We start from the raw sequence: 111,359 nt of genomic DNA, 5'->3' as shown, positions 1-111,359 counted from the left end.
TCGACGGCGTAACCGGCCAGCACCATCGCCGCGTAGAAGGTGCCGAGCAGCACCACGGCCTGCACGACCGCGGACAGCGCGAAACCCAGGATCAGGGCCCACAGGATCTCCCAGAACATCGAGCCCGTCATCGCCGGCGCGTCGCCGATCGCCACCCACATCGCCGGGTCCGTCAGCGGGAACCGGTGACCACGTGGACGACCGCGGCCATGTCCTCGTCGCCGTGGCCGGGTTCGGCGGCGGCGAACTGGTCGTGCATCGCGGCCATCAGCCGGTCGTCCACCCCGGCCTCGCGCATTGCGTCGAGGATGAGCGCACTGTCCTTGACCGCGCCGCCGAGGCCGAACGACGGTTCGAGCTCGTCCTGGATCATGGCCTTGCCCTTGAGCTGGGCGTACGCGCAGTCGAGCGGGCCGCCGGCGATCACGTCGAGGAAACCGCCGGGGTCGATGCCGAGCCGGTCGGCGAGGGCGACGCTCTGTGCGGTGGCGGCGGTGACCGACAGGACCCACGCGTTGGCGGCGAGCTTGAGCCGGTGCCCGTCGCCCGGGCGGTCGCCGACCCACACCGTGCGCGCGCCGATCGCGTCGAAGACCGGGGCCACGGTGTCCTCGAGGGCGGCGGGGCCGCCGGCGAGCACAATGAGCTTGCCCTCCTCGGCCGGTTGCCTGGTGCCCAGCACGGGGGCATCGACGAACGCGGTGCCGTGCTCGCGGGCCAGTTCGGCGAGGCGGGCGGTGCCGGCGAGGCCGACGGTGCCCGACTGCACCCAGACGGCGTCCGGCTTGAAGGCGGGCAGCGCCCGGCCCATGACGTCGGCGACCGCGTCGACGTCGAAGAGCATGGTGAGCACGACGTCGGCGTTCGCGACGGCCTCGGCCGGGTCCTCCGCGACGGTGATGCCCTCGTCGGCCAGCGGGCGCGCCTTCTCGGTCGTCCGGTTCCAGGCGGTGACGTCGATCCCGGCCTTGGCGAGGTTGCGTGCCATCCCGCTGCCCATGAGTCCCGTGCCGAGCACGGCAGCCGTCTTGGTCATGTTCCGGCGGTACCCGCGCAGGCCGAGGAGAAACCCTTTCGAGGTGCGGTCGCGGGTGTAGGGGTGAAGCCGCCGGGTATCCGGCGGGTCTGCCAATGAAGGGAGCGCTCGTGTCGAGTTCGGAGACGGGTCAGGCGACCGGTACACGGGACAAGGACTACAACCTCATCTGGTTCACCGAGGCGTGTTTGAGCAACGCCCTGCGGATGGAGAACTACGCGCAGGACGCGGAGCGGGACGGGGATGCCGAGCTGGCGGACTTCTTCCGCCGTGCTCAGGCGGAGAGCCAGAAGGGTGCCGACCAGGCGAAGCAGCTGCTGAAGCAGCGGCTGGGCAGCTGACCGCGATTCGCCGGGGCCGGGGATCGCCCGGCGTCGGCGGCGCCGAGTCAACCGGCATCCGGCCGGTCGCCGGTCACGGTTCGCCGCGGAAGTTCTCGTTGCCGGACGGGTGTCCTTTCCGGGAACGGGCTTGATCGTCTTCGAGTGGTCCCTGCGGAGCGTCGCGCCGCGGTGGCTCCCGCGGGCCGTCCGGCGAATCGTCCGGGGCACGGTTTTCGTCCGGGTTGTCGTCGCCCGGGTCCGGAAGCTGGTGCGTCACGACCCTCTCGTCTCCGCTCAGGTTGTCGAAGTCTCTTTCGCGTGACCCGCCCTCAGAGGCAGCCGGGGCTCCATCCGCCGTTCTGCGGCTCGGTTCACTTCCGCGCTCGTGCGGTCTCGCGACGGCTCGCCTTCTCCAAGGCAGCGACGAGTTCTTCCTTCGACATCCGGGAGCGGCCGGGGACGCCGAGCTGCTTGGCCCGCTCGTAGAGGTGCGCCTTGCCGGCGCGGGCGTCGACGCCGCCGCGGGTCGGCCGCTCGCGCTGCTCTGCGCCGCCGGCGGCCTGGTCGTCGGAGGGGCCGCGGCGTTGTTTCGGTTCCCAGTGGTCGCCGACCTTTTCGAAGGAGTGCTTGAGAGCGGCATAAGCGGTTTGCTGTGCTCGGCGCCCTCGTCCGTATGTCTCGAGGGCGGAGTCGTGCGCGGCGACCCAGGTGTCCTGGGCCTTGCGCGGCGAACGCAGCAGCGTCGAGGGCAGATCGTCTCGTCCGGGCATCAGTTTTCCTTTCGCTCGAGTGCGGAGGCCAGCAGTTCGGCGAGGTGGTGGCCGTCGTGGCCGCCGAATTCGCGGACCTGGGTGCGGCAGCTGAAGCCGTCGGCCAGCAGCGTCGTGCCCGGGTCGGCGTCGCGGACGCGAGGCAGCAGGACGCGTTCGGCACAGGCTTTGCTGACGTCGAGGTGACCCTTCTCGAAGCCGAAGTTGCCGGCGAGGCCGCAGCACCCGGAGTCGAGCCGTTCGACGTCGACGCCGGCGGCCTCCAGCAGTTCGAGGTCGTTGTTCCAGCCCATGACGGCGTGCTGGTGGCAGTGGACCTGCGCGATGGCCCGCCCGCCGGCCCGGGGCGGCCGGTAGCCGGGGGAGTGATCGGTGAGCAGCTCGGCCAGGGTGACGGTCTGCCGGCCGAGGCGGCGGACGTCGTGGTCGCCGGGGAAGAGTTCCAGGGCGTCCGCCCGGAACACGGCGGTGCAGCTGGGCTCCAGGCCGAGCACGAGCCCGCCGTCGCGCAGGTGGGGCGCCAGGTGCCGCACAGTGCGCGCCAAAACTCGTTTCGCGACGCGGAGCTGGCCGGTGGAGATCCAGGTGAGCCCGCAGCAGATCGGCTCGGTGGGCATGGTGACGCGCCACCCGGCGTCCTCGAGCACCCGGACGGCGGCTCGGCCGACGTGGGGGTGGAGGTGGTTGGTGAAGGTGTCCGGCCACAGCAGCACGGTGCCCCGGGCGCCCGAGCCGGTGGCTTCCCGGCGGGCGAACCACTGCTGGAGGGTCTGCGCGGCGAACCGCGGAATCTCGCGGTTTTCGATTCCGGCCGCGAGCGTGGCCAGCCGCGACAGGCCGCGGGTGTGGCTGAGCGCGTTGACCAGCCGTCCGGCGCGCAGCTTGCCGATGACCTGGGCGATGGCGGGCAGCCAGCCCATCGTGTAGTCCGAGCGTGGCCGCCGCCACGGGCGGCCCGCGTAGTGATGGCTGAGGAACTCCGCTTTGTACGTCGCCATGTCCACATTGGCCGGACAGTCGGTCTTGCAGCCCTTGCAGGCCAAGCACAGGTCGAGGGCCTCGCGGACTTCGGTGGAGCGCCAGCCGTCGGTGATCGGGCCGTCCCCGTGGCCGTCGAGCATCTCGAACAGCAACCGGGCGCGGCCACGGGTGGAGTGCTCCTCTTCGCCGGTGACCTGGTACGACGGGCACATCACCTGCCCGCCGCTGGTCTCGTGCTGACGGCAGCGGCCGACACCGACGCAGCGGTTGGCGGCTTCGGCGAACGACCCGCCGTCGTGCGGGAAGCGGAAGTGCAGGTGCTGCGGGTCGGCGGGAGACCAGGTGCTGCCCAGCCTCAGGTTCTCGTCGAGTCGATAGGGAGCGACGACCTTGCCGGGGTTCATCCGGTCCTCGGGGTCGAAGATCGCCTTGAGCTTGCCGAACGCGGTGACGATGTCGTCGCCGAACATCTTCGGCAGCAGTTCGCCGCGGCTCTGGCCGTCGCCGTGTTCGCCGGAGAACGAGCCGCCGAATTCGGCGACGAGGTCGGCGGCGCGTTCCATGAACCGGCGGTAGGTGGCGACGCCGTCGGCGGTGTAGAGGTCGAACGGGATGCGGGTGTGGACGCAGCCTTGGCCGAAGTGGCCGTAGAGACTGGGCCCGGTGTCGCCGGCGTAACCGAACTCCTGGTACAGCTCGTTCAAGCGCCGCAGGTAATCGCCGAGCTTCCCGGGCGGGACGGCGGAGTCCTCCCAGCCTTCGAAGGTGTCGGCCTTGCCCGGCACGTGGGCCGTCGCGCCGAGGCCGGCTTCGCGGACCTGCCAGAACTCCTTCTCGCGGGCGGGGTCGTCGAGGAAGGAGACGTCGGCCTCGTGCTCGGTCTCGTGCAGCGCGTCGAGCATGCGGTGGGCCTGGCGCTCGACGTCCTCGCTGGTTTCCCCGCCGAACTGGACCATCAGGAACGCGCGGCCTTCGGGCAGTTCGGTGAGGGCTTTCGGGTTGAGGTGCTTGACCTGCTGGTCGCGGATGAGCTTGTGGTCGACGCCTTCCAGGGCGATCGGGTCGTGCGGGAGGATGGCCGGAACGGCGTCCGCGGCGGTGGCGATGTCCGGGTAGCCGAGCACCACGAGGGTGCGTTCCGGCAGCACGGGCACGAGTTCGAGCTCCGCGCGCAGCACGGTGACCAAAGTGGACTCGCTGCCGACGAGCAGCCCGGCGACGTCGAAGTGGTGCTCGGGCAGCAACGAGTCGAGGTTGTAGCCGGACACGCGGCGGGGAATGTCGGGGTAGCGGCGGCGGATCTCCTCGGCGTAGTCGTCGCGCAGGTGCCGCAGCTGCCGGTAGATCGCAGCACGCGGATCGCCGCGGCGCTCGATCTCCGCGTAGTCCCCGTCGGTGGTTTCGCCGCACCAGAACCGGGTTCCGTCGTGAAGCAGGACTTCGAGGCGGGCGATGTTGTCGACGACCTTGCCGGTGCGCTGCGCGGTGGCGCCGCAGGAGTTGTTGCCGATCATGCCGCCGAGAGTGCAGTTCATGTGCGTGGCCGGTTCCGGCCCGAACCGCAGTCCGGTGTCGGCGAGCTGCCGGTTCAGCTCGTCGAGCACGATGCCGGGCTGCACGACGCAGGTGCGGGCCTCGGTGTCCACGGACTCGATGCGGGTGCAGTACTTGGACCAGTCCAGGACCACGGCGGCGTTGGTGCACTGGCCGGCCAGGCTGGTGCCGCCGCCGCGGGAGAGCACCGGCGCGCCGAACTCGCGCGCCACCGCGACGGCGTCGGCCGCGGCCTCGGGGGTGCGCGGCAGGACGACGCCGATCGGCACCTGCCGGAAGTTGGACGCGTCGGTCGAGTAGGCGGCCCGGCTGCCCCGGTCGAACCGCACTTCGCCGTCGACGCGCTCGCGCAACGCGGCCGCCAAACCGTCGACGTCCACCGGCGGACGCAGGTCCGGCCGGAACACCGGGGCGGGCAGGTCGGTCATGGCCACAGAGGTCTCCTTCACACTCGGTACTTCGCCGCGGCGTCCCGGCGGAACTCCAGGCCGAGGCCGGGGACGGACCGGTCGGGGGCGACGGTTCCGCCGGCGGGGTCGAGGCAGCCGTCGAAGAACTCGCGCTCGATGCGGTCGTGGTCGGCGAACCACTCGATGTGCCGGAAGTTCGCCGTGGCCACGCCGGCGTGCGCGGACAGGTTCGGGGCGCAGTGCGCGGAGACGTCCCGGTTCGCCGCGGCGGCGACCGCGGTGGCCCGCCGCCATTCGGTGAAGCCGCCGCAGCGGGTGACGTCGATCTGCAGGCAGTCCACCACGGGCACCATCCGGGCGAAGTAGGGCAGGTCGTAGCCGTACTCCCCGGCGGCGATGTCCGGCCCGCCGGGCACCCGCACCGCGGCGAGGCCGGCGAGGTCGTCACTGGAGACCGGTTCTTCGAACCAGGTGACCCCCTGTTCGCGCAGCGGCTCCACGAGCCGCCGGGCCTGGCCGACGGTGTAGCCGCCGTTGGCGTCGACGTACAGCGCGACGCCGTCGCCGACGGTGCGGCGGGCCAGCCGGACCCGTTCGAGGTCGCGCTCGACGTCGGTGCCGTGGCGCTCGCCGATCTTGATCTTCACCCGCGGAATGGCCTGTTCGTGCACCCAGCACCCGAGCTGTGCGGTGAGCTCGGGGGCGCTCATCGAGGTGAAGCCGCCGCTGCCGTAGACGTCGACCCGCTCGTGGACGCGGCCGAGCAGGCCGGCGACCGGCACGTCGAGCCAGCGGGCGGCGGCGTCCCACAGCGCGACGTCCACCGCCGACATCGCGCACGAGACGAGGCCCGGCCGCCCGAGGTTGCGGATTTCGCGTTGCATCGCCGTCCACGCCGCGGGTACGTCGAGCACGGGGCGTCCGGTCACGACCGGTGCGAGCTTGCCGGCGATGAGCGGCACGCAGGCGGCGTCGGCGTAGGTCCAGCCCAACCCGCGCACCGGTCCGGCGGTCACCTCGGCCACCACGATCGTGGTGGACTCCCAGCTCAGGGTGCCGTCGGCTTCCGGCGCCGGGGTGGGAACCCGGTAGGCGCCCGCCTCGACGCCGTCGACCGCCGGAGGGCCGTCCGTCATGACCGGCCGCGCGGGAGGAACTCCTGCAGCTTCGTCTTCACCCCTTGGACGACCAGGTGGAACGCCTCGGGATCGCCCTTGAGGATCGCCTCGGTCATCTCCTTCATCTGCTCGAAGGTGGCGTGCGGCGGGATCGGCGGCATCTCCGGGTCACAGCGGACGTCGAGCACCGCGGGCCGGTCCGCGCCGAGCACCCGGTCCCAGGCCGAGCCCAGCTCGGCCGGGTCGTCGACGGAAACCGCTTCCAAGCCGAGCGAGCGGGCGAAACCGGCGTAGTCGACGTCCGGCAGGGTCTGGGATTCCTCGAACTTGGGGGCGCCGCCCATCGCGCGCAGCTCCCAGGTGACCTGGTTGAGGTCGTTGTTGTGGAAGACGCAGATCACGAGGCGCGGGTCGCTCCACAGGGTGTGGTAGCGCGCGATGGTGATCAGCTCGGCGAGGCCGTTCATCTGCATGGCGCCGTCGCCGACGAGGGCGATCACCGGCCGGTCGGGGTGGGCGAACTTGGCGCCGATGGCGTACGGGACGGCCGGGCCCATGGTGGCCAGGGTGCCCGACAGCGACCCGCGGATGTCGCCGCGGATGCGGAGGTTGCGGGCGTACCAGTTGGTGGAGGAGCCGGAGTCCGCGGTGACGATGGCGTTCTCCGGGATCCGCTTCGACAGCTCGGAAACGATCGCCATCGGGTTGACCGGCTTCGCCTCAAGCGCGGCCTGGCGCTCCATCGTCTCCCACCAGCCGGCGACGTTCTTCTCGATCGTCTCTCGCCAGGAACGGTTCGCTTTGCGTTCCAGTTTCGGCAACAGCGCCCGCAGGGTGGCGGCGCTGTCGCCGACGAGGTTGACCTCGGTGGGGTAGCGCATCCCGATGAACTTGCCGTCGAGGTCGATCTGTACCGCGCGGGCCTGGCCGAAGTCGGGCAGGAACTGGGTGTAGGGGAAGTTCGAGCCGACGATCAGCAGGGTGTCGCAGTCGCGCATCAGCTCATAGCTGGGCCGGGTGCCGAGCAGCCCGATGGAGCCGGTGACATAGGGCAGTTCGTCGGAGAGAACGTCCTTGCCCAGCAACGCCTTCGCGACGCCCGCGCCGGTGATGTCCGCGAGCTCCCGCACCTCGGCGGCCGCGTCGCGGGCACCTTGGCCGACGAGGACGGCCACCTTTTCGCCCGAATTCAGGATTTCCGCCGCGGCGGCCATGTCGGCTTCCGGTGGAACGGGCCGAGGCCACGAGGTGTTTGGCGGGCTGGAGGGCACCTGCTTGAACGCGTGCTTCGGCGGGGTGTACTCCGCGTCCTGCAGATCGGACGGGATGATCAGTGCCGTCGGCGCGCGGGACGCCTCGGCGGTGCGCATCGCCCGATCTAGGGCGTTGGGCAGCTGCTCCGGGACGTTGACCTCGACGAGGTACTCGCTCGCGACGTCCTTGTAGAGCGCCTGGAGGTCGACTTCCTGCTGGTAGCTGCCGCCCATGGCACTGCGCCCGGTCTGCCCGACGATCGCCACCACCGGAACGTGATCCAGTTTGGCGTCGTAAAGCCCGTTGAGCAGGTGGATCGCACCGGGCCCGGAGGTCGCCATGCACACGCCTGGTTTACCGCTGAACTTGGCGTACCCGACGGCTTCGAAAGCGGCCATCTCCTCGTAGCGCGCCTGAACGAACCGCGGGACGTTGTCCGCCCTGCCGAACGAGGCGACGATACCGTTGATGCCGTCGCCGGGGTAGGCGAACACCTGCTCGACACCCCACTCGCGCAAGCGCTGCAGCAGGTAGTCGCCGACGGTCTGAGCCATGCCGTTCCTCCGTCCTCGGGCTGCCTTCACGGGCTACCCGGTGCTTCGCGATCTACACCCGGGTGACGGTCGGTGTCGTCGCCGGTCCGACGGCGATCGGTGTAGCGGCCTGAACGTCGGGGTAGCCAGTCGGCACGTGCGAAAGGAGCTGCTGAGTCGACTGCGCACAGAGGCCGCCGACACCGGTGAGGAGGAGCGCGATGCGAGGGATGGCTCGCGCCGTGGCCGGGAGGTTCCGGCGGGCGCGCTGGTCGGTGCTGCAGACCGCGGTCGCCGTCAGCGTGTCGTGGTTCGTCGCGCACGACCTGCTGGGCCACCCGCAACCGTTCTTCGCCCCGATCGCCGCTGCGGTGTCGTTGTCGGCCAGCGACGTCCTGCGCGGGCAGCGCGCCGTGCAGCTGATGAGCGGCGTGGCGCTGGGCATCCTGCTCGGCACGGCCGTCGAAGCGGTCGCCGGAACAGCCGCGCCGGCGTTCGCGGTCGCCGCGCTGCTGGCGATGTACGCGGCCCTCGCCTTCGGCGGTGGGCCGTTCGGCCAGGGGCTGATGTTCGTCAACCAGACCGCGGCGTCGGCGATCCTCATCCTGGCGCTGCACCGGCCGGGCTCGGGCACCGAACGCCTGGTGGACGCGCTCATCGGCGGCGGTGTCGTGGTGGTGATCGGCGTCCTGCTGGTGCCCGCCGACCCGCACCGGCTCCTCGACGACGCCGCTCGGGGCGTGTTCGCGGCGGTGCGGGACGCGCTGGCGGACCTGCGGGACGAGGTCGCCGAAGGCCGACGTGACCAGGACCCCGACCGGGAGCTCGCGCTCGGGCAGCGCATCCACAGCCGGCTGGCCGCGCTGACGCAGGCACGGGGCACCGCACGCCAGGTGGTGCTCGTGGCGCCGCGCCGGTGGCGGTCGCGGCAGTCGGTCCACCGCGCGATCGCCCGCAGCAAGTACCTGACCCTGTACGCGAACGCGGCGCTGAGCCTGGTCCGCGTCGCCGGGGCGGCCCTCGCGTCCGGGGAGGAGCTGCCGCGGACGCTGCGGGAGGCCGTGGCCGAATTGGCCGACGCCTGTGCGGTACTGGCCGACGGCGGCAGCGCGGCCGAAGCGCGGGCGGCCGCCGAGCGGGCGGTGCGGCTGCTCGACCCGGCCGAACACCCGGGCACCGGCTACCGCGGGCCGGCGGTTTACGCGGCCCGGGCCTGCGCCCGCGACCTGCTGGCCGCACTCGGGCCGGCCGAGGACGACCGCCGCGTGCGCCCGTCACCGGCGCGGTGAGGCCTGGCTGCGGTCACCGTGCTCTGGCCGGGCAAGCGGGGCGGCGGGCACCCTCGACCGGGCGGGCCCAGGCGGTCACCTCCAGCGCTCAGAGCTGTGGCCGGCTTTGCTCGTCCCGCACCGTGACCCACTGCCAGCGGGTGAACTCGTCGAGGTTGACGAAGGAGCCGAAGCGGCTGCTGCCGCCGGAGTCGCCTATCCCGCCGAAGGGCGCGATGGTTTCGTCGTTGACGGTCTGGTCGTTGACGTGCACCATCCCGGCGTGCAGCCGGTCGCCGACCGCCCGGGCCCGGGCGGCAGATCCACTGTGGACACCGGCGACGAGCCCGTAGGGCGTGGCGTTGGCCAGGCGGACCGCTTCGTCGTCGTCGGTGAAGGTGGTGACGACCGCGACTGGTCCGAAGATCTCTTCGGTGAACGCGGGCATGTCCGGGGTGACGCCGGCGAGGACCGTCGGGCGGACGAACAGGTCGTCCCGGCGACCGCCGGCCACGACCTTCGCGCCGGCCTTGGCGGACCGCTCGACGACGGACTCGATGTGCTCGGCCTGGCTGGAGTTGATGACCGGCCCGAGGTCGACGTCTTCGCGGGGATCGCCGACCCGCAGGCCGTCGGCGATGCGCGTCAGTTCTTCGACGTAGGCGTCGGCGATCTTCTCGGCGACCAGGTGCCGGCCCACCGCCATGCAGACCTGGCCCTGGTGGACGAAGCTGCCGAACGCGCCCGCGGCCGCGGCGGCCGGGACGTCGGCGTCGGCGAGCACGACGAAGGCGTTGTTGCCGCCGAGTTCGGAGACGAACTTCTTGAACCCGCCGGCCGCGGCCTTGGCCAGCTCACGCCCGACCGGGGTCGAGCCGGTGAAGGAGATCATGTCGATGTGCGGGTCCTCGGCCACGGCGTTGCCCAGCTCGCTGCCCTTGCCGGGCAGCATGTGCAGCACGCCCGGGGGCAGGCCGGCCTCCTCGAACAGCCTGGCGATGACCACACCGCAGCAGATCGCGGTGTCGCTGGCCGGCTTGAGCACGACGGCGTTCCCGGTCGCCAGGGCCGGGGCGACGGACCGCATGGCGAGGATCAGCGGGAAGTTCCACGGCGCGATCACCGCGACCACGCCGAAGGGAACGCGCCGGGCGATGCTCGTGCGGTCGGGCTGGGTGGTGGGGAGCAGCGTGCCCCACGGCGCGCTCGCCAGCGACGCGGCCTCGTGCAGCTCGTCGAGGGTGAGGTTCAGTTCGAGTTCGACGGCGGTGGTCGTCTTCCCGGCTTCGCGGGTGAGCCAGCCGGCGATCTCGTCGCGGTGCTGTTCGAACAGGGCCGCGGCGCGGCGGAGAACGGCGGCGCGTTCCCGGTAGCCGGCGTGGGCCCAGTCCTGCGCTTTCCCGGCCGCCGCGGCCGCGGAGCGAGCAAGATCGTCGGCGGTGGCCGTGCCGACCTGGCCGAGTTCGTCGCCGGTGGCGGGTTCGGTCGAGGCCGCCGCCCCGCCGGTGCGCGTCCACTCGCCGGTGAACACCTTGCCGGACCAGCGGTCCCGTTCGTCGAGCAGTCCCACGTCCTGTCCTCTCCTGGCGGGTATGTCGGGTCGGCTACCCGGGCGCCGGACCGGCAAACGCGGGCGCCCGGCTCACCGCAAGGTGACCGGCCCGGCGTCGATCGGGGTCCGGAACAGCACGTAGGGCGGCTGCCGTTCGTCCTTGCCGCCGCGGTACTTGTCCTGGCGGTGCAGCTGGTTGGCGGTGACGTAGAGGTGGCCGTCGGCGGCGACGGACATCGTGTCGGGCCACAGCAGCCGCGGGTCGTGGACAACGGTTTCCCAGTGACCGTCGGGGTGCCGGCGGTGGATCGCGTTGTGCTCGCCATCGGTGACGTAGAGGCGGCCCCGGTCGTCGGTTTCCATGCCGTCGCCGGCCGCGCCCTTGTCGCCTTCGTCGCGGACGGTGGCGCCGATGGCGTCGTCGTCGAGCCCGGCGTCCCAGAGGGCGTCGGTCGAGACGCTCCACCAGCGCCGGGACGCCAGGCAGCAGTAGTACAGCCGGTCGCCGTCGGCGGAGATGGCGATGCCGTCGGCGCCCATCTTCACCGGACTCGTCGAGCCGTCTTCGCCGCGTTCGAGGAACTCCTGGCCTTCGACGACCATGCGGAGGGCGGGTGGGGTGAGCGCCTTGGTGCTGGGGTGGTCGTGCAGGCGACGCCAGGACTCGCCGGTGGCCAGGTCGACCACGATGATCCCGTTCGGGCCCTGATCGGAGGAATCGGTGATGTACGCGGCACCGCCGTCCCCGCGGCGCAGGTCGAACCGGACGTCGTTGAGGTACGTCGAGGGCAGCGCGACGTCCTCGGGGAACAGGATCGTCTGGACGACCTCGTCGCGGTCGAGGTCGACGCAGACGAGCTTGGGTCCGCCGTGGGCGGTGGGGCGGAACAGTGGACTGCCGGTGTCGAGGATCCACAGCCGGTCGGCGGGGTCGACGACGATGCTCTGCACCGAAACCAGCGCGTCCGGGTCGGCGTCGCCGTCGTTGTCGTTGACCGCCTGGCTCGGGTAGGGCACCAGTTCGCCCTCGCGGATTTCCGCGACCGTGAAGCGGACGTCGTCACCCCACTTGGGGAAGTTGACGAAGATCCGGCCGCGGTGGGACACACTCACCCCGGTCGGCATGGCTCCGGTGAACCGGTGCACGACCTCCAGGGAGCCGGCAGGCAGGTCGGTGGCCAGGTCCGAGGTGCTTTCGGGAAGGGACATGCGGACCGCTTACCCGGGTGAGGCGCGGTCACACTTCCGGGCGGGGCGGTCCGGCTTGTCCGCTCGGCCGGGTCACGGTTCGCCGGACGGCCGTTCGGTCATGGCGTCCTCCGATGGCCGGATCGAACGAGTTCCGGGCTCCCCGAGGGTGGAGACCCGACCGGGTGGTGCCCGTCAGTCGGCGATGCCCTTGCCCTGGTCGATGTAGGTCTGCCGTTCCGGGGTCACGCGCAGGATGACCCGCTCGGACTTGATGTTGTCCGGTGGGTAGTCCTCGCCGGTGTACTTGCGGGAGAGCTGATCGACCTGGCGGCGGGCCCGTTCGCCGTTCTCGACGCCGGTCACCTTCCCGCGGACCTCGGCGTAGCGGTAGGGGTTTTCCTCGTCGCGGATCAGCACGGTGATCCGGGGGTCGCGTGCGACGTTGTGGGCCTTCGCACGGTGGGTTTCGGTGTTGAGCACGATCTCGCCGTCTTCGACGTGCACCCAGATCATCTGGGTCTGCAGCCGTCCGCTGGGCAGCACGGTCGTGACCGCCGCGAAGTTCTTTCCGGTGGCCAGTTCCTCGGTTTCGGCCATCAGTTCCGGGCCGTCCGCGGTACGTGCGGGCACAGCGACTCCTTCCAAGCGGGACGGCGCGCGCTACGCCGCTCTGAGCGGCTACCCGGACGACCGGGCCGCAAACCGCCGCCAACGGGTGGCGCTCGTTTCTCCGGGCCCGCACCGGGTACGTGGGGAAGATGTCTGTGCAAGCTGTGGTGATGGCGGAGTTCGGCGGCCCGGACGTCCTGACGCTGCGCGAGGTCGATCGGCCCGAACCGGGACCGGGCGAGATCCTCGTCCGGGTCCTCGCGTCGGGGACGAACCCGGTGGAGGCGAAGATCCGGCAGGGGGTGGCGATCCCGGACCTCGAGCTGCCCGCGGTCCTGGGCGGTGACGTCTCGGGCGTCGTGGAGGCGGTGGGCCCCGGCGTGAAGGAATTCGCCGAGGGCGACGAGGTGTTCTACACGCCGGAGATGGCGTCGCGCTCGGGCAGCTACGCCGAGCTGAACGTCGTCGCGGCGGCCATCGTGGCGCCCAAGCCCGGTGGGCTGAGCCACGTGGAGGCGGCGGCGATCCCGCTGGCCGGTGGCACGGCGTGGGAGGCGGTCGTTCGCCGGCTGGCGGTGCGTCCCGGCGAGACGGTGCTGGTGCACGCCGGCGCGGGCGGGGTCGGTACGTTCGCCGTGCAGTTCGCGATCGCCGCCGGGGCGCGGGTGCTGGCCACGGCCGGTCCGGACAACCAGGACCTGCTGCGCGAGCTCGGTGCGGTGCCGGTCGATTACCACGAGGCCGATCCGGTCGAGGTGGCGCTGGAGCACACCGGTGGCACCGAGGTGGACGCGGTGCTCGACCTCGTCGGTGGGGAGAACCTCGTGAAGAGCTGCGCGGCGACCCGCGCGTTCGGCCGGATCGCGACGGTGCTGCCGCCCAAGGGCGAGCTGGGCCCGCTGTACCAGCGGAACCAGCAGCTGCACGGAATCTTGCTCACCCGGGAACGTCGGCGGCTGGAGGAGCTGACGCCGGTGTTCGAGCGACGTCAGGCGCGTCCCGTCGTCGAAGAGGTGCTGCCGCTCGAGCAGGTGCGCAAAGCGCACGAACGGCTCGATTCCGGGCACGGCCGGGGAAAGACGATCCTCGACCTCACCTGAGTGGCGGGATTGTCGCGGGATGCGTTGAGGCCTGGTCCATTGTGGTCGCGCGCTTGGCCCCGCAAGCGCCGGGCGGGGGAAAGGCGGCGCGGCGGATGCCGGAGTGTTCGTTTCCAGATCGACGTAGGTGACGCGTTCAGTGCGGGGCCGGGTGCCGGGGAAACGGCGGCCGGGTAGCGGCTGCTCAGGGCGTGCCGGTGGCGTGGTTGACGAATTCGGCGGCCACGTCGCGGAGTTTGCGGTTCTCCCGCTGGGACTGTTCGACCAGCAGGGTGAAGGCCTCGTCGGCGCTGATCTGCCGGATCGCCATGAGGATGCCCTTGGCCTGGTCGATCACGGCGCGGGTCTGCAGGGCGGTACGCAAGTGCTCGGCGGTGCGCCGGGCCTGCAGATAGCGGGAGAAGACACGCAACGTGGCGGTGGCGGCGCTGGTGTAGAGGTCGAGCAGTTTCTCGTCGAGCTCGGCGAAGCCGTCGTGGTGACCGCTGTAGCAGTTCACCGCACCGGAGTGCCCGTCGACGACGACCAGCGGCGCGGAGAGAAAACTCCCGAACCCGGCGGCGCCCGCGTCGCGGGCGAAAACAGGCCAGGTGCCGGCGGCTTCCGCGACCGAGACGCGCACGAGCTTGCCCGTTTCCGCGGCCCGGATGCAGGGTCCGTCGCCGGTGGCGTACTGGTCGTGATCGAGCGCGGTGACGACGTCGCTGGTGCTGGCGACGGTCGAGGGGTGGTGGTCGGTCAGCAGGGTGACGGTGGCCTCGTCGACCCCGGGCACGGCCTTGACGACCTGCTCGCACATCCGGTGCAGGAGGACCGCGAAGTCGTCCTCGGTCGCCAGGGTGGTGGTCAGGGAATCGAGCGCGCCGGTGACCTCGTCGAGTACCGCGGGCCATCGCTGGTCATGGAGGGATTGCATGGTGTGCTTCGCCTTCCTCGGTGGGTTGGAGCTGAAGGTGCCCCATGACGGGCCCACTGCTGGACGAGGAGGGCGAGATCCTTCGGCGGTCGCGCGATGCCGTTGTGCTGCGGAGGTGACGTGCCACCGGATCGGCACGCGCGAGGAACCCCGGCGACCGGATCGTATCGCGGATCACGGAGTGCCGTCCCGATCGGCGTCCGAGTCACCTTGACCGCACCGCGCGACCTCCGCCACGTGCGTGAACGGCGGCCGGGAAGGTGGCCCTGTCTGCTCAAGGCCGCGCCGCGGACCGTCCTGGTCACGTGCGGCGGGCCGGGCACCGCAGCTGCCCGGCCGTTGCCCGGCGTCGGCGTGGACCCGAGCATGGCGCGCAGGACACCGCCGTTGCGGAGGCGGCGCCGGCGGTTTGGAGCACGCGGGCCGGGTGGTGACCCGGGACAGTCACCACCCGGCCGGGAACCGAAGCGTTGCCGCCCTGCTGCGGACCGGCTCCGGAAGCTCGAGAGACCGATACCCGGCTTCGGCCTGGCTACACGTCGGCGCGTCGCCACTCCGCCAAAAGAGGTACAGCTGCCTTTTCGTCCCCCGCGTCGGGTGATCGCGATATGTGTCGCATGGCCGAGCGTCGAGCGGCTGTCCGGGGTTACCGCTCCCCGGCGACGGGTAGCCGCGGGCCGAGACCTACTCGTGAGCGAGGAGCCGAGATGAAGGCAGTGGTGTACCAAGGACCGCGCAGCGTCGAGGTGCGTGAAGTCCCGGAACCGAAGATCGAGCAGCCGGCCGACGCGATCGTCAAGATCACCACGACGAACATCTGCGGGTCGGACCTGCACATGTACGAAGGCCGCACGAACGTCGAAGAAGGCAAGATCCTCGGCCACGAAAACATGGGCTTCGTCGCCGAAATCGGGTCCGGGGTCACCCGGATCAAGGTCGGTGACCGGGTGTCGGTGCCGTTCAACATCGCCTGCGGGACCTGTCGCAACTGCCTCGAGGGCTGGACGTCGTTCTGCCTGCGCGCCAACCCCACCGAGGGAGTCGACGGTGCCGCCTACGGCTACGCGAACATGGGCCCATATGACGGTGGTCAGGCGGAGTACCTGCGCGTGCCGTGGGCGGATTTCAACCTGCTGGAGCTGCCCGGGGGCACCGAGCACGAGAACGACTTCACCATGTTGTCGGACATCTTCCCGACCGGCTGGCACGGCACCGAGCTGGCCGGGATGCGTCCCGGTGACCGGGTCGTGGTGTTCGGCGCCGGGCCGGTCGGGCTGCTGGCCGCGCACAGCGCGGTGATCCGGGGTGCGGCCGAGGTCTACGTCGTGGACAAGGAACGTGACCGGCTGGCCATGGCCGAGAAGATCGGCACCATCCCGATCGACCTGTCCGAGGCCGACCCCGTCGAGCAGATCATGGCCGCGACCGGCGGCGCGGGCGCCGACTGCGGCGTCGAGGCGGTGGGCTACCAGGCGCACGACCACACCGGCGAAGAGCACCCGGAGCTGGTGCTGGACAACCTGGTCAAGACGGTGCGTTCGACCGGCGGCATCGGCGTGGTCGGGGTGTCCCTGCCGGACGACCCGGGCGCGGCGAACGAACTGGCCAAGCACGGCCGGATCGCCTTCGACTACGGCAGCCTCTTCATGAAGGGCCAGCACATGGGCACCGGCCAGGCCCCGGTCAAGCGCTACAACCGGCAGCTGCGCGACCTCATCATCACCGGGAAGGCGAACCCGTCGTTCCTGGTCTCGCACGAGCTGCCGCTGGATCAGGCCGCGGAGGGCTACGAGAAGTTCGACCACCGCGACGACGGCTGGACCAAGGTCCTGTTGCGACCGTGACTCGAAGCCCAACTGGAGAAAGGGAATCGCGATGACCGCGAAAGCCGGGGAGAAGGCACAGAAGACCGGGGAGTTCCACTGCGCGAAGTGCGGTGAGAAAGTCTCGGTCAAGCAGGGACACAAGATCCCCAAGTGTCCCCATGGACACACCGAATTCGGCAGCCGTACCGAAGAGCCCGGCAACAAGTCGTGAGCGCCGGCCTCGGTGGTCGCGACCTGGTTGGATGGCATGTTCGACACTTCTGGGGCGGCCTGCCGATGTTTGCGCGTGGTTCAGCCGGGTAGCCGCCGTTCGCGATCGGCTGCCGGTGGGGAAGTCACCGGTGCTCGTGCGGGCGAACGACAGCTCGCCGGCGAGCGTGTGCCGCGCGCTGGTGAACGGAGGTCAGTCATGGACGTCAAGCAGATCGAGTCCGTGCCGGAGGACGCACCGCGACCGGTGGGCACGACGGAGGCCGTGATCGAGGATGGCGCCGCGGAACTGGAACCCACCATCGTCCTGGGACGCGAATGAAGCAAACGCGGGCGCGCCCTCGGCGGCTCGCGGCCGGAAGGGTGCCTGAAGGTCATTCGACGACCCAGGAGCGGCTTTTCCTCGTCGTGCAGGATGCTTTCCGCACCGAGACCGCTGAGCTCGCCGACGTTGTGCTGCCGGCGGCGATCTGGGGCGAGAAGACCGGCACGTTCACCAACGCCGACCGCACGGTGCACCTGTCGGAGAAGGCTGTCGAGCCGCCCGGGCAGGCTCGGCCGGACCTGGACATTTTGCTCGATTACGCCCGCCGGATGGACTTCCGCGACAAGGACGGCGCGCCGCTGCCGCGGTGGCACGACGCCGAGTCCGCGTTCGAAGCATGGAAACGCGCGTCGGCCGGGCGGCCGTGCGGCTACTCCGGGCTCAGCTACGCGAAGCTGCGGACGACCAGCGGCGTGCAGTGGCCCTGCACCGACGAGCATCCCGACGGCACCGAACGGCTCTACACCGACGGGAAGTTCTTCGCCCAGCCCGGCTACTGCGAGAGCTACGGGCGTGACCTGGTCACCGGCGCGCCGATGGAGCCCGATGAATACCGGGCGATGAACCCGGACGGCAAGGCCATGATCAAGGCGGCCGAGTACCTGGAACCGCAAGAGGCTCCGAGCGACGAGCACCCGTTCGCGTTGATCACCGGGCGGACGATCCATCACTTCCACACCCGGACCAAGACCGCTCGCGCGCCGCAGCTGCAGGCGGCGGCTCCGGAGTCGTGGGTTGAGGTGTCCGATGTGGACGCGAAGCGGCTCGACCTGCACGAGGGCGACTGGGCGGAGATCACCACGCCGCGCGGACGGGCCCAGGCCCGCGTTCGGGTCGGCGGCATCCGCGAAGGAGTGCTGTTCCTCCCGTTCCACTACGGCTACTTCGACACCGACGACCCCACCGGCCGCGACGGTGACCGCGCCGCGAACGAACTCACGCGGACCGACTGGGACCCGGTGTCCAAACAGCCGTTGTTCAAGACGGCCGCGGCCGCGATCCGCCGCGCCGGCTCCAGCCTCGACACCGTGAAGGCGCCCGGCGGTCACACTCGTGTCGAGGAAGACCTCGAGCCAGGAGGGAACCGGTGAAACTCGGTCTGGCGATCCGCGAACTGCACCGGTCGGAGACGTCGCTGGCGAAAGACCTGCTCAAGGTCGCTGACCGGCACGTCGCCGAGCACGAGGTGCATCACGTCGCACACGATCTGGCCCGGTGGTCGCAGGCCCATGTCCGTGATCTGGCCGACGCTGCCCGCGCGTACGACGTCCACCTCTCGGGCGATGCCCCGACGCCGTCGAAGCCGGTGGAGGCGATCCGAGCGACGGTGGCCGAGCTGAGCGGACGCCGGCCGGAAACCGGCGTGCTCCTGCTCGCCGATCTGCGGCGGCTGCACCGCAAGGCAGCCGGTGTCTCCCTCGACTGGGAACTGCTCGCCCAAGGTGCGCAGGCCATCAAGGATCCGGACCTGCTGGCCCTCGCCGGCCGTTGTCACCCGCAGACGCTCAGGCAGCTGAAATGGACCAACGCGATGCTGAAGATCCTGTCTCCGCAGGTGCTGGCCAGCTGATGGTGAATACGACATCTTGATCGAGTGTCAGCCTTCGAATTCCGGGTATCCGCCATCATGATCAAGCTCGTCGCGACCCTCGGTGCGCTGGCGGCAGTGACCGGCTGTTCCGCCGCGGACAGCTCGTCGGCCGGCCAAGCAGCGCAGAAGTTCATCACCGCGGTGGCCGACGGCGGTACGTCAGCGTGTGCCCTGCTGGCACCGCGTGCGCGCGACGGCCTCGGTGCTGCCGGTTGCGGCCCGGGCTCACCGGTTGATCAGGTCCCACGCGGCGAGGTCACCGCCACGGTTGTCTGGGGCGACGAAGCCCAAGCTCGCTCGGCAGCCGACACGCTGTTCCTGCACGAGTTCCCGGACGGCTGGCGAGTCACCGGCGCCGGGTGCCGGCCTCGGAACGAGCAGGTTTACGACTGCCTGGTCGGTGGGCGATGAGGGCCCGCGCGATGTTCGCCGGGTATCTGGTGCTCGTGATCGCCGGTCTCGTGTACTTCGTCGTCATCGGGGTGCTCGGACGATGAGCGGCTTGCGCACCTTCGTCCGGCACAACGGCCTTTCCCTCGGCTTCGGCGGGCTGTTCCTGCTGAGCCTCGCCGGCCAGGCATTGTCCGGGATGGCCGATTTCAACGACCGGCAGCTCGCGCACGGCGTCGACCCGGTCGGACTCGGCAGCTACCTGACGTCCTCGTCGTTTGCCGTGGACGTTGCGGAGAACTGGCAGTCGGAGTACCTGCAGTTCTTCTTGTACGTCTTCGCGACCGTGTGGCTGGTGCAGCGCGGCTCGCCGGAATCGAAGCCGCTGAGCCGGATCGGCACCGAAAGCGACGAGGATCAGCTCCTCGGGCGGCACGTGCAGCCCGGTTCGCCGAAGTGGGCGAAGGCCGGCGGGTGGCGGACTGCGGTGTTCGCGCGCTCTTTGGCTTTGGTGATGGGGGGCATCTTTCTGCTGTCGTGGCTGGCGCAGTCGGTCGCCGGAGTCGCGGCGTACAACGCCGAGCAGCTGAGCGACTTCGGGGACCCGGTGTCGTGGCCGGAGTATCTGGTGTCGTCGGACTTCTGGAACCGGACGCTGCAGAACTGGCAATCGGAGTTTCTGGCCATCGGTTCGATGGCGGTGTTGAGCGTGTACCTCCGGCAACGGGGTTCGCCGGAATCGAAGCCGGTCGGTGCTCCGCATGGCGTCACCGACGAGTCCGGCTGAAGCCGACGTCGACTCACGGGACTCACCGAAAGCCGGAGTCAAGTCTCGTCGTCCCCGCCGGCCGGGCGGGGACGACGAAACCATCGATTCACGACACTGCCGGGCCGGATTCTGAACTACCGGACAGTTCCTTCAGGAATTCGTGGCACTGCTTGGCTCGCGCCGAGTCGTCCTCCATCACCTTGCGGAAGAAGTCGGCGATGTCCTGCCGGCCCGCGTTGTCGGCGTCGCGCACGTACTGGCCGTAGTCGTGGCCTGCCTTCAGTGAGTGGTACTGCACCGACACAAGGTCGAAGGTGACGTCGTCGAATCCGGTTTCTCCGGTAGCCACGAGTATCTCCCATCGCTGCGCTGCTGGCTGACTGCGGCCGGTTGTCACCGCTCGCGTGGAGTACCCGGCACACGTCGATCGATACATGGCTGTGTCGCGAAGTGGAAAACAGTGCAGATAGGCCGGCAAAGTTCGATGACCACGGGTTCCGTGCTTGCCGGCGCGCAGATGGCTGAACATCGAGACGTAGGTGTGAGCAGGCGGTGCCCGGGTACCAGGAAACGGTTCCCGTTTCAACGAGGCACTCGGCCCCCGGTGCAACTGCTGCTCACGTCCGGCGACGGCAGCTACGTGTCCGACGTGCGCGTCGCCGGCATGACCACCGGAGGGTGCGATGGCGCAGGACATCTACACGGCGGAGGCGACGTCGAGCCGCGGCAGTGTCCGCATCGACGGGCGAGGCGATCTCGCCTACCCAGTGGGTGAGCCCGGCGGTGACGGCACGGCGGACCCGCTGAACCCGGAACGGCTCTACGCCGCGGCGCTGGCCACTTGCCTGCACCAGTCGCTGACGATCGCCGCGACGTCGCTGGACGTGGAGCCGGGCGAAAGCGTGGTGACCGCGGAGGTCACCCTGACCGCCCGTGGTGACGGCGGTTACGAGTTGCGTGCGGTGGTCCGTGTCCACCTGCCGGGCGCGAGCACCGACTCGCTGTACGACGCCGTCACCCGTGAGGCACTGCGGTTGTGCCCGCTCGTCGGGAGCCGGATCGCCGTCATCCTCGACCGTGAGTTCCAGCACCACAGCGGTCCCGCCGACCCCGGGCAGAACTGATCGCCGGACTATCCGTCCTGTTCGGACAGCCGACGCGACCGCGGAGGTGGTCTTCGACGCCGAGCCGTCCGAAGAGGACGCGACCGATCAGCATTACGCCGAGGACACCGGATCTCCGCCGACGTCCCCGGTCCGGAACAAGTCGTGGGTTCGGTACGACATGTTCCGAGCGAGACCGGGGGACACACCGGCTTCGACGGACAACACCCGAACGGCCCAGCGTGTGCCGCGGTGCCCGACGACGAGGGTGCGGTTCCGTTCTGCCGTGCGGGTCCGGCCGGGTCCCGGCGATGCTGAGGGAGCCGCTCAGAACCATCCGGATGACGTTCTGTCGCCGAAGGGACGCAGCAGCAGAACACTGGCGTCGTCGGCCAGCCGGCCGTTCGCGTGGGCGAGCACCGCCTGGGTGATCCGCCGGGCGGCTTCGGGCAGCAGCCGGGCGGGCACGTCGTGTTCGAGCACCCGCGCCAGCCCGGAGAACCCGAAGGCGCGCCCTTCGTGGTCGCAGGCGCCGGTGACGCCGTCGGTGTAGAGCGCCACGACGTCCCCGCGTCGCAACTGCTCTTCGGCGGGGACCCGATCCGTCCGCGACCCGAACGGCGGGGCGGGATCGCCGGTCCGGAGTTCGGTCACCGTGCCGTCCCGCAGCAGCGCCGGGCCGGGGTGGCCGGCGGTCACGTGGGCGAGCCACCCGGTCGCGACGTCGAACCGGCCGATCACCCCGGAGACGCCGTGGCCGCCGGACGAGCTGATCGCTTCGTCCACGGCGTGGGCCTGCTCCGGCAGGCCCTGCCCGTCGCGGCGGGCGGCGCGGTAGGCCGCCAGCGCGACCGCCGCGGCCGGCGCGCCCGCGCGTTCGCGGGTGCCGGCGTCGAAGATCGCGAACGACACCGTCGTCTCCGACAGGGCGTAGTCGAACACGTCGCTGGTGGTGCCGTAGGCCGGTTCGGTCGCCGCGGCCACGGTCACCGTCTGCGTGGCGGCGGTCAGCGGGGGCAACGCCGTCCAGAGCAGCTCGGTGGCCGGACCGCGGTGTTCGCGTCGCCGGACGCGGTCGAGACCGTCGCCGTACTGCGTGGTGATGGTGACCAGGTGACCGAACAGGTAGGCCAGCCACCGGCACTGGTCGCGCAGGACGGGGTCGTGCGGATCCGTGCCGTCGGTGGGTTCGGCCTCGAGCACCCCGAGCCGTTCCACCCCGTCCAGCAACGGCGCCCACAGGCGGGGTTCGCCCGCCTCGGCGGTGACGACGACGTCGCCGCGCCGGAACGCTTCGCCGGCCGGGGTGGAGTCGATCTCGAGGGGCTCGCGGCCGCCGGGCACCGGTACGAGGGTGCGTTGGGCGTAGTCGGCGAGGTAGACCCCGACCCGCAGACCGACAGCTCGCCCGGCGGCGTCCATGAGGAACGGCAGCCGTTCCGGGGGCGCGCGGTGGGCGCCTTCGAGCAGCTCGACCAGCGCCGCCAACGGCCCGCTGACGGGCTGCGTCTGGCGGACGGGCCGGCTGTAGGGGACCCGGTCGCGGCCGAAGAGCTCGTCCAGGCGTTCGTTGACCGCGTGGGCCAGCATGTCGCGCTGCACTCCGGGCAGCGGCATGGCTCCGTTGAGGTAGGCGTCGAGCTCGAACAGGTCGACCGCGCCGCCCAGGGCGAAGTAGCGCATCCAGAGCTGTTCCATGGTGAGATCGGCGCGCGCGAAACACCGGACGAGCCGGTGCCGCTGTTCGTCTTCCGTACCTGTCATGTCCGTCAGCTGCCCGGGTAGCCCTCGACGACGGAGGCGGCCACCTGGGCGACGTCCTGTCGCCGCGCCCGAGCCATGCTCAGCAGCAAGCCGAACGCCACCTCTTCGCTGACGCCTTCCCGTTCCATCAACGCCCCCTTCGCCATGTTGAGCACGTCCCGGCTGCGTAAGGCCTCTCTGAAGGCTTCACTCGTCCGGCGGCCGTCCTCGGCACGTCGCACATACCCGAGCAGTACGCCCGCTTGGGCGGCGAACAAGGTGAGCAGCCGTTCGTCCCGCGCCGAGAAGGCGCCCGCTTCGCGGGCGTAGACCTTCACCGCGCCCACGCAGGTGTCTTGGACCAGCAGAGGTGCGCTGAGGGCCGCGAGCATCCCGAGCTCCGCAGCAGCCGGGCCCCATCGCGGCCAGCGCGGATCGGTCCGCACGTCGTCGACGCGGTGCGTCGCGCACGCGGAGAACGCCGACAAACAGGGCCCTTCGTCCAGCGCGTACTGCAGGTCGTCGGCCTTGCGCACCACCTCGTCCGAGGCCACCGCGGTGGTCCGCCGTCCGCCCTCGAGCAGGCTCACCCCGGCTCCCGCCGACGCCGGGATGGCTTCCCCGGCCGAGGTGGCGATGATCTCGATGGCCGGCTCGACGCTGTCCCACGTCAGGAGCAGCCCCGACATCCGCGCCACGACGACGGCCAGTTCGTCGGCCAGTGGCAGGTCGGCAGTCACCGTTGTCCCTCGTCTCAGCGGCTGGAGAAGGTTCGTTGCGGCGGCTTACCCGGGCGGCAGTGTTTTACGCCTGTTCGCCGCCTTCGTTCGGGATTGACCGCAGTCTGCGCGGGTAGTCGCGACTCATGATGGGCAACCCGGTCGAGGGCGGACCGGCGATCCGCGCACGGAGATGATCCGCGATGACGGACTACCTGGCGATCTACCTGCGCGACCAGCTTGCCCTGGGTGTCACCTGGCGGGCCCTCGCCCGCCGCGCCCGCGACAACAACCAAGGCACCGAACTCGGCGAGGCGCTGGCGCAGGTCGCGGACGGGATCGCGGAGGACGTGCGGACGTTCGAGGCCATCACGAGGGCCCTCGGCGTCCGGCCCAATCCGGCGAAGGTCGCCTTGGCGGCGGCCGGGGAGCGGTTCGGGCGGCTCAAGCGCAACGGCCGGTGGGTGTCGTACTCGCCGCTGAGCCGTTTCCTGGAGCTGGAGGGTCTCGCGATGGGCATCGAGGGCAAGAAGATTCTCTGGCACACGCTGGGTGAGCTGGCCGGGTTGCGTGAACGGTTGCCGGGTACGGACTTCGACGAGCTGCTCGACCGCGCTGCCCGCCAGCGGCAGACCCTGGAGCCCTTCCGGCGCGAGGCCGGGACGCAGGCGTTCGTCGCGAAGAAGTGATTCGCAGGGGAGTTTGGCCACCACCCTGCGTGGTACACCAACGGTGCTCGCTGCTTGGTCAAGCAGCATCTCTTCCCGGTCGAAACCGCGGCCGACACGTTCTCGAAGGTGCGAAGTTCCACCGCGCGTGTCGAAAGGCTCCTCATGCTCGTCCGTCCCGATCCCGGTTCACCTTGTGTGTGCAGCGAGGATCACCATGGCTGAAGGCGACGTCCACACCGTTCTGGAAGACGGTTTGTGGAAGAACCGGATCGAGGGTGGCGCGCGGGCGTCGAACACGTCGCCGCACCGCGTCGACGCGGTGATCGCCGGCCGGCAGACCGCGAAGAAGCGACGAGTGGCGCATGTGGTCCACACACCCGACGGAGGCGTCGAAAGCGAGCGCGACTACCGGCCGCGCAGCCGTTCCGCACGCTAGGCGCTCACCACCCGGGTCGAGCAAGCCGGGCTCTCACGGCCGTGGTCGCCGGCGCGTCCACCGCCTGCGGTCTGGGCGCTCGCCTGTTGCCGCGGCACACCGGTGGCACAGCGCCAGCCGTTCGTCCGCGGTCTCGGCGAGCCAGTGGGCGTCGAGCCACAGCACGTGCGGGAAGCGCCGCAATCCGGCCTTGTGCCGCGGGATGCCGCACAGCGTCTGATTGGTCCCGATCCGCCAGGCGTGCACGGACCCGTGGGGCTCGCGCACGCCTTCGTCGTCGAGCCACTGGTCCCACGGATCCAGGAGCTCCGCCTGGAGGGGTCGCGTGGTGTGCTGGCCGGCGCTACCGGATCATGGGCGTGCGTGACGGGGAAGAGGACGGCCAGGCGACAGCGAGCGGGAGGCCAGGGATGAACCGGCCGCAGGATCACCTTGCCGAACAGGACAACGTCCGGCGGGTCGACGACGTCACCAGCGCGCTGGAGGGTCTGGTCACCGTCCTGGGGCAGGAGGAGGACCTGTCGGTGGTGCTGCGGCGGGCGTGCCTGCAGGCGGTGCAGGCGGTTCCGGACGCGGACCTGGCCAGCATCACTCTGGTGCGTGACGGTGGGCACTACACGGCGACCTCGACCGGTGATGCGGCGAACCGGATCGATCAGGCGCAGTACGACGCCGGTCAGGGCCCGTGCCTGGAGGCCGCCCGTACCGGGACGGTGCAACGGGTCGAGGTGAGTGAGGTGGCTCGCCGGTGGCCGGAGTTCACCGCCGCGGCCGGTGCGGCCGCGGTGGTCAGTTACCTGTCCGCGCCGTTGTTCATCGACACCGAATACCAGGGTTCGCTCAACCTCTACGGCGCCGGTGGCGACGGGTTCGGTGCCCTGGACGCGGCTCTGCTGGAGCTGTACACCACCGCGGCCGAAGCAGCCTTGCGTGGCGCCCGCCGCTACGTGAGCGCCCGGGAAACCGTGGGCCGGCTGCGCACCGCGCTGACTTCGAGGGCCGTCATCGACCAGGCGAAGGGCATGCTGATGGCCATGCACCGCGTGTCCGCCGACCAGGCGTTCGATTTGCTGGTCAAGCGGTCGCAGGAGCAGAACGTGAAGCTGCGCGAGGTCGCCGAGTGGTTCGTCGCCGACGTGCTGAACGCCTGAAGGGCCTGCAGGGCCGCTCGGGGGTCAGGTCGCAGTGATGCCGGTGGCCTGGCTGACGAGCTGGACCGCCAGGTCACGAAGTTTCCGGTTCTCGCGCTGGGACTGCTCGACCAGCAGCGTGAAGGCTTCATCGGCGCTGATCTGGCGGACGGCCATGAGGATGCCCTTGGCCTGGTCGATGACGGCGCGCGAGGTCAGCGCGGTGCGCAGGTGCTCGACGGTGTCCCGGGCCTGCTGGTAGCGCGAGTAGACCCGTAAGGCCGGGGTGGCCGCGCTGGTGTACAGCTCCAGCAGCTTCTCGTCCAGTTCGGCGAAGCCGCCGTCCTGCCGGCTGTAGCAGTTCACCCCGCCGCCGTATTCCCCGGTGATGACCAGGGGCGCGGACAGGAAGCTGCCGAACCCGGCGGCGGCCGCGTCACGCGCGAAGTCCGGCCACTGCCCGGCCGCCTCGGCGACCGAGACCCGCACCAGCTTCCCGGAGCCCGCGGCCTCGACGCAGGGTCCGTGGCCGGCGGCGTACTGGTCGGTGTCGAGTCTGGTGACGACGTCGCTGGTGCTGGCGATGGTCGCGGGCTGGTGGTCGGTCAGCAGGGTGATGGTGGCTTCGTCGACGCCGGGCACGGCGTTGACGACTTGCGCGCACATCTGGTGCAGCAGGACGGCGAAGTCGTCTTCGGTGGCCAGCGTCGCGGTCAAGGACTCCAGGGCGCTGGTGACCTCGTCGAGCACCGTGGGCCAGGACCTGTCATGAGTGGGGGGCATGCTCGTCTTCTCCTGCCGCTGCGCCGACGCGGAAGCGACCACCGTGGAACGGGCGAGAGCAAGCGGCCAAAACTGCGTCACTCGAGGAGACTCGTGTGACGTGCTTCCGGGCCCGCTGCTGGACGAGGAGGAGGCGCTGCACTCCGTTCCACGGCGAGGTCCTTCGGCGTCCGCCCAAGTTCGGTGTGCCGCGAAGGCGACGCGCCACCGGACCGGCGCGCACGATGAACCCTCGGCGAGCCCACCGTACCGCCCCGGCGGCCGGCGCCGCGCGTTGTCACCCGGCCCAGGTGCCCGCTGCGGCGGTGTCTCGTAGGCTGGCGGTTCCGGGTATCAACTCGGCGGGCCCGCAGCGTGGAGAGGGCGCAACGGTGGATGGACAGCCTCGGGAGCGGTTGTGGCGGGCGATCGCCGCGGCCGCCGAGGTACCGGGGCGCCGCGACAGCTGGGCGCAAACGGTCTGCCTGGCCTGCGTGGAAACGCTGGACCAGGTCGACGCCGCGATCCTGGCGTTGCGGGGCGGTACCCGTTCCGAGGAGGTGCTCGGTGCCAGCGACCAGTGGGCGGCGAAACTGGCGGAGCTGCAGTACACCGTCGGCGAGGGACCGGGCGTGGAGGCGTTCGGCAGCGGCAGCCCCGTGCTGGTGCCCGACCTGAGCGTCGAACAGGTGCGCTGGCCGGGCTTCGCCGACGCGGCGCTCGCGGTGGGTGCGGCGGCGGTGTTCGCGTTCCCGCTCCGGTACGGCGCGATCCAGTTCGGCACCCTGGAGCTGATCCGCCACCGTCCCGGAGGGCTGCCCAGCGCGCAGCGGCGGGACGCCGCGCTGGCGGCCGACCTGGCCACGGCGGCACTGCTGCGGCACACCCGCGAGGCCGAGCGGGCGGGCCACGACTTCGCGCCCCGTCCCGTCGCTTCGTTCCAGGACGTCAACGTGGCCACCGGCATGCTTGCCGCGCAGCTGCAGATCACCCTCGACGACGCGTTCGCCCGGCTGCGCGCCCACGCTTTCGGCCGGGACCGGTCGGTTCTGGACGTCGCCCGGGACGTCCTGGAGCGGCGCATCTCTCTGGACGAGCTGGCCGAATGACCCCTCTGCAGGAGGCACCATGAACAACCGCCTTGACGGGGAGTCCGGCACGGCCCCACCCGAGCTGGCCAGTGCGCTGGTCACCATCACTTCGCGCCTGGTCGGCAGCCCGGACAACGCCACCGTGCTGCGCCTGATCACCGAGGTCGGCACCGGACTGCTGGGCGCGACCGCCACCGGCGTGATGCTGACCGGTGTCCGCGGTCTGGAGGTGGTGGCGGCCTCGGACGAGACGGCCCGGTTCGTCGAGTTGCTGCAGACCCACATCGACCAGGGGCCGTGCGTCGACTGCATCGCGGCGGCCGCCGTGATCACCGCATCGGATTTGGCGGCTGAGCGGGACCGGTGGCCGGAGTTCGTGCCGGCCGCCCTGGAGGCCGGGTATCACTCGGTGGTCGCGGTCCCGCTGCGGTTGGACGGAACCGCTGTCGGCGGGTTCAACCTGCTCTACGACACCGCGTTCACGGCGCCGCAGTGGCAGCTGGACCTGGCGCAGGTGGTGTCGGACCTGGCGGTGCTCGCCCTGGTCCAGGAACGTGGCGAGCGCCGCGCGGACCGGCTGGTCGAGGCCACGGTCACGGCTCTGAACGACCGGGTCCAGCTCGACCACGCCGTCGGCCTGGTCGCCGGCACCCTGGGCATCGTCCCCGCCGCGGCCCGCGCCCTGGTGACCGGCTACGCCGCCGAGCACGGCCTCGTGCTGAGGGAGGTGACCCGCGCGGTCACCGAGGGCACCCTCGCGCCGGCCGACCTGACCGGGTGACGAGGGTCAGGTCCAGCCGCCGTAGTCGGGGTCGGCCGTTCCGTCGGCTTGGGCATCGACAGCCGCTGCGACCCGCGCCGCTTCTGCGCCGAGCCCGACGTCACCGGCGTCCTCGGTGAGCTCGCCGCGGGCTTGCGCGGCGTCGCAGCCTTGCCAGCCCTGCAGGACGCCGACCGCTTCGTCGACCGCGACCCGTCTCGCGAGCGAATCCAGCAGGCGACGGCCCGCCGCGGCGAGCGAGCCGGTATCAGGATCCGGTCGGGTCATGTCTCCCACGGTCCTCTCCGTGGCGGTCGAACGCCACACCGGGTCTCCGGTTCGCGCCGGGCGGGGCGGCACCGGAAGCGCGGACGAGCCGCGGAGAATGCCCGCCAGACGGGCTCTGCGGTCTTGGTGGGGTACGGTGGGCGTAGTCCGTGGGCACCTCGCACGTGAGTGGTCAAACCCACGTCGTTCCCGGACGACCCAGTTCGGCCGGTGTCAGAGGTCGAGAACGGGAGCACCGACATGACGTCGGACCCGCACACGACCATCGTGACTTCCGCAGCCGCCAGGCCTCTTTAGCGCGATCCACGTCGCCCCCGGCAACCCGAAGGCACCCAGCCCGAGGCACGTCGCCGAAGCCTGACAGACCCGAACTCAGGCCGCGTGGATTCCTCCAGCTCACCGTCGAAGCGCCCGGCTGCAAGCTTCCGCACGCGGCACAGTTCCGCGTGCCCGGCACCTGCACCGCCGGACCTCGGGAGGCGCGCCGGGCTTTCTTGAAGGGACCTCCCGATCATTGCGCATTTGACGGTCAATTCGTCGTTCAGCCGTTCGTGTTCCCGCCGGAATGGACCGATTCGCGGTGGTCGGTGATGACCGAGCTCGAGGGACTGCACACGAGCGTGCTGGCCGCGTTGGGCCGGAATGCTGCCGACGGCGGGATCGACCTGCTCGGCCGCGTGTGCCGGGAGTGCGTGCGGCTGTTGTCGCTGGACGGCGCCGCGATCGCCGTCATGGCCCACGCGGGCCAGCGCGAGCTGGTGCATGCCACCGACGTGGTCAGCACAGCCCTGGCGGATCTGCAGTTCGCGCTGGGCGAAGGCCCCGGTTTCGAGGCGTACACCAGTGGCGACGCGGTGCTCGTGCCCGACCTCGGCGCCGATTTCGCGCCGGCCTGGCCGATCTTCGCCGTCGAAGCCGCAACGCACCCGGTGGCGGCTTTGTTCAGCTTTCCCGTCCACCTTGGAGGGATCGCGGTCGCGACCCTGGACGCCTACCGAGGTACGCCCGGCTCGCTGAGCAACGGCGATCTGGTCACGGCCGGGCGGCTGGCCGACCTCGCGGCGCTCGCGTTGTCCGGCCTGTCGGCGAACGCCGGCCGCTGGCTCGACGGGGACGGGTCGAGGATGTCGGGTTCGGGAATGCGGTACCGGCAGGTGTCCCAGGCCACCGGAATGGTGATGGCCGTGCTGGATCTGCCGCCCGCAGCGGCCCTGGCCCGGATCCGGGCTTACGCGTTCGCGTGCGGCCGGTCCCTGCTCGACGTCGCCTCCGACATCGTGACCAGGCAGCTCCAGCCGGCCGAGGTTGCCGACCCGGAGCCACGATGAGAGCGCACACCGGTTCACCCGCGGAAACGGCGACGTCGAACGCCGGCCCGCCGGGGCCACGTCCAACGCGGACGGAGCCGCGCGGGAGGAGCTCCCCGCCGAGCGGCAGGCTCGAGAGCCGGTTGTCGACGTGCCGCTGGATCGCCCGGCGCAGTGGCCGTGCGCCGAACTCCGGTTCGTGCGGTCACCGCGGTTTCGGCAGCCGCCGGCCCGCTCGGGTTCAGCGCGGGCGTGAGCTGCAGGTGCTCCGGGCCGATCTGGACGAGCCGAGCCCCATGGATCAGGCGGTCAGTACGAGCCCGCCGTGCTTCCGCGCTGGGCCGGTTCGACGATCGCGGGCTGGGCCAGGATGATCGTGGCGATGTCGCGGACCTTGCGGTTCGTCCGCTGGGAGAGCTCGGTGAGCCAGGCGAAGGCCTCGTCGGCGGTCAGCCCGCGGCGGGCCATCACGATGCCCTTGGCCGTGGCGATCGCGTCGCGGGACTCCAGAGCGGTACGCAGCTGCCGGGCTTGGCGCTGGGCGTGGCCCCACCGGGCCGCGGTCAGGATGACCCCGGACATCGCGCTGGTGAACAACGCGATCAGCGCGGCGTCCATCGGATCGAAGACGCTCTGCTGCCGGCTCCACACGTTCAGCGCACCCGACAGGTGGTGCTGGCGGGCCGCATCTCCGGTCACCGCGTCGTCGACGCCGACGAACAACGGACAGGACAGCATGGTTTCGACACCGGCCCCGGCCGCGGCCTCACCGAACGCGGGCCATCTCCGGTGGGCCAGTGCCGTGTCGGTGCGGACGACCGTCTCGGTGCGCGTCGCTTCGAGGCAGGGGCCGTCATCGAGGGAGTACTGGGCCTTGTCGAGGACGAGCACGCTCTCCTCGGTCGCGGCGACGGTGCGTGGCACGCCTCCGTCGAACAACGTCACGCTCGCGGCGTCGGCACCAGGCAGCAACGCCACCGCCCGGGCGGCCATCCGCGCCAGGGTCTCATCGCGGGACTCGCCGGCCCGCAACGACTCCGTCAGCTCGAGCAGGGCCGCGGAAACGTCGTGCGCCCGGTCGTGCATCGTCACGCCCTCCGCGGAACCTTGATCCACCCCTCGTGGAGCCAACTTCCCACGTTCATCGGCGGAACGCCAGAGGAGCGGTCCCGCGGTCGGCCAGGCCGGCAGTTCGCGGACCGCGTCCGCCAGCCGGGGGTAGATCGGCATCCGGTCGAACCCGGCCAGCCGCAGGACGCGTGCCGCCGGGTGCGTCCGGGCCACGACGGCGACCTTCCGGCGCTCCAGGTGTGCTCGCTCGGCCGCTTCTTCGAGAACCCGTAGTCCGGCCGCGGCCATGAAGGACACGCCGCTGAGGTCCAGGACGGTGTGCCGAGGCAGGTCCTGCCACAGCGCGCGGCGCAGCAGCCCAGCGCTGGCGAGGTCGATTTCGCCGTCGGCGGTGATGACCAGCAAGTCGTTTCGTCGGCAAGTCCGCAGCACCCGCAGGATCGGGGCGGACGGGTGAACGTGGACGGACGGTGGTTGCGGCATGGCGATCGTCTCCCGGGGGAAGCGGGCGACACGGGCGACAAGCGAGCCTGCGCAGTGGACGCGGAGGTGAACTCGCCACCGCATCGATCCTGGATCCGAAAGCGAGCGGAGGGGCTCACGCAGGGCTCGGGCTCAACCTCACGCGCCTTCAACGGTACCCCCGAACGGGTGTGTTCGTACCGCCGGCGCCGGAGGCTCAGCCGAACGGGATGCCGGCCGCCAGGCTGGTCCGCCGTGCCGTGTTCCGGCCCAGGGTGCCGAGGTCGTCGATGATCAGGTCGTCGTCGCCGTGCCGGGCTGCGGCGGGAGGAGGATGAACGGCACCTGACGCTGGTGGCGTGCGGCGCAGGTCCACCCAGTGGCGGGTCCGCCGGTTCGAAGCCGACGGTGAGGCTGCGGCCGCCGGCGTGCCCGGCGGCGCCGAGCTTGTTCGGTTTCGTCGGCACCGGTGCGCCTTGGTAGGTGCGCGCCTTACCGTCGAGCGGCTGGTGGATCTCGAGGTAGGTGCCGGCCGGAGACCGGGTGATGATCCCGGTTTCGATGCCGTGGTCGAGCACCTCGCGGTCCGACCGCTGCAGGGCGAGGCAGACGCGGTAGGTGATCAGGTAGGCGACGGGCGGGGCGAGCAGCAGCCCGATGCGCCCGGCCCAGGTGGTGGCGTTGAGCGAGATGTCGAACTGCAGCGCGATGATGTCGTTGAACGACGACAGCGCCAGCACGCCGTAGAGGGCGAGCGCCATCATGCCGATCCTGGTGCGGACGGGAACGTCGCGGGGGCGTTGGCCGAGGTTGTGGTGGGCGGTGTCGCCGGAGAGGCGGCGTTCGATCCAGGGGCAGGCGAACAGGGCGGTGAAGAGCACGGTCATGCCGAGGACGCCGGCGAAGAAGGGGCTGGGGAATGTGTGGTTGCCGGGGAACGGTTCCCACGGCGGGTACACGCGCAGGAGGCCGTCGGCGAAGCCCAAGTGCCAGTCGGGCTGGGAGCCGGCGGAGACCTTGGACGGGTCGCAGGGCCCGAACTTCCACACCGGGTTGATCTGGAACAGCCCGGACATCAGGGCGAGGATGCCGGTGACGAGGGCGAAGAACGCGCGCCCTTCAACGCGAAGACCGGCAGGTGCGGTCCTGCTCGCCGCCGGCTCGTGGCGATCGAGTGAAGTGAGAGTCGCACTCTGAGCGGGCGCTCACCCGGCCGTCGAAAGTTGCGGAGTGCTCAGCGCTGTGGTCCCGCACCCGTCGACCGGACGTCCCCCGTTCGTCACGGCGTCGCAACACGATGCGACCTGCAATCGCGCAGGGTGGCCGCGTCACCGAACTGCCGGGAACTGGGCGCGGCCGGCAGCCGACTGATTCCTCCGAGGCAGGCGAAAGGAGCTCGATGTCGATCGACCAGAGCGAAGAGCGTACGGCTGAGGCACCGCCCGAGCCCCGGTTCACCTGGGCGGCGGTTCGCCCGCTGCTGGTGCGGCTGCACTTCTACGCCGGGGTGTTCGTCGGCCCGTTCCTCCTCGTCGCCGCGCTGACCGGGCTGACCTACATCTGGACTCCGCAGGTCGAGCAGGCCGTCTACGACCACGAACTGCACGTCCCTGCCGCGCCCGGGGTCGTGCCCCTGGCGCAGCAGACTGCCGTCGCCAAGGCCGCGGTGCCGGACGGGACGATCACCGGGATCCGGCCCGGGCCGGCCGCGACCGACTCGACGCAGGTGATCTTCAATCGGCCGGGATTGGAGCCGAGCTTTCACCACACGGTGTTCGTCGATCCGCACACCGGCCAGATCCGCGGGCAGCTGGAGACCTACGGCTCGGGCCAGGCGCTGCCGTTGCGCAGCTGGATCGACGGGCTGCACGCCAACCTGCAGCTGGGTGATTTCGGCCGCTGGTACAGCGAACTCGCGGCCAGCTGGCTGTGGGTGGTCGTGCTGGCCGGGATCGCGCTCTGGATCGGGAGCCGGAAGCGGAAGAAGCCGCAGAGCGCGCGGGGACGGCTGCTGTCGTGGCACCGCATGACCGGCTTGGTGATCGCGGCCGGGCTGCTGTTCCTCTCGGCCACGGGCCTGACCTGGTCGGAGCATGCGGGCGACAACATCAGTGGGCTGCGCGCACAGCTGGACTGGACGACGCCGTCGGTGTCGACCGCGCTGCCCGCGGTCGCTCCCCAGGGCGCCGACGTCGGCATCGACGCCGTGCGTGCGACGACGCTGCAGGCCGGCCTGTCGGACCCGGTGGAGATCCGGCCGCCGTCCGGGCCGGGCAAGGCGTACGTCGTGGCGCAGGTCGGCCGGTCCTGGCCGACGAAGGCCGACTCGATGGCCGTCGACCCGGCCACCGGCCGGCTCACCGACACGCTGCCGTTCTCCGGGTACTCGTTGGCCGCCAAGCTGTCCCGGTGGGGGATCGACGCCCATATGGGGCTGCTGTTCGGGGTGGCGAACCAGATCGTGCTCACCGGGTTGGCGGTCGGGTTGATCGCGGTGATCTTCTGGGGTTATCGGATGTGGTGGCTGCGTCGGCCGACCCGGGGTGAGGCGCGCGTCGGGCGTCCGCCGGTGCGAGGGGCGTGGCGCCGGATTCCGGGCCGGGTGCTCGCGCCGTTCCTGGTGGTGACCGCCGTGGTGGGTTACTACCTGCCGGTGTTCGGTCTGTCGCTGCTGGCTTTCCTGGTCGTGGACCTGATCGTCGGCGCGCGTCATCAGGAGGCGAAGGCGTGATCGAAGCAACTGGCTTGCGGTGGATCTTGACGGCGGTGTTCGTGGCGGCCGGGGCGTTCTGTGCCTACCGCTGTTTCCGACAGGGCACGGTGACCAGCCGAGTCGGTGACGTGCTGCACGCGGCGATGTGTGTGGCCATGGTCGCGATGGTGTGGCCCGCCACGATGGGCGTGGCCGGCTTGCCGCAGGTGGTGCTGTTCGGGTTCGCCGCGGCGTGGTTCGCCGTGGCCGCGGTGCGAGGCGGCGCGCCCGAGAGCCGGTGGCACCCGGGCTATCACGCGGTGATGATGCTGGCGATGGTGTGGATGGCGTTCGCCATGCCCCGCGCCATGGTGGGCAGCGGCACGGCGACGACCATGGACATGCCGGGGATGGAGGGCATGGCGATGGCGCTCCCGTCGGCCGGCGGGGGAGTGCCCGCCGACGTGGTGATCGTCGCGCTGACGCTGGCGATCGCGTTCTGCCTGGCGGGGATCGCGTTCCTGGCCCGGGTCATCGACGGCGCGCGGGTCGCGCCGCCGTCGGTGCGCACGGCGGGGTGGGGCGCCGACGCCTTGATGGGCCTCGGCACCTCCGTGATGCTGCTGGCGATGCTGTGAGGTCAGGCCCTGGTCGTTCTCCTCGGCTCGGAGGGCACTTCTGTCGCTGCCACCGGTCCAGTAGTCGGACAGGGTCGCGGAATGGTTCCCCGGGCCAGCCGACCAGGTGACGGCAACCCGGAGGAAGAGCCGTAGCGAGCCGCTGCGTATTCTCGGCGCCGGTCACACCCTGTCGCTGCCACCGAACATCGACAGCGACCACGGAGAACCCATGTCTTCCGAGACGACCACACCCGCCGCGCAGAGCGTCGAGCTCGCGGTGCGCGGTATGACGTGCGCCGCCTGCGCGGCACGGGTGGAACGCACCCTCAACAAGCTCGACGGTGTCCGCGCGACGGTCAACTTCGCGACCGAACGCGCGGCCGTCCGCTGCCCGGACGACCTTGATCCGGCCGTGCTCACGAGCGCGGTCGCGAAGGCCGGCTACACCGCCGAAGTCCGCAAGGGCGCCGCGCACGACGCCCGCCAGGAGGACGCGCACGCCGCACGGGTCCGTGATCTGCGGCGTCGCCTCGGACAGGCGATGTTGCTGTCGGTGCCGCTGGGGAACCTGTCGATCACCTCGGCGTTGGTGCCGTCGCTGCGGTTCCCCTGGTGGGAGCTGCTGTGCCTCGCGCTGGCCACCCCGATCGTCTTCTGGGCCGCGGCGCCGTTCCACCGGGCGGCGTGGCGGAACCTTCGGCACGGTTCGTCCAGTATGGACACTTTGGTGTCATTGGGGGTGTTCGCTTCCTACGGCTGGTCCACGTGGTCGGTGCTGACCGGCGGATCCGGTGCGGCCGGGTACTGGCTGGGGTTCGGCACGACGGCCGCCGGCGCCGACTCGGTCTACCTCGACGTCGCCGCCGGGGTCACGACGTTCCTGCTCGCCGGCCGCTACTTCGAGACCCGGGCGCGGCGCAGTGCGGGCGATCTGCTGCGGGCGCTGGACGCGCTGGCGGCCAAGGACGTCCGCGTCCTGCGCGACGGCACCGAGGTCACGGTTCCGGTGGCCGACCTGGCCCGCGGTGACGAGTTCGTCGTGCGACCGGGGGAGAAGGTCGCGGCGGACGGCGAGGTCGTCCTCGGAATGTCCACTGTGGATGTCGCTGCGGTGACCGGTGAGCCCGTTCCGGCGGAAGTCGCCGTCGGCAGCCGGGTGATCGGCGGGAGCGTGAACCGCAGCGGCCGCCTGGTCGTGCGGGCCACCGAGGTCGGGGCGAACACGCAGCTGGCGCAGATGAGCGCGCTGGCCGAGCGGGCCCAGGAACGCAAGGCGAACGTGCAGCGGCTCGTGGACCGGATCTGCGCGGTGTTCGTGCCGGTCGTGCTGGGTATCGCCGTGGTGACGCTCACCGGCTGGCTGCTGGCCGGGCAGCCGGTGCGGGCCGGGTTCGGCGCGGCGGTGTCGGTGCTGATCATCGCCTGTCCGTGCGCGCTCGGACTGGCCACGCCGACGGCGTTGATGGTCGGCGTCGGCCGCGGCGCGCAGCTGGGGATCCTCGTCAAGGGCCCGGACGCGCTGGAGGCCAGCCGCCGCGTCGACACCGTGGTCCTGGACAAGACCGGCACCGTGACCAGCGGGCGGATGACCGTGACCGGCGTCCGGCCCGTGGGCGGGCGGACCGCCGAGGAGGTGCTGCGCGCCGCCGCGGCGGTCGAGGCGGCGTCCGAGCACCCGATCGCCGTCGCCGTGGTCGCCCGGATCTCCGGCGAGCTGCCCGAGGTGACGGACTTCCGGGCGCTGCCGGGGCTCGGCGCGGCCGGTGCCGTCGACGGCGTGCGCGTGTTCGTGGGGCGGGCGCGGCTGCTCACCGAGGAGGGCGTCCCTGTTCCGCCCCAGGTCGAGGCGGACGTCGCCGCCGCCGAGAGCGAGGGCGTCACGGTCGTGCTCGTCGCCTGCGACGGCGAGGTGGCCGGGCTGTTGCTGGTGCGCGACGAGGTCAAGCCGTCGGCCGCCGAGGCGGTCCGGGCGCTGCACGCGATGGGCCTGAAGACGGTGCTGCTGACCGGCGACAACGAGGTGACCGCGCGGGCGGTGGCCGCCGAGGTCGGCATCGAGGACGTCCGCGCCGGAGTCCTGCCTGCGGAGAAGGCCGAGGTCATCGAGCAACTGCGGGCCAGTGGCCACCGGGTGGCGATGGTCGGCGACGGCATCAACGACGCCCCGGCGCCGGCGACCGCCGACCTCGGCCTGGGGATCGCCAGGGGCACCGACATCGCCCTGCGTGCCGCCGGCCTGATCCTCGTGCGCGACGACCTGCGCGTGGTGCCGGACGCGCTGAGCCTGGCGCACCGCACCCTCGGTACGATCCGCGGCAACCTCGCCTGGGCGTTCGGCTACAACCTCGCCGCCATCCCGATCGCCGCGCTCGGCCTGCTCAACCCGCTCATCGCCGGCGCCGCCATGTCGCTGTCGTCCGTGCTCGTGGTGTCCAACAGCCTTCGCCTGCGAAACTTCGCCGGCACCGGTATCAGTTACGAAATCGAGGAAACCCGATGAAGATCGTCAGGTTGTTCGCCGCCGCCCTGCTCGCGTTGGCCGGGCTGCTGGCTTTCGCCGGACCCGCGTCCGCCCATGCCGCGCTGAAGTCGAGCTCACCGGCCGAGGGCGCGAGTCTCGCGGCCGCTCCCCAGAAGGTCGAGCTGACTTTCGAGGAAGCCGTGACGCTGCAGCCGGACCCGATTTCGGTGACCGGTCCGGACGGTGCGAAGTGGACGGTCTCGCCGCCGACGGTGACCGACGCGACGATCACGGCCGCGGTGGTCCCCACCGGCCCGGCCGGGGCGTACACGCTGACGTACAAGGTCGTCTCGGACGACGGTGACAAGGTGACCAGCGCGGTGCACTTCACCCTCACCGCGCCCGCTTCACCGCCCGCCACGTCCAGCTCCGCCGCACCGACGTCGTCCTCGGCGCCCGCCACGACGGCGTCCCCGACCCCCGCCGCGTCGAGCGACACCAGCGGTGGCATTCCGGCGTGGGTGTGGATTCTGATCGCGGTCGTGGTCATCGTGGCCGCGGTGGTGGTCGGGCTGCGGCTGCGGCGGTCCCGGCAGTAGGTCGGCGCGGATGTCCGGGAACCAACTCGGCTCGTGGTGCGACTACTGCTGGTGGAGCATCGACGACGCCGAGGAGGATTCCGGTGAGAGCACTGCGGTGGACAGCGGCTGTGGCGGTCCTTTTCGGACTGTCGGCGTGCGGGACGGCCGGCCCGGCCCAGCCTGCCGCGGCACCCTCGTCGCCGCCCAGCTCCACAGAGGTGGGCTGCCCTGGGCCGCCGCAGCTCGCCTCACCGCCGAAGCGGGTGGTGACGATGGACGGCGGCGCGGCGGCGATCCTGGAACGCCTCGGTGCCGCCGACAAGATCGTCGGCACGGCCGCGCCGGACTTCTTCAAGGCCTTCACCGGCGATGAACTGGTGAAGCTCTCGGCGATCCCGGTGCTCGACAAGGGCCAGGGCAACGCCGAAGCGGTGATCGCGGCGAAGCCCGATCTCGTCGTGGGCATCTCGAGCTTCAGCTTCGGCGGGTTCGACGGGACGCCGTCGGTCGACCAGCTGGCGAAGGCCGGGGCGAAGTCACTGGTCGCGTGCGACACCGCGAAGGGCGCCGCGGTGAAGGACCTGTCCGCGACGACGACGTTCATCCAGCAGGCCGCGAAGCTGTTCGGTGTCGAGCAGCGCGGCGCCGAACTGGTCGCGCAGATCACCGCGTCGGTCGACAAGGCGAGAAGCACCTCGGGCAAGCGGGTCCTCGCCTTGTCGACCCCGCCCGCGGCCGGGCAGCCGGTGCGGGCCCAGGGCGGCACGGGCCTGGCCAACGGGGTGATCACCCTGGCCGGCGGCCAGAACATCACCGAGGACGCGACGCAGGACTTCGCCAGCCTCAGCGCCGAAGAGGTCGTCAAGCGGGACCCGCAGGCGATCGTCGTCATCTCGGGATTCGCTCCCGGCAGCGACGACGGCCTGCTGAACGCGATCCGCAGCAGCCCGGTGCTCGCCGGCACGACGGCGGTGAAGGAGAACCGGTTCGCCGTGGTGCCGCAGAGCATCCTGCTCTCGCCGAGCGTCCTCAACGGCGACGCGGTCGCGAAGATCGCCGAAGCCCTCCACAAGTGACCGCGCGCCTGGCACACCGGTCCCGGGGCAGCGGCCTGCTCGGCGGGATCCCGATCGGGGTGGTCCTCGCCGTGTTCACCGCCGCGCTGGTGGTCTCGGCACTCGTCGCCGTGGGCCTCGGCCCGGTGTCGATCGCGCCCGGCGAGGTGACGTCCGTCGTGGGCGCCCATCTGACCGGCGGTGGTGCGCCGGGACCGTCCGACTTCATCGTGTGGAACCTGCGCGTGCCGCGGGTTCTGCAGGGCGTGTCCGTCGGCGCCGGGCTCGCGGTGGCCGGGCTGCTGACCCAGGCGATGGTCCGCAACCCCTTGGGCGAGCCCTTCATCCTCGGGCTCACCTCCGGCGCCGGTGTCGGTGCGGTGCTCGTGCTGACCACCGTCGGCGCCGGCCTCGCGGGGCTGCTCACGCTGCCGCTGGCGGCGTTCGGCGGGGCCGTCGTGGCAGCGCTGGTGGTGTTCGGGTTCTCGCGCACCGCGGGCCGGATCCAGGCCGGCCGGATGGTGATGACCGGCATCGCGGTCGGCCAGCTGCTGGCCGGGGTGATCTCGTTCCTGTTGCTGCGCACCGAGGACGTCGACGGGCAACAGCAGATCCTGTTCTGGATCCTCGGCAGTCTCGCCGGCGCCCAGTGGCCGCTGGCGCTGACGTGCGCGGCCGTCGTGCTGGTGCTGGTCGTCGTTTCGGCCGCGGGCGGGGGCCGGCTGAACCTGCTGGTGCTGGGCGACGACGGTGCCGCGTCACTGGGGCTCGACGCGGCTCGCGCCCGGGGCGTGCTGCTCGTCGTGGTGGCGCTGCTGACGGGCACGGTCGTCGCGGTGTCCGGCAGCATCGGATTCATCGGCCTGATCGTGCCCAACCTGACCCGCCTGCTCGTCGGCGCGGACCATCGCCGGGCACTGCCGGTGACCGCGTTGCTCGGCGCTTTGCTGATCGTCTGGGCCGACACCGCCGCCCGGCTGCTGCTCGCCCCGACCGAGCTGCCGATCGGCATCCTCACCGCCGTGATCGGCGTTCCGCTGTTCCTGGTGATCCTGCGCCGCAGCGCGGCGGGAACGGTGGGCCTGTCGTGAAACTCGTCTTCGACGGCGTCACCGCCGGCTATGCGGACGTACCCGCGGTGCACGACGTGACCCTGACGATCGCGAAGGGCGAGTTCGTGGCGGTGGTCGGCCCGAACGGCAGCGGGAAGTCCACTCTGCTCAAGACGGTCTACCGGGCGCTGCGCCCACGGACGGGCGCGGTGCTGCTCGGTGCCGAGGACGTCTGGACGGTCAAGCACCGCCAGGTCGCCCGCCGCGTCGGCGTGCTGGGCCAGGACCAGGCCGGCGGGTACGACTTCACCGCGCGGGAGGCGGTCCGGCTCGGGCGGTACCCGCACCTCGGCGCGTTCGACCGGCTTTCGGCGGCGGACGAGAAGGTCGTCACCGAAGCGCTGGAACGCACCGGCGCCGGCGAGTTCGCGGACCGGCCACTGTCCACATTGTCCGGCGGAGAACGGCAGCGGGTGCTGCTGGCCAGAGCCCTGGCACAGCAACCCGAAGTGCTGGTGCTGGACGAACCCACCAACCACCTCGACCCCGCGCACCAGATCTCCGCACTGGGCCTGGTCGCCTCGCTCGGCGTCACCGTCGTGGCGGCCCTGCACACGCTGGACCTCGCCGCCCGGCACGCCACGACGATCGTCGCCCTGAAGGCGGGCACGATCGCCGCGGCCGGGCCACCGGCCGAAGTGCTCACGCGCGAAATCTTCCGCGAGGTTTTCGCGGTGGACGGGAGCGTGATTCCCGACCCGGTCGACGGGCGGCCCCGCGTGCTGCTCCGCGAACTGTCCGGCTGATTCAGGATCCGGCGAGACCTGCGAACGGATCCCGTGCCGGGTCGGGGTGCGCTTCGAACTCGATGAAGTCGGTGGCAGCCTTGGCCACCTCGGCACCGTGCAGGTGCCGGATGAGCGCCGCCGTCATGTCCATTCCGGCGGCCACTCCGGAGGAGGGCCACCGGTTCCGGTCCTCGACCCACCGGGCCTGCCGCACCCAGCCGACGTGCTCGCCCTGGGTCGTGACCCAGTCGAACGCGCGCTTGTTGGACGTCGCGCGGTAGCCGTCGAGCAGGCCCGCGGCCGCGAGCACCGCCGAGCCCGTGCACACGGAGGTGACGAGCGGCGCCGAGCGCGCGTAACCGGCCAGCCAGGTGAGGAACGGTTGCTGCCGCACGAGAGTCCTCGTGCCCCGGCCGCCGGGGACCAGGATGATGTCGGGCTCGGGGGCGTCGTCCCGGGTGTCGGTCACCGAGACGCTGATCCCCTGCGAACTCGCCACCGGTTCACGACCCGGGCCGACGAACCGGACGTCGAACCCGTCCGGGACCACGCTCAGCAGGTCGACCGGGCCGAACACGTCCAGCAACTGGAAACCGCCGAACAGGATGACGCTGACGCACCGCTTTCCCATTGTGACAGCCTCTCGGTAGTCGTCCGGCGAGCCGGGTTGGTTCCCCGCGATCATCACGCCGCGCGACGACGGCTCGCCGGCAGGTGCGGGAACCGGCGGCGCCGTCCTCGGCCGCCGTCCTCGGCCCGGGGCTCCCAGCCGAGCGTGACCTCGTCGTGCGCGGCCGGCTCAACGCGGGTGCTCGGGCCCGGCGTCGACGTCCGGCGATGTTGGCGGCGGACGCCGTAGAGGAGCCCGACCCCGGCCACGAGCAGGCCGTGGGACAGCACCCGGGACACGGTGACCTGGCCGTCGAAGAGATCGATGCCCGACATGAGGCCGAGGACGGCGACGAAACCGGCCAGGGCGGGCAGGAGCCCCGACGCCGTCGCGGGGCGCAGTGCTGCCCAGAGGAGGCCGAAGCCGATCGCGAGGTTCCAGGCCGCGCTTTCGTTGCCGAGGTGCACGGCCATCGCCATCATCCCGCCGTGCTCGGCGTGGCCCACGTCCGCACCGAGCAGCTCGGCGAGCCCGAGACCGCTCTGGACGAGCGCGACGAGGGCCAGGGCGATCCGCAGGCCCCAGCGCTGCGCCGACGGCGCCGGAACCTCGGTCAGGATGCGCTCGGTCAGGTCCGGCACCCGCGGCGCTTCGCGCACCAGCATCAGCCGCCGCAACCGGACGGCGTCCTCGTGCCAGGCCCGGCACTGCGGGCAGCCCGCGAGATGGCGGTCCACCACCGAGTCCGGCAGAGAACCCGTTTCACCGTCGATCCGGGCCGAGAGCGCTTCACGGAAGTCGGAGCAGTTCACCTCCACATAGTCGCGCGCGGACCCCTCCGAGTTCCCGCCGGTGTGGGTTACGGTGTCGTTCCGTGAACTCCTGCCGGGATCGTGACGACGAACGGATCACCGCGCTCGCCCTCGCCGCAGCGCGCGGTGACCAGCGCGCCTACGCGGACTGGGTGCGGTCCACGCAGGCCGACGTCTGGCGGTTCGTCGCCCATTTGACCGACCCGGTCGTCGCCGACGACCTGACGCAGGAGACCTACGCCCGCGCGGTGACCTCGCTCAGCCGGTTCGCCGGCCGGTCGTCCTCGCGCACCTGGCTGCTCTCGATCGCCCGCCGGGCCGTGGTCGACCACTTCCGGGCGCGCTCGGCACGCCCGCAGCTCTCCGGTCAGGACTGGACGGCGGCCGCCGAGGAGCAGTCCGCCCGCAGCCGCGCGGCCGCCTCGGGGTTCGAAGAGGTCGTCGAGGTCGGCGTGTTGCTGCGAGACTTGGACGAAGAGCGCCGCGAGGCACTCGTACTGACCCAGCTGCTCGGCCACACCTATGCCGAGGCCGCCGAGATCTGCGGCTGCCCGGTCGGGACGGTGCGCTCCCGCGTGGCCCGGGCTCGCGAAGACCTGCTGGCCGCGCGCGACGAGCGTGGCAACGTCGTGTGACGCTGGGTCAGCCGACCGCCGGATAACCCGGCCGGGTCCCGGCCATCGCCGCCAGCAGGTCTTCCCGCGCCCGGGCGACACGGGAGCGGATGGTGCCGACCGGGCAGCCGCACACCTGCGCGGCATCCACATAGGACAGCCCGAGGGTCTGGGTGAGCACGAACGCGACCCGGCGGTCAGGGTCGAGGGCCTTGACGAGCTGGTCGAGGACGACCTGCTCGTCGATCCGCTCGGCGCGGGATGGTTCGGCGCGTTCGGCGGCGGCTTCCCAGTCGGTCACCGACGCCTGCCGCGGGCGGGCCTGAAGGGCGCGGATGTGGTCGGCGACCGTGCGCCGGGCGATCGACAGCAGCCAGGTCCGGGCCGACGAATCGCCCTTGAACCGGGGCAGGCTGCCCAGCGCCCGCAGGTAGGTCTCCTGGGTCAGGTCGTCCGCGGACTGCGCGTCGGCGAGCCCGGCGACGAACCGCCAGACATACGGCTGGGTGGAGCGGAGGAACTGCTCGAGGGCCGGGCCGTCGCCGCGGCCGGCGAGCAGGGCCCACCGCGTGATGTCGGCGTCGTCCGCGCGTTCTGGCGTCACACCCGCTACTACGTCGCCCACGCCGATCCGGTTGAAAACGATCTTGACCGAAAGTCGCGGGAACCATCCGGCGCGCGCGGCCGACCATGTCACGGCGAGGGCACTGCCCCGTCACGACACGGCTACGGCCGGGAAGGTGGATGACGATGATCCAGACGACCTACGCGGTGACCGGAATGACCTGCGGGCACTGCGCCAGTTCGGTGCGCGAAGAGCTCGGTGAGCTGCCCGGCGTCCGTCAGATCGACGTCGACCTCGGTAGTGGCGCCGTCCAGGTGACCAGCGAGAGCGCCCTCGGCTTCGGGCAGGTCGAGCAGGCGATCCGCACCGCGGGCTACCAGCTCGTCCGATGACCACCACCGGAGGCCGTCACGCCGGCTTCGCTCAAGGTGACCGCCGTGCTGGGACGGGTGTTCGGCCCGGCGGGCGGCCTCGTCGGCCCGACCCCGTCACCGACCCCATCCAGGCCATCGATCCCCGCCGGGTCGATATCCGGGACGCGGTAACCCCGCCCGCGCCGACCGGGCCGGCGATCGAGCTGGTGATCGGCGGCATGACCTGCGGGTCGTGCGCCGCGCGGATCGAACGCAAGCTCAACCGGCTCGACGGCGTCGAGGCCAGCGTCAACTACGCCACGGAGAAGGCCCACGTGCGGGTCCCGCCGTCGATGACGACCGACGACGTCATCCGCGCGGTGGAGGCGGCCGGCTACACGGCCGCGCCACCCGCACCACCGCGGTCCGCGGAGACGGCCTCCGAGCCGTTGCCGTCCGACGCGCTGCGCCGCCGCTTGCAGCTGTCAGCGCTGTTCGGTGCCCCGGTGATCCTGGCGGCCATGGTGCCGGTGCTGCAGTTCCCCGCCTGGCAGTGGGTTTCCCTGGTCCTGGCCACGCCCGTGGTGGTGTGGGGCGCGTGGCCCTTGCACCGCGCCGCCTGGACCAACCTCCGCCACGCCACCGCGACCATGGACACCCTGGTGTCGATGGGCGTGGCCGCGGCCTACCTCTGGTCGCTCTACGCGTTGTTCTTCGGCGGGGCCGGGGTCATCGGCATGCGACACGAGTTCGAGTTCACCCTCTACGCCGACCACAACGTCGACGGGATCTACTTCGAGGTCGCCACCGGCGTCACGCTGTTCATCCTGGCCGGCCGCTACTTCGAGTCCCGGTCGCGCCGCCGGGCCGGTGCGGCGTTGCGGGCACTGCTCGACCTCGGCGCGAAGTCCGTCGCCGTGCTTCGGGACGGCCGCGAAGAGCGGATCCCGATCGACCAGCTGAGGACCGGCGACCTGTTCGTGGTCCGGCCGGGGGAGAAGATCGCCACCGACGGCGTGGTCGTCGACGGCGCCTCCGCGGTCGACCTCAGCCTGGTCACCGGGGAAGCCGTGCCGGTCGAAGCCGGTGTCGGCGCCGAGGTGGTCGGCGCGACGGTCAGCATGAGCGGGCGGCTCGTCGTGCGCGCGACCCGCGTCGGCACCGAGACCCGGCTGGCGCGCATCGCGGCGATGGTCGAACGCGCCCAGAGCGGCAAGGCCGATGTGCAGCGGCTCGCCGACCGCGTGTCCGCGGTGTTCGTGCCGATCGTGATAGCGCTTTCCGTGGTGACACTGGGGTTCTGGCTCTTCTCGGGCGCGGGGGCCGGGATGGCGTTCACCGCCGCGGTCGCCGTGCTGATCATCGCGTGCCCGTGTGCTTTGGGGCTGGCCACACCGACCGCCCTGCTGGTGGGCACCGGCCGCGGCGCCCAGCTCGGTGTGCTGGTCAAAGGACCGGAGATGCTGGAGTCGACGCGGCGGGTCGACACCGTCGTGCTCGACAAGACCGGCACGGTGACCACCGGGAAGATGACGCTGGCCGGGGTCAAGACCGTCGACGGCGTGCCCCCGGACCTGGCGTTGCAGCTGGCCGGGGCGCTGGAAAGCGCGTCCGAGCACCCGATCGCGGTCGCGGTCACCGACGCGGCGCGCCGCCGCTTCGGCGACGTCGGGCAGGTGCGGGAGTTCCGGGCCGTCGCGGGCTACGGCGTGCTCGGCCGGGTGGACGGCCACCGCGTCGTCGTCGGCCGGCCCGAACTGCTGCAGAAGATGTCGGTCCGGGTGCCGTCGGCGCTGTTCAAGGTGAAGCAGCAGGCCGAACGGGCCGGGAACACCGCGGTCCTCCTGGCTTGGGACGGTTTCGCGCACGCGGTGCTGGTCGTGGCCGACACGGTGAAGCCGACGTCGGCTCCGGCGGTCTTCCAGCTGCGCCGGCTCGGCCTCACCCCGGTGCTGCTCACGGGCGACAACGAAGCCGTGGCCCAGTCGATCGGGCAAGAGGCCGGGATCACCGAAGTGATCGCCGGGGTCTCACCGGAACAGAAGGTCGAGGTGATCGCGGATCTGAAGGCCCAGGGCCGGGTGGTGGCGATGATCGGCGACGGCGTGAACGACGCAGCCGCGCTGGCCACCGCGGATCTGGGGCTGGCGATCGGCACCGGCACGGACGCGGCGATCGAGGCGGCGGACCTGACGCTGGTCCGCGGCGATCTGATGGCCGCGGTCGACGCGATCCGGTTGTCGCGCCGGACGTTGGCGACGATCAAGGCGAACCTGTTCTGGGCGTTGGCCTACAACGTGGCCGCGTTGCCGCTGGCGGCGGCGGGGCTGCTGAACCCGATGATCGCCGGGGCGGCGATGGCGGCGTCGAGCTGCCTCGTGGTCTCGAACAGCCTGCGCCTCACCAGGTTTCGGGGAACAGCCGCGGCGCAGCCACTGCTCGAACCCCGCTCGTGACACCGGCGGCTTGCGGCGCGAAGTGTTTCATCATCGCGCTCGCGGATCGGCGTGGGCTGGTCGTCCCGAACCTGAACCGTCCAGCCCACGTCGTCACGGCGGCGGGAGGACATCCGCGACGTCGGCGACCTGTTTGAGGAACGCGTCGGATGGGCGGCCCTTGATCGGGTCCGTTTCGGCGATGCTGAACCTGGCCGAACGACTGGACGGCGCAGCGCAGGTCCTTCCTGATCTCCTTCCTGATCTCCTTGAGAGCCAGCCATCGCCATGCCTCGGCGCGGATCGACCATGCCGGGCTGACGCGGTTCAGCCGGCAGAACCTGGCCGCGGGTAGCGGATGACGGCGATCGTCGAGCTGCCCGCGGGCACGGTCCCGGAGAACGTGGAACTCGTCTCCGCCAAGACGATCGCCAGTGCGTCAGTGTCGGCGCGCCCAGGATCTGGCGAAACCCCAGCGCGAGCTGGTGTTCTCCCGCGCGCTCGCTTGGGGCGAACTGGGGTCGCGGGTGGCCGTGTTCGACGCTCTCGACCACCCGCCGACGGTCTACCGGCACGACGGCGCCATCACCCCTGACCAGGCCGGATCCTTCCCGAGCCTCCTACCCGGCGACGGGCTCGGGGAACTCGCGCCGCAGCTGGTCGGTGTCGTCGATCAGCCATGCGGCGACGTCGTGGAGTTTCACGTTGGAGTTCTGGGAGGCGTCGACCAGCATGGCGAACGCCTGGGCCGGATCGAGGCGGTGGCGTTCCATGAGGATGCCCTTGGCGGTGGCGATCTGGTCGCGGCTTTCCAGCGCGGTGACCAGCTGGGCTTCGGTCTGCGCGGTGGCGAGGGCGATGGCGGCGTGGCCGGCGAACAGCGCACCGTCGGCCACCGTGTCGTCGCTGAACGCGTCGGGTTCGGTGGAGTACAGGGTCAGGGCGCCGATCGTGGTGCTCGAGTCGAACAGCCGGTAGGACAGCATCGAGCGGACGCCGGCGGCGGACGCGGCGAGTGCGAAGTTCGGCCAGCGGCCTTCGGTGGCCAGGTCGCCGGTGCGGTAGGTCCGGTGGTGGGTGATGGCGTCCACGCAGGGGCCTTCACCGACCTTGTATTGCAACTGGTCGATCTCGGTCACCAGGTCGTCGGTCGCGGCGACGGTGGTGATCTTTCCTTTGCTGCACAGGGCGACCCCGGCGTACTCGGTGCCCTGAAGGTGACTCACGGCGGCACGCGTGATCGCCTCGACCGTGGCGGTCACATCCGGCGCGGCTCGCCAGGTCCGCGCTACCTCGCTCAGCACCGTCGCCAGTTCCTGCCTGTTTTGGCCTCTGCCACCAGTGGACATCGCTGTCGTCCCTTCTCAACCCACTGATCGACACCCCGAAACAGCCCTGAACTGCCCCACCGCACGACAAACCAAACCTGCGAGCGGCTAGCCGGGAAGGCACGACCCCACTGCGGGGCCAGGTGAAGGGAGAGGGCGGTTCGCGGCGGGCTCTTGGCTGAACCGGACCGCGGACCTGGGCCACCGGCACCCGGGCCGAAGCGCACTCGCCCGTGACTTGGCGCCAGTCTCCACCTACGGCCCTCGCGAGGCCAGGGCCAGGAGTCCTGGCGGACCTTCGTCACTCGTTCGGGGGAGGCGGCATGGCTGAGGGCGCCCGTACCCGGAGAAGGCCACGACGCTGGCGCGGGCGGGCGCGGAAATCACGGAGGGTGACCTCGGAGTGCCTGCCACCATCGACGCGTCGACGAAAGGAGTCACCTCCGTGGTGCTCGTCAGCCCGGCGATACCCGCGCAGGAGCTGAACGTGGTCGGCAGCGCCGTCCGCGCGGGCGTGGACCACGTCGTGAAGATCACCAGCAAGGCTTCGGCAGACTCACCCATCGCCCGGCGGCGCGGCCAGACCGGAATAGCGAACGGGCTGATCGCCTCCGGGCTCGGCTACTGTCCTATCCGGACGCTGCAGGAGTGCTCTCGAAGGTGCTCGGCCGGCCGAGCACCTTCCACCCCCTTACCTTCGAAGAGCAACGGCAGGCCATGATCGACGCCGGCCTCCCCGCGGCCGTCGCCGAAATGAACGCTGAAGCGCTCGGCCTGTTCGCCGAGGGCGACGCCGACTGGGCCACCGAGGACGTGCCGTCGCTGCTCGGCCGGCCGGCGCGGACCTTCCGGGAATTCGTCACCGACCACGCCGCGACCTTCGCGTGAAGCGCCGTCGGATAAGGACAGGCGGTCGTCGGCCGGCGCCGACGTGGTACGGCTGGGACGACTCGTAGAAGAGGTGCAGTACTCCATGGCGCCCCACGCATCACTCAGGGAACACCGGGCCGTGAGACGACCTCCGGCCGGCTACCGCTCCCGTACGCCGTCGCCGGCCTCGAGTTGGCTGCCGACCGTGCCGGCCACGGTGGCCGGCACGCCGAACCCGGTGCCGGGAGCCGGCCCGGGCGCGAAAGCCGTTGGCACGATGCCGCGGCTTCAGCGGGGGTAGGCGGCGGTGGCCTTGATTTCGATGAGGAATTCCGGCCGGGCCAGGCCGCTGATGCCGATCATGGACCAGGCGGGGTAAGGGGCGTTGACGAAACGCTTTTTCACGTCGAGGAAGCCGGGGAGGTGCTGGTGGATGTCGACGTGGTAACTGGTGATGTCCACCAGGCTGGTGAGCTCGAGCTTTTCCAGCCGGAGGATTTCCTCGATCCGCAGGAGCGCTCGTTCGGTTTGTTCTTCGATCGTGTCGGGGACCGTTCCGTCGGGGCGGCTGCCGATCTGTCCGGCGATGAAGAGGTGGTTGTGCGCGCGGACGGCGGGGGAGTAGCCGAAACGTTCGAAGCCCCCGGTCGTCTGCCCGAAAACGGCCGAGTCCGAAGGGATCTCGACGGGGTAGGTCGTCATCGCGGTGGAGCCTTTCTCGGAAGTTCCTGGTGCGCCTGGCTGAGGCGAGCAGGCGGGGTCGTGGTCCAGTGTGGTTTGGGTGCGCCTGATCGGCGAGTGGCAAGATTGCCGCCTTTCGCAAGTTTCTTGCCACGTGCCGGACCGGTCAGTCGCCCCACCGGGAGGAGCGGGCGGCCTGTTCCATGCGGCTCTCGCCGGCCGTGCGGCGTTCGCGGAGCAGTTCGCCGGGCACCGAGTAGCGGGGCGCGTTGGCCGGGTCGGCCGCGGCCTGCGTGACGATGGCGTCGACGAGTGAGCGGACCATGGCCAGGCGGGGGTAGGCGGCGTGGATGGCCTCGGCCTGCTCGTCGGTGACCGTGCCGGCCTGGCCCGAGCCGAGGACGCCGCCGAAGTCCAGGCCGATGCCTTCGCGGACGAGCACGCACAGCGTGCCGCGGCGTTCCGCGATGCCCGCCGAGGTGTGCAGGGCGATCGCCTCCCACACGGCGTCGACGTCGGCCGCGGGGAGTCCTTGTGCGGTGAGGAATTCGGCAGCGCGGTCGGCGCCTTCCACCTCGAACCTCTGCCGGTGCGGTCCGTCGGCGGCCAGGCCGAGATCGTGGAGGGCACAGGCGGCGAACAGCAGCTGGTCGTCGTAGTCCTGGCAGCCGAGGCGATGGGCGGTCAGGCGCGCGAACAGGTAACTGCGGACGCTGTGGTTGAACAGGGACGGCGGTTCCGCGTTCCGGGCGAGGTGCGTGGCCGCACGGGCCAGGGGTGTGTCCGGCAGCGCGATCGGATCGGTGAGGAGATGGCGTGTCATGTGGTCCACAGTGGCGGGCGCGGGCCTGACCTGGCGAGTGGCAGGATTGCCGCCTTTCGTTAGAATCTTGCCATGGCGGTGCACAGAGTCGCGGTGCTGGTCCTGGAGGGGGTGACCCCGCTCGATCTGGCGATCCCGACGCAGGTCTTCGCCACGCGCGCCGAGACTCCCTACGCCATGACGGTGTGCTCGCTGACGCCTCGGGTCACCACCACGGTGGGCCTCGATCTGGTCGTCAGCGGCGGCCTGGAGCAGGTACGGGCCGCCGACACCGTGATCGTGCCCGGATTCGAGCCGCCTCTCGTGCCGCCACCGGCCCCCGTGCTCGACGCGCTGGCCGAGGCCCGCGACCGGGGCCGCCGGGTGGTGTCCATCTGCACGGGCGCGTTCGCGCTGGCCGCGGCCGGGGTGCTGGACGGGCTGCACGCCACCACCCATTGGCAGCACATCGAAGACCTCGAACGGGAGTTTCCGGCGGTGCGGGTGGACCGCGACGTTCTCTACGTCGACGAGGGGAACGTGCTCACTTCGGCCGGGGTGTGCTGCGGGATCGACCTGTGTCTGCACATCGTGCGCCGTGACCTCGGCGCCGTGGTGGCCAACCAGCTCGCTCGCGGGCTGGTGGCCGCTCCGCATCGCGACGGTGGCCAGGCGCAGTTCGTGCCGGCGCCGGTCGCGGTGGCCGGTGACGCGTCCCTGGCGGCGACCCGGGCCTGGGTCCTGGAGCGGCTGGACCAGCCGCTCACGCTGGCCGTGCTCGCGCGGCACGCGGGGATGTCCCAGCGTTCGTTCATGCGCCGGTTCGCCGAGGAGACGGGCACGACGCCGTTGCAGTGGCTGGCGAAGGCCCGCCTCGGCCTGGCCAGGGAACTGCTGGAGACCACCGGCCACTCGGTGGACCGGGTGGCCAGGGAGTGCGGGCTGGGCACCGCCGCCAACCTGCGGCTGCACTTCCGCCGGACGCTGAACACCACGCCCACCGCCTACCGGCGCACGTTCACCCGCTGACACAGCGCTACCGGGTGCGGCCATCCCCTTTTCCGTGAATTCGGAATGCGGTACCCGGTCCCACGCAGTCGGTGAACCCGGGTTTGGCGAAAACCTGGGGGAAGATGGCAATCGCGCCGATTCCGGCTCCGGGATGTGCTGGGTAGCGTGGGGCCGAATCGACCACAGAAGGACTGATTTGCCCGTGCTGCCTGGTTCAACCCCCGTGACAGCCTGGTCGCCGCTGCGCATCGCGGCACCGTCGAACTGGTCTCGCTCATCGTCCTGGTGGTGAACCTGGCTCCCGGTATCGGCGGAATGTTCGCCCTGCGGCGGCTTTCCCGCCGCCGGACCACCCCAGTGTCCGCATCGGACACGTCAGTGCCGGGTACCGGCCGTGAGTGAGTGCCAACGTCTCCCTCAACCGCCCCGGCGCGCGTACCGGCAGAGCCACCGCGAGCTCTTGGACACGAACCGATGCGGGGACACGCCGCCGATCGGCCACGTTCAGCTCCTCCGGTGAGTTACAGTGAGACTGTAACTCACGCCGGAGAGGGCCTGACAGAGTGTTCGACATGAGCGATGGCACGAGCAAACACGCGGACAGGGAAGGGCCGGCCGATCAGCCGGCCCCGGGTGTCCCCTCCGTCCCTCCGTCCAATGCGGCCTTCTTGCTGATGACGCTGGGACAGCGGATCCGTGATCGTGTCGACCGTGACCTGCGTGCGCACCGCATCTCACTGCGTCACCTCTCGGCCCTCGGGCACCTGCACCGCCGGCCGGGGATCTCCTACAGCGAGCTCGCGCGCCGCGCCCACGTCACACCGCAGAGCATGATGGCGACGCTTCGCAATCTCGAGGAGAGGGACGCGGTGAAGCGATCCTCGGACCCCGGACGCGGCAGAACCGCCACCCTGCACCTGACCGCCGAAGGACACCGGCTACGCGAGCAGGGCCAAAGCATCCTCGCCCAAGCCGAGGCCGAGCTTCTGGCCGAGGTCCCGCCAGAGCTCCACCAATGCTTCATCGATGCTCTCGGCAACGCTCTTCGCGCGTCGTTCGAACCGTCCTGAACCCACCGTCTGAAAGGGACATTCCCATGAAGCCGAGCTCCCGTGATCTGGGGCTTTCCAGCCCGAGCGCCGTGGCCGACGAAGCGATGTCCTACGTCGGGAAACACTTGCCCGAATTCCTGGTGGGTCACTGCGCGCGCAGCTTTCTGTTCGTCCGGCCCACTGCTGCGGCGCAAGGGCTCGAGCCCGGGCGCGACTACGACGAAGAGCTGGTGTTCCTGATCTGCCTGCTCCACGACCTCGGCCTCAGTGAGGCCGGGAACGGCTCCCAGCGCTTCGAGGTCGACGGCGCGGACATGGCCCGCGCGTTCCTGCTCGACGCGGGCGTCGAGCAGGAACGCGCCGACGCGGTGTGGGAGGGGATCGTGCTGCACACCTCGGACGGCATCGCCGAACGGTTCTCTCCCGAAGCTCGCGTCGCCCAGGTGGGCATCGCGACCGACATCGCCGGTCTCGCCCGCGACGCCCTGCCCGAAGATCTCATCGCCGGCGCGGTCGAGGCGTGGCCGCGAGAGGACCTCGGCTACGCCTTCGTCGAACACCATTCCGCTCAGATCGCCGGGACGCCGGGAAAAGCTTCCCCCATCAACTTTCCCGGTCACGTGGCAGCGCTCACTGTGCCGCCTGGACAGGCCCCGACGTGGTACGACATGATCGAGGGCTCGGGCTGGGGTGACCGCCCGCCGTACCGGCGATCAGGGGCACCGGCGGCCGCGGAAACTCCCGGGCAACTCGCTTCCCTTTTCCTCCAACGGTTCCGAGCCGGAGACCTCGACGGCCTCATCGCACTGTACGAGCCCGGCGGTGTCATCGGCCGCCGTGGCGGTGATCCGGTGGCCGGGCACGAGGCGATCCGGGCCGAACTGGGTGCGCTGCTCGACGACGGAGTCGCGATCGAATCCGTCCCGCGTTCGGCGGTGTCCGGGCCCGGGCTGGCGCTGCTCTCGCACGTGGTGACGCTTACCGCCCCCGACGGCACCTCTACGGTCGTGGACAGCACGGAAGTCGCACGTCGCCAGGCCGATGGCCGCTGGCTCTACGCCATCGACGACCCGTTCTTCGCCCGCCGGGCGGCGGAACTCCAGTAGTGGCCTGGCGGGTGGTGCGCCTCAGCAGCTGCAAGCCGAGTTGCGGTTCAAGTCGCGGATCGCCTTGAACAGCGGCGGCCGGGCGGCCCGTCCGAAATGCAGTTCCCCGGTGACCGCGACGAAGTGTTGCCGTTGGCGGCTCCGCTGAGGACGACGTGCTGTTTGACGAGGGCTTCGTCATCGAGGGAGGAGATCAGGAACCGGGCGACGTCCGCGCGCGCGATGGCAAGTGGGTTCGGCGTGCGGATGTGGGTGGATGCGTTCCACCGGGTGGTGGGTTCGTCGTCGGTCAGCGCACCGAAATAGGCGATTGTCCACTTGAGATCCGAGGTGGTGACCAGTTTCTCCGCGGCGTCGAAGTCGCGGAAGTCGCGACGGATCAGGGTGGCGGCGATGGCGCGCACCAGCGGCGAGGCGGCGGTGCGGCTGAGGCCGGTTCCCCACGCCAGGGGCAGGACGAGGCGGGGGACACCGGTGGCGTGCATGGCCGTGACCAGGTTCGCCGCCGCGGCGGCGAGGATGGCCGGGCCACGCATTCCCTTCAGCCACAACGGGTTACCCAGGGCCGACAGCACGGCGTCGTGGCCTTGCACCACCTGGCGGACCAGATCGGGTTGTTCGGCGATGCTGCCGATCCGGATCGACAATGCGGGGTTGTCGGGCAGAGAGCCCGCGTTTCGGACGAAGGCGGTGACTTGGTGGCCCTCTTCGAGCGCTCGCGCCACCACAATACGGCCGAGCCGTCCATTCGCGCCCGCCACGAAGATTCGCATCGTCAGTTCTCCCGGGTGCTTTGCTCGAGGCGACGGCAGGCGTCGCGATAGACCGCCGACGCCAGTTGCGGATCGTCTGCGAGCGCCGAGGGCGTACCTGGGCGGTCACGGACGAAGTACGCCGCATTCGGGAACTCCGCCGATTCGGCGAGCGCGACGAGCGTCTTGGCTGCCGCGCGGGGCGAGCGCAGGAGCGGGCTCGCGACGTGTTTCAGGATCGTGCCCGTCCGGCCGAGGTAGCGGCCGAAGTCGCTGGCCACGAGCCCGGGGTGGACGTCGGCGATCTCGATGTCGGGATGCCGGCGCTGGTGCTCCCGGTGCAGCAGGAGGCTTGCCAGTTTCGCCCGGGCATAGCGCTGGTGCGGTCCGAGCCCGGTCACGCGATCGAGCTGGCTGCCCACGTCCTGGTGGTGCAGGACCGCTCCTCGGTGCGAGCGGGAGCTGGTGGCGACGATCCGCCCGCCGGTCAAGGCGGCGGTGAGCTCCCGGATGAGCAGGAACGGGGACAGCGCGTTGACCTGGTAGTTGAGCTCGTTGCCGTCCGCGGTCGGCGAGGTGTCCGCGAACGCACCCCCGGCGTTGCTGAGCAGCACATCGATCTTCTCCAGGTCCGCGGCGAGATCGACGGCGAGCCGGCGAACCTGTTCGAGGTCGGCGAAGTCGGCCACATGGCGGGCGACGGGACGGCCGGTTGTCGCGAGTGCGTCGGCGAGTCCGTCGGTACGAGCCCGGTTGCGCCCCACTATGACGACGCGGGCACCTCGTTCGGCGAGCTGTCTCGCGGCTTGGGCACCGATGCCGGACGAGGCGCCGGTGACGACGATGGTCTTGTTCCGAAGAGAGATCATGGGGCTTCCTGGGGATGAGCGATTTTCGCGGTTTCGCGCGTTGGGTGCCCTCGGACGAACGGAGCCAGTGCCACCAGAACCACGCCGATGGCCGTGGCGCAGAGGAAGGCGACGCGCAACCCCTTCGCGTCCGGCGTGTCACCGGCTGAGGCGAGTGTGGCGATCGTGACCGACGCGGCCGTGCCGAGTCCGGCCGCGACCTGCTGCATCGTGTTGAGGACCGCGCTCCCGTGCCCGTACAGGTGTTCCGGCAGCGCCGACAACGCCTCGGTGATCAGCGGCGTCATCAACAGTGACACGCCGATCATGAACAGAACGTGGGCGCCGATGGCGGTGGCCAGTGGGGTCCCTCCACCGAACGACGCGTACAACGCCAGAGCGACGGCGATCGCGATCGAGCCGGGGACGACGACCCGGCGGGCGCCGAACCGGTCGAACAGCGAGCCGGCGGGACGTCCGAGAATTCCCAGCACCAGCCCGCCGGGCAGCAGCGCCATTCCGGCGGCGAAGCTGCTGCGGCCCAGCACCGATTGGAGGTAGAGCGGAAGCAGCACGGTCCCGGTCACGATCAGCACCAGGAACATGAGCGCCGCGAGCACCAGTGCGACGGTGAACGCGCGGTCGGTGAGCGGGCGCAGGTCCAGCAGAGCCTGGTCCGTGCGTTGCAGGATCCGTTGCCGTGCCACGAACAGCGCCACCGCGCAGGCTCCGGCCGCAGCCGGCGCCCACACTTCGGGCCCGGCCGCTCGCGTTTCTCCGAGAACCGACAAGCCGTAGAGGATGCCGCCGAACCCGATGACGGACAGGGCGAGGCTGGAGATGTCGAGAGGGGCCTTGTGCAGGGGAGCTGGTGCGCGCACGACCCGCAGTCCCACCGCGAGTACGGCGAGCGCGAGCGGGAGGACGATCCAGAAGATCCAGCGCCAGCCGAGGCCGTCGACCACCGCGCCGCCGAGTGCGGGACCGAGCGCCGGTGCGACGGCGACCACGATCGTGGTCGCTCCCATCGTGGCACCGCGCCGGTGCGGGGGAACCAGCCGCATCACGGAGGTCATCAGGAGGGGCACCATCGTCGCGGTTCCGGCCGCCTGCACGATCCGCGCTGTCAGCAGGAAGGCGAAGCCCGGCGCGAGCGCACCGATCAGCGCGCCGGCGATGAACACCGTCAAGGAACCGATGAAGAGGCGCCGCACCGAGAACCGCTCGAGCAGGAAACCGGTGACCGGCAGAACCACCGCCATCGCCACGAAGTACCCGCTGATCACCCATTGCACCGTCGCGGCCGTCGCGTGCAGGTCGCGGGTGAGCGCCGGCACAGCGACGCTCAGCACTGTCTCGTTGAGGAACATCACGAACGCCGCGCCCACCAGTACACCGATCAGCGGTCCGGTGTGGACTTCAGGCGAATCGGGCGGCTTCACGTCCGTGGTCGTGGGGATCACAGGGCCTGCAACGCCAGCACGCGGCCGGCGGTGGCGCGGCGGCTGACGGCCGCTTCGGGGTCGAAGGTGTCGAACGCGTGCGGTACCGCGGGGTACTGGATCAGCTCGACCGGGACGCCGGCCCGGCCGAGCCGGTCGGCGTAGGTGATGTTCTCGTCGCGGAAGATGTCGAGCTGTCCGGTTTCGACGTACGCCGGCGGCAGGCCCCGCAGGTCCGTCGCCCGTGCGGGAGCGGCGTAGCCGGGAGTGTCGGGGCCGCCGGCCGCCTCGCCCAGCAGGCACCTCCAGCCGGTGCGGTTGTCCTCGACGGTCCAGGTCGCGATGCCCTCGAGGTCCGGCCGCGCGACGATCGTGCGGTCGTCGAGCATGGGGTGGATCAGGATCTGGGCAGCCACGGCGGGGGCGCCGCGATCGCGCGCGAGCAGCGCCACGCCGGCAGCGAGCCCGCCACCCGCGCTGTCTCCCATGACCGCGATGCGGTTCGGGTCGGCACCAAGGCCGGCAGCGTTGCCGGCGGCCCAGCGCACGGCCGCAAAGCAGTCCTCCACGGGGACCGGGTGGGGGTGCTCGGGTGCCAGCCGGTACCCGACCGACAGCAGCGGGATCCCGGAGAGCTCGGCGTAGGTGCGGCACCGCGCATCGTGGGTGTCGAGGCTGCCGAGGAACATGCCGCCACCGTGGAAGTAGACGGCCAGCGCCGGGGACCGGACCTCCGCGGGCCGGTACAGGCGCATCGGGATCGTGGCACCGTCCTCGGCGGTGGCCGCGCACGACGTGACGACGACGCCGTCGGGGACCGGCAGCAGGGCCGCCTGCGCGGCGATGGCCGCGCCGAACACCTCGCGCCGGCCGCGCCAGTCGCCGGGTGCCAGTGGCGGGATGGCCTTCATCGCCTCGTAGACCGGGGCCAGGGCGGCCGCGATCTCGACGTCCACGGCTACGGTCACTCGCCTTCTCCTTGTGCTGGTTGTTTCGGTTCGATGGGAAGTGCTCCAGGGCAGCGCGCACGGCCGGGGCCGGTCGATCGCCGGTGCCGGCGGGCACCGCGGCGGCGATGACGGCATCGGCCTCGTCGATCACGGCCTGTCCGGTCAGCCGCAGCCGACGGCCTTCCTCGGTCACGCGCAGCATCGCGGTGCGGCCCGGGAGCCGGAGCGCCGTTGTCCGCGCTCCGGTTCACGTCCTCGTCCACTGGCTGAGTGCGGTGATCATGAGTTACAGTCTGCCTGAAACTACGTTCCAGTCAAGCTGTAACTCGCAGGGTGGAGTGAAATGGTGAACGCGACCCGAGTTCCGCTGTCCGTGCGGGCGCAGGAAGCCGCGGTGGGGCTGCTGAGCCGGTTGCCGGCCGCGGTACGGGCACGGATGGCGGGTCCGGAGGTCGTCGTCGACGACACGCGGCTGGCCGTCGACGCCCGCTTGCTGATCCGGTCACTGGGGGACGGGAAGTCGGCGCTCGTGGTCGGCGACTCGCCGGAGCTGTCCCGGGCGGCGCGCGCGCGCCCCGCGCCGATGCTGCGAGCCGGCCGGCGCCCGTCGCGGGCGGTGGCCGCTTCCGACGTGCGTCTGCGCGGAGCGCAGGGGCTGCTGGAGGCGACGCTGTATGTCCCGGCGTCCGGTCGTGATCGTTCGGGTGCGCTGGTGTTCTTCCACGGCGGCGGCTGGGTGATCGGCAGCCGGGCCGGCTACGACCACGTGGGCCGGTTCCTGGCCGAGCGGACCGGCCACCGGGTGCTGTCCGTGGACTACCGGCTCGCGCCGGAAGACCCGTTCCCGGCGGCGGTGGACGACGCGCTCGCGGCTTTCGACGACACGGTCGCGCGCGCTCGCGAGTTCGGCGTCGACCCGGACCGGATCGTCGTCGGCGGGGACAGCGCGGGCGCCACCCTCGCCGCGGTGACCGCCCGTCGCGCCGCCGACCGCGGCGACGGCCCTGTCCCGGCGGGACAGTGGCTGCTGTATCCGGCCACTGACCTGGCAGCCCGGCATCCCTCGCGGGACCGGTTCGGCCAAGGGTTCCTGTTGACCGACGAGGACATCGCCTGGTTCCAGGACCACTACGTGCCCTCCGGGGCCGACCGGACCGATCCGCTCGTGTCGGTGCTCTACGGCACGGTCGCGGCGGCGACCCCGCCGGCTCATCTGGTCACCGCCGGGTTCGACCCGCTGCGCGACGAAGGTGAGCGGTACGCGGAGAAGCTGCGGGCGGCAGGCGTGCCGGTCGAGGCGGTGCGCGAAGCCGACCTGCCGCACGGTTTCCTGCCGTTCGTCTTTCTGGGGCCCCGCTTCGGCGAGGCCGTGTCCGAGAGCGCCAAGGCGCTCCAAAGGATGCTGGACTGACCTGCTTTCCGCTTTCCGTCCTTTGAGGACATTGCTTTTTGCCGGTAAACATGAGGAGTTGTGCCATGCACGTGCAGATCGCGCTCTACGACGGATTCGACCCCCTCGACGTCCTCGGTCCCTTCGAGGTCTTCCACTCCGCCGGCCTGTTTTCCGGCGGGCAGGTGACCACCGAGTTCGTCGCCGCCGAAGGAGCGCGGGAGGTGCCCAGCGGGTTCGCGTCCATCACGCTGACCGCCACGGCGGCACTGGATCCGCGGAAGAAGAGCGTGATCGTGGTTCCTGGGGCAGCCGGCGGCCTGTCCATGGACCCGGCCATCGAGGGCGGCATCGGCCGGCTGCTCGCGGCGGCGGGACGCAGCGAGCTGCCGAACCGGCTGCGCGAGGCCCTGGCCGGGCCGGACGCGGCCGTCGCGACCGTCTGCGGGGGCTCGATCCTGCTCGCTCACGCGGGTCTGGCCGACGGACGTCCGCTGGTGACCCACGAACGCGGCCGCGACCTCACGGGGACGAAGGCGGTTCCGGTCGAGGCCCGGATGGTCGACGACGGCAACCTGCTCAGCTCCGGCAACGTCACGTCCGGCATCGACCTGGCCCTGCACCTGGTCGAGCGCGAAGTCGGGCCGCGGGTGGCCCACGCGGTCGGCGAGCTGATCCGGCACGAGCGCCGGGGCACGGTCTGGAGCACCACCGGCGCTCCCGTGGTGGCCGCCTGAGCGGGTACCGGGGCACGCTTGTCGCCCGTCGGCCGGCCCAGGCGGGAACATCGCTGGGCCGGCCACAAGCCGGCGAGGGAACGGGTCGGGCCCACGCCGGGCCCGCCTCAGCGTTGGGGTGCGGTCCGGGCCCAGGTATTGGTGCTGAGGGACGACCAATAGTTGTCGAGCAGCCTGCCGAATGCGTCCGGGTCGGGCAGCTCGAGATCCTGCGGCGGCAACTCGCGGCGCTCGGCCGGTGTCGCGATGCCGGCGATGATCTGCTCGACGCCACCGGGTGCGTAACCGTTGAGCACGTGCGTCTCCTCGGTGGTCGTGAACCCGTGATCGGTGCCGCGGGGGATCCAGATGGAGTCCCCCGCTGTTGCGGTGAGCTTGCGCGCGCCCACCTGCATGTCCATCGAGCCGCTGAACACGAAGAACCACTCATCGACGTTGTGGACGTGCAGCGGCGGCCCGACTCCGGCCCGCATCCACTGTTCGAGGACCGAGAACGAGCCGCCGGTCTGGTGGACGTCGGCCAAGATCACCCACAGGGTGTCGTAGAACCAGTAGGCGGGCGCGTCGTCCTTGCCGGCGACGAAGGCGTCCCGGGGTGGGAACGTGGTGGCGGGGTGGGGTGACGACATCGCGGCTCCTGTCGGTTGCGGTGGGAAGTCAGTGGGTTGTGGTGCGCTGTGCGGCCGTGCGCACGACCTCGGCGAGAGGCGTCGCGGGACGGTCCAGCAGCCGCGCGAGGTCTTGGCTGTCGGTCGCCAGGTCACCGTGGGCGATGGAAACATCCAGCGCCGCGACGAACTCGGCGCTCCCTCGGTCGAGGCCGGCTTGCCGCAGGGAGGACTCGTACTCCTCGACCGGCAGGTCGCGGTAGACCACCGCGGTGCTGGTGACCTCGCTGATGACCCGGGCCAGCTCGGAGAGGTCGAAGGCCGGTCCGCCGAGTTCGTAGCTCCGGTTGCCCGGCTCGTCCTGCAGCAACGCCGTCACCGCGGCGCAGGCGTAGTCCCGGCGTGTCGCTGCGGAGATCCGGCCGCTGCCGGCGGCGCCGAGGATCTCGCCGTGCCGCAGGTATTCGCCGAGTTGACCGGTGTAGTTCTCGGTGTACCAGCCATTGCGCAAGAGCGTGAACGGGATACCGGCGTCGCGCAGCGCGCGCTCGGTTTCCTGATGCTCTTCGGCCAGCGGGTTGGTCGTGTCATCGGCGTTGAGCATGCTCGTGTAGACGACGCGCGACGTGCCCGTCGACCTGGCGGCCTCGATGACGTTGGTGTGGTGGATGACCCGCCGGCCCGGCTCGCTGCCGGAGACCAGCAGCAGCCGGTCGACGTCGGCCAGCGCGACGGCCAGGGACGACGGGCGGGAGTAGTCCCCCTCACGCACTTGCACTCCACGCTCGGCGAGATCGGCGGCCTTGCCCGGCGTGCGCACGACAGCGACGACGTCAGAGGCCCGCACTCCACGGCTCAACAGTTCCAGGACGGCGAAGCGTCCCAGCCGGCCTGATGCTCCGGTAACCGCGTAGATGGGCATGGTCTCCTCCTGGACGGGCTGTCGGACGGGTGTTCCGGCTCCGCTACGGGGCTTCACGAGAAGGCCGGGATGTGGTCGGTGACGAACTGTTCGAAGTCGCGGGCCGGCCGGCCGAGGATCGAGGGCACGTCGCCGGTGACGTAGTCGCAGTCGCCCTCGGCGAACAAGCCCACCGCTTGGGCGTTCATCGCGGCCAGGGCCGCCGGTACGCCGGCCTCGATCATGGCCTGCGTTTGTTCTTCGATCGTCAGCGGTTCGAACGCGATCGGCCGGCTGAGCACTTTCGAAAGCACCGCCGCGGCGTCCGCGAAGGACAGTGAGTCGGGGCCGGTCGGCCAGTAGGTCTTCCCGGCGTGCGAAGCCGGGGCGAGGGCGATTTCCGCGGCGACGGCGGCGACGTCCCGCGTGTCGATCATGCCGAGACGGCCGTCGCCGGCTGCCGAGCCGAAGCTGCTCTCCTTGGCGATCGACGGGGCCGACATGAAGAAGTTCTGCATGTAGGCGTTGTTGCGCAGCAACGTGTAGCCCAGCCCGGAGGCGATCAACCCGTTCTCGATCTCGGCTTGGCCGCGCCGCCGGGCGATCGGCGAGTCCGCCGATGCCTTGCTGGTGACCTTCACGACGTGCCGGACGCCGGCCCGGACCGCGCTGTCGACGACGTTCAGCTCCTGGGCGGGTATCGCCGGGCTGACCAGGACGACGGACGAAACTCCGCGCATCGCCGCGTCGATGGTCGCCGGAGCATCCAGGTCACCGGCGGCCACCTCCACCCCCGACCGCGCCAGAGCGGCGGCCTTCTCGAGGTTGCGTGCCAGGACCCGAACTCTTTCTCCTCGATCGGCGAGCAGTCGAGCCGCCTCCGCGCCCACCTTGCCCGCGGTCGTGATCAAGATCATCATGATGCTCCTCAGAAACTTGTAGCTGACTCTAAAAATAGTATACGCACGAAACTTGGAGCGTTGCTGGTAGTCTGCGGAGGTGTCGAGTCCGGGACTTCGTGAGCGCAAGAAGGCACGCACCCGCCGGCTCATCGCGGACACAGCGGCCCGCCTGTTCGCCGAGCACGGCTACGAACACGTGTCCGTCAGCGACGTGGCACGCGAGGCCGAAGTCGCCGAACAGACGGTCTACAACTATTTCGGGACCAAGGAACAGCTGGTCACCGACCGCGAGGAGCAGATCCGGCAACGGCTGTGCGATCTGGTCCGAGACCGGCCCGCCGGCACGAGCCCGGCGGCCGCCATCCGCGCCTTCGTCCTCGATTCCGTCGCCGGGATCCGCCGGATTCCGCCGGAGCTCTGGCGAGGCGAGCTCGGCCACCTGGCGGCCATCAGCCCGGCCGTCCACCGGCTGGCGCTGGAGCTGACCGACCGGCAGGCCGAAGCCATCGCCGAGGCCATCGCCGACACGACCACCGTCCCGCCGGAGATCGCCAAACTGCAGGGGATCGCGCTGGCCGGCGTGTTCCGGGTCATCATCGGCGAAGCCGGCCGGCGCACGCTCGAAGGCCAGAGTCAAGAGGCGATCGCCGACGGCCTGTATCCGATCATCGAAAACATCCTCGACGAACTCGACCACTGGCTCACCGCGCCGCGACCGCCGGCATCACCATGACGGCAGCGGCCGGAAACGGTCAAAGACCGAGTGCTGCGAGTGGAGGACTTCCTCGACGCCGTGCGGCGGGTCGCTGAAGGCCGGACCAACGCCGGAATCGCGAACCACCTGATCGTCGCCGAGCGAACCATCGAGACCCACATCCGGACGATCTTCCAGAAACTCGGCCTCACCGACAACGGCGACGGCCACCGCCGCGCTAATCCACCTCCACCAGCACGAACACACCACACATCCCCAAGCCTGACGAAAATGCGCATGCTGGTTGTTGCGGATCAGCAGTTTCATGCCGGTCGGCTCGGCCGGATACCCGCGTCGCCCTTGCTGTTCCGGTCGAATTCGGCGCTGCTGCGGGCCTTGACATTTCCGGGCTGAGGCCGGAGCGTCGTCCCCGTCTGATCGGCCGCCGGGTTCGCATGCCGCCACGCCGTCGGTGCGTCACGCCCGATCGTGCCCCGGAATGGCCGCGTACCAGCACTGTCGACGGATTGTCGACGGATTGTCGACGGCGGCTGACACCGTGACCGGAATGAGCGGCACAGCCGGCATGGGGGAGCCATCGTGCACGCACCTCTTCCTCAGCGCCGCTCCGCATTTCACCATCGCCGGGCAATATTCCACGATTCGGAGGATCCCGTGAGATTACGTAAACTTCCCACCGCAGCCGCTGCCGTCGGCGCGGTGACCTTGCTCAGCGCCGGAGTTTTGGCCACCGCACAGGCGGACGCCGCGGACAGCAGCATCACCTTCCCCATGGTTCGCTCCGGCGTGGCCGCCGGCGCCAACTGTCTCGGGGCGGCCGCCGCGAAGGTCCGGGTGGTGACGCACGGGCTGAACGAAACCATGACCCTGCGGGCGACCGGTCTGCCGGCCGACACCGGGTTCGACCTGTTCATCATCCAGGTGCCGAACGGGCCGTTCGGCGTGTCGTGGTACCAGAGTGACCTGCAATCCGGTGACGACGGCACCGCGTCGGTCACCGTGATCGGCCGGTTCAACGTCGAAACCTTCGCGGTGGCACCGAACACCGCACCGGCGCCGGTGGTCCACCCGCAGGACGCGGCGAGCAATCCGGCGTTCGCCCCGATCCACACCTTCCACGTCGGCTTCTGGTTCAACTCGCCCGCCGACGCCGTCAAGGCAGGCTGTCCCGGCACGGTCACGCCGTTCAACGGAGAACACAACGCCGGAGTGCAGGCCATGAGCACCCGCAACTTCGCCGATGACAACGGGCCGCTGCGCCAGCTCGTGTCCTGAGAAAACCCGAAGCCACGGCGGGGAACGCCACAACACGAGATCGACCGGCACGCGGCGAAGACGGAATTCGAAGCCGGCAAGCAGGGGCCCACAGCAGCACCAACGTGAGCGCGGGCAAGGTCGGCGTCCTCGATTTCGCGCCCGGCGATTCCATCATCGCCGACTGCCGGCACCGGGGCGCGACCGAGGGCGCCCACCGGCAGCACGCGGCCGGCGGCCCGCGCCCTGACGACCGCCCCGGGGCAGCCACGGGTGTTCGGCGGTTTCCTCGTCGTGGGCCAGCACGAGGCCGCCGGCCTCGTGGACCGCGTGTGTGCTCGCGGCGCCGTCGTGGCCCGCGCCGCTCAGCACCACGGCGAGCACCTGCGCGCGGAAGGAGTCGGCGACCGAGGCGGCAGTGCGTCGAGTGGGTGCTCGGCGGCGGTCCGCTCGGCCGGGTGCAGCGCGCACGACAGGTCGGGCCGGACGTTCAGGCGGGTTCGGGGCGGGCAGAGCGTCACCAGGACCGGGGCGGCCAGGCCACCCTGGGCCGCCCATTCCACCGGTAGCTCGGTGTGGCGCCCGAGGATCGCCGCCGGCCGGCTGGGCCGCGGGCCGAGGTGCTGGGCGTACACGATCGGAACCGGGAACGCAGCCGGCAGCTGCCCCAGAACCCGGCTGGCCGCGGCGATACCGCCGGCGGACGCGACGATCGCGACGACATCCACCGGGTAGGCGCGTTCGCCGGTCGCCGACGCGGGCACTCCCCCCAGCATGGCCCCGACCGGCGAGGACCGCAGCGCGGCCGGAACACGGAAACCTCCGCCCGGTGTCCAAGCGGCCTGCGCTGAGTCCGGCCTTGGTGGTGAAGCGAATCACCAGAACGCGGTGCCGAACCCGGATCGCCGCTACGAGCCGTCAGGCACCCGACGGGCCGCGAGTGGATTCTCATCACCGGGCATGAGTTGACGCACACGCCATGGACAGCCCGAATTGGCGATCATTCCCCGATGTTGGCTAAAGGCCAACAAATCTCGATATCGCAGCGTTACACAACGCGTCATATTCGCTCGAGAATCATCAGATCGAGTGAACCCTGTGGTGCTGCAACCAACGTGACCCGCCTCGGCGTACGTTCGAGTCCGTGCTCGGGTAGCTCGCGGGCCGGATCCCGAGCGCCTATGACATGTACGACGAAAGGTGAATAGCACTCGTGGACGGCGACAGCCCGCTCCGATGCGACCTGTCCGCGTTGCAGGGTGCCACGATCATCCGCCCGGCGGGCGTGCTGAGCATCCAGACCTATCCGCTGCTGCGGGACGCGATGCTCAAATGTGCGGCCGACCAGCCCCGCGCGGTGATCGTCGACCTCGACGCGCTCGAGATCACGCATGATTATCTGATCAGTGTGTTCGTCACGGTGTGGATGCGTGTCTCGGCCTGGTCGGCGGTATCCCTGGTTGTCGTCCCCGGTCCGGCGCACGCAGCGGCGTTCGACCATGGTCCGGCGCATCGGTTCCTCACCGTGCGGTCGACGGTGCTCGACGCGCTGGAACAGCTGGAAGAGCCGGCGCCGCGGCAGCGCACCGAGCTGTGGCTGCCGCCCTCGGCGTTGAGTGTCCGTGCAGCGCAACGATTCGTCACCGACACCTGTGACAACTGGAAGGTCGACACGCTGACTCCGCACGCGGTCGCGGTGGCCAGCGAACTCGTGGCCAACACCGCCCGGCACACCACCTCACCCGCCCGCCTGCGTCTGGAGCTGCGGCGCCGCCGCCTCACGGTCGCCGTCGCCGACGATGACCCACGACCGGTGGCGCTGCCTCACCCGGCCGGTGACCTCGCCGAACCCCGCGGCGGGCTGCACCTCGTTACTCAGCTGGCACACGCATCCGGATGTTCGCGCAGGCAGTCCGGCGGCAAGGTCGTCTGGGCGGTCCTGCGGATCCCGTCGAATCCATGATGACCGTGGTGTGGGCTGTGGGGTTCCAGAGGTCGGTTCACGGACCTGCGGCGATGGGCACCTTCAAGGGCAGGACATGATCGCCGGCCATGGTGCTGCGGTTGCTCTGTCCGATCTTCCTTTCGCCCCAGAGAATCTTGCGATCCGCTTGCTTGCCTGCGCGCCCGGACGGCGGAGGTGACCTTTCCGGTCCGTCATCCGCCGGGCGGAGCTGTCAGGTGGGCCGGACCAGGCCGATGTCGTAGGCCAGGACGACGGCTTGGACCCGGTCGCGTAGTTCGAGTTTGTTGAGGATGCGCCCGACGTGGGTCTTCACGGTCCCTTCCGACAGCACGAGTTCTTCGGCGATCTCGGCGTTGGAGAGGCCGCGGGCGAGTTTGGTGAGGACTTCGAGTTCGCGTTCGGTGAGCCGTTCCAGACCGTGTCCGGTCGTCGGAGTATTGCCGGTCGGGGTGGTGTCGGGGATCCGGTCGGCCATGGCATCCAAGAGCCGGCGGGTGACGCTGGGGGCGACGACCGCGTCGCCGCCGGCGACGGCCCGGATTGCGGAGATCAGGTCTTCGGGTGGGACGTTCTTGAGCAGGAAGCCGCTCGCGCCTGCTTTGAGGCCGGGGAAGGCGTATTCGTCGATGTCGAAGGTGGTCAGGATCAGCACTCGCGAGCGGGGGTGCGAACGGACGATTTCCCGGGTGGCCTCGATCCCGTCCATGCCGGGCATGCGGACGTCCATCACGACGACGTCCGGGTCGAGCTCGGCGGTGCGGCTGATCGCGGCCGCGCCGTCGGCGGCTTCTCCTACCACGGTGAAGTCCGGCTGAGACTCCAGGACCAGCCGGAAACCCAGCCGCAGCAGGGGTTCGTCGTCGACGAGGAGGATGCTGATCACGCGCTGACCGCCGTGCCGGTGTCGCCGGGGACGCGTCCGGGTTCGAGCCGGGCGGTCACTCGCCAGCCGCCGCCGGGGCGGGGGCCGGCGGTGACGTCGCCGCCGAAGACGGCGACGCGTTCGCGCATGCCGCTCAGCCCGTGCCCGGCGGCTGGGCCGGTCGCGCTGCTGGCGCCGTCGTCGTCGATCTCAAGGGTGACGGCGGGATGGGTGTAGGTCAGGCGGATGTGCGCGCCCGAGGGCCGGACGGCGTGTTTGAGCACGTTGGTGAGGGCTTCCTGGGCGACGCGGTAGAGCGCGAGCCCGGCGGTGGGGGAGAGCGGGAACCGCTCGCCGGCGATCGTCCACGAGGTCGGCAGGCCGGCCGTGCGGACCTGGGTGACGAGGTCGTCGATCTGGGCGACACCGGGCTGCGGGGTGCGGGGAGTTTCGTCGCCGTTGTTGTTGCGCAGCACGCCGAGGAGCCGGTGCATCTCGTCGAGCGCCTGCCGGCCGGTCGCGGAGACGTGCAGGGACGCGGTTTCGGCGGCGCCTGCGTCGGTCCGTGCGGCGTAGGCGGCGCCGTCGGCCAGGGCGATCATCACCGAGAGGTTGTGCGCGACGATGTCGTGCATCTCCCGGGCGATGATCGCCCGCTCGCGCGCGGCCGCGATCTGGGCCTGCTGGTCGCGGTCGCGTTCGGCTCGCAGGGCCCGGTCCCGCAGCGACGCCAGGTAGACCCGGCGCATCCGGACGTTCACCCCGAGCACGAACGCGGCGACGACCATGGCGGCGGTGAACACGAACCGGGCGAGGGACTCGGCGAACTCGTCGTTCGGGAAGACGACGGCCGCGATGAACACGCCGAGCACGGCCAGCGCGGTCAAGGCCGGCCGCCGCCGGGAGTAGCTCCCGACGGTGTAGACGGCGACGAGCACGGCGATCACGGTCGGCGGGAACGTCGGCCCGAAAGACCCTTGGACCAGGGCGAACGTACACGCCGCGGCCAGGGTCGACAGCGGGTAGCGCCGACGGAAGGCCAGCGTGGACACCAGCAGGACGCCCGTCCCGAACAGCAGCGGACGAGCCGCCGGCGCCACCCCGCGGTGCTCGATGGTCAGCGCCAGCGGCAGCAACGCGCACGCCAGCAGCACGTCGGTCGCCGCGGGGTGAGCGCGGGCCCAGGCGCGCAGCCGTTCGGCGCCGGGCCACCCGCTGACCAGGCCGTGTTCGGAGACCGGCCACGACGGGCCCGCGTCACTCACCCCGCCATCATCCCCCACCGCTCAGGCGTCGCGGCGCTCGAGCAGGACGACCGCGGCCACGAGGGCGACGGCGACGTAGGCGCAGAACACCGCGAAGCCGGTCCACGGCGCGAGCATGGCCGAGTCCGGGTGGACGGTGATCAGGGCCTGTCCGGCGTTGCTCGGCAGGTACGGCACGATGTGCGGGGCCCAGCTGTCCGGCAGCGCCTCGCCGATCCCCGGCAGCACCAGCAGCAGGCCGAAGAGGGTGGCGATGGCGCCGGCGGTGTGCCGGATCAGCCAGCCGAGCGCGACGCCGAGCATGCCCACCACGGTCAGGTAGAGGCCCACGCCGAACACCGCCCGGAACACCCCGGGCGCCGACAGCGTCGTCTCGATGTGCTGGGAGCTCAGGAACGCCTGCCCGCCGAGGAACGCGGCGAACGAGCTGACCGTGCCCACCACGAACGACACGACCGCGAAGATGACCAGCTTGGCCCAGAGCACCGGGGTCCGCGTCGGGACGGCGGAGAAGGTCGCCCGGATCATCCCGGTGCCGTACTCGCCGGAGACGACGAGCACGCCCAGCACGCCGATCACCAGCTGGGCCAGGACGTAGCCGCGGATGCTGACGTCGGTCGGGTCGAAGCGCAGCTTGGCCTGGGGCCGCATGACCGGCCAGCGGCTCGCGTCGGCGGCGGAGAAGATCCAGCCGAGCGCGATCATCCCGACCACGGTCACGGCGACCGCCAGCGGGGACGAGCGGACCGAGCGGAACTTCAGCCATTCGGAACGAAGGACCCGGACCGGGGTGACCTTGAGGTCGTCCGGCAGGGGCACCTGGGGCGACGGCGCGCCGCCGGTCGTGGCCGGGGCGGTGGTGGTCGTCATCACGCGGACCTTTCCTGAGCGGCCGGGGCGACCCGGTATTCGAGGGCGTCTTCGGTGAGCTCCATGAACGCCTCTTCCAGCGACGCCTGGACCGGCGTCAGCTCTTCGAGGGGGACGGCTTCGCGGCAGGCGACACGGCCGATCTCGGCGCCGTCGAGGCCGCTGACCTCGAGCAGGCCCGGTGCCAGGTCGGTGACCCCGATCCCGGGCCCGCTGAGCAGGTCCCGCAGCCGCGTGGCCTCCGGGGTGCGCACCCGCACCACCCGGCTCGACGCGCGGCGGATGAATTCCTCGACCGAGGTGTCGGCGATGAGCTTGCCCTTGCCGATCACGATCAGGTGCTCGGCGGTCAGGGCCATCTCGCTCATCAAGTGGGAGGAGACGAACACGGTGCGGCCCTCGGCGGCCAGGCCGCGCAGCAGGTTCCGGATCCACAGGATGCCCTGCGGGTCGAGCCCGTTGACCGGCTCGTCGAGCACCAGGGTCGCCGGATCGCCGAGCAGGGCGGCGGCGACGCCGAGGCGCTGGCCCATGCCGAGGGAGAACCCGCCGACGCGCTTGCGGGCGACGTCGTTCAGTCCGACGAGTTCGATGACCTCGTCGACGCGCCGACGTGGGATGCCCGTGCTCAGCGCGAGGGCCAGCAGGTGGTTGTAGGCGGATCGTCCGGTGTGGACGGCTTTCGCCTCCAGCAGCGCGCCGACCTCGTGCAGCGGCGCGGCGTGGCGGCGGTAGGCCTTGCCGTTGACCGTGACCGTGCCGGACGTGGGCGCGTCCAAGCCCATGATCATCCGGATCGTGGTGGACTTCCCGGCGCCGTTCGGGCCGAGGAACCCGGTCACCACGCCGGGTTTCACCGTGAAGGTGAGGTCGTCGACGGCGGTCTTCCCACCGTAGCGTTTGGACACCGCGCGTGCTTCGATCATGGGCGTACTCGTCCTTCCGGCGTTGAGTGGCCGAACCCTACGGCCGGCCGCGCACCGGGTCGACTGCCTGACGGACGATCTGTGCGCGACTGGTGTGCGACTTCCGGCGTAGCGCGTACGCCGGAAGTCGCACAGGCGCGACGTCGGCGGAGAACGTCTTGACCTCGAGAAGCTGCTTCACGCTTACCAAGCCGGGCTCGGCACCCCCGAGGGCCGTTTCCAGGCGCCCGCAGGCGAGCGTCGCGGCGCGGGCGGCCAGGCCGGCGCCCCAGCCGGTGCCGAGCGCGGTCAGCGTCCAGTCCCAGCTGCGCGGCAGGACTTCGAGCTGCCGGTGGTAGAAGTCGCACAGCCGCCGGCCGAGGGAACCCGGCAGGAAGTCCAGGAAGTCGAGGACTTCGACGTCGTGGCCGGTCAGCCGGTCGGCCAGGGCGTACGCCGCTCCGTCGTGCCCGGCGCCGACACGCGCCGAGACGATCACGATGCGCGTCATCTATCCACTCCGTTCTACGACAGGCCCGTAGAAGTTCTACACTTCCGTAGTTTAAGGTGGGGTAACGGGCTCGCGAGGCAATTGCCCATCGCGGCCGAGATGGCCGGGTCTTTGTCCGAAATGGACGAATGGCGACCCGGTCTGCCGTTGTGCGCCAATGTGACCGTCCACAGTGGATAACGGTGGCGGACGTGTTCACCAGCTGTTCGCGTCGGCGCCTTCTCGTGGCCGGATCGGTGGCGTGGGATGCCGGGGACGCCCCGACCGGGGCGTGCCGAGGAGGAAACCTTGTCCCCGAACCGGATCCGCATCCCGGCCGCGCTCGCCGCGCTGGGCCTGCTCACCGCCGTCCCCGTCGCGTCGGCGTCGGACGGCCACCCCGGCACCCGCCACGTCCTGCTCATCTCCGTCGACGGTCTGCACCAGACCGACCTCGCCGCCTACGTCGCCCGGCACCCGCACTCGGCGCTGGCCGGCGTGGTCGCCCGCGGAACGGAGTACACGGCCGCGCGCACGCCGGTGCCCTCCGATTCGTTCCCCGGCCTGATCGGACAGCTCACCGGCGGCGACCCGGCGGCCACCGGCATCTACTACGACGCCACCTACAACCACGGCCTGCTGCCGGCCGGGACGACGTCCTGCGCCGGAGTGACGCCGGGAGCCCCGGTCGACCTCACCGAGGACCTCGACCGCGACCAGACCCGGCTCGACGCCGGGCAGGGCCTGTCCGGGCTGCCCGGTTCCGTGCTCGGCATGACCGGTGTGCCGCAGACACTGCTGAACCAGGCCGGGCTGCCGGTCGACCCGCGCACCTGCCGCCCGGTGCAGCCGCACGAATACCTGAAGGTCAACACCGTTTTCGAGGTGGCTCGCCAGGCCGGACTGCGCACGGCGTGGTCGGACAAGCACCCGGCCTACGAAATCCTCAACGGCCCGTCCGGCACCGGCGTCCAGGACCTGTTCACCCCCGAGATCAACAGCACCGGGCCGGCCGGCGCCGGCGACTGGACCACCGACAACGCCGCCACCCAGCAGTACGACGGCTACAAGGCACAGGCTGTCCTGAACGAGATCGACGGCTTCGACCACAGCCGCACGCGCCGCAGCGGTACCCCGGCGGTGTTCGGGCTCAACTTCCAGTCGGTGTCCACCGCGCAGAAGCTGCCGAAGTCGGGCGGGCAGGCCGGTGGCTACCTGCCCGGCGGCACGGTGCCCGGACCGGTGCTGACCTCGGCACTGGACTTCGTCGACGGCCGGATCGGCGCGTTCGTCGCCGAGCTGCGGCGGCAGCACCTCGACCGCTCCACGACGATCATCCTGTCGGCCAAGCACGGCCAGTCGCCGACCGACCCGAGCGCGCTGACCCGCGTCGCCGACGGCAAGCTGCTCGACGGGCTGAACGCCGCCTGGCAGGCCGGACACCCCGGCACCGGCGACCTGGTGGCCGCCTCGGCCGACGACGACGCGATGCTGCTCTGGCTGACCGACCGCTCGCCGGCGGCCGCGGCCTTCGCCAAGCAGTACCTGCTGGCGCAGAACGGAACCGGCACCGACAGCACCGGCGCGGCCAAGGCGTTCACCCGCTCCGGCCTGCAAACGGTGTACGCGGGCGCGGACGCGGCCCGGTACTTCGGCGTGCGGCCCGGTGACACGCGGGTGCCGGACCTGTTCGGCGTCACCCAGTACGGCGTCGTCTACACCGGTGGTACCAAGAAGATCGCCGAACACGGCGGCGTCGCGCCGGACGACCGGGCGGTCCCGCTCGTCGTGAGCGGCCCGGACCGCGACGCACGGACCGTCACCGGGCCGGTGACGACAACGCAGATCGCACCGACGATCCTGCGTCTGCTCGGGCTGGACCCCCGGGCGCTGCAGGCGGTCCGCCAGGAAGGCACGCGGGTGCTGCCCGGCATCGGCTGACGGCCGGGGGTGTGCGCCGACGTCGTCGACGCACACCCCGCCGAGATCGTCAGCCGACCTTTTCGACCTTCGCGTTGCGGACGAGCTGCTTGCCCGCCTGGTGGATCTTGGCGAACGCGGAGTTGTTCAGCAGCACGCAGCTGCCGGACGTCGAGGTCACCGGCACCGTGACGGACTTCGCGTTGTCCAGGTTCGTCACCTTGAGCATGGTGCCGACCGGGAACTGGTCGCTGGAGGCCGCGGGCGAGCCACCTTCGCCGGAGAGGGTGACGGTCGAGCCGGGGCAGACCACGTCACCGGCTGCCGCGCCCTGGGCGTCGGCGGCCTGGGTGCCAGTGGCCTGGGTGTCGGCGGCCTGAGTGCCCGTCGCTTGGGCGTTGCCGGTGGCAGCTGCGGCGACGCAGTCCGCCGCGACGGCTGCCGCCTGATCAGCCGCCTGCTGGCCGGCCTTGTTCTTGGCCTTCGCCTTGTTCTTGGCTTTCCCCTTCTGCTCGGCGGTGCCGTTCTGGCCGGTGGCCGTGCCTTGCTGGTCGGCCGCTGCCTTCGGGGCGGCCTGCGCGACGCACTGCAGGATGGCCGCGCAGTCCTGGCCGGCGGCCGCGTCCTGGGCCGCCATATTTTGCTGCGTGGCCGCGTTCGGGTCGGCCATGCCGTTCTGGTGGGCCATGCCGTTCTGCATGCTGCTCTGGTTGCCCATGCCGTTTTGGCCGGTCGCGCCGGCTTGGCCGGTCATTGCGTTCTGGGTCGCCATGCCGTTGGCGTCGGCCGCCCCGGCTTCTTGGGCCAGACACTGCTGGACGACCGCGCAGGCCTGGTCTGCGGCCGCGGCCTGGTCGGCTGCGCCGGCCTGGCCTGCCATGTCCTGCTGGCCGGCCATGCCGTTTTGGCCGTTCATGTTGTTTTGGTGAGCCATGCCGTTCTCGGCGGCGCCATTCTGATCGGCCATGCCGTTCTGCGCTGCGCCGTTCTGGTCCGTTGCCTCGGCTTGGCCCATCGCCCCCTGCTGGTTGGCCATGCCGTTGTCGTTGGCCATGCCGTTCTGGTTCGCCATTCCGTTCTGGGCTGCGTTCTTCTGGTCGGCCGCCACGGTGCCGTCGGCCGCTCCGGCCACCGCCGCGCACTCGACCGCCGCCTTGGCGGCCGCGACCTTCCCCTGACAGCCAGCGGCCTGGCGCCGCTGCTGGATCTGGTCCACCACCGCCTTGCGGTTGGCGATGCGGGCCGCGGACTGCGCGTCCGGCGCCATCTGCTGGCTCGCGATGAAACCGAGGTTGTTCTGCAGCGCCGTGTCCAGACCGGAGCAGCTCTCCGTCGCCGCGTTGCTCGCCGGGCTGCTCAGGGCGATCGCCGTGGCGGTCACCCCTGCGATACCCAGCAGGGCGACGAGTCCGATCGTCGCCGGTTTGCGGTGCCGTCCGGACGTACGCAAGTGGGGCATCAGCCCCTCCTCTCAGGTCGCCACCTCACCACGGCACACGGCGGATGACCCTGAGGGGTTCAGGCAGATTCACCTTTGTCGAGAATTCGGCCGAATATGTCAGCATCCATTGTGGACAAGATTATCGCGAGGTTGGCGACAGTCGGGAAATGGCAAGGATCCGCTGAACGCCGCTCGGGTTCTAGCGGTCTGATCCCGCGTGGTCGGCCTGGGCCAGTTCGATGCCGTCGTGCAGGTCGGCTGCGCTGTCGAGGGCCGTCTGGGCCGAAAGACCCGCGACGCCGAGGACCAGCGCGCACAGCAGCGCCACCGGCGTCCGGCCCGTAGTTCGCGTCGCGGGCGGGGTGAGCAGCGCGGACACCCGCCGGGGGACCGGGCCGCCGGTCGCGGCGAGGGCGAACCCGCGGTGCGGGCGGGCGGCGAGCGCGGCTTTGGCCACGGCGTGCGCGACCACCGTGCGATCGCCGACCCGGTGGGCCGCGGCTTCGTCCGCCCAGCGTTCGAGGGCGAACCCGGCAGCCGCGCTCAGCGGCCGCAGCAGCGGGTTGAGCGTCGAGGACAGGGTCAGCGCGATGAGGAAGACGTGGTGGCGGAAGGCCAGGTGCGCGCGTTCGTGGGCGAGCAGCGCACACCGCTCGCGCGGGCTCAACGCGGCGAGCATGCCGCTGGAGACAGCGATGCGGCCCCCGCGGCCGGGCACGGCGAACGCCACCGCTTCCTCGCCCGGCAGGATCACCATCCCGCCCTCCGCGCTGTGCTCGTCGAGCTCTCGCGACAGCCGCCGGGCCCAGCGCGCGTACCGGACGGTCGTGCGCACCAGCAGGACGGTGAGGACGGCCAGCGCCACGCCGCCACCGATCGAGGCGGGCACGTCGATGTCGCTATGCGCGCGCAAGGCCTCGGGCGACCAGTGGCCGGCGTCGGCGAAGGCGGGAAGCAGCGACAGCCCGGAGAACGCCAGCAGTGCGAGAGCCGCGGTGCTGCCGGCGGCGAGCACCAGGGCGGCGCCGGTGAGCAACCAGCTCGCCACCTGTGGCGGCAGGCGAGGAGCGACCAGCCGTGCCACCGGCCACGCCAGCAGGGGCAGCAGCAGCGGAATCAGCGTGTCCGTGGTCACCTCGGGCGGCCTTTCCCCCGCAACAGGTCCCGCAGAACCGCTTCATCCGATTCGGACAGCTGCGTCACGAACCGGGCCAGGACGCTGTCGCGGTCGGGCTCGTTGTCGAGGACCTTCGTCATCTTCCGGGCGGCCAGCCCGGCTTCGTCGTCGACGGCGTGATAGCGGAAGGACCGGCCGTGCTTCTCGCGCGATGCGACACCCTTGTCGTGCAGCCGGGTCAGGATCGTCACGACCGTCGTGTAGGCGAGTTCGTCCTCGAGGCGGGCTTGGACGTCGGTGGGGGACAGGGGTTCGTCCGCGCTCCACAGCACGCTCAGCACCTCGGCCTCGAGGGCGCCGGGCGCGCGCCGCGCCGATTCCTTCCGCATGTCCCGAATCTACACCGCTGTCGTATCAGCGGAGGGTGAGCACGGCCAGGGCACCCGCTCCGGCGAGCACGCAGTAGATCGCGAACGGCGTCAGCGTCCGTGTGTGGAAGTAGCGGGTGAGGAACCGGACCGCGAGGTAGGCGCTGATGAACGACGCGGCACTGCCGGCGAGGACTTGGCCGTGGATGCCGGTGCCGAGCGGGCCGAAGAGGTCGGGGATCTTCAGCACCCCGGCCGCGAGGATCACGGGCGTGGCCAGCAGGAAGGAGAAGCGGGCGGCGTCTTCGTGCGACAGCCCGCGCAGCAGCCCGGCGACCATCGTGACGCCGGAGCGGCTGATGCCGGGCAGCAGCGCCAGCACCTGCGCGGTGCCGATCAGCGTGCCGCGGCCGAACGACATCCGGGACAGCCGTTCGTCGGCCGCGGCGTCCGTGTCGGCGGCCGCGCCGGGTGCGTCGGCCGGGACAGGGGTCGCGTTCGCCCGGCGGCGCAGCAGTTCGCCGCCGTAGAGCACCACGCCGTTGGCGATCAGGAACGCCGCGGCCGGGATCGGCTTGCCCAGCGTGGTCCGGAACAGGTGTTCCAGCAGGAGCCCGGTGACCCCGACCGGGATGGTCGCGAGCACGATGAGCCAGGCGAGCCGCTCGGCCGGTGTGTCGACCCGGCGGTGCCGGATCGAGCTGAAGAACCCGCCGATGATCCGGACCCAGTCCCGGCGGAAGAACAGCAGCAGCGCGGCGGCGGTCGCCACGTGCAGCCCGACGATGAACGCCAGGTACGGCGACTCGGGAGCCGACACGTCCAGGTCCTTCGCCCACTGGCCCCCGACGACGGCGGGGATCAGCACGGAGTGGCCGAGGCTGGAGACCGGGAACAGCTCGGTGACGCCCTGGAAGGCGCCGACGACGATCGCTTCGAAGTAGTCCAGCACGATGCCTTCCCGAGGTTTGTTCTACGTGTATGTAGAAACACTACCGGACGGGAGGAGGGCCTCCTGCTGGGTCAAGACCGCCGCGGCTTGGCCGGCGGCGATGCCGAAGCCTTCGGTGGCGTCGTGCAATCCGAATCCGATCACCAGCAGCAGTGCCAGGCTCAGGTCGCCTGCGGCGGCGGAACTGCCGATGGCGAGGCCCTCGGCGAAGTTGTGCAGGCCGATTCCGGCGGCGATCGTCAACGCCAGCCGTGCGGCGGGTGCAGCCGTCGTGGAAGCGTCCAGCTCGCCGACCGTCGCGGCTCCGGGACCGGGCCGGCGTCGCGGCCGGTCCCTCAAATAGGTGAGGCGAACCTCATTATGCCGAGAAGTTCTTTCCGGGCAAGGTTGGCGAATGGCTAAAATTCCTTCGGAAACAGGTAAAACCGGCCTTTTGCGGTTGACGGTGGGGAGTCGCCCGACGTGTCGACTGTTGTGGGGCGGGCAGTCACGATGGCGCACGGGCCGGTCCGGTGTCGTCGGCCGGCACCGGCCGGGTGGATGCCGAAGACAACACGGGTGTAGAACTACTACTAAGTTGTAGAAGTGATGGCCTGGCTCCCACGCCGGCGGAAGGCGGTCCCTCCGATGAACCCGTTGAGCGCGACGTCGTGGTTGTCGAGCCTCGGCACAGCGGGCGTGTTCCTCGTCCTCTTCGCCGAGACCGGCCTGTTGATCGGATTCTTCCTGCCCGGCGACTCCCTGCTGTTCACCGCCGGCCTGTTCTGCACCACCAGCGCCACCGCCGCCGTCCACCTGTCGCTGCCCGCCGTGTTGATCGCCGCCGTCGCCGGAGCGCTTCTCGGCGCGCAGACGGGCTTCCTCATCGGCCGGCGCGGTGGCCGTGCGCTCCTCGCCAAGACCCGGAATCCGCACCTGCACCGCGGTCTGGTCAGAGCCGAAGAACTCTTCAGCCGCTACGGCCACGCCAAGGCCATCGTCCTCGCCCGGTTCGTCCCGGTGGTCCGCACGGTCCTGAACCCGCTCGCCGGCATCCTCGAAGCGCCCGCTCGGACCTTCACGATGTGGCAGGTCATCGGCGGGCTGCTCTGGTCGCTCGGCGTCACGATCGCCGGGTACGTGCTCGGCTCGAGCATTCCGGGTATCGACCAGTACCTGCTTCCCGTCGTCGCGCTCGTCGTCATCGTCTCGCTCATCCCGCTCGGTCTCGAACTCCTCCGGGACCGCAAGCGGCGCACCGAAACGGACCGGCGTTCTTAGCTGTTCGCCAGCAAGACGATTCACTGGTTCGAACCCGGACGTCGTCACCGTGAAACATGGTCGACGCAGCCGCACAGCCCCGGAACCCGCAGCTGTCCCGCCCACCCGTCAAGCGTTCGCGAAGGCGCCTCCGTCGGGTGGTCGTGGTCTTCCTTCTCCTCATCACCTATCCCGCCATCACCTACGTTCAGGCGCTCACCGCTCCCGGAGCGGCCACCTTCACCGCGCGGACCGCGGACTGGGCGCGGCAGATGGGTGCCGGCCCGATCGTCAACGCGCTCGAAAACCGGTACTACACCAGGCACCCGCCGGCCAACAGCGCACCGAGTGCCGACGCTCTGCCTGTTCCGGTACCCGGCCCGCCGGGTGCGGCGGAAACCGCCCGCGATCCCACCCGCGACACGGGGAACTCGCCCGCCCGGTTGGCGGCTTTGCCAGGCGCGTTGCCCGGCGAAGGCGTTTGGGTGCCTGGTGCCCGGGCGGCCGGCGGGCAGCCCGCCGATTACACGACGTTCCTCAGCCCGGATCTCGACCACGCGAGCGTGGTGGCCGGCCCGGCGCCACCGAGCAGCACGCCGACGTAAGCGCCGGGGAGGGTCACCAGCCCGACCGTGCGGGTCTGGTTCAGAGCCGGGATCAGCGCGTGCCCGGCGGACGGGCGGCAGATCTCCAGTGCGGCCGGGCGCGGCAGGAAGCCGAGCGCAAGCGCGGCTTCGTACTCGCCGTGGCGGGCCCGATTGTGCCGTGGTCGCCGGCAGCGGGTGTTCGTCGAGCCGCTGCAGGACGAGGGGGCCGGACAGCCACGCGGTGGCGAACGCCAGGCTGCCGAGGACGTCGGTGGGCCAGTGCACCCCGAGGTACACCCGGGTCCAGGCGATCAGGAGGGCGTACGCGGCCGCGATCAGCCACACCACCCACGGCGTCACCCGGCCGGCGAACCGGCGGACGACGAGCCACCCGATCAGGCCCGCGGCGAGGGCACCGTCGGAGGTGTGCCCCGACGGGAAGGACAACCCACCCGCCTGGACCATCCAGTCCGCAGTGGACGGACGCGGGCGGGCGATCAGTTCGGAAATCCCGTAGCGGCACAGCACGGCGGACAGCATCACGGCGAGCACGAGGCAGGCGCGGACGAGCCGGGCACGGAAGTTTCCCGGGGTGAGCGCCGCCGCGACCACGAACACCAAGGGGGTGGTGAACGTCGAGGACGCGCTCGACGTGACCGTTGCGGCGACGGAGGTGAGCGCGGCCGTCCGGTGCGAGATCACCCAGGAGTGGACGCCGAGATCGAACCCCGAAGCCCACGGCAGTGCGTCACTCGCCGAGGCCAGCAGGACCAGGAACGCCAAGACCCCGAGTGCCGTGGCCAGGAGCGGTCTCCGGACTCGACGTCCGGTGTCCTGTTCCGACGACATGGAGGCCACGGCGCCAAGTTATGGCGAATGCGGTCAGCGACCGGTTTGCGTCAGGCAAAGGCGCGTTAACCCGCGAAGCTGGGGGACAATGACGGTCATGCGGATGCTGCGGACCGTCGCGTTGGTGGCCTGGCCCATCAGCTGGTACCTCATCTGGAAGGAAATATTCGTCTGGCGCCACATGACGAAGTCGTTGCGGTTCCAGGTGCCTGACCTGCCGCCGGGCGTGACGGTGACCCCGCGGCCGGGTGTTCCGGTGCGGTTTCTCCGCGCGGTCGCCGTGGCGTCGCCCATCGTCTGTGCGCTGGGGTTCGCCGTCGAGGCGTGGCGCTCCGTGCAGCTCAGGCGGGCGGGTTCGGTTGGGTCAGGCCGAGGTCGTAGGCGAGGATGACGGCCTGGATGCGGTCGCGGGCACCGATCTTCGCGAGCACGCGCCCGACATGGGTCTTGACCGTCGATTCGGACAGCACGAGGCGCTCGGCGATCTCCCCGTTGGTCCATCCTTGCCCGATCGCCACCAGGATGTCCTGTTCGCGGGCGGTCAGCGACTCCCAACGAGGATCGGCGGGTGGCGTCGGCGTGGCTCCGCCGTCGGGGAGCCGGTGGCCGTAGGTGTCGAGAAGCCGCCGGGTCAGGGCGGGGGCGATGACGGCGTCGCCGCCGGCGACGGCTCTGATGCCGGCGAGCAGTTCTTCGGGGTGAGCGTCTTTGAGGAGGAACCCGCTGGCTCCCGCGCGGAGGGCGGCGTAGGCGTATTCGTCCAGGTCGAAGGTGGTCATGACGAGGACGCGGGAGCGGCCGCCGGTGGCGAGGATCCGGCGGGTGGCTTCGATGCCGTCCATGCCGGGCATGCGGATGTCCATGAGCACGACGTCGGGCCGCAGTTCCGCGGTCCGGCGCACGGCTTCCGCGCCGTGGGCTGCTTCGCCGACGACTTCGGTGTCCGGGGTCGCGTCCAGCAGCATGCGGAAACCTAAGCGCTGCAACGGCTGGTCGTCGGCGATGAGGATGGTCGTCACGGTGTCCCGCCAGGTGCCGCGGGCAGCGGCGCGAGGTCGAGAACGGCCGTGACGACCCACCCGCCAGTGGGCGTGGGGCCCGCGTCGACCGTGCCGCCGTACAGTGCGGCACGCTCCCGCATCCCCGCCAGCCCGTTCCCCGTCTCCGACGGGGCGACAGGTTGTGCCGGGCCGTCATCGCGCCCGCTGTCTCGGACGCGAATGCGCAGCTCCCGGCCGTCGGCGGCGATCAGGACGTCGATCCGGGTGTGGGGACCGGCGTGGTTGAGCGTGTTCGTGAGTGCTTCCTGGACGATGCGGTACGCCATCAGCTGCACGCCCCGGTCGAGCGTGTCCAGTTCGCCGGCGGACCGGTAGACCACCTCCGGGCCGGCCGCGCGGAGCCGCGCGCACAACGCGTCGAGGTCGGCGATGCCCGGTTGGGGCTCGAGCTCGGGTGTTTCGCCCTTCTCGCGCAGCACGCCCAGCATGCGTCGCAGCTCGCCCAGCGCTTGACGGCCGGCGTCGCCGACCAGCCGGAGTGCTTCCTTGCTGCGTTCGGGGGCGACGTCGGCGGCGTAGGCGCCGCCGTCGGCCAGCGTGATGATGACCGAGAGGTTGTGGCCGACGATGTCGTGCATCTCGCGGGCCACCCGGACGCGTTCGGTGGCGGCGGCCAGCCTGCTGCGCTGGTCGCGTTCGATCTCCAGCTGGGCCGCGCGGTCGCGCAGGCTGGCGAGCTGGGCCCGGCGGATCCGGACGGCCAGCCCCAGTGCGACGGCCGCGGTGACCGCGGTGAGCAGGAAGAACAGCGCCTCCCAGAACGACACGAACCCGGAAACCCGCGCGGCCACGGGAATCAGGAGCGCGACCTCGGCCGCGCAGGCCCACGGCAGGTGCCGCAGACGCCCGTGCAGGGTCACGCTGTAGAGCGCCACGAGCAGCGCGACGTCGGCGCGCAGGACGACCCCGAGCGACCACTGGAGGAGGAATGCCGCCGCGGTCAGGGCCAGCGCAACCGACGGCGCCCGCCGCCGCCACAGCAAGGGCAGCACCAGGCCGGCCTGCAGCGCCAGGGTGCCTGCCGGCGGTAGGTGCCTGAAGGTGAGGAGGAGTTCCTCCGGGCCCCCGTCTTCAACATGCGGAATCAGATCCGGCAGGCAGAACATCGCGAACAGCGCGGCAACGACGGCCAGATCCAGCACCCACGGGCGCCGCCGGTCCGCCTGCCGGATCTGCTGGCCGAGCCGCGTCAGCCGGGTGACCAGCGGGTGCGCCGGCAGGGGAGCGGTCCACAACGGGGCCGGGCCGGGTATCGCCTCGGATCCGGTCCGGTCGTCGGTGCGCACGTGCCTCACCTGTCCATCGTGGAGGAAGTCCGCCGGTGCGGCACCCGGGTGCCGCACCGGCGGTGCTCGGTCAAGCGTCCGACCGCGCCAGCCGGTAGGCGGCTCCGGCCAGCAGCAGGACGGTCCAGCCGAGGAAGACCAGCAGCCCGGTACCCGGTGCCAGGCTGGTGGCGTCGTGGGTCAGGGCGAACATCGACTGTCCCGCGTTGCTCGGCAGGTACGGGCTGAGGTCACCCTGCCAGGACTTCGGGAGCAGCGAAATCAGGCCGGGGATCAGCATGAGCGCCCCGACCAGGACCGAGATGCCGCCGGCGACCGAACGCAGCAGGGCCCCGAGCGCGACGCCGATCACGCCGACCAGGCCCAGGTAGAGACCGGCGCCCAGCAGGCTGCGCAGGACACCGGTGTCCGACAGTGTCATCGCCGCGGGTGTCCCGGCCACGATGGCGCTGCCGAACACGAAGGCGAGGAACGCGCCGATCACGCCGACGAGCAGGGCGACGATGCCGAACACCGCCGACTTGGACCACAGCACGGGCAGCCGGCGCGGGACTCCGGTCAGCGTCGAGCGGATCATGCCGGTGGAGTACTCGCCGGCGGTGACCAGCACTCCCAGCACGCCCAGCGCCAGTTGCGCGAAGTTCGTCCCGAAGAGCGACAGGCTCAGCGCGGTGGCGCCGGCGAAGTCCGGGTCGAGTGGCTGGCCGGAGCTGATGTTGGAGTTGTACCGGGCGGCGGAGATCAGCCCGAACGCCACCAGGAAGACCAGGCCGAGGCCGAGGGTGATCCAGGTGGAGCGCAGGGACCAGAGTTTCGTCCACTCCGAGCGCAGGACGTGGCGTCCGGTCACGCGGTAGGCCGGGCGGGCGGCCCGGGCGGTGGGCGCCGCGGGCGTGGTCAAGGTGCTCATGCCGCGCTCCCGAGCGTGTCGATGCCGGTGGTGGCGCCGTGGTACTCGACGGCGTCGCGGGTCAGGTCCATGAAGGCGTCCTCGAGGGAGACGGTCCGGGGGGAGAGTTCGAACAGGGCGATGCCGTGCTCGGCGGCCTTGATCCCGATGGAGCGGGCCGAGAGGCCGCTGACCCGGAGTTCCTCGGAGCCGGTGCGGCCGGCGATCTCGACGCCCGGTCCGGCCAGGACCTCACGCAGCCGGCCCGGCTCGGCCGTGGCCACGTGCACGGTGTCGCCGCCGGCGTCCCGGACGAGGTCGTGGACGGTGGTGTCGGCGAGCAGCCGTCCCCGGCCGACGACGATGAGGTGCTCGGCGACGAGGGCCATTTCGCTCATCAGGTGCGAGGAGATGAAGACGGTCCGGCCGTCGGCGGCGAGGTCGGTGAGCAGGGTGCGGATCCAGAGGACGCCCTCGGGGTCCAGGCCGTTGACCGGTTCGTCGAGGATGACCGTCGCCGGGTCGCCCAGCAGGGCCGCGGCGATCCCCAGCCGCTGGCCCATCCCGAGCGAGAAGTTCCCCGCGCGCTTTTTCGCGACCGGCTGCAGCCCGGTCAGCTCGATCACTTCGTCGACCCGCCGCCGCGGAATGCCGTGGGTCTGGGCCTGCGCGAGCAGGTGGTCGAACGCCGACCGGCCCGGGTGCACCGACTTGGCCTCGAGCAGGACCCCGACCTCCTGCAGCGGCGCGCGGTGCTCGGCGTAGCGGCGGCCGTTGACCACGACCGAACCGCTGGTCGGCGCGTCGAGCCCGACGATCATCCGCATCGTGGTCGACTTGCCCGCGCCGTTGGGCCCGAGAAATCCGGTGACAGTGCCCGGCTGGACGGTGAAGTCCAAAGAGTCCACGGCGGTCTTTTCCCCGTACCGCTTCGTCAGCTGGTGTGCCTCGATCATCGCTCATCCCCTGAGATCCCGGACCGGACAGCCCGATCCGTTCGCTTCCCCACGCTAGGGACGGCACGGTGGAAGATCGTGGTACCGGAGGAGGGAATCCGGCGCCGCCCGTAGTACCGCGGTACTACGGGTAGCGGGGCACCGTCACCGCCGGGGCACGTGGTAGCGGTGCTCCGGGCGACCCGCGGTGCCGTAGTTCAGGCTGAGGTCCAGCAGCCCGCGGCGCACCAGGTCGGCGAGGTAGCGCTGCGCCGTGGCCCGGCTGACGCCGAGCTGTTCGGCCACGTCGGTCGCGGACAGGGCCTCCGCGGCGGTGCGGACCTGCGCCAGCACCTGGGCCATCGTGGCCGGCAGCCGGCTCCGGTCGGCCGGGTGGACGGCCGAGCCGCGCAGAAGGCCGTAGAGCGCGTTGACGGTCTCCTGGTTCGCGACGTCGATCCCGGCCGGTGCCGGCCTGCTGACCCGGTCCCGGTTGCCGATCGAGCACCGTTGACCGCGATGGCGAGGATGTGTGCACGGTTCATCGACCAACGGGAGGTACGGCAAGGCGCCGGCCAAGCGGGTGCTGGTGGCCACGATGGTGGCGTTCGCGTTTGCCGCGGAGAGCGCTCCGGCTATCGAGGCTCGCCACCGGGAATTCAGAACGCCGTGACCAGGCTGGTCGATCGGCCGATCGTCCCTGCTTCGATGGGGGCGCCCGGGCGGCGCTGCCGGTGAGGGGCAAGCGGCCGGTCGGAGCGAACATGCCCATGCGTTGTCAGTGACACGGTGTTCGGGTGCGGCTACCGCAGGAGAGCCGCGCCCAGACCGTCTTTCCGTCGGAGTCCGGGTTGTCATGCACGCTCCAGGTGTCGGCGAGCTCCTGGATCACGGCCATGCCGTAGCCGGACGCGTCGTGGAGGCCCGGTCGTGAGCGGTGCGGGAGTGGGTGAGCAGGCGAAAGGTCGTCGACTTCGACGACCACACGGCACGGCGTCGTCAGGGCGGTGATCCGGGCCCGGATCGGTCCGCCGCCGTGGAGGTAGGCGTTGGCGGCCAGTTCGTCGATCACGAGCAGCACGTCGTGGAGGTGGTCGTCGCCGAGGTGGGGCAGGGTCCGGGCCGTCCACCGGCGGATCCGCGCGAGGGCCGAGGGATCGGTGCCGCGCAGGTCGAGGGCCCAGGGCGCGGCCGAACCGTCGACGTGGTCACCACGCATCGGGCGGGCGATCCGTGATGTTGCTCATCGGGTGGGCATACCCCGGCGAAGCCACCGCGCAAACGTCTCCCTCGCCACGGCCGTCCTGCCGCCCGTGGTCACAGCCGGAAGTGGACGCGGAAGGTGGTGCCGTCGGTGTTGGTGTGGAGCCGGACCAGGTCGGCCATGTGGTTGACCAGCAGGAGGCCGCGGTTGCGGTGTTGGTCCGGTGGGACGGGGTGCCGTCCGGCCAAGGGGTCGGTCAGGGTGCCGTGGTCGTGGACCTGGCACAGGAGGTACCCGTCGGCGGTCCAGATCCGCAGCCGGCCGGTGCCGCCGCCGTGGTCGATGCTGTTGGTGACCAGTTCGGTGACGACCAGTTCCACGTCGGCGGTTTTGTCCTGGGACAAGCCGGCCTGGCGGGCGTGGGTGCGGGCGAGGGTCCGGGCGTGGGCGAGATTGGTGGCGTCGACGGTGAGGTCGGCGGCGTCGGTGGGTTCGGGTAGCGGCTGGTTGTAGCCGGCGATGATCGCCTCGGGGTCGTAGGCGGTGCTGTTGCGTTGGCCGGCGGTGTCGATGAGCAGCGGATGGGTGGCTTCGGCGTCGGCCAGTACTGCCGGGGTCAGGTTCTGGGTGTCATAGGGGCACAGGATGGTGACGTCGCGGCCGGTGAACGCGAGGTTGATCAGGGCTTCGTGCTGGACGCAGGCGGGGTATTCGTGGGCGCTGCGGTCGGGCCAGATGGGTTCGCCGATGATGCGGACGTGCCGGTCGGGGTGGGTGTCGGCGAAGGCGCGCAGTACACCGGGGATGATCCGGCCGGGGTTGCGTCCGGCGATGCCCATGTCCATCAGGGTGATCCGGTCGGCGTCGGCGCCGAGTTCGGCGCGCAGCAGGGCGAGGTTGGCCGCGGGGACCGACACGGCGACCGGTTCGCCCGCGGCGAGTCCGGACCGGATGAACGGGACGGTGCCGGCGAGGTACTCGTCGGCATCCCGGTAGAACAGGGCCGGATGGACGAACGGCTCGCGACCGCGCGTCTTGACGGGCGTGCTCATGACACTTCCAGTTCTTCGATCACGATCGTCGCCGGTTCGGCGGGGTAGAGCAGTGTCAACATCCTACGGAGGATCGCCGGTGGGCGGGTGAGCGTGAGCGGTGCCGCGGCGACCAGCATGGCGGTGCCGCGGGCGTCGATGAACGCCAGCTGCGACAGATCCAGCCGGGCGGACGCGCCGTCGGCGGTCGCTGATTCCAATGCGCTCTGCCAGATGTCGCGGGTGCTCAGGTCGACGTCGCCGATCACCTTCACCCCGCGCTGACCCGGGATCCGGACCACCTGCAACTGGCTGCGATGAGGATCAGTCACCCGGCCAGCCTACGGGGGGCATCCGCCACCGGCAGTCCGGCAAATCGGCCGCCTGCGGCTCCGGCGCTGTCAGCCTGGCAGGAGAAGGCCGGGACCAAGTCACACGACAGTGGGTTCCCGCCCCGAGTGTCGATGGTCCAGGTTCGCGGCTTGCCGGTTCAACCCAGACCCGGGCGGGGTTCAGTCCAGAGCCTCCGCGAACTGTCCTTCCCGGCGATGATGGGGCGTCTCGTCGCCCGTGGTGACCCGCCAGCTCGACCTGCTTGGGCTGAGCAGCATGAGCTGCCGTGACCCGGGAGATGCGCCGGCCACCACTGGCCGGGAATCACCGCAGCCGCGCCACCAGGGACAGCCAGGCTTCCGCGTCGGCCCGGTTCGCGTGGATCGGCAGGACGCGGTCGAGGTGCAGCACCTGGATGGGTCGCAGGATGGCCCGTTGGCCGGCGATGACTGCGCAAGGCAGTCCGCGGGCGTGGGCGTCATGGACAGCCTCAAGGAGGGCGGACAAGCCACTCGAGGAGCAGAACGTGACGTGGGTCAGGTCGATGATCAGTGCCTCGGGGCGCAGCCGCAGCTCGTCGTGCAGCCGGTCCTGTACGCGCGCGGTCACGGCCAAGTCGACTTCGCCGGCGATGACCACCGTGGTGTGCTTGTGACGAGCGGTGACCATGATGGTGAGGGGGCAGGGGAGTCTGGAAGCCGGTTCGCGCAAGCTGTGGGTGCGGATGGCGTCAAGCATCGGAGGCCTCCTCGTCGACGGGAAGCCGGATCGGCGCGAACTTCCCGCGGTGCAGGCCTGCCCTGGTGTGAGCAGGCCGAAGTACTGCGGGCGGCTGCCGGTCTGAACCGCCGGTGCGCCACGAGGCGGCGAGTCAGGCGTGCCCCCGCGCGGCGGTGTGACACGCCTTGCCCGGTTCCGGAGCGTGATCCGGGCCGGGCACGGCCGGGTAGTGCCCCATCGGTGGGCAGTTCAACCATTCACTGCGCCGACCTGCTCCGACGCCACGCTCAGCTCACAGTCGACCTCGGTGCTCTCAGTTACCTCCCCATCCAACTCGTTCGCGCTGCCGGCGGCGGGCGACGAGGGGGTTGGCGGCGATCACCGACCGGCCGGTGCTGCCGGTGTATCTCGGCGTCATCCTGCGCCGCACCGGCGACACCTGGCTCATCAGCCACTATCAGGTCCCCCGGCTCGACTGAGGAAAAACACGATCATGGAATTTCTTGTCGACATGGTGACCACCGTGCCCGAAGGCCTGTTCAACCCCGCCGACGAGGACGAGTTGCGGCAAATGCTCGCCTCGATGCCGCTGCACAGGTGGATGACTGTCACGGTCACGCCCTTCACGCCACACCCGAGCGACCCGGGCGTCGGACGCCCCGCCGACGTCGAGTCGCAAGGCGGCGGCTGGTGATCACAGGCCGGCAACTCGTGGATCTGCCAGTTCGCCGGCGATCGTCGCGATCACCTGCTCCGGCAGGCCTTCGTCGGTCGGCAGGCTCAGCTGTAGACCTCGAACCGGGCGATCTGGGCCGCCGGCCAGCCGGTGTTGCCCGTGCAGGTCAGGCGCAGGAAACGGCGGGTCCCGCGGGGGAGGGTGATCGTGATGCTGTTGCCTCGCGCCGGATCGAACGCGTATCCCGATGCGGGGACGAGGGTGTCGAACGTGGTGCCGTCGGAGGAGCCGGACACGGCCAGGGTCTGCGTCCGGGTGGCCCACGCGCTCGACGGTGGCACCGCCAGCACGATCCGCGTCACCGCCGTCGCCGCGCCGAGGTCGACCTGGAGCCATTGGGGGAACGCGTTGTTCGCGCTTTCCCAGTAGCTGGCGGCGCTTCCGTCGACTGCGTTGCCTGAGGCGTAGTTCTGGGTGTGGCTGCTTTCGGTGGTGGCGCGGCCGCGGGCCAGGTCGGTCGAGCCGCCGATGGTCGGTGGGGTCGGCCGGGCCGGGGTGAGCGGGATCTCGCCCTTGAGCATGCGGCCGCCGTCGGCGGTCAGGCGCAGGTAGTAGTCCGACGAGCACGCGGTCCCGTCTTCGTCGAGGGCGAGCAGGCCGGAGCCGGCGGGCGTCATGGACGCGTTTTCCGCGGTCTTCGCGATTTGGTTGCCTTCGCCGTATTCGTCGAACATGGAGATGTAGATGCCTTGCGCGCCGGCGCGCACCATGTTGTAGAACTGGCCCCACATGAAGTCGCCGTGGGCGCGTTGCCGTCCCGAGACGTCTCCGGGGAGTACGCACGGCTGGTAGTCGATGCCGTGGGCGGTGCAGTCGGCCTGGTCGGGCACGGTGAGGTTCTGGTACATCCAGTCGGAGTCCGCCGCGGTGCCGATGGCCCCCACCATCCACGGCGAAATCATGTTGAAGGCGCGGTAGACGTCGCCGAAGCCCGGCCGCGATCCGCCGTCACTGGTTCGCCATTCCCGCGGCACGCCGCCGATGACGTAGCAGCCCTGGCCTTTGAACCAGTTGACGACGTCGAGGCAGGTGTTCGCGTCCCACGGGTGATTGCCGTCGTTGTAGCCGAAGCCCCAGATGCAGACGACCGGTTTGCCGTTCTGGCGGGCGTAGGCGGGCGACGCGGTGTGGGCGGACATCTTCGCCGTCCAGTCGGCCTTCATCTCGGACTGCATGTTCGCCCAGCCGGTGGCGTCGTACATGATGTAGAACTTCCGGCCGTGCGCCTCGGCGGCGCTGCGGACCTTCGCGGCCATCGCGTCGCGCGTGGGGCCTTCGCTGCTGTTGGGGTTGAAGCGCTGCAACGCGGCGGTGTCGCAGCCGTTCTGCTGCATCCACCGGAAGTGCGTGTCCACGGTCTGCTGGTCGTAGGACGAGAACAGCGTGGCCGGCTGCCCGTTGCCGAGGTTGGCGTAGGCGGTCGGGTAGGTGCGGGTGTACTCCCGCATGTCCGGCCAGGCCTTGATGACGTTGTTGGCCGGTGATGGGGTCCGGCTCCAGTCCTGGCTCCAGTGCCACCAGCCGTTGATCGGTGCGCCGTCGCCGGCGCAGGCGAACCAGCCCTGGTAGCCGACGGTGATCTTGCCGACGACGTCCCCGGGCGGGCTCGCCGCGGCGGCGGTGCGGGCTCCGGCGAGGGAAAGCGCTCCCCATGCCGAAGCCACCGCGGCTGAGCCGATGAACGTCCTACGCGAGATCGCCATGCCCGTTCCTCTCGGCACCGTTGCACGAGTACGTCTTCCGGTGAAGGGACTGTAGGGGTCCGGGCAAGAAGTAGCAAGCTTCGAACTGATTTCCGAAATTTACGTACTGAAGACGGCAAAAGTCGACTCTCTTCCGAGAGGTCGAGTCGGCTGGCGCCGTCAGCCGGTGGCGACGACGAAGGCTTCCCGCTCCGCTGCGGAACCCTCCCGGAGCGCGAGCACGGCGGCCAGCGTGACCAGGCAGGCGACGAGCATGTAGGCCGACACGGACAGCGACGTGCCGGTCAGCCCGACCAGCCAGGTCGCCACCAGCGGCGCGAAACCGCCGCCGAGGACAGCACCGAAGGCGTAGGCGAACGAGACACCGCTGTAGCGGATCGCGGTGGGGAACAGCTCCGCGTAGGCCGCGGCCTGCGGGCCGTACGTCAAGCCGAGGCCGAACGCGAGCACGACGACGGCCACGAGCAGCAGCGGCACGGAGCGGGTGTCGAACAGCAGGAAGAACGGGAACGTCCACAGGGCCAGGGCGAGCGTGCCGACGAGGTAGGTCCGCCGCCGGCCCCAGGTGTCCGACCAGCGACCGGCCAGCAGCGTGAACACGCCCCAGGCCACCGCGCCGACCATGCCGACGAACAACATCGTGGTGCTGGACAGCTTGAGTGTCCGGGTGCCGTAGGAGGTGATGAAGGCGATCAGGATGTAGCCGATCAGGTTGTTCGCGATGAACAGGCCGATCGCGATGATCAGTTCCCGGGAGCTGGTCTTGAACAACAGTTTCAGCGGCGCCGAGCGGCGGCTGCGGCGTGCTTGCAGCTCGGTGAACACCGGGCTTTCGGCGACCCGCGCGCGGACGAGGAACCCGACCCCGATCAGCACCACCGAAAGCAGGAACGGGATGCGCCAGCCCCACGCCTGGAACTGGTCCTTCGTGGTCGACGCCGACACCGTGAAGTAGGCGAGGTTGGCCAGCAGCAGGCCGATCGGGACGCCGATCTGCGGGAACGAGCCGAAGTAGCCGCGCCGTCGCGGTGGGGCGTGTTCGACGGCCATCAGCGCGGCGCCGCCCCACTCGCCGCCCGCGGACAGGCCCTGCAGCAGCCGGAGCAGGACGAGCAGGACCGGCGCGGCGATGCCGATGGCGTCGTAGCCGGGAAGCAGGCCGACGCCGACGGTGGAGATCCCCATCAGCACGAGCGTGGCGACCAGGACGCCCTTGCGGCCGAAGCGGTCCCCGAGGTGCCCGGCGATGACGCCGCCGATCGGGCGGGCGGCGAAGCTGACGCCGAACGTGGCGAAGGAGGCGAGCAGCGCGGCCGTGCTGTCCAGTGCCGGGAAGAACTGCTTGCTGAACACCAGCCCGGCGGCCGAGGCGTAGACGAAGAAGTCGTACCACTCGATGGTGGTACCGACGAGGCTGGCGGCGACGACCCGGCGCAGCCGGCGCGCGGGGTCGTGGTCGTCGGGTCTGACTGCGGGAGCGGTGGCGGCGGGTTCCATCGTGGTCCTTTCCTTGCGGTACGCGGACTTTCAGGAGGACGGGCCCCAGTTGACGGGGCTGGTGGTGAAGGAGGCGGGCGAGGCGAGCGGCACCGTGATCGACGACAGCGCCCGGCTGATGGCGAACCGCCCCGAGTCGAGGTGGGCTTTCTGTTGCGGTGTCGGGGCCAGTTGAAGGTGGAAGTTGCCCGGTGCCTGGCTGTTCAGCACGACCTGGAGCCGGTAGCCGGCGGGGAGCACGGTGAAGTTCGGCAGGACCGAGATGTCCATCTTCACGGTCTCGTTCGGGGTGAGCAGTCGTTGGCTCGCCTGGGTGAACGGGTGGCTCGGCTGGATCAGCGCGTGACCGTCCCCGTACCAGCTCCGGCGGGCGTCCAGTTCGCGCATGCTCGCCAGGAGCCCGCCGTCCGACACCTTGGTCACGACGCCGGTCGGCGACACGAGGTTGACAGTCGCGGCGACGTACGCGTCAGGGGTGGTCGATTTCAGGTACAGGCTGACGTCGATCGGGCCGTCCAGCACCGCGTCCCGGGTCAAGGGCGTGGTGGTGTAGGTGAGCGCGGAGGAAAGCTCGTCGGTCCCCGCGGCGGTGGGCCGGGTGGTCGTCAAAGCGTTGCCGCCGTCGAGGTAGTACGTACCGGTGCCGGTCGACGGCGGCCAGGCCGCGGTGTCGACCCAACGGTCGCCGCCGTTTTGGAAGAGGTGCAAGGGTTTCGTGGTGTTCGCCATGCCGGTCGGCCGGCCCTTCAACCACGTGTCGAACCATTCCTTGCGGATGTTGGAGAGCAGGTCTTCGTTCACGTGCTCGCCGTGCGTCCACGGGCCCACGATGGCCTGGTACCGGCCGGTCACCCGCTCTCCGGCGGCGATCGGCGCGGTCACGGGCCGGTGGAGGTACGCGTTCTGCGCGGCCACGTACGCGCCGATGTTGCCACCGGGGAACAGGTCTTTCCAACCCGCCTCGCTCAACGCGGGGATCCCGTTCGCGACGATCCGCGGCATGAGTTCCCGGACGTCGATCTTGTGCCAGTAAGCGTTGTCGTACGAGCGAGCGCCGCCGCTTGTGAGGTCGTTGACCGTGACCGACAGGGGATCGGTCAGCGGATCGTCCTGTGGCCCGTGGGGGAAGGCGTGGGCGATCGACGGGATGAAGGTGGTCGGGACGCCGCCCACCGTCGCGAGGTCGTCGTACATCGCGGAGTCGGTGCAGAACGGCGCGATGGCCTTGAGCGCCGAGTGCGGGCCGGCCTCGGCCGCGGTGTACCACTGATCGACGCCGAGGTAGGAACAGCCGTCCAGGCCGACGTTGCCGTCGGAGCCCGGGAGATCGTGCGCGGCCCAGCGGACCAGAGTGGCGCCGTCGCGGCCTTGCCGCGCGCCGAACCAGTCCAGCTGCCCGCCCGAGGCGCCGGTGCCCCGGACCGAGGCCGTGACGTAGATGTACCCGCGTTCGACGAAGTAAGTCCCGCCGGCGCGCGGATCGGGACCCGCCATGCCGTACGGCGTCTGGGAAAGCAGAACCGGGAAGGTGCCCTGGGCGCGCGTGCCGGTGACCGGGTCGGCCGGGTAGACGACCTGCGTGGACAGCACGACGCCGTCGTCCATCGTGACCGAAGCGGCTGTCGGCTGGCTGTGTCCGTAGGTCGCGGGCTCAGGCTTCGGCAGCCAGGCCGCCTCGGCCGGCGCCGGGACGACGGTGACCGCGGCCAGCGCGAGCAGCACGGCACCAGCCAGCCGGCGGGCTTTCTTCATGCGGACTCCTTCGTAGACGCCGGTTCCACGGGCAAGGACAGGGACGAATCCGCGCAGACGAGCGTGTATCGGGCGGGCGCGGAGTTGCGGGTGAAACGCGGGTAGGCGCCGCCCGAGATCTGGAGCCGCACCCGGTGCCCGGCCAGGAAGCGGTGGGCACACGCGCCGAGCCGCAGGCTCACCGATCCCGAGGTCGTGGTGAAGACTTCGGTCACGTTCCACGAACGGCCGCGGTCGTCCACATCGCACAACCGGACGAAAAGACTGGGCTGTGCGGCCGATTCCACGGTCATCCGAAGTTCGAGATGGGGTGCGCCGACCACGTCGAGGTCGGCGTCGAGCGGCGCCGAGGTGAAGGTGACGACGTCGTCGCGGCTTTCGAGCGGGCGGTTGTCCTGGCGCCCCGCTTTGGCGGACATGTGCCGTCCGCCGAGAGCCGGCGTGGGGTCGGCCGGGTCGTAGGCGAACTCCACCGTGCCCGGATCTTCGGCCGGTTCTTCCCGGAGCTGGCCGCTTCCGTGCAGGGCGAGGGTGTGTTCGCCGGTCTTCGGCGGCCAGGACGACAACGTCCGCCAGACGCCGGCGCCGGTGAGATAGCTGTGGACGGGCGCCGGGCGGGTGGACGCGGTACCGGCGAGGTGCTGGTCGAACCAGGACAGTGCTTCGGAGTCGGTGACGCGCGCCGCCTTGAACGTCGTGTCGAGGTGGGTCCAGGGACCGATCGTCATGGCCACGTCGACGCCGCGCTCTTCGAGGGCCTGGAACTGTTCGATGGTCTGGTCGACGAAGACGTCGTGCCAGCCGCCGATGAGCAGCGTCGGGGTCCGGGTCGTGGCGAGGGCGGCCGTCGCGTCGTAGTCCGTCCAAAAAGGATCGTCGAGATCGGTGTGGCTGACCCAGCCGGTGAACCACGGTGCACCGATGCCCAGCGCGGCGGCTTCGGCGGTCGGTTCCCGCAGCGCGGCCTTGACGCGGCGGCGTGCGGCCAGCAGGGCGGGCAGTCCTCGCGCCTGGATCGTGGCGCTCCAGCCGAGGAAATCGGCGAGCGCGAAGGACCCCGTGCCGCGAAGTGCGCGGGCGAAGTCGTGCGGACCGACCACGACGACGGACGCCCGCAGTTCCGGCGGCGGGTCCCGGAGCAGCGCCCACTGCGTCCAGCCGAGGTAGGAGCCGCCGAGGGTGGCGAGCCGGCCGGTGAACCACGGCTGCGTGCGGAGCCAGGCGACGGTGTCCTGGGCGTCCGACGCCTCTTGCGCCATCGGGCGGAACGCCCCGGTGGAGCCGCCGGTGCCCCGGACGCTCTGCACGACGACCTGGTAGCCGTGATCGGCGAACGCGCGGCCGTGGAACAGGCTTTCCGGCAGGCCACGGCCGTAGGGCGTCCGGATCAGCACCGTGCCGTGGGGTTCCCCGACGGGCGCGTAGACGTCGGTGAGGAGGTGCGCGCCGTCCGCGGTGGGAACGCGCAGTCCACGCTCGACCGTGTAGCGCATCCCACCCGGTGGCAGGCCGAACACCTTCCGGTGCACAGCGCCGATGACGCCGGCGCGCCGCGGCTTCGTCATGACTTCTCCTCCTGGTACCGGCGTTCCGCCGTTGTCGTACGGCTCGGCGGCGGGTAGAGCACGCCGGCGACCACCGCGGCGGCGGTCAGTGCCGCGGCCGCGCCCCAGAAGGCGGCGTGGTACCCGGCGATCTCCCCGGATGCGGCCAGCGAAAGGTTCGTGAGCAGGGCGATCCCGACCGAGCCGCCGATCTGCTGGGTGGTGTTGACCGTCGCCGACGCGATGCCCGCCTGCGCCGGGGGCACCCCGGCGGCCGCCGAGCCCATCGTCGACCCGAAGACCGCGCCCAGCCCCAGCCCGGCCATCAGCAGACCCGGCAGGACGGCCGACGCGTACGCAGCCTCGGCACCGATGCCGGTGAGGTAGAGGAAGCCGGCCGCGGCGAGCGCGGATCCCGTGGTGACCGGCAGCCGGATGCCGAACCGGGGGACCAGCGCGGCGCCGGACGCGGCGGAGCCGACGGCGACCGACACGGCCATCGGCAGGAACGCCACGCCCGCGAGCACCGGCGAGAAGCCGAGCGTCCGCTGCAGGTAGTAGGCCAGGAACAGGTACATCGAGAACATCCCGGCCGCGGCGAGCAGCATGACCAGGTACGACGTGCCACGCGTGCGCGAACGCAGGATCGAGGGCGGCAGCAACGGCGTGGCCGTGCGGACCTCGACGAACCCGAACGCGACGAGCAGCCCGAGGCCGAGTGCGAGCGACCCGAGCGTCTCCGGGCTGGTCCAGCCGAGCACTTCGGACCGGCCGAAGCCCAGCACAAGCGCGAAGAGCCCGGCGACGACCAGGCCGGTGCCCCACCAGTCGGTTCGCTGTGCAGTCGTGCGGACGTTGGCCGGCAGCGCGGTCCGGGCGCCGGCGATGACGGCGGCCGCGAGCACGACGTTGACGAACAGGCACCACCGCCAGGACAGCACGTCGGTGAGGACACCTCCGAGGAGCAGCCCGATCGCTCCGCCGCCGCCCGCGACGGCCCCGTAGACGCCGAACGCGCGCCCCTCGTCGCCGTTGCCGCGGAACGTCGTCGACAGCAGCGACAGCGCGGCCGGTGCCAGCAGCGCGGCGAACACGCCTTGCGCGGCCCGGGCCGCGACCAGCACGGCGAACCCCGGCGCCCAGCCGCCGAGGGCCGAGGCGGCGGCGAACCCGGTCAGCCCGACGATGAAGCCGGTGCGGGCGCCGAAGCGGTCGTTGAGCCGTCCGCCGGCGAGCAGCAGGCTTCCGAACGCCAGCGAGTAGGCGGTCACCACCCACTGGCGGTCCGCGTCGCCGAAGCCGAGGTCCGCCTGCGCCGCGGGCAGCGCGATGTTCACGATCGTCGCGTCCAGCACCACCATGAGCTGGGCGAGCGCGACGACGACGAGGACTCGCCACCGCTGCCGTTGTACAGTCATCCGCACCACCGTTCCGGAATAGCTATTCCGCACAGTAGCATCCCGGCACAACCAAGCGCCCCAATGTGGCCTTCGGTGCGTCAGACGCACCGAAGGCCACATTGGGTGCGTCAGACGCAACCAAGGCCACATTGGGGCGCTCGGGTGCGCGGCGGAGAGGCGCATACTTGCTGGACCCGGGCTCGCCCGCGTGCTCCGGGGAAGGGACAGGGCCATGGGTGAGTCCGGCATCATCGGCCGTGACGCCGATCTGGCCGTCCTCGACGCCTTCGTCGAGCGCGCCACGAACAGCGCGGCGGCGCTGGCGCTGTCCGGCGACGCCGGCGTCGGCAAGACGGCGCTGCTGGACGCGGCCGCCGGTTACGCCCGCGCTCGGGGCGTGCGCGTGCTGTCCGCGTCCGGTGCCGAGTTCGAGGCCGGGATCGCGTTCGCCGGCCTGCACCAGCTGCTGAGCCCGCTGGTGCCGGACGACGGCGCGGCCAAGCCGCTGGCCGTCGCGTTGGGCATGCGCGAGGGGCCGCCACCGAGCCGCGCGCAGGTGACCGACGCCGTCGTGGAAGTGCTCGCCGCGGCGCAGCCGGTGCTGGTGACCGTCGACGACCTGCACTGGCTCGACCGGCCCAGCGCCATGGTGCTGACCGACGTCGTGCGGCGCCGGTCGCCGCGCCGCGCCGGGTTCCTCGTCACGGTGCGAGCCGGCGACGCCGGTCTCGACGGCGCCGACGTCCACGAGGTACGGCCGCTCACCGACGAGGCGGCCACGGCGATCTTGCGGACGCAGTTCCCGGCGATGGCGCGGCACGTGATCGGCCGGTTGGTGCGCGAAGCGCAGGGCAATCCGTTGGCGTTGCTCGAACTGCCGGTCTCCTTGACGTCCGACCAGCAGCGGGGGAGCAGCGCGTTGCCGGAGACGCTGCCCTTGACCGACCGGCTGAGCGCCGTGTTCGCCGCCCGGGTGAGCGCGTTGCCCGCCTCGGTCCGGCGCACGCTTTTGCTGCCCGCGCTGGAAGATCGCGTGCGTCTCGACCTGGTCGAGGCGGCCGGGCGCGACCTCGCGCAGGCGGTCCGCGCCGGCCTGGTCGACGTCGACCGCGGCCGGGTGACTTTTCGGCACCCGTTGACGCGGTCGGCGGTCGTGGCACTGTCCACCAGCGACGAACGCCGGCAGGCACACGCCGTCCTCGCCCGGCGACTGCGCGACCGCCCCGACCGCTACGCCTGGCACCTGGCGCACACCGCCGCCGAGCCGGACGAGCACATCGCCGGGCTGCTGGAGCAGGCCGCCGGGCGGACGCACCGGCGGGGCGACACGGCCGGGGCCGTGGCCGCGCTCCTGCGGGCGGCGGACCTGAGCCCCGCCGGCGCCGACCGCAGCCGACGGCTCGTCGAGGCCGCCTACCTCGGCGCGGTGGCCGGCGGCCAGCTGCGCCGCGTCCCCCGGTTGCTCGACGACGCCCAGCGTGGGGACGCCGATCCCGCGCCCGCGCTGGGCAGCGCCGTGGCCGCGGCCCACTACCTGCTGCTCAGCGGCGAAGGCGACATCGAGACCGCGCACCGCCTGCTGACGGGCGCGCTGGAGCTGCGGGAGGGCCCGTGGGACGCCGTCGTCGTCGAGGCGGTCACCACGCTCGGCTGGGTGTGCTACTTCGGCGGCCGCGCCGACCTGTGGGACGCGTTCCACCACGTCGTGGCCCGGCTCGGCCCGGATGTCCCCGCGCCGGTCGCGTTCGTCCGCGCGTTCTTCGGCGACCCGGCCCGGGCGGCGTTGCCCGTGCTCGGCGAGCTGGATGAGGCCATCGCGGCGCTGGACGACCGGGTGGCGCCGATCGACGTGGTGCGCACCAGCCTGGCCGGCATCTTCGTCGACCGGCTGGCCGCGTGCCGCGAACCGTTGCGGCGGCTGCGAAACCGGCCGGACGCGGGTCAGGCGGCCACCGTCGAGCTGCACACGCTGACCTTGCTGGGGCTGGAACGCTTCCACGCCGGCGACTGGGCCGAAGCCCAGGTCCTCGCCGACGAGCACGTCCGGCTGGCCGACGACGGCGGCTACCAGCTCCTGCGCTGCCTCGGGCTCTACCTGCAGGCGATGGTCGCGGCCGGCCAGGGCGACGACGCCGCTGTCGTCGAGCTGACCAACCGCATGGTCGGCTGGGCCGCCCCGCGCGGCGTCACGCTGGTGTCCCGGCTGGCCGCGCAGCCCCGCACGCTGGCCGCGCTCGGCCGCGGTGACTACGACTCGGCGTTCCGGCACGCGAGCACCGTGTCGCCGCCGGGCGTCTTCGCCTCGCACGTTCCGCACGCGCTGTGGTTCGTCCTCGACCTCACCGAGTCCGCGGTGCGCACGGGCCGGCCCGACGAAGCGGCGGCGCACGTCGCCGCCGCGCGCGAAGCCCGGCTGGACGCGATCTCCCCGCGCTACCGCCTGCTCGTCCACGCCGCCGCGGCGATGGCCGCCCCGGACGAGGAGGCCATGCCCGCGTTCGAAGCCGTGCTGGCGCAGCCGGACTCGGGGCAGTGGCCGTACGAGCGCGCGCGCGTCCTGCTGGCCCACGGCGAGCGGCTTCGGCGGGCCCGGCTGAACCGGCAGGCGCGGACGCAGCTGGAGCACGCCCGCGAGATCTTCGCCGGGCTCGGGGCCGAAGCCTGGCGGGCCCGGGCCGAGCGCGAACTGCGCCCGGCCGGTCCGCACCGCCCGGAGCTGCTCACCGCCCAGCAGCGCACGATCGTCCGGCTGGCCGCGGAGGGGTTGACCAACAAGCAGATCGCGCAGCGGCTGTTCTTATCGGCGCGAACCGTGAGCACGCACCTCTACCAGGCGTTTCCGAAGCTCGGCGTCACTTCGAGGGCCGGGCTGCGGGATGCCCTGAGCCGGCTTCCCGAGGACGAGACGTGAGCGGCGAGGAGTTGTTCGGGCGCGACGGCGACCTCGCGCACGTGCTGCGCTTCGTGGACAACGCCGCCGAGTCCGGGGACGCGCTGGTGCTGCGCGGCGAGCCCGGGGTCGGCAAGACCGCGTTGCTGGACGCGGCCGCGGCGCACGCGCGCACGGCCGGCGCCACGGTGCTGCGGATCGCTGGAGCGGAGTTCGACGTCGAGGTGAGCTTCGGCGCACTCGGCAAGCTCCTGCAGCCGTTCGCCGGCGACCTCGGCAGGCTGCCTGCGGTCCACTCGACGGCGTTGACGGTGGCGCTCGGGATGGGCGGTCCCGCCGCGGCCAGCCAGCTGGCGGTGTCCCACGCCGCGTTGACCCTGCTCACCGAGGCCGCCGCGACGGGCCCGGTGCTGCTGGTCGTGGACGACCTGCCGTGGATCGACCGGGCGAGCGCACAGATCCTCGGCTTCGTCGCGCGCCGGCTGACCGGGACCCGGATCGGCGTCCTCGCCGCGGCCCGCACCCGCGATCTCCCGGACCCGGGCGGGCTTCCGTGCCGCGACGTGCCGGCGCTCGACGCCGACGCGGCGATGGCGTTGCTCGGGCACCGCTTTCCCGCGATGCCCGCCCGCGTGCGCCGAAGACTCGCCGACGAAGCGAAGGGCAACCCCCTGGCCCTGCTGGAACTGCCGACCACGCTCAGCAAGCGGCAGCGTTCCGGCGCGGGCGCGCTTCCGGCCGTCCTGCCGCTGACCCAGCGGCTGCACGACGCGTTCGCCACGCGGATCGCCGGGCTCCCGGACCGCGCCCGGGAGCTGCTGCTCGTCGCGGCTCTCGACGGGGCAGGCGAGCTGCGAACGCTGCGGGCGGTCGCGCCGGAGCCCGGCGCGCTCGCCGCCGCCGAGCGGCTCGGACTGGTCCACGCCGACCACGACCGGATCTCCTTCAGCCACCCCCTCATCCGCGCCGCGGTCGTCCACGAGGCGACCGAGGCGGCCCGCCGCCGGGTGCACCGGCAGCTCGCCGAGGCGCACCGCGACCACCCCGGACGCCACGCCTGGCACCTCGCCGAGGCGGCGACCGGGGCCGACGAGCACGTCGCGTCGCTGCTGCAGAAGTCCGCGCATGCGAACTTCCGGCGCGGTTCGCCCGTGCACGCCGTCAGCGAGTTGCTGCGCGCCGCCGAGCTCAGCCCGACGCCGGCCGGACGCAGCACGAGGCTGGCCGAAGCCGCGTACCTCGGCACGGTCGTCACCGGTGACCTGCGCGACGCCGCACGCCTGCTGGAATCCGCGCAGCAGGCCGCCACCGAACCGTCCCTGGCCCTCGCCCTGGCGAGCGCGAACCACCTGCTCAACCGCGACGGCGCCATCGACGAGGCGCACCGGCGGCTCGCCGCCGCCGTCCGGGCGGCGCCGGATCCGGCGGACGCTTCCGACAAGACCCTCCTCGAAGCCCTGTACAACCTCCTGCTGGTCTCGGCTTTCGGCGGCGGAGACCTGAAGCAGTGGGACGAGCTCCACGCCGCGCTGGCGCGGCTGCGGCCCCGCCCGCCGGAACTGCTGGCGATCATGCAGGTGACGTTCGCCGATCCGGCTCGCGCCTCCGCGTCGATATTGGACCGGCTGGACGCCGCCATCACCGGGCTGCAGCACGAAGTCAGTCCCGCCCGCATCGTCCGGGTCGGGATGGCAGCGTCCTCTGTGGACCGGCTGGCACCGTGCCGGGACGCGCTCGCCCGCGTGGTCGATTACGGCCGTGACGGCGGGCCGATCGCCTCCGCCATCGAAGCACTGTTCCTGCTGGGCTCGGCTGCTTTCCACAGTGGACAGTGGGACGACGTGCTCGTCCGCGTGGACGAAGGTCTCGACCTCTGCGCGCGGCACGGGTACCAGCTCCCGGCGTGGCACGGCCGGTTCCTGCGCGCACTGGTCGGGGCCGCGCGGGGCGACCACGCGGGAGCAGGCGCGGCGGTGGCGGAGCTGACCGGCTGGGCCGAGCCGCGGAACTCGGGACTCGTCCGGAACTGCGCACTCCAGGTCGGGACGCTCGACGCTCTCGGCCGGGGTGACTTCGACGCCGCGTACCGCTTCGCCACGTCGATCACCCCGGCGGGCGAGTTCGCCTCCCACGTTCCGCAAGCACTGGCGACGCTGCTGGACCTGGTCGAAGCCGCGGACCGCACCGGCCGGCTCGCCGAGGCGAGGGCGCACGCGGCCGCCGCGCGCGACACCGGCGTCGGTACGCTTTCGCCGCGCCTGGCCTTCCTCACGCGCGTCGCGTCCGCCCTGGCCGCGCCGGAGGGGGAGGACTGCCGCCTGTTCGCCGAAGCGCTCGACGCGCCGGGGCTGGACCGCTGGCCGTTCGACCTGGCCAGGGCCGAGCTGTACTACGGCGAACGGCTGCGGCGCACCAAGGCCACCGCGCGGGCCCGCGCGTCTCTTACCGCCGCCTGGGAGCGGTTCGAACGTCTGGGCGCCGAGCCGTGGGCGGCCCGGGCGAGCACCGAGCTCCGTGCTGTCGGGACGCGGCCCGAGCAAGCCGACCTCGGGGACGTCGTCCTGACGCCCCAGCAACGGCAGATCGCGACGCTGGCCGCGGGCGGGCTCACCAACAAGCAGATCGGCGAACAGCTCTTCCTTTCGCCGCGGACCGTCGGCGCCCACCTGTACCAGCTGTTCCCCAAACTCGGCGTGACGTCCCGGGCGGCGTTGCGAGACGCACTGACGACCCTGGACGACGGCTGACAGTCATTTGACCGAATCGACGCCCGGCCCTCCCGTCCTAGTGTTCCCGCGTCCCAGCATTCTCTTTCGGCAGCAGGAGATCCGCATGAGCACAGGTGTGCGCAACGTCGTCCTCGTCCACGGTGGTTTCGTCGACGGATCGGGCTGGCAGCCGGTCCACGACCTGCTGACCCGGGACGGCTACGCGGTGAGCGTCGTGCAGAACCCGACCCTGTCCCTGGACGGGGACGCGGCAGCAACCCGGCAGATCCTCGACCAGCAGGACGGCCCCGCGGTCCTGGTCGGCCACTCCTACGGCGGCGCGGTGATCAGCGAAGCCGGCACCCACTCCGGCGTCGCCGCGCTCGTCTACATCGCCGCTTTCGCGCCGGACAAGGGGGAGTCGGTGAACACGCTGATCGCCGACCCGCCGCCCGGGGCGCCGGTCCCGCCGATCCTGCCTCCGCAGGACGGATTCCTGTTCCTGGATCAGGAGAAGTTCCACGCGTCCTTCGCCGGTGACTTGCCCGCGGAGCGGGCGGCGTTCCTCGCCCACTCGCAGGTCCCGTGGGGTGTCGACGCCCTCGCCGGCGTGGTCAGCGAGCCCGCGTGGCGGCTCACGCCCAGCTGGTACCTCGTCGCCACCGACGACCACATGATCCCGCCGCCCGCGCAGCGCGCCATGGCCGAGCGGGCGGGTGCGACGGTGAGCGAGGTCGCCGGCAGCCACGCGATCTACGAGTCGCAGCCGCAGGCCGTGGCCGACCTGATCAAGCAGGCGGCGTCGGCCGTGTGACCCGGTGGTCCCTGCCGCCGCGCCGCGGCGGGGACCACGTCACGCTTCCGCGGAGCCGGACATCCGCTTGCGCCGTTGCCGCTCCAGGGCGGCGATCTGCCGGTTGGTCAGCCCCGGCTCCGGCAACGGCGTCGGAGCGTCTCGCGCGGGTTGCAGGCTGTCCATGAGGAACCCGATCATCCGCCGGTAGAGGCGGGGGTGGCTCGGCCCGCCGAACTCGACCGAGGTCTGCACCGCCATCGACAGCAGCAGCAGATCCCCGGCCACCAGGTCGTCACGCACGAGACCGGCTTCCCGCGCTCGCCGGACGAGCTTCTCCAGGTGCTTGCCGGTGCGGTTGTGGCTGTCCTCCACCAGCTTCGCCAGCCGGTGCGGCGTGCGGGGACGCGACCAGCCGAGCGTCTCGCTGTAGGACCCGCTCAGCAGCTCCCGGAAGCCGCGGTCGGGGGCGATGGTCGTGCTGCAGTCTTCGAGGAACCCGGCGATGCCGGCCCACGGGTCGGGGTTGAGTCCGGCGTCGAGCGCCTGCTGCTCAGCCCGGGCGAACTGCGGCGCGTAGACCTCGTGGATGAGGTCGTCCTTGGTCGCGAACGTCCGGTAGACCGTGGCGACGCCCACGTCCGCGGCCTTGGCGACGTCGGCCAGCGTGGCGTTGCAGCCCTGCTCGGCGAAGACGTCCGCCGCCGCGGTCAGGATCCGCGCGAGGTTTTCCTTCGCGTCCCGCCGGGACGGCCCCGTCCGCGGCTTGCCGCTCGGATCGGGTGCGCTCGACGGGGACACCTCGAGGACTTTACCGGTCACCGCCGGATCCTTGCCCGGCGCCGGGCCGCGCCGATCACCGTCACCAGCACGGCGACCCTGGTCGCCCTGACCGCGGGCGGCGAGGAACCGGGTGCAGAGCTCGGCGATCATCCGGTTGCGCTCGCTGGGATGACCACCGACTCGGCGGCGGTGCGGTGGGAGGCGTGGTGAGTTCGGTGGCGACGGCCGTGGTGGCGGCGACGATGCGGTCGCCGGGGGTCGCCCCGGATGTACCGCCCGGTGGTGCGGGGTTGCCGCGTTCGCCGCCATCGTGATGAGGTACCCATGGCCACCGCGGCCGTCGCGTAGGCGTCGGCGCGGGTCAGGGCCGGGCCGGTCGCCGTCACCGCTGTGAGGTCGCGGGCGGACGCCGGTGACCGGGTCTCCGGCGGTGGACCTGGACCGTGACCACCAGCCGCCCCGCCTCGATCTCCGCTGGAAGCGGATCGCGATCCTGATCGGGAACCTGGGGCCAGATGCGGAAATGCCGCTCCGAAAGCTCCCCCCGGCCGGCGCCTACCAGCCGAAGAGAAGAAGGAGTTCGCCGAGATGAACCTCACCGACCACGCCGGAGTCCGGCTCACCCACGGCAAGCCCAAGGTCAACGGCGTGGAGATCCACTACGCGATCGGCGGCGCCGGCGAGCCGGTGTTCCTGCTGCACGGCGTGCCGAAGACCATGTCGTACTGGCGTCACGTCGTGCCGCTGCTGACCCCGCACTACACCGTCATCGCGGTCGACAACCGGGGCGCCGGCGGCTCCCAGCGCCCCCCGACCGGCTACGACACCGCCACGATGGCCGGGGACGTCGCCGAACTGGCCACCCACCTGGGCTTCGACCGGTTCCGCGTCGTCGGTGAAGACTGGGGCGCGGCCATCGCCTACGCCGTCGCCGCCTTTCACCGGCCCCGGGTGCGGCAACTGGTGTTCCAGGAAACGCTCCTGCCGGGATTGCCGGCCGGCCCGGGACTGCCGGGCGGCAAACCCGATCCTTCGCTCGCCCCCGACGACGTCCGCACCGGCTGGCACTTCAGCTTCTTCAGCCTTCCGCACGTGCCCGAGCTGCTGCTGGCCGGGCGGGAACGGCCGTTCTGGACCTGGTACGCCAGACGTCAGATGTGGGATCCCAGCGCAGTGTCCGAAGAGGACATCGACGAAATAGTGCACTCGGCCGAGCAGCCCGGTGGCACCAGCGCCATCTTGGAGATGTACCGCGCCCGCGAGACCGACGCAGAACAGAACCGCCCGCATTACGCCGACCCGATCAGCTGCCCGGTCCTGGCCGTCGGCGCGCAGGCCTATCTCGGGGACGCGGTGTCCCAGCAGCTCGCGCAGGTCGCCCGCGACGTCCGCGGCGTCGTCATTCCCGCGGCCGGCCACAACATCGCGTGGGAGAACCCCGCCGCCCTGGCCCAGGCCTACCTCGACTTCTTCGCAGCCGACATCAGCGCAGTTCGCGCTTGAGGACCTTGCCGGTCGAGGTCATCGGGAATTCGTCGCGGAACTCGACGACGCGCGGGTATTTGTAGCCCGCCATGTTCTGCTTGCACCACGACACCAGCTCGGGCTCGGTGAGCGTGGCGTCCGGCTTGCGGATGACGAACGCCTTGACCTCCTCGCCGTGGCTGGGGTGCGGCACGCCGACCACCGCGACCAGGCTCACCGCCGGGTGCGTCATGATCACTTCCTCGAGCTCGCGCGGGTAGACGTTGAAGCCACCGCGCACGATCATGTCCTTGGCGCGGTCCACGATGAAGTAGTAGCCGTCGGTGTCGCGGGTGCCGATGTCGCCGGTGCGGAACCAGCCGTCGCGGATCGCCTGGGCCGTGGCGTCGGGGCGGCCGAGGTAGCCCTTCATCACGTTGTGGCCGCGGATGGCGATTTCGCCGGCTTCGCCGTCGGGGACTTCGGTCCCGTCCTTGTCGATCAGCTTGAGCTCCACGCCCCAGACCGGCTGGCCGATGGACCCGGGCTTCGCGACGCGGCCGGGGTGGTTGAACGTCGCGACCGGGCTGGTTTCGGACAGCCCGTAGCCTTCCCGGATCCGGACGCCGTAGATCTTGTGCACCTGCTCGAGGATCTCCACCGGGAGCGCGGCGCCGCCGGAGACGGCGATCCGCAGCGTGCCGGTGATGGCGTCGAGGTCGAACTCCGCCGGGTCGGCGCCGACCAGGCCCCAGTACATCGTCGGCACGCCGGCGAAGAACGTCACCCCTTCGCGCTGCATCAGCTCCAGGGCCGTGCGTGGGTCGAAGCGCGGGAGCAGCACCAGCGTGGCGCCGGCGGCGAACCCGGCGTTGAGCTGGACGCTCTGGCCGAACGAATGGAACAGCGGGAGCGTGACCAGGTGGACGTCGTGCTCGACGGTGCCGAACACCCGGTGGCAGGTCAGGGCGTTGAGCACCATGTTGGCGTGGGTGAGCTCGGCACCCTTCGGCGTGCCGGTCGTCCCGCTGGTGTAGAGCACGACCGCGGTATCGCCCGGCTCGGTGGCGACGGTCTCGAACGTCGTCGGCCAGCCGTCCAGGAGGTCGGTGAAGGACTCGTCGAGCAGGAAGAAGTGCTCGCAGCCGGGCGTCGCGTCGAACCCGGCGCGGCCCTCTTCGCCGAGGGGGAGCCCGGGGCCGCCCGCGAAGCAGAAGAACGCCTTCGCACCGGAGTCGCCGAGGTGGTAGGCGATCTCGCGGCTCTTGAGCAGGACGTTGAACGGGACGACGGCCGCGCCCGCCTTGAGGATTCCGTAGTAGACGATCGGGAACGCCGGGATGTTGACCGACGCGAGGGCGACGGTGTCCCCGCGGCCGATGCCCCGCGCGGCGAGCAGGTTCGCGACCTGGTTCGCGGCGGCGTCCACTTCGGCGTAGGTCAGCCGGGTGCCGTCCACGACGAGTGCGTCGCGGCCGGGCAGGGTGGCCGCGCTCTCTTCGAGCATCATGGCGAGGTTCAGCATGGCGGTTCTCCTTCGGTGACGAAGTCGTGGATGAGGGGGACGAGCTCGGCCGCGTGGGTCAGCAGGGCCAGGTGGCCGCCGCCGCGGACGATGTGGACGGTGCCGTGGCGCAGCAGCTTCGCCATCAGGCGGGCGTTTACGGCCGGGATGATCGGGTCGTCGTCCCCGGCGATCAGCAGGACGCGCTGCCGCAGCCGGCACAGGTAGGGCGCGCTGGTCCAGCCGGCGCCGGCGAGGATCTGCCAGTAGTAGCCGATCGGGTCCGGTGCCCGGGTGGCCGCGGCGAAGTGCGCGGCGACAGCGGCGTCGTCGCCGAAGCCGCCGCCGTAGATCCGCGAGCCGGTCTCGCGCATGTGCGCCGGGCCGAAGTAGCGGAGGGGACTGGCCAGGGTGAGCAGCACCGACGGCTTGGCGGGGACCATCACCATGCCCATGCTGGTCGCGCACAGCACGACCCGGCGGCACAGCCGTGGGTTGCGGTGCGCGAACTCCTGCGCCAGCGCGCCGCCCCACGAAATGCCCAGGACGTCCACCTCGTCGTAGCCGAGGCCGGTGACGAGCCCGGCGAGCATCCGGGCCAGCCCAGGCATCCGCCGCGGGAGCCGGGTGGTCGGCGAGCCGCCGGTGCCCGGCATGTCGAACCGGATCACCGGGACCCGCCGGCCCGGCCGGCCGGCCAGGTCGTCGACGAGGGGCTGGAGCAGTTCGAGGTTCGCCCCGATCCCGTTGCACAACAACAGAGGCGTGCCCTCACCGGGGCTGACGTCGACGCGAAGGCTGACGCCGCCGACCCGGCGTGTGCCGGTCATGCGCGCACGTAGCTGCCGGGCGCAGCCTCGATCGGAACGTACTGTTCACTGCCCACAGTGGACGGTGCCGCCACCTGCTCGCCGGAGCGCTCGCCGAGCCACTCGACCCACCGCGGCCACCAGCTGCCGGCGACCTTGGCCGCGCCGTCTTTCCACGCCTTCGCCGATTCCGGGTGTTCCGGGTTCGTGTAGTAGCTCGACTTCGGGTTGCCGGGTGGGTTCAGGATGCTCTGGATGTGCCCGGAGCTGCTGAGGGTGAACTCGACGTCGCCGCCGAGCCGCCGGGCCGAGCGGTAGCAGGCGTCCCACGGCGTGATGTGGTCGGTGGTCCCGGCCATCACGAAGGCGTCAGCGGTGATCTTGCCCAGGTCCAGCGGAGTGCCGTCGACGACGACCTCGCCGGGGTGGGCCAGGGAGTTGTCGCGGTAGATGTCGATCAGCTGGCCGTGGAAGGCGGCGGGCAGCCGGGTGGTGTCGTTGTTCCAGTACAGGACGTCGAACGCGGGCGGGCGCTTGCCGAGCAGGTAGTTGTTCACCCAGTACGACCAGATGAGGTCGTTGGGGCGCAACAGGTTGAACACCCGCGCCAGCTCACGGCCGTCGAGCACGCCGCGCACGTGCGAGTTCCGCTTGGCGGCGGCCAGCGTCTCCTCGCTGGCGAACACGCCGAGCAGCGTCTTGTCCTCGGCCATGTCGAAGACGCTCACGAACAGCGTCAGCGCGTGAATCACCGGCTTGCCGCGCGCGGCGAGGTACGCGGCCAGCGACACCGACGTGATGCCGCCGGAGCACGCGCCACCCAGGTTGACGTCCGGGCTGCCGGTGATCGCGCACGCCGCGTCGATCGCCTCCTCCAGCGCGGTGAGGTAGGTGACGAGCTCCCAGTCGCGCTGCTCGGCGGTCGGGTTGCGCCAGCTGACGACGAACACCTGGAAGCCGTGGTCCAGCGCGTAACGGACCAGGCTCTTCTCCGGCGAGAGGTCGAAGACGTAGAACTTGTTGATCTGCGGCGGGGCGATCACGAGCGGCCGCGCGTGCACCTGCTCGGTGCGCGGGGTGTACTGGATCAGTTCGAGGACCTCGTTGCGGAACACCACGGCACCCTCGGTGGTGGCGAGGTTCTCGCCGAGGGTGAATTTCTCCGTGTCGACCTGGCGGGGGAAGGTGCCGTCGCGGACGTCGCCGACGAAGTGGCGGGCGCCCTCGACCGCGCTCTCGCCGCCGGTGTCGATGAACTGCTTGACCGCGGCGGGGTTGAGCGGCAGGTTGCTCGGCGCGAGCGCGTCGAGGGCCAGCGAGAGCACGAACCGCGCCCGCTCACGGTCCACTTCGGACAGTCCAGTGCCGCCGAGCCAGGTGTCGAGCTCGGCGTCGGCGGCGAGGTAGACACCGAGCAGCCGGCGGTAGAGGAAGTTCTGCGTCCAGGCGGAGTCGCGGAACCGGCGGTCCTTGGCGGCGGGCACCAGCTCGCCGCGACCGCGGGCGGCGGCGACCGCGGTCCTGGCCAGGTGGCGCAGGCTCGCCGTGGTGTGCTTCGGGTGCTTGACGGCCTCGGCGGCGACCGTGCGCAGCGAGTCGAGCAGGTCCTTGCGGCGGAAGCCGACGATCGGGTTGGGTCCGCCGATCGCTTCGGCGGCAACCTCGGGGGTGGACATGGTTCTCCTTCCGGATCAGACGAAGGCGGACAGGCCGGTGAGGGCCCGGCCGACGATGAGGGTGTTCATTTCGCGCGTGCCCTCGTAGGAGTGGATGGCTTCGGCGTCGGCGACGAACCGGCCGACGTCGAACTCGAGCAGGATTCCGTTGCCGCCCATGAGCTCACGGGCCATGCCGACGGTCTCGCGCATCTTGGTGGTGCAGAAGGCTTTCGCCAGCGAGGCCTGCTCCTCGGTCATCTTCTGCGCGTCCTGCAGCCGGGACAGCTGCGCGACCAGGCAGAGCGACGCGGTGATGTTGCCGAGCATCTTCACCAGCAGGTCCTGCACGAGCTGGAACCCGCCGATCGGCCGGCCGAACTGCTCACGCTCCTTGGCGTAGGCCAGAGCCCGCTGGTAGGCGCCGATGGAGCAGCCGACGGCCTGCCAGGCGACGGACGTGCGCGTCATCCGCAGCACCGCGGCGGTGTCGGCGAAGGTGTTCGCGTGCTGCAGCCGGTTGGCCTCCGGCACGCGGCAGTCCTCGAGCAGGATGTGCGCGTTCTGCACGCTCCGCAGCGCGATCTTGCCCTCGATCTTGGTGGGGGTGAACCCCGGCGTGCCCTGCTCCAGGAGGAAGCCCTTGACCTGGCCGTCTTCGACGTCCTTGGCCCAGACGACGACCACATCGGCGAAGGTCGCGTTGCCGATCCACTTCTTCTCGCCGTTCAGGACCCACTCGTCGCCTTCGCGGCGCGCGGTGGTTTTGAGACCGCGGGAGGCGGCCGAGCCGACGTCCGGTTCGGTCAGGCCGAACGCGCCGATCTTCTCGAAGCGGTGCATCGGCGGGAGCCACTTCGCCTTCTGCTCCTCGGAGCCGCACAGGTAGATCGACCCCATGGCGAGGCCGGTGTGCACGCCGAAGAACGTGGCGAACGACGGGTCGGTGCGGGCGAGGTCGAGGGTGACGAAGCCGTCCAGCAGGCTGGTGCGGCCGGGCAGGCCGTAACCGGTGTACGACAACCCGCCGACGTCGAGCTTGCCCAGCGGCTCGACGAGGTGGTGGGGGAAGCGCTCGCGGGCCCAGTGCCAGTTCGCGACGGGCGCGAGTTCGGAGTCGAGGAACCCGCGCAACCGGGTCAGCAGGTCGCGGTCCTCGTCCGGGAGGTCGTCGGCCAGTGCGTAGAAGTCCGTGGTGTCCATGTGGCTGACGCTAGGTGTCCGCGCTGGTCGGCGGCCCTGTCCAAAGTTAGGGTCGGGGTATGCAGGTGGTGGCGACGAAGCTGCTCATCCCGCCGGACCGCCCGGGCACGGTCACGCGGACGCGGCTGCTGCGCCTGCTCGACGTCGTCCCCGCCCACCCGGTCACCCTGGTCACCGCGCCCGCCGGGTTCGGCAAGACGACCCTGGTGAGCGCCTGGCTGCGGGACTTCGCCGGGCGCGCCGCCTGGCTGACCCTCGACGAGGACGACGACGTCCCCGGCCGCTTCCTCGAGCACCTCGCCACCGCGCTCGCCGCGAGCCGGACGTTGCTGGACTCCGGCACCGCCTCGACCCCGGCGGTGATGACCGAACTGGTCAACGAACTCGTCGGCGCCGAACGCGTCCTGGTGCTCGACGACGTCGACGTGCTCGCCGAGCCGGAGAACCTCGACGCCCTGACGTTCCTCGTCGAGCACTGCCCGCCGGGGGTGCACCTGGTGCTGCTCGGCCGCACCGAACCAGACCTCCCCTTGGCGCGCTGGCGCGGGCGGGGACTGCTGGCCGAGGTCGGCGCCACCCAGCTGCGGTTCACCCCGGACGAGGCCGCCGGGCTGCTCACCGCCGTCGCCGGGCGGGAGGTCGACGTGGACACCGTCGGCGAGCTGAACCGCCGGGCCGAGGGCTGGGCGGCGGCCCTGCAGCTGCTCGGCATCGGCCTGCGCGACGGCACGGCGGCCGCGCCGTCGGTGCGGCTGCGGCCGGGCAACCGGTACGTGCTGGACTACCTCGCCGAGGAGGTCGTGGGCCGCCAGCCCGCCGACGTCCGCGAGTTCCTGCTCCGCACGAGCGTGCTCGAGACCCTGACGCCGTCGTTGTGCGACGCCGTCACCGGGCGTTCGGACAGCGATCGGGTGATCCGCGACCTCGAACGCGCCAACCTGTTCCTCACCCCGGTCGACGACGCGGGGGAGTGGCACCGCTACCACGGTCTGTTCGCCGACTACCTGCGCGGCGAGCTGGCCGCGGACGTCGCGGTGGAGTGTCACGCGCGGGCGGCGCGGTGGTTCTCGGCGGAGGGGATGCCCGCCGAGACGATCCGCCACGCGGTCCCCGGCCACGAACTGGGCCTGGCCGTCGCGACCGTGCGTGAACAGGCCGAGGACCAGGTGCGCCGCGGCGAGCTGGCGACGCTGCTGTCGTGGCTGAACCGGCTGCCCGAGGACGAGGTGCGGGCGCACCCCGACCTCGCCGGGTTCAAGGGCTGGCTGCTCTACCTCGCCGGGCGCGCCGACGAGGCCGAGGCGTACGCGGCGATCGCCGACGCGGGCATGGGGCCGGCCGCGCCCGTGCTCGACCGCGCGATGCTCCGGACGTTCCAGGCGTACCTCGCCCTGACGCACGGCCGTCCCGCCGACGCCGCCGGGCTCGCGACCGCGGCCCTGGACCTGCTCGGCGACAGCACGTCGTTCTTCCGCGCCGCCGCACTGGGCGTGCTGGGGCAGGCACGGCGGCTCACCGGTGACCGGCGCGGCGCGATCGAGGTGCTGCGCCAGGCGGTCCGGCTGGGGGAGCGAAGCGGGAACCCGCTGAGCGCGTTGGAAGCCACCGGTTATCTCGCGCCGCTGCTGTACGTCCAGGGGCGCCTGCGGGAGGCGATCCTGTTGTGCCGGGACGCGCTGCGCGCCCACGGCGGCGCCCCGATGGCCGGCCTGGCCGAGGTGCCGCTGGGCACGCTGCTCTACGAACGCGACGAGCTCGTGGAAGCCCGGACGCACCTCGTGGACGGGATCGCCCGCTGCGAGCAGCTCGGCACGACGTCCTACACCTTGCTGGGGCTGCGGACGCTGGCGCGGCTGCACCACGCGTCCGGGCGGGTGGACGCGGGCTTCGAGGCCTTGCTGGCCGCGCGCCGGCAGGCGGACGCCGCCGAGGACTACCGGCGCGCCCGGCTCGTCGTGGCGACGATCGCGGAATTGCACCTGCGGTCCGGCAATTCCGCCGCGGCGGAGCAGGCACTGGCCGAGATCACCCGCGACCAGCCGTCGTCCTCGGACTACGAGCAGCTGACCCGCGCCCGGCTGCTCATCGCGCGCGGCTCGCCGACGGCCGCCCTGGATGTGCTGGGCGTGATCGAGGACCGAGCCCGCGCGGAGGGCCGGGACGGGAGTCTCGTGGCCATCCTGGTGGTGAGCGCGCTGGCGCGCCGCGGCGAGCCCGCGCGGGAGCTGCTCGCAAGGGCCGTGGAGATCGCCGCGCCCGACGGCTACCGCCGGACGTTCCTCGACGAGGGCCCGGCCCTGGTGCCGTTGGTGAAGGACGTTCGCGCGACGGTGCCGGAGTTCGTCACCGACCTGCTCTCCCGCTCCCGCGGCGCCCCGGCCGGTCCTGCCCGCGGGTCGGAGCTGCGCACCGTCGAAGGCGTCGGGGTGGTGGAGACGCTGACGGAGACCCAGCGGCGGATCCTCGGGCTGATCGCCACCGGAATGTCCAACCGGCAGGTGGCGGACAAGCTGTTCATCACCGTCGGCACGACGAAGTGGCACCTCAACCAGATCTTCGGCCGCCTGCAGGCCCGCAACCGCACCGAGGCCGTGGCGCGGGCCCGGGAGCTGAACCTGCTGTAGCCGGGCGAATCATCGGATTCCGGTGAGGACGTCTCACCTCCCTCACCGTGAGGCTGACAGCCGGCCCGTTCAGCACACCTGAGGTGAGGACGTGACATGACGGCACCCGGCGACAAGCTCGGCTTCGAGCAGGACATCAAGCCGCTGTTCCGGCAGAAGGACCGTGACGCGATGCTGGCCGGCTTCGACCTGTTCGACTACGACGACGTCGTCGAGAAGGCCGACGCCATTGTGGGATCGCTGCGCAGCGGGCAGATGCCGTGCGACGGCGCGTGGCCCGCCGAGCAGGTGGACAAGCTGCAGCGGTGGATCGACGCGGGCATGCCCGCCTGACCGAGCACCGGCCGCCACTTCCGTCCGATGTGGACGTACCGCCCAGGAGATTCTCGTGAAGCTGAATGTGAACGGCGCCGATGTCGACGTGGACGACCGGTTCGCGACCAGCCCGCTGTTGTGGGTGCTGCGCGACGTGCTGGGGTTGACGGGCACCAAGTACGGCTGCGGGATCGGGTTCTGCGCCGCGTGCACGGTGCTGGTCGACGGCCGCAACACGAAGGCGTGCCAGACACCGGCCGGGACCGCCGCCGGCAAGGTGATCACCACGGTCGAAGGCGCTTCGGGCCCGGTCGTCGAAGCCGTCCGGGACGCGTGGCACCGGGGCAACGTGGTGCAATGCGGGTACTGCCAGCCCGGCCAGACGCTGGCCGCCACCGCCCTGCTGACGGCCGACCCGGTGCCGGACGACGCG

General features: G+C 71.2%; 109 protein-coding genes and 3 pseudogenes (1 of these 112 only partly in view). 48 read left to right on the top strand and 64 right to left on the bottom strand.

All coding sequences use genetic code 11. From position 1 onward, the window contains the following. Positions 1 to 172 precede the first annotated feature (172 nt). Entirely contained in the window at positions 173 to 1,183 is a 1,011-nt protein-coding gene (locus ISP_RS33715) for an NAD(P)-dependent oxidoreductase (protein ID WP_378249892.1), read from the bottom strand. On the opposite strand from ISP_RS33715, the gene ISP_RS33710 reads away from it, so the two are divergent. After that, a complete protein-coding gene (locus tag ISP_RS33710; protein ID WP_378249894.1) occupies positions 1,147 to 1,377 on the top strand; it encodes a hypothetical protein in 231 nt (76 codons plus the stop codon). The genes ISP_RS33715 and ISP_RS33710 overlap by 37 nt on opposite strands. A gap of 353 nt (positions 1,378 to 1,730) precedes the next feature. On the opposite strand, the gene ISP_RS33705 is transcribed toward ISP_RS33710, so the two are convergent. From ISP_RS33705 to ISP_RS33690, 4 genes are read right to left on the bottom strand one after another with little or no spacing between them, the layout of a single operon-like run. Next, positions 1,731 to 2,129, bottom strand: coding sequence for a ChaB family protein (locus ISP_RS33705; RefSeq protein ID WP_013228348.1), 399 nt, complete (start codon positions 2,127 to 2,129; stop codon positions 1,731 to 1,733). After that, entirely contained in the window at positions 2,129 to 5,092 is a 2,964-nt protein-coding gene (locus ISP_RS33700; protein WP_014467487.1) for an FAD-binding and (Fe-S)-binding domain-containing protein, read from the bottom strand. The genes ISP_RS33705 and ISP_RS33700 overlap by 1 nt, the downstream gene beginning before the upstream one ends. A gap of 17 nt (positions 5,093 to 5,109) precedes the next feature. Continuing rightward, complete coding sequence (locus tag ISP_RS33695) at positions 5,110 to 6,210, bottom strand: enolase C-terminal domain-like protein (RefSeq protein WP_013228346.1); 1,101 nt, start codon at positions 6,208 to 6,210, stop codon at positions 5,110 to 5,112. Then, positions 6,207 to 8,000: a thiamine pyrophosphate-requiring protein gene (locus ISP_RS33690; protein WP_013228345.1), complete on the bottom strand. Its 1,794-nt coding sequence runs from the start codon at positions 7,998 to 8,000 to the stop codon at positions 6,207 to 6,209. Before ISP_RS33690 ends, ISP_RS33695 begins: the two co-directional genes overlap by 4 nt. Positions 8,001 to 8,200: 200 nt before the next feature. Here ISP_RS33690 and ISP_RS33685 point away from each other — a divergent pair, with 200 nt between their 5' ends. Then, positions 8,201 to 9,268 (top strand): FUSC family protein, encoded by a 1,068-nt coding sequence (locus ISP_RS33685; protein WP_230468487.1) that lies wholly within the window; start codon positions 8,201 to 8,203, stop codon positions 9,266 to 9,268. An 88-nt stretch (positions 9,269 to 9,356) separates the two neighbouring features. Here the strand turns inward: ISP_RS33685 and ISP_RS33680 are convergent, their stop codons facing one another. From ISP_RS33680 to ISP_RS33670, 3 genes are all read right to left on the bottom strand, one after another. Continuing rightward, on the bottom strand, positions 9,357 to 10,817 hold the full coding sequence (locus tag ISP_RS33680) for an aldehyde dehydrogenase family protein (RefSeq protein ID WP_013228343.1): 1,461 nt from the start codon (positions 10,815 to 10,817) through the stop codon (positions 9,357 to 9,359). A gap of 72 nt (positions 10,818 to 10,889) precedes the next feature. Continuing rightward, positions 10,890 to 12,008 carry an L-dopachrome tautomerase-related protein gene (locus tag ISP_RS33675; protein ID WP_013228342.1) on the bottom strand — a complete coding sequence of 373 codons (1,119 nt, stop codon included), beginning with the start codon at positions 12,006 to 12,008 and terminating at the stop codon, positions 10,890 to 10,892. A 174-nt stretch (positions 12,009 to 12,182) separates the two neighbouring features. Next, entirely contained in the window at positions 12,183 to 12,620 is a 438-nt protein-coding gene (locus ISP_RS33670) for a PPOX class F420-dependent oxidoreductase (protein ID WP_013228341.1), read from the bottom strand. Between the two features lie 128 nt (positions 12,621 to 12,748). Between ISP_RS33670 and ISP_RS33665 the strand changes: the two genes are divergently transcribed. After that, positions 12,749 to 13,699 carry a zinc-binding dehydrogenase gene (locus ISP_RS33665; RefSeq protein WP_230468486.1) on the top strand — a complete coding sequence of 317 codons (951 nt, stop codon included), beginning with the start codon at positions 12,749 to 12,751 and terminating at the stop codon, positions 13,697 to 13,699. A gap of 184 nt (positions 13,700 to 13,883) precedes the next feature. Here the strand turns inward: ISP_RS33665 and ISP_RS33660 are convergent, their stop codons facing one another. After that, on the bottom strand, positions 13,884 to 14,615 hold the full coding sequence (locus ISP_RS33660) for a GAF and ANTAR domain-containing protein (RefSeq protein ID WP_013228339.1): 732 nt from the start codon (positions 14,613 to 14,615) through the stop codon (positions 13,884 to 13,886). A 707-nt stretch (positions 14,616 to 15,322) separates the two neighbouring features. On the opposite strand from ISP_RS33660, the gene ISP_RS33655 reads away from it, so the two are divergent. The 7 genes from ISP_RS33655 to ISP_RS33625 all read left to right on the top strand — a co-directional run bounded on the left by ISP_RS33655 (position 15,323) and on the right by ISP_RS33625 (position 19,744). Continuing rightward, on the top strand, positions 15,323 to 16,459 hold the full coding sequence (locus ISP_RS33655) for a glutathione-independent formaldehyde dehydrogenase (protein WP_013228338.1): 1,137 nt from the start codon (positions 15,323 to 15,325) through the stop codon (positions 16,457 to 16,459). A gap of 31 nt (positions 16,460 to 16,490) precedes the next feature. Continuing rightward, positions 16,491 to 16,652 (top strand): zinc ribbon-containing protein, encoded by a 162-nt coding sequence (locus ISP_RS33650; RefSeq protein WP_014467486.1) that lies wholly within the window; start codon positions 16,491 to 16,493, stop codon positions 16,650 to 16,652. A gap of 198 nt (positions 16,653 to 16,850) precedes the next feature. Then, positions 16,851 to 16,973: a hypothetical protein gene (locus tag ISP_RS33645; RefSeq protein ID WP_014467485.1), complete on the top strand. Its 123-nt coding sequence runs from the start codon at positions 16,851 to 16,853 to the stop codon at positions 16,971 to 16,973. A gap of 86 nt (positions 16,974 to 17,059) precedes the next feature. Next, entirely contained in the window at positions 17,060 to 18,067 is a 1,008-nt protein-coding gene (locus tag ISP_RS33640) for a molybdopterin oxidoreductase family protein (protein WP_014467484.1), read from the top strand. Beyond that, positions 18,064 to 18,546, top strand: coding sequence for a hypothetical protein (locus ISP_RS33635; protein WP_013228336.1), 483 nt, complete (start codon positions 18,064 to 18,066; stop codon positions 18,544 to 18,546). Before ISP_RS33640 ends, ISP_RS33635 begins: the two co-directional genes overlap by 4 nt. A gap of 24 nt (positions 18,547 to 18,570) precedes the next feature. Beyond that, positions 18,571 to 18,978 carry a hypothetical protein gene (locus ISP_RS33630; RefSeq protein WP_230468485.1) on the top strand — a complete coding sequence of 136 codons (408 nt, stop codon included), beginning with the start codon at positions 18,571 to 18,573 and terminating at the stop codon, positions 18,976 to 18,978. A gap of 82 nt (positions 18,979 to 19,060) precedes the next feature. Continuing rightward, on the top strand, positions 19,061 to 19,744 hold the full coding sequence (locus ISP_RS33625) for a DUF6766 family protein (protein WP_013228334.1): 684 nt from the start codon (positions 19,061 to 19,063) through the stop codon (positions 19,742 to 19,744). 88 nt (positions 19,745 to 19,832) lie between these two features. Here ISP_RS33625 and ISP_RS33620 read toward each other — a convergent pair whose 3' ends face one another. After that, the gene (locus tag ISP_RS33620; protein WP_013228333.1) at positions 19,833 to 20,075 is read right to left on the bottom strand and encodes a hypothetical protein; all 243 of its coding nucleotides are present in this window, start codon (positions 20,073 to 20,075) and stop codon (positions 19,833 to 19,835) included. Between the two features lie 334 nt (positions 20,076 to 20,409). Between ISP_RS33620 and ISP_RS33615 the strand changes: the two genes are divergently transcribed. Continuing rightward, entirely contained in the window at positions 20,410 to 20,850 is a 441-nt protein-coding gene (locus tag ISP_RS33615; protein WP_013228332.1) for an OsmC family protein, read from the top strand. 306 nt (positions 20,851 to 21,156) lie between these two features. Here ISP_RS33615 and ISP_RS33610 read toward each other — a convergent pair whose 3' ends face one another. After that, positions 21,157 to 22,593, bottom strand: a complete 1,437-nt coding sequence (locus ISP_RS33610; protein WP_014467483.1) for a PP2C family protein-serine/threonine phosphatase — start codon at positions 22,591 to 22,593, stop codon at positions 21,157 to 21,159. A 5-nt stretch (positions 22,594 to 22,598) separates the two neighbouring features. Further along, positions 22,599 to 23,312: a GAF and ANTAR domain-containing protein gene (locus tag ISP_RS33605; protein ID WP_013228330.1), complete on the bottom strand. Its 714-nt coding sequence runs from the start codon at positions 23,310 to 23,312 to the stop codon at positions 22,599 to 22,601. A gap of 182 nt (positions 23,313 to 23,494) precedes the next feature. Between ISP_RS33605 and ISP_RS33600 the strand changes: the two genes are divergently transcribed. Then, positions 23,495 to 23,980: a hypothetical protein gene (locus ISP_RS33600; protein ID WP_013228329.1), complete on the top strand. Its 486-nt coding sequence runs from the start codon at positions 23,495 to 23,497 to the stop codon at positions 23,978 to 23,980. A gap of 196 nt (positions 23,981 to 24,176) precedes the next feature. Continuing rightward, positions 24,177 to 24,398: a DUF2188 domain-containing protein gene (locus ISP_RS33595; protein ID WP_013228328.1), complete on the top strand. Its 222-nt coding sequence runs from the start codon at positions 24,177 to 24,179 to the stop codon at positions 24,396 to 24,398. Positions 24,399 to 24,431: 33 nt separating this feature from the next. Here the strand turns inward: ISP_RS33595 and ISP_RS33590 are convergent, their stop codons facing one another. Beyond that, a complete protein-coding gene (locus ISP_RS33590; RefSeq protein WP_013228327.1) occupies positions 24,432 to 24,665 on the bottom strand; it encodes a hypothetical protein in 234 nt (77 codons plus the stop codon). A 143-nt stretch (positions 24,666 to 24,808) separates the two neighbouring features. Here ISP_RS33590 and ISP_RS33585 point away from each other — a divergent pair, with 143 nt between their 5' ends. Further along, positions 24,809 to 25,549, top strand: coding sequence for a GAF and ANTAR domain-containing protein (locus ISP_RS33585; RefSeq protein ID WP_013228326.1), 741 nt, complete (start codon positions 24,809 to 24,811; stop codon positions 25,547 to 25,549). 24 nt (positions 25,550 to 25,573) lie between these two features. On the opposite strand, the gene ISP_RS33580 is transcribed toward ISP_RS33585, so the two are convergent. Further along, a complete protein-coding gene (locus tag ISP_RS33580; RefSeq protein WP_034285796.1) occupies positions 25,574 to 26,311 on the bottom strand; it encodes a GAF and ANTAR domain-containing protein in 738 nt (245 codons plus the stop codon). 371 nt (positions 26,312 to 26,682) lie between these two features. Here ISP_RS33580 and ISP_RS33575 point away from each other — a divergent pair, with 371 nt between their 5' ends. Next, positions 26,683 to 27,399, top strand: a complete 717-nt coding sequence (locus ISP_RS33575) for an ANTAR domain-containing protein (RefSeq protein WP_230468484.1) — start codon at positions 26,683 to 26,685, stop codon at positions 27,397 to 27,399. A 19-nt stretch (positions 27,400 to 27,418) separates the two neighbouring features. Next, entirely contained in the window at positions 27,419 to 28,162 is a 744-nt protein-coding gene (locus ISP_RS33570; RefSeq protein ID WP_013228323.1) for a GAF domain-containing protein, read from the top strand. Between the two features lie 6 nt (positions 28,163 to 28,168). On the opposite strand, the gene ISP_RS33565 is transcribed toward ISP_RS33570, so the two are convergent. Beyond that, a complete protein-coding gene (locus ISP_RS33565; RefSeq protein WP_013228322.1) occupies positions 28,169 to 28,429 on the bottom strand; it encodes a hypothetical protein in 261 nt (86 codons plus the stop codon). Positions 28,430 to 29,019: 590 nt separating this feature from the next. On the opposite strand from ISP_RS33565, the gene ISP_RS33560 reads away from it, so the two are divergent. Continuing rightward, positions 29,020 to 29,757 (top strand): GAF and ANTAR domain-containing protein, encoded by a 738-nt coding sequence (locus tag ISP_RS33560; protein ID WP_049878268.1) that lies wholly within the window; start codon positions 29,020 to 29,022, stop codon positions 29,755 to 29,757. 288 nt (positions 29,758 to 30,045) lie between these two features. Here ISP_RS33560 and ISP_RS33550 read toward each other — a convergent pair whose 3' ends face one another. Then, the gene (locus ISP_RS33550; RefSeq protein WP_013228320.1) at positions 30,046 to 31,212 is read right to left on the bottom strand and encodes an ANTAR domain-containing protein; all 1,167 of its coding nucleotides are present in this window, start codon (positions 31,210 to 31,212) and stop codon (positions 30,046 to 30,048) included. Between the two features lie 482 nt (positions 31,213 to 31,694). Then, positions 31,695 to 32,407, bottom strand: a pseudogene (locus ISP_RS33545) (cytochrome b family protein); the annotation flags it as partial. Between the two features lie 261 nt (positions 32,408 to 32,668). Here ISP_RS33545 and ISP_RS33540 point away from each other — a divergent pair. From ISP_RS33540 to ISP_RS33510, 7 genes are all read left to right on the top strand, one after another. Further along, the gene (locus ISP_RS33540; RefSeq protein ID WP_013228319.1) at positions 32,669 to 34,000 is read left to right on the top strand and encodes a PepSY-associated TM helix domain-containing protein; all 1,332 of its coding nucleotides are present in this window, start codon (positions 32,669 to 32,671) and stop codon (positions 33,998 to 34,000) included. Then, on the top strand, positions 33,997 to 34,599 hold the full coding sequence (locus ISP_RS33535; protein WP_013228318.1) for a DUF5134 domain-containing protein: 603 nt from the start codon (positions 33,997 to 33,999) through the stop codon (positions 34,597 to 34,599). The genes ISP_RS33540 and ISP_RS33535 overlap by 4 nt, the downstream gene beginning before the upstream one ends. Positions 34,600 to 34,810: 211 nt before the next feature. Beyond that, on the top strand, positions 34,811 to 37,081 hold the full coding sequence (locus ISP_RS33530; protein ID WP_013228317.1) for a heavy metal translocating P-type ATPase: 2,271 nt from the start codon (positions 34,811 to 34,813) through the stop codon (positions 37,079 to 37,081). Beyond that, positions 37,078 to 37,641, top strand: coding sequence for a copper resistance CopC family protein (locus ISP_RS33525; RefSeq protein ID WP_013228316.1), 564 nt, complete (start codon positions 37,078 to 37,080; stop codon positions 37,639 to 37,641). The genes ISP_RS33530 and ISP_RS33525 overlap by 4 nt, the downstream gene beginning before the upstream one ends. Positions 37,642 to 37,724: 83 nt before the next feature. Next, positions 37,725 to 38,699 carry an ABC transporter substrate-binding protein gene (locus ISP_RS33520; RefSeq protein ID WP_230468483.1) on the top strand — a complete coding sequence of 325 codons (975 nt, stop codon included), beginning with the start codon at positions 37,725 to 37,727 and terminating at the stop codon, positions 38,697 to 38,699. Next, a complete protein-coding gene (locus ISP_RS33515) occupies positions 38,696 to 39,769 on the top strand; it encodes a FecCD family ABC transporter permease (RefSeq protein ID WP_013228314.1) in 1,074 nt (357 codons plus the stop codon). The genes ISP_RS33520 and ISP_RS33515 overlap by 4 nt, the downstream gene beginning before the upstream one ends. Next, on the top strand, positions 39,766 to 40,536 hold the full coding sequence (locus ISP_RS33510; RefSeq protein ID WP_013228313.1) for an ABC transporter ATP-binding protein: 771 nt from the start codon (positions 39,766 to 39,768) through the stop codon (positions 40,534 to 40,536). Before ISP_RS33515 ends, ISP_RS33510 begins: the two co-directional genes overlap by 4 nt. A gap of 1 nt (position 40,537) precedes the next feature. Here the strand turns inward: ISP_RS33510 and ISP_RS33505 are convergent, their stop codons facing one another. Next, a complete protein-coding gene (locus ISP_RS33505) occupies positions 40,538 to 41,149 on the bottom strand; it encodes a DJ-1/PfpI family protein (RefSeq protein ID WP_013228312.1) in 612 nt (203 codons plus the stop codon). A 53-nt stretch (positions 41,150 to 41,202) separates the two neighbouring features. After that, positions 41,203 to 41,940 (bottom strand): zf-HC2 domain-containing protein, encoded by a 738-nt coding sequence (locus ISP_RS33500; protein ID WP_034285794.1) that lies wholly within the window; start codon positions 41,938 to 41,940, stop codon positions 41,203 to 41,205. A 62-nt stretch (positions 41,941 to 42,002) separates the two neighbouring features. On the opposite strand from ISP_RS33500, the gene ISP_RS33495 reads away from it, so the two are divergent. After that, complete coding sequence (locus ISP_RS33495; RefSeq protein ID WP_013228310.1) at positions 42,003 to 42,575, top strand: sigma-70 family RNA polymerase sigma factor; 573 nt, start codon at positions 42,003 to 42,005, stop codon at positions 42,573 to 42,575. A 7-nt stretch (positions 42,576 to 42,582) separates the two neighbouring features. Here the strand turns inward: ISP_RS33495 and ISP_RS33490 are convergent, their stop codons facing one another. Next, positions 42,583 to 43,158, bottom strand: a complete 576-nt coding sequence (locus tag ISP_RS33490; protein ID WP_014467479.1) for a sigma-70 family RNA polymerase sigma factor — start codon at positions 43,156 to 43,158, stop codon at positions 42,583 to 42,585. 146 nt (positions 43,159 to 43,304) lie between these two features. Here ISP_RS33490 and ISP_RS33485 point away from each other — a divergent pair, with 146 nt between their 5' ends. Both ISP_RS33485 and ISP_RS33480 read left to right on the top strand, forming a co-directional pair. After that, complete coding sequence (locus tag ISP_RS33485) at positions 43,305 to 43,511, top strand: heavy-metal-associated domain-containing protein (RefSeq protein WP_013228308.1); 207 nt, start codon at positions 43,305 to 43,307, stop codon at positions 43,509 to 43,511. Between the two features lie 200 nt (positions 43,512 to 43,711). Beyond that, positions 43,712 to 45,928: a heavy metal translocating P-type ATPase gene (locus ISP_RS33480; RefSeq protein WP_049878266.1), complete on the top strand. Its 2,217-nt coding sequence runs from the start codon at positions 43,712 to 43,714 to the stop codon at positions 45,926 to 45,928. A 599-nt stretch (positions 45,929 to 46,527) separates the two neighbouring features. Here the strand turns inward: ISP_RS33480 and ISP_RS33475 are convergent. Further along, positions 46,528 to 47,256: a GAF and ANTAR domain-containing protein gene (locus ISP_RS33475; protein ID WP_320109486.1), complete on the bottom strand. Its 729-nt coding sequence runs from the start codon at positions 47,254 to 47,256 to the stop codon at positions 46,528 to 46,530. A 627-nt stretch (positions 47,257 to 47,883) separates the two neighbouring features. On the opposite strand from ISP_RS33475, the gene ISP_RS33470 reads away from it, so the two are divergent. Then, the gene (locus ISP_RS33470) at positions 47,884 to 48,123 is read left to right on the top strand and encodes a Rossmann-fold NAD(P)-binding domain-containing protein (protein WP_013228305.1); all 240 of its coding nucleotides are present in this window, start codon (positions 47,884 to 47,886) and stop codon (positions 48,121 to 48,123) included. 270 nt (positions 48,124 to 48,393) lie between these two features. Here ISP_RS33470 and ISP_RS33465 read toward each other — a convergent pair whose 3' ends face one another. Both ISP_RS33465 and ISP_RS33460 read right to left on the bottom strand, forming a co-directional pair. Continuing rightward, entirely contained in the window at positions 48,394 to 48,807 is a 414-nt protein-coding gene (locus tag ISP_RS33465; protein WP_013228304.1) for a RidA family protein, read from the bottom strand. Between the two features lie 145 nt (positions 48,808 to 48,952). Continuing rightward, positions 48,953 to 49,609, bottom strand: coding sequence for an HD domain-containing protein (locus ISP_RS33460; RefSeq protein WP_235190554.1), 657 nt, complete (start codon positions 49,607 to 49,609; stop codon positions 48,953 to 48,955). A 72-nt stretch (positions 49,610 to 49,681) separates the two neighbouring features. Here ISP_RS33460 and ISP_RS33455 point away from each other — a divergent pair, with 72 nt between their 5' ends. The 3 genes from ISP_RS33455 (at position 49,682) to ISP_RS33445 (ending at position 52,757) form a co-directional block, all read left to right on the top strand. Further along, complete coding sequence (locus tag ISP_RS33455; protein WP_013228302.1) at positions 49,682 to 50,617, top strand: GlxA family transcriptional regulator; 936 nt, start codon at positions 49,682 to 49,684, stop codon at positions 50,615 to 50,617. Positions 50,618 to 51,171: 554 nt separating this feature from the next. Then, positions 51,172 to 51,669, top strand: coding sequence for a MarR family winged helix-turn-helix transcriptional regulator (locus ISP_RS33450; RefSeq protein WP_230468481.1), 498 nt, complete (start codon positions 51,172 to 51,174; stop codon positions 51,667 to 51,669). A gap of 26 nt (positions 51,670 to 51,695) precedes the next feature. Next, positions 51,696 to 52,757, top strand: coding sequence for a nuclear transport factor 2 family protein (locus ISP_RS33445; protein WP_014467477.1), 1,062 nt, complete (start codon positions 51,696 to 51,698; stop codon positions 52,755 to 52,757). 47 nt (positions 52,758 to 52,804) lie between these two features. Here the strand turns inward: ISP_RS33445 and ISP_RS33440 are convergent, their stop codons facing one another. The 4 genes from ISP_RS33440 to ISP_RS33425 are packed head-to-tail and all read right to left on the bottom strand — an operon-like array spanning position 52,805 to position 56,767. Continuing rightward, positions 52,805 to 53,530 (bottom strand): NAD(P)-dependent oxidoreductase, encoded by a 726-nt coding sequence (locus ISP_RS33440; RefSeq protein ID WP_071831548.1) that lies wholly within the window; start codon positions 53,528 to 53,530, stop codon positions 52,805 to 52,807. A 2-nt stretch (positions 53,531 to 53,532) separates the two neighbouring features. Beyond that, positions 53,533 to 54,378: an SDR family NAD(P)-dependent oxidoreductase gene (locus ISP_RS33435; protein WP_013228298.1), complete on the bottom strand. Its 846-nt coding sequence runs from the start codon at positions 54,376 to 54,378 to the stop codon at positions 53,533 to 53,535. Beyond that, a complete protein-coding gene (locus ISP_RS33430) occupies positions 54,375 to 55,820 on the bottom strand; it encodes a DHA2 family efflux MFS transporter permease subunit (RefSeq protein WP_013228297.1) in 1,446 nt (481 codons plus the stop codon). The genes ISP_RS33435 and ISP_RS33430 overlap by 4 nt, the downstream gene beginning before the upstream one ends. Then, positions 55,817 to 56,767 carry an alpha/beta hydrolase gene (locus ISP_RS33425; protein WP_013228296.1) on the bottom strand — a complete coding sequence of 317 codons (951 nt, stop codon included), beginning with the start codon at positions 56,765 to 56,767 and terminating at the stop codon, positions 55,817 to 55,819. The genes ISP_RS33430 and ISP_RS33425 overlap by 4 nt, the downstream gene beginning before the upstream one ends. 325 nt (positions 56,768 to 57,092) lie before the next feature. On the opposite strand from ISP_RS33425, the gene ISP_RS33420 reads away from it, so the two are divergent. Beyond that, on the top strand, positions 57,093 to 58,160 hold the full coding sequence (locus tag ISP_RS33420; RefSeq protein ID WP_265049873.1) for an alpha/beta hydrolase: 1,068 nt from the start codon (positions 57,093 to 57,095) through the stop codon (positions 58,158 to 58,160). A gap of 65 nt (positions 58,161 to 58,225) precedes the next feature. Further along, positions 58,226 to 58,876, top strand: coding sequence for a DJ-1/PfpI family protein (locus ISP_RS33415; protein WP_013228294.1), 651 nt, complete (start codon positions 58,226 to 58,228; stop codon positions 58,874 to 58,876). Positions 58,877 to 58,983: 107 nt separating this feature from the next. Here the strand turns inward: ISP_RS33415 and ISP_RS33410 are convergent, their stop codons facing one another. Genes ISP_RS33410 through ISP_RS33400 form a run of 3 tightly spaced genes read right to left on the bottom strand, consistent with a single transcriptional unit; the run spans position 58,984 to position 61,305 of the window. Further along, on the bottom strand, positions 58,984 to 59,505 hold the full coding sequence (locus tag ISP_RS33410) for a cupin domain-containing protein (RefSeq protein ID WP_013228293.1): 522 nt from the start codon (positions 59,503 to 59,505) through the stop codon (positions 58,984 to 58,986). A gap of 28 nt (positions 59,506 to 59,533) precedes the next feature. Further along, positions 59,534 to 60,406, bottom strand: coding sequence for an SDR family oxidoreductase (locus ISP_RS33405; RefSeq protein ID WP_013228292.1), 873 nt, complete (start codon positions 60,404 to 60,406; stop codon positions 59,534 to 59,536). Between the two features lie 53 nt (positions 60,407 to 60,459). Next, positions 60,460 to 61,305, bottom strand: coding sequence for an NmrA family NAD(P)-binding protein (locus ISP_RS33400; protein ID WP_013228291.1), 846 nt, complete (start codon positions 61,303 to 61,305; stop codon positions 60,460 to 60,462). A gap of 79 nt (positions 61,306 to 61,384) precedes the next feature. Here ISP_RS33400 and ISP_RS33395 point away from each other — a divergent pair, with 79 nt between their 5' ends. The 3 genes from ISP_RS33395 (at position 61,385) to ISP_RS33385 (ending at position 63,277) form a co-directional block, all read left to right on the top strand. Next, a complete protein-coding gene (locus tag ISP_RS33395; RefSeq protein ID WP_013228290.1) occupies positions 61,385 to 62,020 on the top strand; it encodes a TetR/AcrR family transcriptional regulator in 636 nt (211 codons plus the stop codon). Between the two features lie 39 nt (positions 62,021 to 62,059). Beyond that, positions 62,060 to 62,395 carry a LuxR C-terminal-related transcriptional regulator gene (locus ISP_RS33390; RefSeq protein WP_071831545.1) on the top strand — a complete coding sequence of 112 codons (336 nt, stop codon included), beginning with the start codon at positions 62,060 to 62,062 and terminating at the stop codon, positions 62,393 to 62,395. A gap of 306 nt (positions 62,396 to 62,701) precedes the next feature. After that, positions 62,702 to 63,277, top strand: a complete 576-nt coding sequence (locus ISP_RS33385) for a hypothetical protein (RefSeq protein ID WP_235190553.1) — start codon at positions 62,702 to 62,704, stop codon at positions 63,275 to 63,277. Positions 63,278 to 63,430: 153 nt separating this feature from the next. Here the strand turns inward: ISP_RS33385 and ISP_RS48400 are convergent, their stop codons facing one another. Continuing rightward, the gene (locus tag ISP_RS48400) at positions 63,431 to 63,631 is read right to left on the bottom strand and encodes a chemotaxis protein CheB (RefSeq protein ID WP_412152460.1); all 201 of its coding nucleotides are present in this window, start codon (positions 63,629 to 63,631) and stop codon (positions 63,431 to 63,433) included. Further along, positions 63,622 to 64,020: a chemotaxis protein CheB gene (locus tag ISP_RS33380; protein ID WP_014467472.1), complete on the bottom strand. Its 399-nt coding sequence runs from the start codon at positions 64,018 to 64,020 to the stop codon at positions 63,622 to 63,624. The genes ISP_RS48400 and ISP_RS33380 overlap by 10 nt, the downstream gene beginning before the upstream one ends. A 449-nt stretch (positions 64,021 to 64,469) precedes the next feature. On the opposite strand from ISP_RS33380, the gene ISP_RS33375 reads away from it, so the two are divergent. After that, complete coding sequence (locus tag ISP_RS33375; protein WP_013228287.1) at positions 64,470 to 65,219, top strand: hypothetical protein; 750 nt, start codon at positions 64,470 to 64,472, stop codon at positions 65,217 to 65,219. A 214-nt stretch (positions 65,220 to 65,433) separates the two neighbouring features. On the opposite strand, the gene ISP_RS33370 is transcribed toward ISP_RS33375, so the two are convergent. Genes ISP_RS33370 through ISP_RS33350 form a run of 5 tightly spaced genes read right to left on the bottom strand, consistent with a single transcriptional unit; the run spans position 65,434 to position 69,635 of the window. Further along, complete coding sequence (locus tag ISP_RS33370) at positions 65,434 to 66,105, bottom strand: response regulator (RefSeq protein ID WP_013228286.1); 672 nt, start codon at positions 66,103 to 66,105, stop codon at positions 65,434 to 65,436. Next, positions 66,102 to 67,349, bottom strand: a complete 1,248-nt coding sequence (locus tag ISP_RS33365) for a sensor histidine kinase (protein WP_037373987.1) — start codon at positions 67,347 to 67,349, stop codon at positions 66,102 to 66,104. Before ISP_RS33365 ends, ISP_RS33370 begins: the two co-directional genes overlap by 4 nt. Before the next feature lie 21 nt (positions 67,350 to 67,370). Next, positions 67,371 to 68,219, bottom strand: a complete 849-nt coding sequence (locus tag ISP_RS33360; RefSeq protein WP_014467471.1) for an ABC transporter permease subunit — start codon at positions 68,217 to 68,219, stop codon at positions 67,371 to 67,373. Continuing rightward, positions 68,219 to 69,145, bottom strand: coding sequence for an ABC transporter ATP-binding protein (locus tag ISP_RS33355; protein ID WP_013228283.1), 927 nt, complete (start codon positions 69,143 to 69,145; stop codon positions 68,219 to 68,221). The genes ISP_RS33360 and ISP_RS33355 overlap by 1 nt, the downstream gene beginning before the upstream one ends. A 37-nt stretch (positions 69,146 to 69,182) precedes the next feature. Beyond that, entirely contained in the window at positions 69,183 to 69,635 is a 453-nt protein-coding gene (locus tag ISP_RS33350; RefSeq protein WP_013228282.1) for a hypothetical protein, read from the bottom strand. A 288-nt stretch (positions 69,636 to 69,923) separates the two neighbouring features. Between ISP_RS33350 and ISP_RS33345 the strand changes: the two genes are divergently transcribed. After that, complete coding sequence (locus tag ISP_RS33345; RefSeq protein ID WP_013228281.1) at positions 69,924 to 71,555, top strand: alkaline phosphatase family protein; 1,632 nt, start codon at positions 69,924 to 69,926, stop codon at positions 71,553 to 71,555. 49 nt (positions 71,556 to 71,604) lie between these two features. Here the strand turns inward: ISP_RS33345 and ISP_RS33340 are convergent, their stop codons facing one another. From ISP_RS33340 to ISP_RS33320, 5 genes are all read right to left on the bottom strand, one after another. Beyond that, positions 71,605 to 72,993, bottom strand: a complete 1,389-nt coding sequence (locus tag ISP_RS33340) for an RlpA-like double-psi beta-barrel domain-containing protein (RefSeq protein WP_013228280.1) — start codon at positions 72,991 to 72,993, stop codon at positions 71,605 to 71,607. A gap of 181 nt (positions 72,994 to 73,174) precedes the next feature. Continuing rightward, complete coding sequence (locus ISP_RS33335; RefSeq protein WP_013228279.1) at positions 73,175 to 74,110, bottom strand: M56 family metallopeptidase; 936 nt, start codon at positions 74,108 to 74,110, stop codon at positions 73,175 to 73,177. Then, a complete protein-coding gene (locus tag ISP_RS33330; protein ID WP_013228278.1) occupies positions 74,107 to 74,481 on the bottom strand; it encodes a BlaI/MecI/CopY family transcriptional regulator in 375 nt (124 codons plus the stop codon). The genes ISP_RS33335 and ISP_RS33330 overlap by 4 nt, the downstream gene beginning before the upstream one ends. A 25-nt stretch (positions 74,482 to 74,506) precedes the next feature. Beyond that, the gene (locus tag ISP_RS33325; RefSeq protein ID WP_013228277.1) at positions 74,507 to 75,412 is read right to left on the bottom strand and encodes an undecaprenyl-diphosphate phosphatase; all 906 of its coding nucleotides are present in this window, start codon (positions 75,410 to 75,412) and stop codon (positions 74,507 to 74,509) included. Positions 75,413 to 75,433: 21 nt separating this feature from the next. Further along, positions 75,434 to 75,655 carry a ZIP family metal transporter gene (locus tag ISP_RS33320; RefSeq protein WP_014467470.1) on the bottom strand — a complete coding sequence of 74 codons (222 nt, stop codon included), beginning with the start codon at positions 75,653 to 75,655 and terminating at the stop codon, positions 75,434 to 75,436. A 384-nt stretch (positions 75,656 to 76,039) separates the two neighbouring features. Between ISP_RS33320 and ISP_RS33315 the strand changes: the two genes are divergently transcribed. Beyond that, complete coding sequence (locus ISP_RS33315) at positions 76,040 to 76,672, top strand: DedA family protein (protein ID WP_013228275.1); 633 nt, start codon at positions 76,040 to 76,042, stop codon at positions 76,670 to 76,672. 143 nt (positions 76,673 to 76,815) lie between these two features. Further along, positions 76,816 to 77,256 (top strand): hypothetical protein, encoded by a 441-nt coding sequence (locus ISP_RS33310; protein ID WP_230468478.1) that lies wholly within the window; start codon positions 76,816 to 76,818, stop codon positions 77,254 to 77,256. On the opposite strand, the pseudogene ISP_RS33305 reads toward ISP_RS33310, so the two are convergent. The 12 genes and pseudogenes from ISP_RS33305 to ISP_RS33255 form a co-directional block, all read right to left on the bottom strand. Continuing rightward, positions 77,223 to 77,405: pseudogene (locus ISP_RS33305) on the bottom strand (ABC transporter permease); the annotation flags it as partial. The gene ISP_RS33310 and the pseudogene ISP_RS33305 overlap by 34 nt on opposite strands. A 124-nt stretch (positions 77,406 to 77,529) precedes the next feature. Continuing rightward, positions 77,530 to 77,778, bottom strand: a pseudogene (locus ISP_RS48395) (phosphatase PAP2 family protein); the annotation flags it as partial. A gap of 342 nt (positions 77,779 to 78,120) precedes the next feature. Continuing rightward, a complete protein-coding gene (locus ISP_RS33300; protein ID WP_141748468.1) occupies positions 78,121 to 78,381 on the bottom strand; it encodes a hypothetical protein in 261 nt (86 codons plus the stop codon). 47 nt (positions 78,382 to 78,428) lie between these two features. After that, positions 78,429 to 79,106 carry a response regulator gene (locus ISP_RS33295; RefSeq protein WP_013228272.1) on the bottom strand — a complete coding sequence of 226 codons (678 nt, stop codon included), beginning with the start codon at positions 79,104 to 79,106 and terminating at the stop codon, positions 78,429 to 78,431. Continuing rightward, positions 79,103 to 80,434 carry a sensor histidine kinase gene (locus tag ISP_RS33290; protein ID WP_013228271.1) on the bottom strand — a complete coding sequence of 444 codons (1,332 nt, stop codon included), beginning with the start codon at positions 80,432 to 80,434 and terminating at the stop codon, positions 79,103 to 79,105. Before ISP_RS33290 ends, ISP_RS33295 begins: the two co-directional genes overlap by 4 nt. Before the next feature lie 70 nt (positions 80,435 to 80,504). Next, positions 80,505 to 81,344 carry an ABC transporter permease gene (locus tag ISP_RS33285; protein WP_013228270.1) on the bottom strand — a complete coding sequence of 280 codons (840 nt, stop codon included), beginning with the start codon at positions 81,342 to 81,344 and terminating at the stop codon, positions 80,505 to 80,507. Continuing rightward, the gene (locus tag ISP_RS33280) at positions 81,341 to 82,279 is read right to left on the bottom strand and encodes an ABC transporter ATP-binding protein (RefSeq protein ID WP_013228269.1); all 939 of its coding nucleotides are present in this window, start codon (positions 82,277 to 82,279) and stop codon (positions 81,341 to 81,343) included. Before ISP_RS33280 ends, ISP_RS33285 begins: the two co-directional genes overlap by 4 nt. A 144-nt stretch (positions 82,280 to 82,423) precedes the next feature. Next, positions 82,424 to 82,855 carry a helix-turn-helix domain-containing protein gene (locus tag ISP_RS33275; protein ID WP_013228268.1) on the bottom strand — a complete coding sequence of 144 codons (432 nt, stop codon included), beginning with the start codon at positions 82,853 to 82,855 and terminating at the stop codon, positions 82,424 to 82,426. A 181-nt stretch (positions 82,856 to 83,036) separates the two neighbouring features. Next, on the bottom strand, positions 83,037 to 83,477 hold the full coding sequence (locus tag ISP_RS33270; protein ID WP_013228267.1) for an ATP-binding protein: 441 nt from the start codon (positions 83,475 to 83,477) through the stop codon (positions 83,037 to 83,039). Between the two features lie 98 nt (positions 83,478 to 83,575). Continuing rightward, entirely contained in the window at positions 83,576 to 84,514 is a 939-nt protein-coding gene (locus ISP_RS33265; RefSeq protein WP_013228266.1) for a sensor histidine kinase, read from the bottom strand. Beyond that, complete coding sequence (locus ISP_RS33260; protein WP_230468477.1) at positions 84,511 to 84,825, bottom strand: STAS domain-containing protein; 315 nt, start codon at positions 84,823 to 84,825, stop codon at positions 84,511 to 84,513. Before ISP_RS33260 ends, ISP_RS33265 begins: the two co-directional genes overlap by 4 nt. Positions 84,826 to 85,150: 325 nt before the next feature. Beyond that, positions 85,151 to 85,564 carry an STAS domain-containing protein gene (locus tag ISP_RS33255; protein ID WP_013228264.1) on the bottom strand — a complete coding sequence of 138 codons (414 nt, stop codon included), beginning with the start codon at positions 85,562 to 85,564 and terminating at the stop codon, positions 85,151 to 85,153. Between the two features lie 475 nt (positions 85,565 to 86,039). On the opposite strand from ISP_RS33255, the gene ISP_RS33250 reads away from it, so the two are divergent. Continuing rightward, a complete protein-coding gene (locus ISP_RS33250; RefSeq protein WP_013228263.1) occupies positions 86,040 to 86,240 on the top strand; it encodes a muconolactone Delta-isomerase family protein in 201 nt (66 codons plus the stop codon). Between the two features lie 86 nt (positions 86,241 to 86,326). Here the strand turns inward: ISP_RS33250 and ISP_RS33245 are convergent, their stop codons facing one another. The 5 genes from ISP_RS33245 to ISP_RS33225 form a co-directional block, all read right to left on the bottom strand. Continuing rightward, positions 86,327 to 87,985 (bottom strand): discoidin domain-containing protein, encoded by a 1,659-nt coding sequence (locus ISP_RS33245; protein ID WP_013228262.1) that lies wholly within the window; start codon positions 87,983 to 87,985, stop codon positions 86,327 to 86,329. Positions 87,986 to 88,144: 159 nt separating this feature from the next. Next, positions 88,145 to 89,482, bottom strand: a complete 1,338-nt coding sequence (locus ISP_RS33240) for an MFS transporter (protein WP_013228261.1) — start codon at positions 89,480 to 89,482, stop codon at positions 88,145 to 88,147. 30 nt (positions 89,483 to 89,512) lie between these two features. Further along, entirely contained in the window at positions 89,513 to 91,234 is a 1,722-nt protein-coding gene (locus tag ISP_RS33235) for a CocE/NonD family hydrolase (protein ID WP_013228260.1), read from the bottom strand. After that, positions 91,231 to 92,799 carry a CocE/NonD family hydrolase gene (locus ISP_RS33230; protein WP_013228259.1) on the bottom strand — a complete coding sequence of 523 codons (1,569 nt, stop codon included), beginning with the start codon at positions 92,797 to 92,799 and terminating at the stop codon, positions 91,231 to 91,233. Before ISP_RS33230 ends, ISP_RS33235 begins: the two co-directional genes overlap by 4 nt. Further along, on the bottom strand, positions 92,796 to 94,196 hold the full coding sequence (locus ISP_RS33225) for an MFS transporter (protein ID WP_013228258.1): 1,401 nt from the start codon (positions 94,194 to 94,196) through the stop codon (positions 92,796 to 92,798). The genes ISP_RS33230 and ISP_RS33225 overlap by 4 nt, the downstream gene beginning before the upstream one ends. 214 nt (positions 94,197 to 94,410) lie before the next feature. On the opposite strand from ISP_RS33225, the gene ISP_RS33220 reads away from it, so the two are divergent. From ISP_RS33220 to ISP_RS33210, 3 genes are all read left to right on the top strand, one after another. After that, complete coding sequence (locus ISP_RS33220; RefSeq protein ID WP_013228257.1) at positions 94,411 to 97,089, top strand: ATP-binding protein; 2,679 nt, start codon at positions 94,411 to 94,413, stop codon at positions 97,087 to 97,089. Continuing rightward, complete coding sequence (locus ISP_RS33215; RefSeq protein WP_013228256.1) at positions 97,086 to 99,815, top strand: AAA family ATPase; 2,730 nt, start codon at positions 97,086 to 97,088, stop codon at positions 99,813 to 99,815. The genes ISP_RS33220 and ISP_RS33215 overlap by 4 nt, the downstream gene beginning before the upstream one ends. Positions 99,816 to 99,900: 85 nt before the next feature. Next, positions 99,901 to 100,590, top strand: coding sequence for an alpha/beta fold hydrolase (locus ISP_RS33210; protein ID WP_013228255.1), 690 nt, complete (start codon positions 99,901 to 99,903; stop codon positions 100,588 to 100,590). A 39-nt stretch (positions 100,591 to 100,629) separates the two neighbouring features. On the opposite strand, the gene ISP_RS33205 is transcribed toward ISP_RS33210, so the two are convergent. Beyond that, entirely contained in the window at positions 100,630 to 101,502 is an 873-nt protein-coding gene (locus ISP_RS33205) for a TetR/AcrR family transcriptional regulator (RefSeq protein WP_013228254.1), read from the bottom strand. A 438-nt stretch (positions 101,503 to 101,940) separates the two neighbouring features. Here ISP_RS33205 and ISP_RS33200 point away from each other — a divergent pair, with 438 nt between their 5' ends. Continuing rightward, a complete protein-coding gene (locus ISP_RS33200) occupies positions 101,941 to 102,855 on the top strand; it encodes an alpha/beta fold hydrolase (RefSeq protein ID WP_013228253.1) in 915 nt (304 codons plus the stop codon). Here the strand turns inward: ISP_RS33200 and ISP_RS33195 are convergent. Genes ISP_RS33195 through ISP_RS33180 form a run of 4 tightly spaced genes read right to left on the bottom strand, consistent with a single transcriptional unit; the run spans position 102,836 to position 107,987 of the window. Continuing rightward, positions 102,836 to 104,341: a long-chain-fatty-acid--CoA ligase gene (locus ISP_RS33195; protein WP_013228252.1), complete on the bottom strand. Its 1,506-nt coding sequence runs from the start codon at positions 104,339 to 104,341 to the stop codon at positions 102,836 to 102,838. The two genes, ISP_RS33200 and ISP_RS33195, sit on opposite strands and share 20 nt — an antisense overlap. After that, entirely contained in the window at positions 104,335 to 105,150 is an 816-nt protein-coding gene (phaZ, locus tag ISP_RS33190; RefSeq protein WP_013228251.1) for a poly(3-hydroxyalkanoate) depolymerase, read from the bottom strand. Before phaZ ends, ISP_RS33195 begins: the two co-directional genes overlap by 7 nt. Further along, positions 105,147 to 106,805 (bottom strand): alpha/beta fold hydrolase, encoded by a 1,659-nt coding sequence (locus tag ISP_RS33185; protein WP_013228250.1) that lies wholly within the window; start codon positions 106,803 to 106,805, stop codon positions 105,147 to 105,149. Before ISP_RS33185 ends, phaZ begins: the two co-directional genes overlap by 4 nt. Before the next feature lie 15 nt (positions 106,806 to 106,820). Further along, positions 106,821 to 107,987: an acyl-CoA dehydrogenase family protein gene (locus ISP_RS33180; protein ID WP_013228249.1), complete on the bottom strand. Its 1,167-nt coding sequence runs from the start codon at positions 107,985 to 107,987 to the stop codon at positions 106,821 to 106,823. Between the two features lie 59 nt (positions 107,988 to 108,046). On the opposite strand from ISP_RS33180, the gene ISP_RS33175 reads away from it, so the two are divergent. From ISP_RS33175 to ISP_RS33165, 3 genes are all read left to right on the top strand, one after another. Further along, positions 108,047 to 110,611, top strand: a complete 2,565-nt coding sequence (locus ISP_RS33175) for a LuxR C-terminal-related transcriptional regulator (RefSeq protein WP_013228248.1) — start codon at positions 108,047 to 108,049, stop codon at positions 110,609 to 110,611. Positions 110,612 to 110,707: 96 nt separating this feature from the next. Continuing rightward, positions 110,708 to 110,944: a hypothetical protein gene (locus tag ISP_RS33170; protein ID WP_013228247.1), complete on the top strand. Its 237-nt coding sequence runs from the start codon at positions 110,708 to 110,710 to the stop codon at positions 110,942 to 110,944. 55 nt (positions 110,945 to 110,999) lie between these two features. After that, a protein-coding gene (locus ISP_RS33165; RefSeq protein WP_013228246.1) for a molybdopterin cofactor-binding domain-containing protein crosses the window boundary here: on the top strand, positions 111,000 to 111,359 show its beginning. Its footprint extends 2,238 nt past the window's final position; only the first 360 of its 2,598 coding nucleotides appear in the window; it begins with the start codon at positions 111,000 to 111,002; its stop codon lies beyond the right edge, outside the window.

The organism is Amycolatopsis mediterranei (assembly GCF_026017845.1).
Taxonomy (GTDB): domain Bacteria; phylum Actinomycetota; class Actinomycetes; order Mycobacteriales; family Pseudonocardiaceae; genus Amycolatopsis; species Amycolatopsis mediterranei.
This window is presented reverse-complemented; position numbering and strand designations above follow the sequence as displayed.

Bases quoted from the DNA above. Each gene is read 5' to 3' on its own strand.
- ISP_RS33285 (WP_013228270.1), bottom strand. From the start codon at position 81,344: ATGAGCACCTTGACCACGCCCGCGGCGCCCACCGCCCGGGCCGCCCGC.
- ISP_RS33270 (WP_013228267.1), bottom strand. From the start codon at position 83,477: ATGCGTGGTGACCACGTCGACGGTTCGGCCGCGCCCTGGGCCCTCGAC.
- ISP_RS33170 (WP_013228247.1), top strand. From the start codon at position 110,708: ATGACGGCACCCGGCGACAAGCTCGGCTTCGAGCAGGACATCAAGCCG.
- ISP_RS33200 (WP_013228253.1), top strand. From the start codon at position 101,941: ATGAACCTCACCGACCACGCCGGAGTCCGGCTCACCCACGGCAAGCCC.
- ISP_RS33690 (WP_013228345.1), bottom strand. From the start codon at position 8,000: ATGGCTCAGACCGTCGGCGACTACCTGCTGCAGCGCTTGCGCGAGTGG.
- ISP_RS33525 (WP_013228316.1), top strand. From the start codon at position 37,078: ATGAAGATCGTCAGGTTGTTCGCCGCCGCCCTGCTCGCGTTGGCCGGG.
- ISP_RS33225 (WP_013228258.1), bottom strand. From the start codon at position 94,196: ATGACTGTACAACGGCAGCGGTGGCGAGTCCTCGTCGTCGTCGCGCTC.
- ISP_RS33255 (WP_013228264.1), bottom strand. From the start codon at position 85,564: ATGCTTGACGCCATCCGCACCCACAGCTTGCGCGAACCGGCTTCCAGA.
- ISP_RS33235 (WP_013228260.1), bottom strand. From the start codon at position 91,234: ATGAAGAAAGCCCGCCGGCTGGCTGGTGCCGTGCTGCTCGCGCTGGCC.
- ISP_RS33685 (WP_230468487.1), top strand. From the start codon at position 8,201: ATGCGAGGGATGGCTCGCGCCGTGGCCGGGAGGTTCCGGCGGGCGCGC.
- ISP_RS33210 (WP_013228255.1), top strand. From the start codon at position 99,901: ATGAGCACAGGTGTGCGCAACGTCGTCCTCGTCCACGGTGGTTTCGTC.
- ISP_RS33455 (WP_013228302.1), top strand. From the start codon at position 49,682: ATGGCGGTGCACAGAGTCGCGGTGCTGGTCCTGGAGGGGGTGACCCCG.
- ISP_RS33505 (WP_013228312.1), bottom strand. From the start codon at position 41,149: ATGGGAAAGCGGTGCGTCAGCGTCATCCTGTTCGGCGGTTTCCAGTTG.
- ISP_RS33565 (WP_013228322.1), bottom strand. From the start codon at position 28,429: ATGACCCGACCGGATCCTGATACCGGCTCGCTCGCCGCGGCGGGCCGT.
- ISP_RS33705 (WP_013228348.1), bottom strand. From the start codon at position 2,129: ATGCCCGGACGAGACGATCTGCCCTCGACGCTGCTGCGTTCGCCGCGC.
- ISP_RS33280 (WP_013228269.1), bottom strand. From the start codon at position 82,279: ATGATCGAGGCACACCAGCTGACGAAGCGGTACGGGGAAAAGACCGCC.
- ISP_RS33480 (WP_049878266.1), top strand. From the start codon at position 43,712: ATGACCTGCGGGTCGTGCGCCGCGCGGATCGAACGCAAGCTCAACCGG.
- ISP_RS33400 (WP_013228291.1), bottom strand. From the start codon at position 61,305: ATGATGATCTTGATCACGACCGCGGGCAAGGTGGGCGCGGAGGCGGCT.
- ISP_RS33445 (WP_014467477.1), top strand. From the start codon at position 51,696: ATGAAGCCGAGCTCCCGTGATCTGGGGCTTTCCAGCCCGAGCGCCGTG.
- ISP_RS33655 (WP_013228338.1), top strand. From the start codon at position 15,323: ATGAAGGCAGTGGTGTACCAAGGACCGCGCAGCGTCGAGGTGCGTGAA.
- ISP_RS33540 (WP_013228319.1), top strand. From the start codon at position 32,669: ATGTCGATCGACCAGAGCGAAGAGCGTACGGCTGAGGCACCGCCCGAG.
- ISP_RS33700 (WP_014467487.1), bottom strand. From the start codon at position 5,092: ATGACCGACCTGCCCGCCCCGGTGTTCCGGCCGGACCTGCGTCCGCCG.
- ISP_RS33350 (WP_013228282.1), bottom strand. From the start codon at position 69,635: ATGACGCGCATCGTGATCGTCTCGGCGCGTGTCGGCGCCGGGCACGAC.
- ISP_RS33615 (WP_013228332.1), top strand. From the start codon at position 20,410: ATGGCGCAGGACATCTACACGGCGGAGGCGACGTCGAGCCGCGGCAGT.
- ISP_RS33660 (WP_013228339.1), bottom strand. From the start codon at position 14,615: ATGCAATCCCTCCATGACCAGCGATGGCCCGCGGTACTCGACGAGGTC.
- ISP_RS33460 (WP_235190554.1), bottom strand. From the start codon at position 49,609: ATGACACGCCATCTCCTCACCGATCCGATCGCGCTGCCGGACACACCC.
- ISP_RS33570 (WP_013228323.1), top strand. From the start codon at position 27,419: ATGAACAACCGCCTTGACGGGGAGTCCGGCACGGCCCCACCCGAGCTG.
- ISP_RS33265 (WP_013228266.1), bottom strand. From the start codon at position 84,514: ATGAGCACGCCCGTCAAGACGCGCGGTCGCGAGCCGTTCGTCCATCCG.
- ISP_RS33315 (WP_013228275.1), top strand. From the start codon at position 76,040: ATGAACCCGTTGAGCGCGACGTCGTGGTTGTCGAGCCTCGGCACAGCG.
- ISP_RS33415 (WP_013228294.1), top strand. From the start codon at position 58,226: ATGCACGTGCAGATCGCGCTCTACGACGGATTCGACCCCCTCGACGTC.
- ISP_RS33220 (WP_013228257.1), top strand. From the start codon at position 94,411: ATGGGTGAGTCCGGCATCATCGGCCGTGACGCCGATCTGGCCGTCCTC.
- ISP_RS33420 (WP_265049873.1), top strand. From the start codon at position 57,093: ATGGTGAACGCGACCCGAGTTCCGCTGTCCGTGCGGGCGCAGGAAGCC.
- ISP_RS33185 (WP_013228250.1), bottom strand. From the start codon at position 106,805: ATGTCCACCCCCGAGGTTGCCGCCGAAGCGATCGGCGGACCCAACCCG.
- ISP_RS33245 (WP_013228262.1), bottom strand. From the start codon at position 87,985: ATGGCGATCTCGCGTAGGACGTTCATCGGCTCAGCCGCGGTGGCTTCG.
- ISP_RS33330 (WP_013228278.1), bottom strand. From the start codon at position 74,481: ATGCGGAAGGAATCGGCGCGGCGCGCGCCCGGCGCCCTCGAGGCCGAG.
- ISP_RS33355 (WP_013228283.1), bottom strand. From the start codon at position 69,145: ATGATCGAAGCACGCGCGGTGTCCAAACGCTACGGTGGGAAGACCGCC.
- ISP_RS33560 (WP_049878268.1), top strand. From the start codon at position 29,020: ATGACCGAGCTCGAGGGACTGCACACGAGCGTGCTGGCCGCGTTGGGC.
- ISP_RS33695 (WP_013228346.1), bottom strand. From the start codon at position 6,210: ATGACGGACGGCCCTCCGGCGGTCGACGGCGTCGAGGCGGGCGCCTAC.
- ISP_RS33340 (WP_013228280.1), bottom strand. From the start codon at position 72,993: ATGCCCCACTTGCGTACGTCCGGACGGCACCGCAAACCGGCGACGATC.
- ISP_RS33440 (WP_071831548.1), bottom strand. From the start codon at position 53,530: ATGCGAATCTTCGTGGCGGGCGCGAATGGACGGCTCGGCCGTATTGTG.
- ISP_RS33530 (WP_013228317.1), top strand. From the start codon at position 34,811: ATGTCTTCCGAGACGACCACACCCGCCGCGCAGAGCGTCGAGCTCGCG.
- ISP_RS33250 (WP_013228263.1), top strand. From the start codon at position 86,040: ATGGAATTTCTTGTCGACATGGTGACCACCGTGCCCGAAGGCCTGTTC.
- ISP_RS33475 (WP_320109486.1), bottom strand. From the start codon at position 47,256: ATGTCCACTGGTGGCAGAGGCCAAAACAGGCAGGAACTGGCGACGGTG.
- ISP_RS33300 (WP_141748468.1), bottom strand. From the start codon at position 78,381: ATGGGCGACGCCACGGCGACCGCGCGGAGAAACCGCACCGGAACACCC.
- ISP_RS33650 (WP_014467486.1), top strand. From the start codon at position 16,491: ATGACCGCGAAAGCCGGGGAGAAGGCACAGAAGACCGGGGAGTTCCAC.
- ISP_RS33230 (WP_013228259.1), bottom strand. From the start codon at position 92,799: ATGACGAAGCCGCGGCGCGCCGGCGTCATCGGCGCTGTGCACCGGAAG.
- ISP_RS33645 (WP_014467485.1), top strand. From the start codon at position 16,851: ATGGACGTCAAGCAGATCGAGTCCGTGCCGGAGGACGCACCGCGACCG.
- ISP_RS33610 (WP_014467483.1), bottom strand. From the start codon at position 22,593: ATGACAGGTACGGAAGACGAACAGCGGCACCGGCTCGTCCGGTGTTTC.
- ISP_RS33175 (WP_013228248.1), top strand. From the start codon at position 108,047: ATGCAGGTGGTGGCGACGAAGCTGCTCATCCCGCCGGACCGCCCGGGC.
- ISP_RS33195 (WP_013228252.1), bottom strand. From the start codon at position 104,341: ATGCTGAACCTCGCCATGATGCTCGAAGAGAGCGCGGCCACCCTGCCC.
- phaZ (WP_013228251.1), bottom strand. From the start codon at position 105,150: ATGACCGGCACACGCCGGGTCGGCGGCGTCAGCCTTCGCGTCGACGTC.
- ISP_RS33180 (WP_013228249.1), bottom strand. From the start codon at position 107,987: ATGGACACCACGGACTTCTACGCACTGGCCGACGACCTCCCGGACGAG.
- ISP_RS33585 (WP_013228326.1), top strand. From the start codon at position 24,809: ATGAACCGGCCGCAGGATCACCTTGCCGAACAGGACAACGTCCGGCGG.
- ISP_RS33485 (WP_013228308.1), top strand. From the start codon at position 43,305: ATGATCCAGACGACCTACGCGGTGACCGGAATGACCTGCGGGCACTGC.
- ISP_RS33205 (WP_013228254.1), bottom strand. From the start codon at position 101,502: ATGATCGCCGAGCTCTGCACCCGGTTCCTCGCCGCCCGCGGTCAGGGC.
- ISP_RS33360 (WP_014467471.1), bottom strand. From the start codon at position 68,219: ATGACGACCACCACCGCCCCGGCCACGACCGGCGGCGCGCCGTCGCCC.
- ISP_RS33410 (WP_013228293.1), bottom strand. From the start codon at position 59,505: ATGTCGTCACCCCACCCCGCCACCACGTTCCCACCCCGGGACGCCTTC.
- ISP_RS33450 (WP_230468481.1), top strand. From the start codon at position 51,172: ATGAGCGATGGCACGAGCAAACACGCGGACAGGGAAGGGCCGGCCGAT.
- ISP_RS33405 (WP_013228292.1), bottom strand. From the start codon at position 60,406: ATGCCCATCTACGCGGTTACCGGAGCATCAGGCCGGCTGGGACGCTTC.
- ISP_RS33240 (WP_013228261.1), bottom strand. From the start codon at position 89,482: ATGGAACCCGCCGCCACCGCTCCCGCAGTCAGACCCGACGACCACGAC.
- ISP_RS33600 (WP_013228329.1), top strand. From the start codon at position 23,495: ATGACGGACTACCTGGCGATCTACCTGCGCGACCAGCTTGCCCTGGGT.
- ISP_RS33580 (WP_034285796.1), bottom strand. From the start codon at position 26,311: ATGCCCCCCACTCATGACAGGTCCTGGCCCACGGTGCTCGACGAGGTC.
- ISP_RS33625 (WP_013228334.1), top strand. From the start codon at position 19,061: ATGAGCGGCTTGCGCACCTTCGTCCGGCACAACGGCCTTTCCCTCGGC.
- ISP_RS33465 (WP_013228304.1), bottom strand. From the start codon at position 48,807: ATGACGACCTACCCCGTCGAGATCCCTTCGGACTCGGCCGTTTTCGGG.
- ISP_RS33595 (WP_013228328.1), top strand. From the start codon at position 24,177: ATGGCTGAAGGCGACGTCCACACCGTTCTGGAAGACGGTTTGTGGAAG.
- ISP_RS33665 (WP_230468486.1), top strand. From the start codon at position 12,749: ATGTCTGTGCAAGCTGTGGTGATGGCGGAGTTCGGCGGCCCGGACGTC.
- ISP_RS33435 (WP_013228298.1), bottom strand. From the start codon at position 54,378: ATGATCTCTCTTCGGAACAAGACCATCGTCGTCACCGGCGCCTCGTCC.
- ISP_RS33675 (WP_013228342.1), bottom strand. From the start codon at position 12,008: ATGTCCCTTCCCGAAAGCACCTCGGACCTGGCCACCGACCTGCCTGCC.